Annotated in this window: 59 protein-coding genes and 1 pseudogene (2 of these 60 only partly in view); 47 read left to right on the top strand and 13 right to left on the bottom strand. The window is 72.9% G+C overall.

Going from position 1 to position 115,343, the window contains the following annotated elements; translation table 11 throughout:
• The 13 genes and pseudogenes from ACQP1S_RS20525 to ACQP1S_RS20465 all read left to right on the top strand — a co-directional run.
• Positions 1-8,405 carry the end of an SDR family NAD(P)-dependent oxidoreductase gene (locus tag ACQP1S_RS20525; protein ID WP_432897937.1) on the top strand. Its footprint begins 10,444 nt before the window's first position, so the window shows 8,405 of its 18,849 coding nt (coding positions 10,445-18,849); its start codon lies beyond the left edge, outside the window; its stop codon occupies positions 8,403-8,405.
• Positions 8,402-12,985, top strand: a complete 4,584-nt coding sequence (locus ACQP1S_RS20520) for an amino acid adenylation domain-containing protein (RefSeq protein WP_432897934.1) — start codon at positions 8,402-8,404, stop codon at positions 12,983-12,985. The genes ACQP1S_RS20525 and ACQP1S_RS20520 overlap by 4 nt, the downstream gene beginning before the upstream one ends.
• On the top strand, positions 12,985-31,920 hold the full coding sequence (locus tag ACQP1S_RS20515; RefSeq protein ID WP_432897931.1) for an L-histidine N(alpha)-methyltransferase: 18,936 nt from the start codon (positions 12,985-12,987) through the stop codon (positions 31,918-31,920). The genes ACQP1S_RS20520 and ACQP1S_RS20515 overlap by 1 nt, the downstream gene beginning before the upstream one ends.
• 20 nt (positions 31,921-31,940) lie before the next feature.
• Positions 31,941-38,810, top strand: a complete 6,870-nt coding sequence (locus tag ACQP1S_RS20510; RefSeq protein WP_432897928.1) for an SDR family NAD(P)-dependent oxidoreductase — start codon at positions 31,941-31,943, stop codon at positions 38,808-38,810.
• 35 nt (positions 38,811-38,845) lie between these two features.
• Positions 38,846-47,464 (top strand): annotated as a pseudogene (locus ACQP1S_RS20505) (SDR family NAD(P)-dependent oxidoreductase); the annotation flags it as partial.
• A 207-nt stretch (positions 47,465-47,671) separates the two neighbouring features.
• On the top strand, positions 47,672-48,520 hold the full coding sequence (locus ACQP1S_RS20500; RefSeq protein WP_432897925.1) for a hypothetical protein: 849 nt from the start codon (positions 47,672-47,674) through the stop codon (positions 48,518-48,520).
• 5 nt (positions 48,521-48,525) lie between these two features.
• Positions 48,526-51,600: a non-ribosomal peptide synthetase gene (locus ACQP1S_RS20495; RefSeq protein ID WP_432897922.1), complete on the top strand. Its 3,075-nt coding sequence runs from the start codon at positions 48,526-48,528 to the stop codon at positions 51,598-51,600.
• A 20-nt stretch (positions 51,601-51,620) separates the two neighbouring features.
• Entirely contained in the window at positions 51,621-52,622 is a 1,002-nt protein-coding gene (locus ACQP1S_RS20490) for a methyltransferase (RefSeq protein ID WP_432897919.1), read from the top strand.
• Positions 52,623-52,624: 2 nt separating this feature from the next.
• Entirely contained in the window at positions 52,625-55,861 is a 3,237-nt protein-coding gene (gene fabD, locus ACQP1S_RS20485; RefSeq protein ID WP_432897916.1) for an ACP S-malonyltransferase, read from the top strand.
• Between the two features lie 17 nt (positions 55,862-55,878).
• A complete protein-coding gene (locus ACQP1S_RS20480) occupies positions 55,879-57,078 on the top strand; it encodes a cytochrome P450 (RefSeq protein WP_432897914.1) in 1,200 nt (399 codons plus the stop codon).
• 14 nt (positions 57,079-57,092) lie between these two features.
• Complete coding sequence (gene panD, locus ACQP1S_RS20475; protein ID WP_432897911.1) at positions 57,093-57,512, top strand: aspartate 1-decarboxylase; 420 nt, start codon at positions 57,093-57,095, stop codon at positions 57,510-57,512.
• A 31-nt stretch (positions 57,513-57,543) separates the two neighbouring features.
• Complete coding sequence (locus ACQP1S_RS20470; RefSeq protein ID WP_432897908.1) at positions 57,544-58,500, top strand: class I SAM-dependent methyltransferase; 957 nt, start codon at positions 57,544-57,546, stop codon at positions 58,498-58,500.
• 10 nt (positions 58,501-58,510) lie between these two features.
• Entirely contained in the window at positions 58,511-59,848 is a 1,338-nt protein-coding gene (locus ACQP1S_RS20465) for an acyltransferase domain-containing protein (protein WP_432897905.1), read from the top strand.
• 101 nt (positions 59,849-59,949) lie between these two features.
• Here ACQP1S_RS20465 and ACQP1S_RS20460 read toward each other — a convergent pair whose 3' ends face one another.
• Together ACQP1S_RS20460 and ACQP1S_RS20455 are read right to left on the bottom strand one after the other, a co-directional pair.
• Positions 59,950-61,614, bottom strand: a complete 1,665-nt coding sequence (locus ACQP1S_RS20460; protein WP_432897902.1) for an MFS transporter — start codon at positions 61,612-61,614, stop codon at positions 59,950-59,952.
• Positions 61,615-61,668: 54 nt separating this feature from the next.
• On the bottom strand, positions 61,669-62,340 hold the full coding sequence (locus ACQP1S_RS20455) for a TetR/AcrR family transcriptional regulator (protein WP_357781750.1): 672 nt from the start codon (positions 62,338-62,340) through the stop codon (positions 61,669-61,671).
• Positions 62,341-62,464: 124 nt separating this feature from the next.
• Between ACQP1S_RS20455 and ACQP1S_RS20450 the strand changes: the two genes are divergently transcribed.
• The 24 genes from ACQP1S_RS20450 (at position 62,465) to ACQP1S_RS20335 (ending at position 97,483) form a co-directional block, all read left to right on the top strand.
• Complete coding sequence (locus ACQP1S_RS20450) at positions 62,465-63,706, top strand: cytochrome P450 family protein (protein ID WP_432897898.1); 1,242 nt, start codon at positions 62,465-62,467, stop codon at positions 63,704-63,706.
• A 41-nt stretch (positions 63,707-63,747) separates the two neighbouring features.
• Positions 63,748-64,530 carry a HipA family kinase gene (locus ACQP1S_RS20445; protein WP_432897895.1) on the top strand — a complete coding sequence of 261 codons (783 nt, stop codon included), beginning with the start codon at positions 63,748-63,750 and terminating at the stop codon, positions 64,528-64,530.
• Entirely contained in the window at positions 64,527-64,919 is a 393-nt protein-coding gene (locus ACQP1S_RS20440; RefSeq protein WP_204925154.1) for a DUF3037 domain-containing protein, read from the top strand. The genes ACQP1S_RS20445 and ACQP1S_RS20440 overlap by 4 nt, the downstream gene beginning before the upstream one ends.
• A gap of 60 nt (positions 64,920-64,979) precedes the next feature.
• Positions 64,980-66,341: a crotonyl-CoA carboxylase/reductase gene (gene ccrA / locus ACQP1S_RS20435; protein WP_432897891.1), complete on the top strand. Its 1,362-nt coding sequence runs from the start codon at positions 64,980-64,982 to the stop codon at positions 66,339-66,341.
• A gap of 214 nt (positions 66,342-66,555) precedes the next feature.
• On the top strand, positions 66,556-67,746 hold the full coding sequence (gene metK, locus ACQP1S_RS20430) for a methionine adenosyltransferase (protein ID WP_432897888.1): 1,191 nt from the start codon (positions 66,556-66,558) through the stop codon (positions 67,744-67,746).
• Between the two features lie 159 nt (positions 67,747-67,905).
• Positions 67,906-68,769: a phytanoyl-CoA dioxygenase family protein gene (locus ACQP1S_RS20425; RefSeq protein WP_432897885.1), complete on the top strand. Its 864-nt coding sequence runs from the start codon at positions 67,906-67,908 to the stop codon at positions 68,767-68,769.
• Between the two features lie 263 nt (positions 68,770-69,032).
• Positions 69,033-69,995 carry an acyl-CoA dehydrogenase family protein gene (locus tag ACQP1S_RS20420; RefSeq protein ID WP_432897882.1) on the top strand — a complete coding sequence of 321 codons (963 nt, stop codon included), beginning with the start codon at positions 69,033-69,035 and terminating at the stop codon, positions 69,993-69,995.
• A complete protein-coding gene (locus tag ACQP1S_RS20415; RefSeq protein ID WP_432897879.1) occupies positions 69,989-70,726 on the top strand; it encodes a PIG-L deacetylase family protein in 738 nt (245 codons plus the stop codon). Before ACQP1S_RS20420 ends, ACQP1S_RS20415 begins: the two co-directional genes overlap by 7 nt.
• Complete coding sequence (locus tag ACQP1S_RS20410; protein WP_432897876.1) at positions 70,723-71,349, top strand: SAM-dependent methyltransferase; 627 nt, start codon at positions 70,723-70,725, stop codon at positions 71,347-71,349. Before ACQP1S_RS20415 ends, ACQP1S_RS20410 begins: the two co-directional genes overlap by 4 nt.
• A gap of 5 nt (positions 71,350-71,354) precedes the next feature.
• Positions 71,355-72,065 (top strand): glycosyltransferase, encoded by a 711-nt coding sequence (locus ACQP1S_RS20405; protein WP_432897873.1) that lies wholly within the window; start codon positions 71,355-71,357, stop codon positions 72,063-72,065.
• A gap of 96 nt (positions 72,066-72,161) precedes the next feature.
• Positions 72,162-73,031, top strand: a complete 870-nt coding sequence (locus tag ACQP1S_RS20400; protein WP_432897870.1) for a DUF6745 domain-containing protein — start codon at positions 72,162-72,164, stop codon at positions 73,029-73,031.
• Positions 73,032-73,471: 440 nt separating this feature from the next.
• A complete protein-coding gene (locus ACQP1S_RS20395; protein ID WP_432897868.1) occupies positions 73,472-74,746 on the top strand; it encodes an ATP-grasp domain-containing protein in 1,275 nt (424 codons plus the stop codon).
• A gap of 41 nt (positions 74,747-74,787) precedes the next feature.
• A complete protein-coding gene (locus ACQP1S_RS20390; protein ID WP_432897865.1) occupies positions 74,788-75,591 on the top strand; it encodes a Rossmann-like domain-containing protein in 804 nt (267 codons plus the stop codon).
• The gene (locus ACQP1S_RS20385) at positions 75,585-76,661 is read left to right on the top strand and encodes a PLP-dependent cysteine synthase family protein (protein ID WP_432897862.1); all 1,077 of its coding nucleotides are present in this window, start codon (positions 75,585-75,587) and stop codon (positions 76,659-76,661) included. The genes ACQP1S_RS20390 and ACQP1S_RS20385 overlap by 7 nt, the downstream gene beginning before the upstream one ends.
• Positions 76,658-77,680 (top strand): enolase C-terminal domain-like protein, encoded by a 1,023-nt coding sequence (locus ACQP1S_RS20380; protein WP_432897859.1) that lies wholly within the window; start codon positions 76,658-76,660, stop codon positions 77,678-77,680. The genes ACQP1S_RS20385 and ACQP1S_RS20380 overlap by 4 nt, the downstream gene beginning before the upstream one ends.
• Positions 77,677-78,918, top strand: coding sequence for an MFS transporter (locus ACQP1S_RS20375; RefSeq protein ID WP_432897856.1), 1,242 nt, complete (start codon positions 77,677-77,679; stop codon positions 78,916-78,918). The genes ACQP1S_RS20380 and ACQP1S_RS20375 overlap by 4 nt, the downstream gene beginning before the upstream one ends.
• A complete protein-coding gene (locus ACQP1S_RS20370) occupies positions 78,915-79,718 on the top strand; it encodes a class I SAM-dependent methyltransferase (RefSeq protein WP_432897853.1) in 804 nt (267 codons plus the stop codon). Before ACQP1S_RS20375 ends, ACQP1S_RS20370 begins: the two co-directional genes overlap by 4 nt.
• Positions 79,719-79,806: 88 nt before the next feature.
• Entirely contained in the window at positions 79,807-81,342 is a 1,536-nt protein-coding gene (locus ACQP1S_RS20365) for an ABC transporter substrate-binding protein (RefSeq protein ID WP_432897850.1), read from the top strand.
• A complete protein-coding gene (locus ACQP1S_RS20360; RefSeq protein ID WP_432897847.1) occupies positions 81,339-82,283 on the top strand; it encodes an ABC transporter permease in 945 nt (314 codons plus the stop codon). The genes ACQP1S_RS20365 and ACQP1S_RS20360 overlap by 4 nt, the downstream gene beginning before the upstream one ends.
• Positions 82,280-84,655: an ABC transporter ATP-binding protein/permease gene (locus tag ACQP1S_RS20355; protein ID WP_432897844.1), complete on the top strand. Its 2,376-nt coding sequence runs from the start codon at positions 82,280-82,282 to the stop codon at positions 84,653-84,655. The genes ACQP1S_RS20360 and ACQP1S_RS20355 overlap by 4 nt, the downstream gene beginning before the upstream one ends.
• A gap of 11 nt (positions 84,656-84,666) precedes the next feature.
• Positions 84,667-85,221, top strand: coding sequence for a GNAT family N-acetyltransferase (locus tag ACQP1S_RS20350; protein WP_432897841.1), 555 nt, complete (start codon positions 84,667-84,669; stop codon positions 85,219-85,221).
• Between the two features lie 520 nt (positions 85,222-85,741).
• Positions 85,742-95,488, top strand: coding sequence for an RHS repeat-associated core domain-containing protein (locus tag ACQP1S_RS20345; RefSeq protein WP_432897839.1), 9,747 nt, complete (start codon positions 85,742-85,744; stop codon positions 95,486-95,488).
• Between the two features lie 57 nt (positions 95,489-95,545).
• Complete coding sequence (locus ACQP1S_RS20340) at positions 95,546-95,989, top strand: hypothetical protein (protein WP_432897836.1); 444 nt, start codon at positions 95,546-95,548, stop codon at positions 95,987-95,989.
• Positions 95,990-95,992: 3 nt separating this feature from the next.
• A complete protein-coding gene (locus tag ACQP1S_RS20335) occupies positions 95,993-97,483 on the top strand; it encodes a DUF7405 family protein (protein WP_432897833.1) in 1,491 nt (496 codons plus the stop codon).
• A gap of 121 nt (positions 97,484-97,604) precedes the next feature.
• On the opposite strand, the gene ACQP1S_RS20330 is transcribed toward ACQP1S_RS20335, so the two are convergent.
• Together ACQP1S_RS20330 and ACQP1S_RS20325 are read right to left on the bottom strand one after the other, a co-directional pair.
• The gene (locus ACQP1S_RS20330; protein WP_432897830.1) at positions 97,605-98,867 is read right to left on the bottom strand and encodes a prolyl oligopeptidase family serine peptidase; all 1,263 of its coding nucleotides are present in this window, start codon (positions 98,865-98,867) and stop codon (positions 97,605-97,607) included.
• A gap of 94 nt (positions 98,868-98,961) precedes the next feature.
• Entirely contained in the window at positions 98,962-100,116 is a 1,155-nt protein-coding gene (locus ACQP1S_RS20325) for a sensor histidine kinase (RefSeq protein ID WP_432897827.1), read from the bottom strand.
• Between the two features lie 82 nt (positions 100,117-100,198).
• Here ACQP1S_RS20325 and ACQP1S_RS20320 point away from each other — a divergent pair, with 82 nt between their 5' ends.
• The 5 genes from ACQP1S_RS20320 to ACQP1S_RS20300 all read left to right on the top strand — a co-directional run bounded on the left by ACQP1S_RS20320 (position 100,199) and on the right by ACQP1S_RS20300 (position 103,393).
• A complete protein-coding gene (locus ACQP1S_RS20320; RefSeq protein WP_432897824.1) occupies positions 100,199-101,113 on the top strand; it encodes a histidine kinase dimerization/phosphoacceptor domain-containing protein in 915 nt (304 codons plus the stop codon).
• Between the two features lie 195 nt (positions 101,114-101,308).
• A complete protein-coding gene (locus ACQP1S_RS20315) occupies positions 101,309-101,437 on the top strand; it encodes a hypothetical protein (RefSeq protein WP_432897821.1) in 129 nt (42 codons plus the stop codon).
• A gap of 259 nt (positions 101,438-101,696) precedes the next feature.
• Positions 101,697-102,311, top strand: a complete 615-nt coding sequence (locus ACQP1S_RS20310; protein WP_432908158.1) for a response regulator — start codon at positions 101,697-101,699, stop codon at positions 102,309-102,311.
• 484 nt (positions 102,312-102,795) lie between these two features.
• Positions 102,796-103,092: a hypothetical protein gene (locus tag ACQP1S_RS20305; protein ID WP_432897818.1), complete on the top strand. Its 297-nt coding sequence runs from the start codon at positions 102,796-102,798 to the stop codon at positions 103,090-103,092.
• Between the two features lie 121 nt (positions 103,093-103,213).
• On the top strand, positions 103,214-103,393 hold the full coding sequence (locus tag ACQP1S_RS20300) for a hypothetical protein (protein WP_432897815.1): 180 nt from the start codon (positions 103,214-103,216) through the stop codon (positions 103,391-103,393).
• A gap of 446 nt (positions 103,394-103,839) precedes the next feature.
• Here the strand turns inward: ACQP1S_RS20300 and ACQP1S_RS20295 are convergent, their stop codons facing one another.
• Positions 103,840-104,019: a hypothetical protein gene (locus ACQP1S_RS20295; RefSeq protein ID WP_432897812.1), complete on the bottom strand. Its 180-nt coding sequence runs from the start codon at positions 104,017-104,019 to the stop codon at positions 103,840-103,842.
• 438 nt (positions 104,020-104,457) lie between these two features.
• On the opposite strand from ACQP1S_RS20295, the gene ACQP1S_RS20290 reads away from it, so the two are divergent.
• Positions 104,458-105,144: a response regulator transcription factor gene (locus ACQP1S_RS20290; RefSeq protein WP_432897809.1), complete on the top strand. Its 687-nt coding sequence runs from the start codon at positions 104,458-104,460 to the stop codon at positions 105,142-105,144.
• A gap of 17 nt (positions 105,145-105,161) precedes the next feature.
• Here ACQP1S_RS20290 and ACQP1S_RS20285 read toward each other — a convergent pair whose 3' ends face one another.
• From ACQP1S_RS20285 to ACQP1S_RS20255, 7 genes are read right to left on the bottom strand one after another with little or no spacing between them, the layout of a single operon-like run.
• Positions 105,162-105,653 carry a DUF6624 domain-containing protein gene (locus ACQP1S_RS20285; RefSeq protein WP_432897806.1) on the bottom strand — a complete coding sequence of 164 codons (492 nt, stop codon included), beginning with the start codon at positions 105,651-105,653 and terminating at the stop codon, positions 105,162-105,164.
• On the bottom strand, positions 105,650-106,492 hold the full coding sequence (locus ACQP1S_RS20280; protein ID WP_432897803.1) for a class I SAM-dependent methyltransferase: 843 nt from the start codon (positions 106,490-106,492) through the stop codon (positions 105,650-105,652). The genes ACQP1S_RS20285 and ACQP1S_RS20280 overlap by 4 nt, the downstream gene beginning before the upstream one ends.
• A 4-nt stretch (positions 106,493-106,496) precedes the next feature.
• The gene (locus ACQP1S_RS20275; protein WP_432908155.1) at positions 106,497-107,585 is read right to left on the bottom strand and encodes an MDR/zinc-dependent alcohol dehydrogenase-like family protein; all 1,089 of its coding nucleotides are present in this window, start codon (positions 107,583-107,585) and stop codon (positions 106,497-106,499) included.
• 5 nt (positions 107,586-107,590) lie between these two features.
• Positions 107,591-108,043, bottom strand: a complete 453-nt coding sequence (locus tag ACQP1S_RS20270; RefSeq protein ID WP_432897800.1) for an ester cyclase — start codon at positions 108,041-108,043, stop codon at positions 107,591-107,593.
• Entirely contained in the window at positions 108,040-108,609 is a 570-nt protein-coding gene (locus ACQP1S_RS20265; RefSeq protein ID WP_432897797.1) for a flavoprotein, read from the bottom strand. The genes ACQP1S_RS20270 and ACQP1S_RS20265 overlap by 4 nt, the downstream gene beginning before the upstream one ends.
• A gap of 52 nt (positions 108,610-108,661) precedes the next feature.
• Entirely contained in the window at positions 108,662-109,510 is an 849-nt protein-coding gene (locus tag ACQP1S_RS20260; RefSeq protein ID WP_432908152.1) for a T3SS effector HopA1 family protein, read from the bottom strand.
• A 2-nt stretch (positions 109,511-109,512) separates the two neighbouring features.
• Entirely contained in the window at positions 109,513-110,364 is an 852-nt protein-coding gene (locus ACQP1S_RS20255; protein ID WP_432897794.1) for a phosphotransferase, read from the bottom strand.
• Between the two features lie 433 nt (positions 110,365-110,797).
• Between ACQP1S_RS20255 and ACQP1S_RS20250 the strand changes: the two genes are divergently transcribed.
• Both ACQP1S_RS20250 and ACQP1S_RS20245 read left to right on the top strand, forming a co-directional pair.
• Positions 110,798-110,986: a hypothetical protein gene (locus ACQP1S_RS20250; protein ID WP_432897791.1), complete on the top strand. Its 189-nt coding sequence runs from the start codon at positions 110,798-110,800 to the stop codon at positions 110,984-110,986.
• Between the two features lie 129 nt (positions 110,987-111,115).
• Positions 111,116-111,904: a class I SAM-dependent methyltransferase gene (locus ACQP1S_RS20245; RefSeq protein ID WP_432897788.1), complete on the top strand. Its 789-nt coding sequence runs from the start codon at positions 111,116-111,118 to the stop codon at positions 111,902-111,904.
• Positions 111,905-112,260: 356 nt separating this feature from the next.
• Here the strand turns inward: ACQP1S_RS20245 and ACQP1S_RS20240 are convergent, their stop codons facing one another.
• Complete coding sequence (locus ACQP1S_RS20240; protein WP_432897785.1) at positions 112,261-113,247, bottom strand: aldo/keto reductase; 987 nt, start codon at positions 113,245-113,247, stop codon at positions 112,261-112,263.
• A 129-nt stretch (positions 113,248-113,376) separates the two neighbouring features.
• Here ACQP1S_RS20240 and ACQP1S_RS20235 point away from each other — a divergent pair, with 129 nt between their 5' ends.
• On the top strand, positions 113,377-114,225 hold the full coding sequence (locus ACQP1S_RS20235; protein WP_432897782.1) for a helix-turn-helix transcriptional regulator: 849 nt from the start codon (positions 113,377-113,379) through the stop codon (positions 114,223-114,225).
• Between the two features lie 188 nt (positions 114,226-114,413).
• A protein-coding gene (locus ACQP1S_RS20230) for an alpha/beta fold hydrolase (RefSeq protein ID WP_432897780.1) crosses the window boundary here: on the top strand, positions 114,414-115,343 show its 5' portion. The gene runs 519 nt beyond the window's last position; the window shows 930 of its 1,449 coding nt (coding positions 1-930); the start codon lies at positions 114,414-114,416; its stop codon lies off the right edge, out of view.

Below are 115,343 nucleotides of genomic sequence, written 5' to 3'. Positions count from 1 at the left end.
CCGACGTTCCGTCGTGGGAGGTGTGCGCCGACCCCGAGCCGGTGCCGGTGCAGGGGCTCGTTCTGGTGCTCTACGCGCCCGGGCGCAAGAGGCTGGCGACCGGTCTGGCCGCCAGGCATCCCGGCGCGCAGCTCGTCGAACTCGGCGGCAGGATCACCGGCGACCCGGCCGTGATCTACCTGCTCACCGGGTCGGCACCCGCCGTCGGCACCGAGACCGCGCGGGTCGCCGGCGGCGAGGCGGCCGGGGTACGCACGCTGGCCGCCTACGCCCGTCGCTGGGCGCACCTGCCCGAGCTGCACTGGATCGTGGTCACCGTCGGTGCGGCCGCCCCGCCCGGACGGCAGCTCACGGACCCCTACGTGGCCGGGGTCCTCGGCCTCACCCGGGTGCTGGAGAACGAACATCCGGGCTGGTCGGTCGCGGCTGTCGACGTCGACCCGGCCCACGTGTCCGCCGGCCTGCTCGCCCCGGTGCGGCGCGGCACCCGGGTCGCCTACACCGGGGCGACCGCGCACCGGCTGATACTGCGCACGGCCCCCACCCCACGCGGTCCCGATCTGCTGCGCCGTGGCGGCCGCTACCTGATCGTCGGTGGTGGCGGCGGGATCGGCCTGGCCCTCGCCCGGAAACTCGTGGCGGACCGGGGCACGGAGGTGGTGCTCGTCGGCCGCCGGGAGCGACCCGACCTCGCGGCCGAGCACGGGATCCGCTACCTGCGTGCCGACGCCCGTGACGTCGGGCAGCTCGCCACGGTGCTGGAGCGGGCGGGCACGGTGCACGGGATCATGCACGCCGCGATGGTCCAGCGCTCCCGGCTGGTCCGCGACCTCACCGACGACGATCTCGTCGAGAGCCTGGGCGCCAAGTCCGGCGTCGCCGCCGCCCTGATCGACGCCATCGGCGCACGGGAACTCGACTTCCTGCTCCTCTTCTCCTCCGCCCAGTCCTTTCTCGGCGAGCCCGGCCTGGGCAACTACGCTGCGGGCTCCACCTTCCTGGACGCCTACGCGCACGCCCTCGACGAGCGTCTGCCGTACCCGGTCCGGGCCATCAACTGGGGCTTCTGGGGGACGGTCGGTTCGGTCGCCACCGACAGGCACCGCGCCGAGTTGACCGCCGCCGGTTTCCACTCCATCACCGCCGAAGCCGGTTTCGGCACGCTGACCGAGGCGTTGCGCCGACCGGCTCCCCAACTCGTGGTGGTGCCCGGTACCGCCGCGTTACGGGAGCGGATGACCGCCAGTGAAGGGACGACACCGGTCGTGACCGCCACCGACGGACTGACCGACGCCGAACGGATGGTCATCGACGACTTCCACGCCGTCGACGGGCAGCTGACCGCCATCGCCCGCAGCGCGCTGCTGGCCCTGCTGCACGAGATGCACGCCTGGCGTGGACCCGACCCGGACGCGACCGAGGTCGCCCGCCGGGTGGGTGTCGCCGCCCGCTACGAGCGGCTGCTGCACACCCTGCTGACCATGCTCGCCGACGGCGGTGCGCTCACCGTCCACCAGGGTCGGTTCCGACCCGAACCGGCCGCGCTCACCGACGCTCTGGCCGGCGGCCACGGCGCGCGCCTCGACGAGTTGGCCGCCGCGAACCCCGACTCCGCGGTCTTCGTTGAGTTGCTGCGTCGCTGTCTCGACCACTACCCGGAGCTGCTACGCGGCGAGCTGCTCGCCACCGACCTGCTGTTCCCCGCCTCGGGCACCACCGCCATGGAACAGATCTACCGGGGGAACCCGATCAGCGACCTGTACAACGACCTGCTCACCGCACGGCTGCTGGAACACGTCGGCCACCGACGGGGACGGCTGCGTCCGGACGACCGGATCCGGATCCTGGAGGTCGGCTCGGGCACCGGTGGCACCACCGCCGGTCTGCTGCGTGCCCTGGCCGCCCACGGCGAGCACCTGGAGTACTGGTACACCGACCTGTCGGTGGCCTTCCTGGCGCACGGTCGGCGCGAGTTCGGCGGGCGGTACCCGTTCGTGCGGTTCAAGCGGCTGGATCTCGACACCGACCTGGTCGCCCAGGGGTTCCCCGCAGCCGGGTTCGATCTCGTGGTCGGCGCGAACGTCCTGCACGCCACCTCGGACGTGAGCCGCGCGGCACGGCACCTACGCGCCGTGCTGCGCTCCGACGGGCAGCTGTTGCTCAACGAGCTGACCACGGTCACCCTCGCCGCCACCGTCACGTACGGACTGTTCGACGGCTGGTGGGCACACACCGACACCCGGCTGCGACTGCCCGGGTCGCCGCTGTTGAGCGTATCGGGCTGGGACGCGGTGCTCAGCGGAGCCGGCTACGCCCACGTCCGGGCGGTGCCCGGGCAGGCAACGACCTCCCGGAACTTCCAGCATGTCATCGTGGCCGCCGCCGCGGCACCCGTCGACGAACCGGCACCGGCGCCCGGGCAGGTCGCGGCGCAGGCGCCGGCACCCGACGACGCCCCGTTCACCGCCGAACTGCTGGCGCTCACCTCGGCGGCCTCCGGAATCCCCGTCGAGGATCTCGACCTGGACACCGAGATCGGGGACTACGGGTTCGATTCGGTCAGCTACAGCCTGCTCGCCGGGCGGCTCAACGACACCTTCGGCTTCGACGTCACGCCCGCCCTGTTCTACGAGACCGCCACCCTGCGCGCACTGGTCGCCCGGCTCGGGCGGGACCACGCCGCGCTGCTGCGCGACCGGTACCCGCAGGCCGTACCGGAGACGGCGCAGGCCGAAAGGCGGCCGGAGCCCGCGCGGCGGACCGGAGCCGACGACCACATCGCGGTGATCGGCCTGGCCGCGCGACTGCCCGGCAGCCCCGACCTGGACGCCTTCTGGAACAACCTGGTGGCCGGTGCCGATCTGGTCAGCGACGTGCCCGCGGACCGGTGGGACTGGCGGTCCCTGCCCGACGGCGTGCACGCCCGGCGCGGCGGCTTCATCGGCGACGTCGACCGGTTCGATCCGCTGTTCTTCGGTATTTCGCCGGAGGAGGCCGACGGCATGGACCCCCAGCAGCGCCTGCTGCTGGAGGGGGTGTGGAGTGCGCTGGAGGACGCCGGATTGCCGCCGGGCACCCTCGCCGGTCGACCGGTCGGGCTGTTCGTCGGCGTCGGATCCAGCGACTACGACGAGATCCGCCGCCGCTCGGGCAGACCCGTCGACGCGTACGCCGCCACCGCGACCGCGCACTCCATCCTGGTCAACCGGGTGTCCTACCTGCTGGATCTGCGCGGCCCGAGCGAGCCCGTCAACACCGGCTGTTCGAGCTCCCTGGTGGCGATCCACCGTGCCGCCGCGGCGCTGCGTGCCGGGGAGTGTGACGTCGCGGTGGCCGGAGGTGTCAACCTCATCCTGTCGCCGCACAACCATGTGCTGCTCAGCCGCACCGGCATGCTCAGCCCGTCCGGGCGCTGCCAGGCGTTCGACGCGCTGGCGGACGGCTTCGTCCGGGGTGAGGGGCTGGGCCTGGTCGTGCTCACCCGGGCCGGCTCGGCGGGTCGGCACCTGATCCGTGGGCTGCTGCTGGGCTCGGCGGTCAACCACGGCGGTCGGGCCCGGTCGCTGACCGCGCCCAACCCGGTCGGACAGGCCGCGATGATCGTACGCGCCTACACGGAGGCGGACGTCGATCCGGCCACCGTGGGATATCTGGAGACCCACGGCACCGGCACCGAGTTGGGCGACCCGGTCGAGGTCAATGGGCTGCGGCTGGCCTTCGACGAACTGGCACGCCGCCACGACCGGCCGCTGCCCGACGACCCGTTCTGCGCACTCGGCGCGGTCAAGGCGAACATCGGCCATCTGGAGTCCGCCGCGGGCGTGGCCGGACTGGTCAAGGTCCTGCTGGCGATGCGGCACGGCGTCCTGCCGCCGGTGGCCGGGCTCGGCGAACCGAACCCGCACCTGCGGCTCGACGGCGGCCCGTTCCATCTGATCCGCGAGGCGACGCCGTGGCACCGGCCGCCGGGCGGCCGCCGCCGCGCCGGGGTCAGCTCTTTCGGATACGGCGGGGTCAACGCCCACGTCGTGGTGGAGGAGCCGGCAGCCCCGGCCGTCCCGACGGCGTCGACCGGCCCGTGGGTGTTCCCACTGTCGGCCCGCACTCCGCAGGCGTTGCACCGCTACGCGCTCGCGCTGCGTGCCGCCGTGGACACCGACGTCGCACTGGCGGACGTGGCGCACACACTGCAGCACGGCCGGGACGCCATGACCGTGCGGCTGGCGGTGACCGCCGGTGACCGGACGACGCTCGTCGCGGCCCTGACCGCGGCGATCGACGGCACCGGTCACGCCGCGCTGGCCCACCCCGACGGCGTCACGGCGGCCGACCGGTGGACGGCCGGCGCCGACATCGACTGGCCGGACACCGGCGGCACCCTGATCCCGCTACCCACCTACCCGTTCGAGCGACGTCGGTGTTGGACCGACCCCCGGCCGGAGACGGTTGCCGGGTCCGGCGAGCCGGCGGTCAGCTATGCACCGCGTTGGCGGCAGATCGCGGACCTGGGAACCCACCTGCCGGCGACCGGGACCGTCTGGTTGCTCGGCGACGGCGACTACCCGGCCGCCGACGTGCACCGGATCACCTCCGCGCCGCTGGACTCGCTGCCCACACCCGCCGTGGTGCACGCGGTCGTCACCGGCGGCGAGCCGGCCGTCCTGCACCTGTTCCGGGTGATCCGACATCTGCAGACCCGGCCCGGTGGCGCGGGCGACCTCACGCTGACCGTGGTCACCCGTGCCGCTGCCGCGGTGGACGGACCGGTCGTCGACCCGGTCGCGGCGGCCGCGCACGGGCTGGTGAAATCGACCCGCCGCGAGTGCGAGCGGTGGCGGGTCAGTGCGATCGACGTCGGCCCCGGCGACGCGACGCTGGTCGCGGCCGCCACGCCCGGCGACTACGCGTTGCGCTCGGGCCGCTGGTACCGGCGGGTGCTCCAACCGCTGCACGACGCCGGAACCCGTCCCGTGTTCCGCGACGGCGGGACGTACGTGCTGGTCGGCGGTGCCGGGGATGTCGGCCTGGACGTGGCCGAACACCTGGTCCGCAGCCACCACGCCCGGGTGGTTCTGGTCGGACGGACCCGCCCGGAGGGCGACCGGGCAGCCCGGATCAGCGCCCTCGACCCGACCGGGACCCTCGTGGACTTCCAGCAGGCGGACGCCCGCGACGCCGACCGGATGCGGGCGGTGTTCGACCGGCTCGGCGTGGTCCACGGGGTCGTGCACGCGACCACGGTGGCGCGTGACCGGTCGCTCGCCGCGCTGGACGAGGACTGGTTCGTCGAGGGGCTCATCGCGAAGACCCGGACCACGCTGGCCGTGGCCGAGGCGATCGGTGACCGCCGGTTGGACTTCTTCGCGATCTTCTCCTCGCTCCAGTCGTTCCTCGGCAATCCGGGCCAGGCCACGTACGCCGCGGCCTGCACCGCCCAGGATGCCATCGGCCACGCGCTCGCCGCCCGGCTGCCGTACCCCGTCCGGGTCCTGAACTGGGGACCGTGGTCGGGCTCGACGCTCACCGAGCGTCACCGGGGCCGGTTGGCCGCGGCAGGTTTCCATCCACTCCCGCCCCGTACGGGCATCGAGGTGCTGGCCGGCGTGCTCGACCGGCCGGAGATTCAGGTGGTGGTCATGTCGGGCACCGAGAGCGCCCTGAACGGGATCGGCGTGGAGACGACGGGCCAGACACCCGTCGTCCCGGCCGTGGAGCCCTGGCGGGAGACGGTGGCCACCGAGCTGCTGGCCATGGTGCGTGCGGTGGCCGGGCTCAGCGTGGCCGAACTGGGCGAGGACGACCAGCTCAGCCGGTTCGGCTTCGACTCCATCATGTACACCAGGCTCAGTCACCAGGTCAACGTGCGTTGGGACCTGGACGCGACCCCCGCGGCGTTCTTCGGGGTGTCCACCGCGAGGGAGCTGGTGGCGAAGATCATCGACGAGTACGGGGCGGAACTGGCCCGCCACCACCGTCCCCGGACCCCCGCCGCGCCGACCCCGGCCGCTCCGGTCACCGCGGCCCCCCGGACCACCGCTCCGGCCGTGCTGACCGGGCCCGTCCCGGACCCGCAGCCGACCGCCGCGGACGGGGTGGCGATCGTCGGAATGGCCGGCATGCTGCCCGGCTCCGACGACCTGGACGAGTTCTGGGCCCACCTCGTCGCCGGCGACGACCTGGTCACCGAGATTCCACCGGACCGCTGGGACTGGCGACGGATCCACGGCACCCCCGAGCCGGGCGAGTTCCGCACCACCGCCCGTTGGGGCGGCTTCCTGCGCCGGGTGGACCTGTTCGACGCGGAGTTCTTCGGTGTCTCGCCCACCGAGGCGACCGCGATGGACCCGCAGCATCGTCTCGTCCTCGAGGCGGCCTGGACGGCGATCGAGGACGCCGGCATCCGCCCCTCCGACCTCGCCGGCTCCGACACCGGCGTGTTCGTCGGCAGCAGCACCTACGACTACTTCGAGCTACAGCACGCCCTGGCGGTGCCGCTCGACGGGTACCACACCGTCGGCCGGGCGCACGCGATCCTGTCCAACCGGGTGTCGTACCTGTTGGACCTGCACGGCCCGTCCGAGACGATCGACACCGCCTGCTCGTCGTCGCTGGTCGCCGTGCACCACGCGGCGGAGGCGATCCGCAGCGGGGAGTGCACGGTGGCGCTGGCCGGCGGCGTCAACGTGATCGCGTCGCCGACGCTGTTCGTGGACATGAGCCAGGCCGACATGCTCAGCCCGGACGGTCGCTGCCGGGCCTTCGACGCCCGCGCCAACGGGATCGCCCGGGCCGAGGGCGCCGGCATCGTGGTGCTCAAACGACTCAGCGCCGCCCTCGCCGACGGGAACGTCATCCACGGTGTGCTGCTCGGTAGCGCGATCAACCACGGCGGGCGCAGCAACTCGCTCACCGCGCCGAACCCGGCGGCCCAGGCCGCCTGCATCGTCGCCGCGCACCGTCGGGCCGGGACCGACCCGCGCACGGTGACCTACGTCGAGACCCACGGGACCGGCACCGAGTTGGGCGATCCGGTCGAGATCGAGGGACTCAAGACCGCCTTCCGTCAGCTGTACGCCGATCGTGGGATCGACGGCGGGGGACATCGGGTCGCGCTGGGCGCGGTGAAGAGCAACACCGGTCACCTGGAGGCGGCCGCCGGGGTGACCGGACTCATCAAGGTGCTGCTGGCCATGCGGCACCGGGAACTACCCGGCAATCCACACCTGGAGACGCTCAACCCGCATCTGCGGCTCGACGGCACTCCACTGCACGTGCTGCGCGGCAACGAGCCGTGGCGGCCGGCCGTCGACCCGGACGGAGCCGAGGTTCCACTGCGCGCCGGCCTGAGTTCGTTCGGTCTCGGCGGTGTCAACACGCACCTGGTCCTGGAGGAGTTCCCTGTCCGGCCCGGTGCCGGTAGGCCCGGGCCGTACCTGTTCGTGCTGTCGGCCCGAGACGCCGAGCGGCTGCGCGGGTACGCCGAACACCTGGTCCGCTGGGTGCGGGACGCCACCGACGTGGACCCGGCAGCCCTGGCCTACACGTTGCAGACCGGCCGGGAGGTCTTTGCCCAACGGCTCGCCGTGGTCGCGGACGACACCGCCGCCCTGGTGCGACGTCTGACCGGGTGGCTGGCCGGGACGAGCGACGACGGCGTCAGCGTGGGCGACGGCCGGGGGACCGCCACCGCGCTGCTGCTGGACGGTGCCGAGGGACGGCAGTACCTGCGCGCCGTGATGACGGCCGGAAAGCTCGACAAGATCGCCCGGCTGTGGGTGGACGGTGTCGCGATCGACTGGGCCGACCTGTGGCCGGGGGAGCCCGTACGGCGAATCGCCGCACCGACCTCCGCCTTCGCCCGGCAGAGCTACTGGATCATGCCCGGACCACGCTTCGACCGGGTGCAGGCCGCGGCGACCGGGCTCGTCGCAGCCGATCCGGCCCAGGTCATCGACGCGGTGCCGGAGGCGGTGCCGCCGGACCCGGCACCGGTGACCGCCGTGGCCCCCGTACCGACGGCGACCGGCACCGGCGGCGACCCGGAGGCGGCGGTGCGTGACCACATCCGCGACCTGCTCGCCGCGCACCTGGGCATGAACCCGGACCGGCTGCCGCCCGACCGGGTGCTCTCCGACGTCGGGGTGGACTCGCTGGGCCTGCGTCGACTCAGCCGCCGCCTCGGGGCCACCTACGGTGTCGACATACCGACCCGTCTGTTCACCGTCGGGCAGACCGTACGCGCCCTGGCCAGGACGATGCACGAGACGTACGGGCCGTTGCCCGCGGCCGTCGCGCCGGCCCCCGCCCCGGGCAACGGGATCGGCGCCCTGCTGGCCGGGCTGCGCGACGGATCGGTCAAGGTCGACGACGCGCTGGCCGACCTACGGTGGGGAAACGGCCGATGAGCCCGGCACTGCGGGACATCCTCGCCGCCGTCGCCGCCGGTGAGCTGCCGGACGACGTCGCCGAGTCGCTGTTGCGCGGCCTGACCGATCCGGGACCGGAGACGGCCGGACCGTACCCGTTGAGCCGCGGTCAGGCGGCACTCTGGGCGATCCACGCCAGCCGGCCCGGCACCACCTCGTACAACCTCCCGCTGGGGCTGTGGCTGGGTGACGGGGTCGACCCCGCGGTGCTCACCCGGGCCCTGGTCGCCGCGGTGCGGCGGCAGCCGGGGCTGCGGATCGCCGTCCGCCTGGACGGGGGCACGCCGGTGCAGGAGATCGTCGAGCGACCGGTCGAGGTGGTGCGGCTCGATCTGGGGCACGTCACCGACGGGGAGTTCACCGCCCGGGTCCGACGTCTGGTGCACACCCCGTTCGACCTGGAACACGACGCACTGCACCGGATGTGGTTGATCACGGCGCCCGGGGACCGCACCCTGCTGCTCCTGGTGTTCCACCACATGATCACCGACGGGATCTCCAGCCACCTGTTGCTGCGCGACATCGTGGCCTGCCACGACGCGCTGGCCGGCCCCGGCGTCCTGCCACCTGTCGAACCGGCCGCCACCTACCGCGAGTTCGTCCGCCGGCAGCAGGAACTGCTCGACGGGCCGGCCGCCGGGACACACCGCCGCTGGTGGCTCGACCGGCTGGCCGGCGCGTCCAGCGGTCCCGTCCTCGACGCGATCACCGACCGGCGGCGGACCGGGCCGGCCACCGGGGACACCGGCGCGATGGTGCAGTTCCGCCTGCCGGAGGCCAGCTGGGCTGCCGTTCGCCGCACCGCCGGCGCGGGCGGGCTCACCCCGTTCAGCGTGCTGCTGGGTGCCTTCAGCGTGCTGCTGCACCGGCACTCCGGCCACCGCGACGTCAGCGTCATGGTGCCGACCGACGGCCGGATCTCCGAGCGGTTCGACCGCACCGTGGGCTACCTGATCAATCCGGTGGTGGTGCGGGTGGACTGCGACCCACGACGCAGCTTCGCCGAGCTGATGACCGCCGTGCACGACCACATGGCGCAGGCCGAGGAGCACAGCGACTACCCGTTCGCCGCCGTGGTCGGCGACCTGCGCCGCGAATCCGGCACCGCGGTCTCCTTCGACATCGGCTTCTACCTCCAACAGGGTGTCGGCGGCGATCAGGACATGGCAGCCGGGCAGACCGTCTTCCGAGACGCCCTCGAACTCACCCAGGAGGGCGAGAACCCGCTGGTCGTCGAGGTCGTGGTGCGCGGCTCGGCGGCGCTGGTGCACTTCAAGTACGACCGTGAGCTGTTCGACCGGACCACGGCCGAGCGGCTGGCCGAGCACTTCCGGCTGCTGCTGACGGCCGTCACCGCCGACCCGGGGCAGCGGATCGGTGACCTCACCCTCACCACCGCGCAGGAGCACGCCCTCGTCGAGCGGGCCAACGCCACCCGGGTCGGGCGGCCGTACGACGTGACCGTGGCCGATCTCGTGCTGGCCCGCGCGGCGTCGGCCCCGGAGCGGGTCGCGGTGGTCGACGCCGACGGCACGACCGGCTTCGGCGAGCTGGCCGGGCGGGTGCACGCCCTGGCGCGAACCCTCGGTACCGCCGGGGTGACCCGTGGCGACCTGGTCGGCGTGCTGTCCGGCCGGCGGGCCGCGATGATCGCGGCGATGCTGGCGGTGCACACCGTCGGCGCCGCGTACGTGCCGCTCGACCCGGACTTCCCACCCGCCCGCCTCGCCCACATCTGCACCGACGCCGGTCTCGCCGCGGTCCTGGTCGACCCCGCGTACGCCGACCGTCTGCCCGCCACGGCACCGGGCACCCGGATTCCGCTCGACGGCACCGCCACCGCGGCCCCCGGCCCGGTGGTCGCCTGCCGCGACGACGACCTCGCGTACGTGCTGTACACCTCCGGCTCCACCGGCCAGCCCAAGGGCGTCGAGGTCACCCACGGCAACCTGGTCAACTTCCTCACCGCGATGGCCGAGCGGCCCGGCTGCGCCGACGACGACGTGCTGCTGGCCGTCACCACGGCCGGCTTCGACATCGCCGGCCTGGAACTGCTGCTGCCGCTCACCCGGGGCGCCACCGTCCACCTCGCACCGGCGGAGGTCACCCGCGACGGCTTCGCGCTCGCCCGTCTGCTCGACGACAGTGGCGCGACGATCGTCCAGGCGACCCCGGCCACCTGGCAGATGCTGCTGGCCGCCGGCTGGCGCGGCCGGGTGCCCCGGCTGCTCTGTGGTGGGGAGGCGCTGAACGCCGAACTGGCGGCGGAGCTGCTGGACCGGGCCGGCGAGCTGTGGAACATGTACGGCCCGACCGAGACCACGATCTGGTCCTCGGCGCTGCGGGTGCGCCGCGACCGGGCGATCACGGTCGGCACCCCGATCGCTAACACGACGTTCCACCTCGCCGGCCCGGACGGTGACCCGGTCCCGTTCGGCGCCACCGGGGAACTGCTGATCGGCGGGGACGGCGTCGCCCGGGGCTACCGGGGCCGCCCCGAGCTGACCGCCGGGCGTTTCGTCGTGCGGGACGGGCAGCGACGCTACCGCACCGGGGACCTGGGCCGGTGGACCGACAGCGGCGAGATGCTGCTGTTGGGCCGGGCCGACCGGCAGGTCAAGCTACGTGGCCACCGCATCGAGCTCGGCGAGATCGAGGCGGCGATCCGCCGTACCGGCGTGACCGCCGAGGCGGGCGTGGTCCTGCGCGACGAGCAGCCGCGCCTGGTCGCCTTCGTCGTCGCCGACCCTGCGGCCGCCGCGACGGTCGTCGCGCGGATCGGGGAGTGGCTGCCGGCGTACATGATCCCGTCCCGGACCGTGCCGTTGCTCCGGCTGCCGATGACCCCGAACGCCAAGGTCGACACCGTCCGGCTCGCCACCGTCCCTCTCGACGAGCTAATCCGTGACTTCGGCCACCCGCAGACGCCACGGGTGCCCCGGCCGGACGACAGCGGCCGGCTGCTGGCCACCCTGCGGGAGTTGGCCGCGGGAGTGGCCGCCGTGGACCCGGACGAGATCCCGGTGGACCGGCCGCTCGGCGAGGCCGGCTTCGACTCGGTCGGCTTCACCCGCCTGGCGATGGCGGTCCGCGTCCGCTTCGGCGTCCCGGTCAGCCCCACGCTCTTCTACGCCCACCCCGTTCTCACCTCCCTCGCGGCGCACCTGGGCGCCACCCACCCGGCAGCGGTCACGGACAGTGGACCCGACGCCGGGCCGCCGGCGGTGACGCCGGCCCGGATCGCCGGATCCGACGCACCACCGCCGCGCACCGGCTATCCGCCGGTGGCGATCGTCGGCGTCGGCGGCCGGTTGCCGGCGTCCGGGTCCCTGCGCGAGTTCTGGACGCACCTCGCCGAGGGCCGGGACCTCACCGAGCCCTATCCGGTGGAGCGCGGCTTCTCCGCGCGGCTGTTCCCGGAACGGTTCCGCGGATCGTTCGTGCGGGACGTCGACGCCTTCGACGCGGCGCGGTTCCGGATCTCGCCGCGCGAGGCGGGTCAGATGGATCCGCAGCACCGGCTCCTGCTGCACGCCGCCGACGAGGCGCTGCTCGACGCCGGGCTTCGGCCCGCGGCGCTGGCCGGGAGCCGCACCGGGGTCTTCGTCGGTCTCAGCGGCGCCGACTACCTGAGCCTGCTGCCCCCCGGATCGCCGGACATGGGTGACCACTTCCTGATCGGCAACGTCGCGTCGATCGCGGCCAACCGCATCTCGTACGTGTACGACCTGCGCGGCCCCAGCGCGGTCTACGACACCGCCTGCTCCAGTTCCCTGGTGGCGATCCACCGCGCGGCCCGTGCCCTGCACCTCGGCGACTGCGAGCTGGCCCTGGCCGGCGGCGCGAACCTGCTGCTGTCCCCCTACGGGTTCACCGGCCTGCGCCGGGCCGGCATGCTCAGCCCCGACGGCCGGTGCAAGACCTTCGACGAGCGTGCCGACGGCTACGGCCGGGGCGAGGGCGTGGTGCTGCTGGCGCTCAAACTGCTGGACCGGGCGGTGGCCGACGGCGATCCGGTGCATGCCGTGCTGATCGGCTCGGCGGAGAACCACGGCGGCCACACCCACTCCCTGACCGTGCCCAACCCGCAGGCTCAGCGCGACGTCCTGATCGCGGCGCACCGGGCGGCGGCGGTACCACCCGACACGATCGGCTACGTCGAGGCACACGGCACCGGGACACCCCTCGGCGATCCGATCGAGGTGGACGCGCTGCGGGAGGCATTCGCGCAGCTGTACCGCGACTGGGGACTGCCGGTTGTGCCGGGGCGCACCGGACTCGGCTCGGTGAAGGCCAACATCGGCCACCTCGAGGCCGCCGCGGGTGTCGCCGGAGTGGTGAAGGTGCTGCTGAGCATGCGACACCGGCTGATGCCCGGCCTGGTCGGCCTGCGCACCCCCAACCCGATGATCGATCTGACCGGTAGCCCGTTCCGGCTCCAGGCCGAGACACAGCCCTGGGAACCGGCGGAGGGCGTACCGGCACGCGCCGGGGTCAGCTCCTTCGGCATGGGCGGCAGCAACGTACACGTCGTGGTGGCGGAAGCGGAGAGGCAGTGATGGGCAACAGCACCGAGGACCGCGCCGCCCGGCTGATCGTCCTGTCGGCCGCCGGCCGGGAACAGCTCGACCGGTACCGCACCGAGCTGGTGGCATGGTTGCAGGCGCACCCGCAGACGACGCTCGACCGGATCGAGAACACACTGTGGACGGGCCGGGAGGAACTGGCGGAACGGCTCGCCGTGGTGGTGACCAGCGTCGCGGAGCTGACCGAACGGCTCCGTGACGGCACGGGGATCGTCACCGGCACGGCCACGCGCACCACCGGTGAGCCGGTCGGGACCAGCGACCTGCACGAGGCTGCCAGGCTGTGGGTCGCGGGTGCCGCGGTGGCCCGGCCGCAACGCACGGGCCGGCGGCCGGCCCGGCTGTCACTACCGCAGCCGCCGCCGGTGACCCACCGGTACTGGATCGACCCGCCGGCCGCCCTCGCCGTCGATCCGGCCGAGCGGACCCTGACCGGCGACGAGTTCTACCTGCGTGACCACGCACTGGGCCAGGTGCGCATCCTGCCCGCCGTCGTGGCCCTCGAATTCGCCGTCGATGCCGCCGCCCGGGCCGGGCACGGCACCGCGACGGGCGTCGAGAACGTCATCTGGGCCCGACCGGTGGTGCTCACCGGCGAGCCGGTCCGGGTGCGGGTGCGACTGCTGCCCGCCCCCGACGGCGTCGCCTACGAGCTGCGCCGCCTCGACGGCACCCGGGACGGGGAGCTGTGCTCGACCGGGACCCTGCGCTTCGACGACGTCGAGACGGCGGCCTCCCTCGACCTGACCGCCGTGCGTGCCCGCCTGCCCCGCACCGCCTCGGCGGACGACTGCTACGCGGTCTTCACCGCGCTCGGCGGCGGGTACGGACCGAGCCTGCGCGGGTTACGCGGCATCCGTTCCAGCCCCGGCGAGGCGCTGGCCGAGGTCGGCGTGCCGGACGCCGCCGACCTGCCGTTCGAGGACTTCACCCTGCACCCTTCCCTGCTGGACGCGATGCTGCAGGCGGCGCTCTGGACCGCCGCCGACCCGTCCGCCCCGCGCCCGCGCGAGCTGCCCTTCTCCATCGACCGGGCGGAGATCCTCGGGCCGCTGCCGGAGCACGGGTACGTCCATGCCGTCGCCACCGGTACGGGACACGACATCGCCCTCGCCGCCGCCGACGGCCGCATCGCCGTCCGGCTGCACGGTGTCGTCACCCGCGCGGTCAGGGACCAGGCCGGCGCGGTGGCCACCCACCTGCTGGCCCAACGGTGGCGGGACGCCCCGGTGCGCCCCGCTGTCCCGGCGGGGCGCACCGTGATGCTGGACCCCGGCTCGGACAACCCCTTCCCGAGCCCCGACCCGCTGGTGGTGGTCCGCCTCGGCGACGACGATCCGCTACCCGGCCTGATCCGGCTCTTCCGGGCCTGGGCCGCGCAGCCGGGTCGGCGGCCGGTCCGGGTGCTGCACGTGTTCCGACCGTCCGGTGCGGCCACCGACGCCCACCTGCTGGCCCTGGACGGCATGGCCCGCAGCATCGCCAACGAGCATCCGGACTTCCGGGTCGCGGTGATCACCACCGACGACGCCGACCTGCGGGCGGTCGCCGCCGAGGAGGCCGCCGCCGAACACGAGTTCCGGGTCCGGTACGCCGCCACCGGCCGGCAGGTGGCCCGGTGGGAGCCGATCGTCCCGGCACCCGCCCCGACGCCGCTGACGCCGCACGGGACGGTGCTGGTCACCGGCGGCGCCGGCGTGATCGGCCGACACCTGGTCACCCACCTGGGGCCATCGGCGCGGTACGTGCTGACCGGGCGGTCCGCCGACGCCGACCTGAGCGTCCTGCGTGCCGCCGGGTTCGACGTGCACTACCTGTCCTGCGACCTGGGCGCGCCGGGCGCGGCCGAGCGGTTGGTCGCGCGGGTCCGTGAGACGTTCGGGCCGTTGCGGGGGGTGCTGCACCTGGCCGGCGTCACCCGTGACTCGTTCCTCCTACGCAAGACCGACGAGGAGATCGCCGCGGTGCTGGGGCCCAAGGTCCACGGCACGCTCGCTCTGGACCGGGCGACGGCCGCGGACCCGCTCGACTTCTTCGTCTGCTTCTCCTCGATGTCCGGGGCGGGCAGCCCGGGGCAGGCCGACTACGCCTACGCCAACCGCTTCCTCGACGCGTTCACCGCCTGGCGACGCGACAGCGACCGGCCCGGCCGCAGTCTCAGCGTGCTGTGGTCGCTGTGGGCCGACGGTGGGATCCGGATGGACGCCGACGACGCCACGCAGGACCGCATCGTCCGCCGCTCCGGGTTGCGTCCACTGCCGACCGTGGACGCCCTGGCCGCCTGGGACAGGGCGTTGGGCCACGACGGCGATCACGTGCTGGTCGCGCACGGGGAGCTGGACCGCATCCGGCAGCTGCTCGACGCGCCGGCACCGGTCCCGGCGCCGGTCCCGGCAGCGACGCCGGCCGACGCCACCGGTCCGGTCACCGCAGTCGCCGAGGAGTTCCTGCGGGGCGTGCTGGCCGAGGTCTTCGACTACCCGCCGGAGGACATCGACGCGGACACCGCGTTCGAGCAGTACGGCATCGACTCGCTGCTGATCATGGACCTGACCCGGCGGCTCGAGGACCACTTCGGATCGTTGCCGAAGACCCTCTTCTTCGAGTACCAGGACCTGCGCGGACTCGCCGGCTGGTTCGCCGAGCAGCACGGCACCCGCCTGACCGAACTCGTCCCGACGACACACCCGGCACCGGAGCCGCCGGCGGTCCCGGCCGCGGTGACAGCCCCGCCACCCGACCACGCCGGACCCGGATCCCCGCAGCCGGAGCCCATCGCGATCGTCGGCGTCGCGGCCAGGTTCGCCGAATCCGACACCCTCGACGAGTTCTGGGCGAACCTGCGGGCCGGCCGCGACCTGATCACCGAGATCCCGGCGGACCGTTGGGACTGGCGTGACTACGACCAGGCCACCCCGGCGGACCGGGCGGCCCGGTACAGCCGGTGGGGCAGCTTCCTGCGGGGCATCGACCGCTTCGACCCGCTCTTCTTCGGCATCTCCCCGCGAGAGGCGGAGATCATCGACCCTCAGGAGCGGCTGTTCCTCCAGACCGCCTGGCACGCCATGGAGAACGCCGGGCACACCCGGGCCGGCCTGCGGGGCCGCCGCGTCGGGGTCTACGCCGGCGCCATGTACGGCCTCTACCAGCTCCACGAGGCCGCCGACGGCCGGATCGGCGCGTCGTCGCACGCGTCCATCGCCAACCGGGTCTCGTACACCCTGGGCCTGACCGGTCCCAGCCTCGGGGTGGACACCATGTGCTCCTCCTCGCTGACCGCCATTCACCTCGCCGTCCGCGACCTGCGCTCCGGTGAGGCCGAGATGGCCTTCGCCGGGGGCGTCAACCTGCACGTCCACCCCTACAAGTACCGGTTCCTCGGCCAGGGCAGCTTCACCTCCAGCGACGGCCGGTGCCGCAGCTTCGGTGCGGACGGTGACGGCTACGTGCCCGGCGAGGGCGTGGGCGTGGTGCTGCTCAGACCGCTGTCGGCCGCCATCCGGGACGGCGACCACATCCACGGCGTCATCCTTGGCACCTCCGTCAACCATGGCGGCAGGACCAACGGTTTCACCGTGCCCAACCCGGTCGCCCAGAGCGACCTCGTGGAGCGGGCACTGGCCGAGGCCGGGGTCACGGCCGCCTCGCTCGGTTACCTGGAGGCGCACGGCACCGGCACCGCCCTCGGCGACCCGGTGGAGATCCGGGCGCTGGCCCGCGCTCTGGACGCGTCCGGTCTGCCCCGTGACAGCCTGCCGATCGGCTCGGTGAAGTCCAACATCGGCCATCTCGAGTCGGCCTCCGGGATGGCCGGGCTCTGCAAGGTGCTCCTACAGATCCGGCACGGGGAACTCGTGCCGTCGTTGCACGCGGATCCGGTGAACCCGAACATCGATTTCGCCTCCACGCCGCTGCGGGTGCAGACCGAGGTGGCCCCCTGGCCCCGGCGGGGCGGGCAGCCGCGCCGCGCTGGCATCAGCTCGTTCGGCGCGGGTGGAGCCAACGCCCACCTGGTGGTCGAGGAACACCTCGCCGGGCCCTCTCCGGCCGCCGCGCCGCGCCCCCGGCTCTTCCCGCTGTCGGCCCGTACGCCGGAAAGCCTGCGCCTGCTGGCCGGGCGGCTCGCCGACGCCGTGGCCGACGGTCCCGCCGACCGGCTCGCCGACGTGGCGTACACCCTGCAACAGGGACGCGAGGCATGGGCCGACCGCATGGTGGTGCTCGCCTCGACGGCGGACGAGCTGGTCGGCCGGCTGCGCGCGGGCACCGGAGACGGCGTGTGGACGGGTAGCGTCCGTGGCCGGAACGCCTCCCGCGCCGTCGTTCCGGCCGCCACGGACCTGGCGGACCTGGCGGCGGCCTGGACCGCCGGCGCGACCGTCGACTGGGGCGGCACCGGTCGGCGGCTGCCGCTGCCCGGGTACCCGTTCGAGGAACTGCGCTGCTGGATCACCGAGCAGACCTGGGCGCCGCCGCCGTCGGCCGGCCCGGCCACGCACCCGCTGCTGGGCGCGATCGATCCCGCCGGCAGCATGACCGGGCTGACCTACCGAACCACCTTCCCACCCGGGCATCCGCTGATCGACGGACACCGCGTCGGCGACATGCGCCTGCTTCCCGCCGCGGCGGTCCTGGAGATGGCCCGGGCGGCCGCCGCGACCGTCGGCCACCCGGTGCCGGTCCGCCTGCGCGATGTCCGCTGGCTGCGCCCGTTCGTGGTCGCCGAGGCCACCCGCCGCATCGCGACCCGGCTGCGCAGCGACGGCACCGGCCTGGCCTTCTCCCTGCTCGACGACGCCGGTGACCTGGTGGCCGAGGGGGGCGTCGAGACACTGACCGGCACCGTGCCGGAGCCCGTCGCGGTCGAGCGGATCCGGACGGCCCTGCCGCACCGGCACGACGGGGCGGCCGTCTACGCCGACCTCGCCGCTGCCGGCCTGGTCTACGGCCCCGCCCTGCGTGCCGTCGAATGGATCGTGTCGGGCACCGGGGAGGCGCTGGCCAGCCTGCACCTGCCCACCGAGGCCGCCCCGTTCGCCGGCTGCGCGCTGCCGCCCGCCCTGGTCGACGGTGCACTGCACACGTTCGCGGTGCTGCGCGACCCCACCGACGGACCGGCGATGGTGCCGTTCGCGCTCGCCGCCGCCGAGGTTTTCGCGCCACTACCGGACCAGGTGTACGCCCACGTCCGTGCCGTCGGCCCGGACCGGTACGACCTGACCCTGACCGACCGGGCCGGCGGCGTCTGCGTTCGACTGCGTGACCTGGCGCTGCGCCCGGCTCCCGGGGCGCGGACGTCCCGTACCGGGTCCGCCGTGGCCGGGCCGGCGGTGGACGACCTGATGTACGTACCCCGCTGGTCCCCGGCTCCGGCCCGGCCCCTGACCGTGGACGACCCGGACACCTGGGTGATCGGTCCTCCCGCCGCCGCTCCGCTCGCCGCCGTCCTCGCCGCCCGGCTCGGCGGTGCGGTCACCGCCATCGGCGCCGACGGTTCCGTCGTGCCGCCCGGGCGGCCGGGCCACGTGGTCGTGCTCTCCGGCCCGGCCGCCGGGCGCACCGACGACCTCGCCGCCCTCGACCGCGCGCAGGAGCACGGCGTCCTGGCCCTGTTCCGCGTTGCCAAGGCGTTACAGCGGTCGGGCGCACCGGTACGGCTCACCGTGGTCACCGAGGACGCCCTGAGCACCGGCCCGGAACCGGTCGGCAACCCCTACGCGGCGAGCCTGCACGGACTGGCCCTCTCCCTGGCCCGGGAACACCCGCGCTGGCGGGTGGCGGTGGTCGACCGCTCGTCGACCGATCCACTGTCCGCCGACGTCCTCGACGTGCCCGCCGGCGGCCCGTACGCCCTGCGCGCCGGTGTCCTGCACCGGCGGAGCCTGGTCCCCGTCACCGCCGGGGCGCCCCGCGAGGCGATCCGCCACGAGGGCGTCTACCTGATCCTCGGCGGCGCCGGAGGTATCGGCCTGGAACTCACCGAATGGCTGGTACGCGGCTACCGGGCGAGGGTGGTGCTGGTCGGCCGCAGCGAGCTGGACGACGGACGCCGGGAACGACTGCGCCGCCTGGACCCGGCCGGTGAGCTGGTGTCGTACCGCAGGGCCGACGCCACCGACCCGGCGGCACTCGCCGACGTGGTCACGGCTGTCCGGACCCGGCACGGCGCGTTGCACGGGGTCGTGCACGCCACCATCGTGCTGCGTGACCAGATCGTCGCCACGATGACCGAGGAGACCTTCCGGACCGTTCTTGACGCCAAGACGCGGACCTCGGTGGCACTGCACCATGCCATCGCCACCGCCATCGGGCTCGACTTCGTGCTGTTCTTCTCCTCCGCGGTGGCGCTGTCGGGCAGCGCCGGGCAGGCCAACTACGCCGCCGGATCGACGTTCGAGGACGCGTTCGCGCAGCACCTCGACGGCGTCCTGCCCGCCCGTTCGGCCGTCATCAACTGGGGTTACTGGGGCACCGTGGGCATCGTCGCGGACGAACGGTACCGGGAGCGACTGGCCCGGACCGGAATCCGGTCGATCACCCCGGCGGAGGGCATGGCCGCGGTGCACGACGTGCTGGGTCGCACCGATCGGCAGGTCGTGGTGATCAAGGCGGACGCCGGTGTGCTGACCGCCGCCGGGGTCGAACGGCCCGGGGACCCGGCCGGCGAGGACGAACTCGCACCGTCGGCGGCTGCCCTGGCACCGGTCGCGCCGCTGCTGACCGAAGCCGACCAGGCGTCGCTGGACGGGATCGTGACCGGCTGGCTGTGGGAGCTGTTCCGCAACGAGGGCGTGTTCCGCAGCGACAGCGAGCGGTGGACCGCCGTCGACGTCCAGCGACGGCTGCGGATCGCTGACAGGCAGTCCCGGCTCTTCGCCGAACTGCTGCGGGTGCTCACCGCGGCCGGCTTCCTGCACGACGACGGCACCGCGCTGGTCCCCACGAACCGGTCCGCCCCGGTGGACCCGGAGAACGAGCTGATCGCACTCTGCGCGCGCCAGCCGGCACTGAACCGCATCGACCGCCTGCTGAGGCCCTGCATGCGCGACCTGTTCGGGGTGCTGAGGGGCAGCGTGCGCGCCACCGAGGTGATGTTCCCCGGCGGGTCCACCGTGTTGGTGGAGGACGCCTACCGGGGCAGCCCCGTCGTCGACCGTGCCAACGAACTCGTGGTGGCCGCGGTGCTGGACCGGGTCGGCCGGCTGGGCGGACCGGTCACGGTCGTCGAGATCGGGGCCGGGACCGGTGGCACCACCGCGAGCCTGCTGCCCGCCCTGACCGCCACCGGCGTGGATCTGACCTACGTGTACACCGACATCTCGCCGGCGTTCCTGCAACACGGCCGGCAGCGGTTCGCCGAGCGCTACCCGACGGTGCGCTTCCAACGACTCGACATCTCCGGCGACCCGGCCGCGCAGGGATTCCCGCCCGGCGAGGCGGATCTCGTGGTGGCGGCCAACGTCCTGCACGCCACCCCCGATCTGCTGCACACCCTGCGTGGGGTCGCGACGCTGCTCAAACCGGGTGGACAACTGGTGCTCAACGAGGCCAGCAGCAACGCCGTCACCACGACGCTCACCTTCGGCCTGCTCGACGGCTGGTGGCTGCACCGCGACACCGGCCTGCGCCTGCCCGGATCCCCCCTGCTGTCCGGGGCCGGCTGGCGCACCGCGCTCGAGCTGGCCGGGTTCGCCCGCAGCCGGGCCTTCCCCGCCGACCAGGCACTCACCCAGCACGTGGTCGTCGCGGCGACCGGCCCGGCCGCGGCGACGCCCGTGCCGGCGGTGTCGCCGCCGCGCCCCGGCGAGACGGAGGGGCTGGCCGAGGCAGCCCGCGAGGTGGCAACCGGGTCGCCGCCGCGCCCCGGCGACGCGGAGCGGCTCGTCGAGGCCGCCCGCGAGTACGTCAAGGACGCGTTCGTCCAGGTCCTCCAGGTACCCCGCGACCGGCTGTGGCTGGACGAGACGTACGAGAACTTCGGGGTCGACTCGTTGACCGTGCCCCGCATCGCCGACCTGCTCGCCGAACGGATGGGGGACCTGCCGGCCACGCTGCTGTTCGAGCACCCGACCATCCGCGAGGTCGCCGACCACCTGGTCGAGCGGTACCCGGAGGGCGTCAGGGGCCTGCTGCCCGCCGCACCCCCGCCCGTACCGGTGGTCGGTCCGGCGGCACCGTCCGGGCCGGCGGCGACGGTCGAGCCCGCCGAGCGGCCGACGCAGACGCCGACGACGGACACCCGGATCGCCGTGATCGGCATGGCCGGCCGGTACCCGCTCGCCGACGACGTCGACGCGTTCTGGGCCAACCTGCGGGCCGGCCGGGACTGCGTCCGCGAGGTGCCGACCGACCGCTGGGATCCGTTGGCGGTCTCCGCGGTGGACGGCAGACCGGTCAGCCGGTGGGGTGGCTTCCTCGACCACATCGACGAGTTCGACCCGCGGTTCTTCCAGATGTCGATGCGCGAGGCGGAACTGACCGACCCGCAGGAGAGACTGTTCCTGCAGACCGCCTGGCACACCCTGGAGGACGCCGGATATCCGCACGTCCGGCTCCGGGGCAGCCGCGTGGGCGTCTACGTCGGCGTCATGTACGGCCACTACCAGCTTCTGGAGGACGAGCGCGGGCTGGCCGGGGGAATGGGCTACGCGTCGATCGCCAACCGGGTGTCGTACGTCCTGGACCTGCACGGCCCGAGCCTGGCTGTCGACACCATGTGCTCGTCGTCCCTGACCGCCATCCATCTCGCCTGTACGGCACTGGCCGCCGGGAGCGCGGACTACGCGCTGGTGGGCGGCGTGAACCTCACCCCACATCCGCGCAAGTACCGGCAACTCGCGGCCGGCGGGTTCACCGGCGACACCGGACGGTGCCGCAGCTTCGCAGCCGGCGGCGACGGCATGGTCCCCGGCGAGGGCGTCGGCGCGGTCCTGCTCAAGCCGCTGGCCGCCGCCGAACGCGACGGTGACCGCATCCTCGGGGTCATCCTCGGCAGCGCCGTCAACCACGGTGGCAAGACCGGCGGGTACGCCGTCCCCAGCCCGGGCGCCCAGAGCGAGGTCGTCACGAGCGCCCTGCGGGCCGCCGGTGTCGACCCGGCCGCCGTGTCGTACGTGGAGGCCCACGGCACCGGCACGGCGCTGGGCGATCCCGCCGAGATCGCCGGCCTGACCCGGGTGTTCGGCGACGCCCCCGCCGGATCGATCGCCATCGGCTCGGTGAAGTCGTCCGTCGGTCACCTGGAGTCCGCGGCGGGCATCGCGGGTCTGACGAAGGTGCTGCTGCAGATGCGGGTGGGGGAACTCGCGCCGTCACTGCACGCCGAGGACCTCAACCCGGCCGTCGACTGGGCGGGCGTCCCGTTCCGCGTGCAGCGCGAGGTGGCACCGTGGACCGGCCCGCAGCCACTGCGTGCCGGGGTCAGCGCCTTCGGCGCCGGCGGCTCCAACGCGCACGTCCTGGTCGAGCAGTACCGGGCCGGATCACCCTCCGGCGTCGTACCGGTGCCGGCCGTCTTCCCGTTCTCGGCACGCGACGCGCAGGCGCTGCGCCGCGTCGTCGAGCGGATGCTGGACCGGTTGCGCGGCGGGGCGGCCGGACCTGGCCTGTCCGAGATCGCCTCGGCCGCCGGGGTGCCGGTCACCGCCGTCGACGAGCCGCTCGACGAACTCGGCCTGGACCCCGCCGTGATCATGCGGCTGGCCGGGCGGGACGGCACCCTGAACGTCGGGGCGGTGCACAGCGGATCGACCCTGCGCCAGCTTGCCGCGGCCCTGCCGGCCGCCGCGGACCTCGACCTCGACCGGCTGGCCTACACGCTCCAGACCGGGCGCGAGGCGATGGCACACCGGCTCGCCGTGGTCGCCCATCGGCTGGACGAGCTGATCGACCAGCTCGACTCCTTCCTCGCCGGGCGGCCGTCGGGCTGGACCGGTGTGGTCACCGCGGAGCCCGGCCCCCCGGTCGCGCCGGGCACGGACCCGCGCGACGTTGCACGCCGCTGGGTGGCCGGCGACGTGATCGACTGGCGGGGGGTGCCCGGCCGCGGACCAGAGCCGCTGTCGCTGCCCGGGTACCCGTTCGAGCGGGTCCGCTGCTGGATCCGGTCCGCCGAGCCGACGGCCGCCACGCCGGTGCCGGGCCGGCCGGCCGGCCCGCGCCGCCCCGCGCTGGACACCGTGCTGCGACTGGTCGGCGGAATCAGCGGCTATCCGGTGACCGACCTCGACCCGGATGCGTCGTTCCACGATCACGGGCTCGACTCGCTGGCGCTGCTGAGGCTGGCCGGTGACGTCGCCGCCGCGTTCGGGGTGCCGGTCGGCCCGGACCAGCTGTTGGCCACCCCGACCGCCACGGCCCTGGCCGAGTGGCTCACCCGCGACGACCCGCGTGCGGCACCGGATCCGTCCGGTCGGCCCGAGACGGACGATCCGGTGGTGATCGTCGGCATGGCCGGGGTGCTGCCGGGCTCCGCCGATCTGGACGAGTTCTGGGCCAACCTGGAACGTGGCGGAGACCTCTTCTCCGACGTGCCGGCCGATCGGTGGGACGTGCGGGAGCACCACGGCGATCCCGCCGGCCACCCGGAACACACCCGGGTGACCCGGGCCGGTTTCATCGCCGACGTCGACCGGTTCGACCCGCTGTTCTTCGGCATCTCCCCCCGGGAAGCCCGCTGGATGGACCCGCGGCAGCGGTTGCTGATGCGTACGGTGTGGGCTGCGCTGGAGGACGCCGGCATCGACCCGGGCGACCTGGCCGGCACCGACACCGGGCTTTTCGTGGGCGTCGGTTCCTCCGAGTACGCCGAGCTGATCCAGCGTTCCGGTACCGCCACCGACGCCTACTCGTCGACCGGTCTCGCCCCGTCGATGCTGGCCAACCGCATCTCCTACCAGCTCGACCTGCACGGTCCCAGTGAACCGGTGGACACCGCCTGTTCCAGTTCGCTCGTCGCGCTGCACCGGGCGGCGGAGGCGCTGCGCCTGGGACGGTGCGGCGCCGTCATCGTCGCTGGTGTCAGCCTCATGCTGTCCCCGGTGACGTTCGCCTCGCTGGAACGCGCCGGGATGCTCAGCCCGGACGGTGTCGGTCGGGCGTTCGACGCCGACGCGGCCGGCTACGTACGCGGCGAGGGGGTCGGCGTCGTGGTACTCACCCGGCTCAGCCGGGCGCGGGCCGACGGCAACCCCATCCTGGCGGTGCTACGTGGCAGCGCGGTGAACCACGGCGGCCGGGCCAACTCGTTGACCGCACCCAACCCGCGTGCCCAGGCCGAGGTGATCCGACAGGCGCACCGGGAGGCGGCGGTCGACCCGCGGACGATCGGATACCTGGAGACGCACGGCACCGGCACCGTCATCGGTGACCCCGCCGAGACCAACGGGTTGCGCGAGGCGTTCGCCGACCTCTACCGCGACTGGGGCCACGAGGCTCCGGCCCGGCCGCACTGCGCCCTCGGGGCGCTGAAGAACACCATCGGCCATCTCGAACCGGCGGCGGGAATCGCCGCCGTGCTGCGGGTCCTGCTGTCGCTGCGGCACGGCCGGATCACCGGCGACCCGCACGGGCCGCGGCAGAACCCGCACCTGGGTCTGGAGGGCACCCCGTTCGAGTTGGCGACGGGGCTGCGGGAGTGGGCGCCGCCCGCGCCGGCAGTGCCACGCCGCGCTGGGGTGAGCGCCTTCGGGTACGGCGGAGCCAACGCCCACGTCGTACTGGAGGAGTACCCGACCGCGCAGCCGCACCCGCCGACGGGACCGGTGGTGTTCGTCCTGTCCGCCAGGGACGGCGACCGGCTGCGGGCATACGCGCGTGCCTTCGCCGACCGGCCGGACCGGTGGGCGCACGACCTGGCGGGCACCGCGTACACCCTGCAGGTGGGGCGTGGGGCGTACGCCGAGCGGCTGGCGTTCGTCACGGACTCCGCCGAGCACGCCGTCACCACACTGCGTCGATTCCTCGCCGGTGACACCACCGATCTGCACACCGGGCGGGTCGAGCGGGGCGGCAGCGGTGGCCCGTACGACGGCCACGGCGACGACGAGACGGCTGCCGCCTGGGTACGGGGCGCGCGGGTGGACTGGCGTCGCCGGTGGCTGGACCGGCCCCGTCGGCGGTCCCTGCCGACGTACCCGTTCGCGCGGGAACGGCACTGGTTCACCGACGGCACGACGGCCCCGCAGATCAGCTACTTCACGGCGACCTGGCGGGACGAGCCGGTCCCGGCACCCGGGGAGCACCCGGGCCGGGTGCTGGTCCTGGGTGACCTGCCGGTGCCGGGCGCGGTGCACGTCGTGGCGGGCGCAGAGTACCGCGACGACGGCACGGTGGTCACCATCCGGCCCGGCGCGCAGGACGACTACGCCCGGCTGCTCGCCGACCTGCCGACCCGGATCGTGCACCAGTGGCCGCTGCTCACGCCCGGCCGCGACGACCTGGGGATCGAGGCGATGTTCCGGATCGTCAAGGAGCTGACGGCCCACGGCACCCGTGCCCCGGCCCGCATCCAGGTGCTGGTGCCGGAGGGTCCCCACGCCGAGGCGTGGGGCGGGTTCGACGTGTCGTTGCGGGCCGCGCTGCCGGGAACGAACGTCAGCGTCGTGCGGGTCGAGGGCCCCACCGGTACCGACGAACTACTCGCCGAGATCGCCGCGCACCGGCTGTCGGGTCCGGCCGTACGGGTGTCGGCGACCGGCCGCACGGTCCGGGTGCTCAGTGAGATCCCCGCTCGACCGGTCCTGCCCTCGCCGCTGCGCGACGGTGGCGTCTATTTGATCACCGGTGGTCTGGGCGGCCTCGGCGTGCTGCTGACCCGGACGCTGCTCTCGCGCGGCGCCCGGGTCGCGCTGACCGGCCGCTCGCCGGCTGCCGAGCGGAGCGGAGCACTGGCGGAGCTGCGTGCCCACGGCGACGTCGAGTACCACCAGGCGGCCGTCGACGACCGCGCCGCCATGGCCCGTGTCGTGGCGGAGGTGACCGCCACCTGGGGCCCCCTCGACGGGGTCTTCCACCTGGCCGGCACCGTGTCGCGCACCCCGTTGCCCGGCAAGAGCCTCGACGAGTTCCGTGCGCACCTGCGGGCCCGGCTCACCGGGACCGTGGTTCTCGACGAGGTCACCCGCGACCAGCCGCTGGACGTGTTCGTGCTCTACTCGTCGCTGGCCGGGCAGCTCGGTGACTACGGTCTCCTGGACTACGCGGTCGGTGCCCGGTACCTCGACGGGTTCGCCGCCGCGCGGGAACGGGAGCGCCGCGCCGGACGTCGACGTGGTCGTACCGTATCGGTGGACTGGCCGATGTGGCGTGCCGGCGGCATGCACGTGGACGCCGAGGACGAGCGCCGCTACCTGGCCGCCACCGGCTTCCGCTACCTGGAGGCGGCAGAGGGCGGGCAGGTGCTCGACCTGGTGCTGCGCCTCGACCGTGACCAGGTGGCCGTCCTGCCCGGTGAGCCGGTCGCGATGCGGGAACTGGTGGCCAGGATGCGCCTGCGTGAGGACGGCTACCCGGTGCCGTCGACCGACCCGTACGCCGTTCCCGCTGCTCCCGACCCGTACGCCGTTCCCGCTGCTCCCGGGCCGGACGTCGCACCACGGCCGGACGTCGCTTCCGGGCTGTACGTCGCTTCCGGGCCGGAGCTGGTCGGGCAGGTCCGCGGGTTGGTCGGCGAGATCCTCGGGATCGCCCCGTCCACGCTCGATCCGGAGGCCGGCTTCGGCGAGTACGGCCTGGACTCCTTCGGCCTGCAGAACCTGGCCGCGGCGCTGGCCGGCCGCTACGACGTGACTGTGCCGACCACGACGCTGTTCGCCGCCAACACCATCACCAAACTTGCCGCGCACCTCGCGGCCGAGATGCCCGCGACCCCGGCCGTCGCGCCGGTCGTACCCGAGCCGGTCGTCGCACCCGCACCCGCACCCGTATCCGGGACCGCCCCCTCGGCGTCGGCGGACCACGAGCCGGTCGCGATCATCGGCCTGGCCGGACGGCTGCCCGGCGCCGACGACCTGGACTCCTTCTGGCAGCACCTCGCGGCCGGCCGGGATCTGATCACCGAGACGCCCGCCGACCGGTGGGACTGGCGGGAGGTTACCCGTCGCTTCGGCGGCACCGCCCGCTGGGGTGGCTTCCTGACCGACGTGGACCTGTTCGACCCGCTGTTCTTCCGCATCTCACCGGCCGAGGCGCAGGTCATCGACCCGCAGCACCGCCTGTTCCTGGAGCAGACGTGGGCTGCGCTGGAGGACGCGGGATGCCGTCCGGACCGGCTCGCGGGTGGTCGGGTGTGCGTCTTCGCCGGGGTGCAGTTCACCGACTACGAGTCGATGGTGCTCAACGGCGAGCACGTCAACGCGCACGCCGGCACCGGACTGGCCCGCACCATGCTGGCCAACCGCATCTCGTACCTGCTCGACCTGCGGGGCCCGAGCGAGAGCATCGACACCGCCTGCTCCAGCTCGCTGGTCGCCCTGCACCGCGCCGTCCGCTCGTTGCGCGCGGGGGAGAGCGACCTGGCCATCGCCGGTGGGGTGAGCCTCGTGCTGTCCCCGCAGACCGTCGTCGCCGGCAACCAGCTCGGTGTGCTCGCGCCCGACGGCCGGTGCAAGACGCTCGACGAGCGGGCCGACGGGTACGTCAAGGGGGAGGGCGTCGGCGTCGTCGTCCTCAAGACGCTGTCCCGGGCCCTCGCCGACGGCGACCGGGTGCACGCGGTCATCCGCGGCAGCGCGGTCAACCACGGTGGCCGCGCCTCGTCACTCACCTCACCGAACCCCCTCGCACAGGCGGATCTGCTGGTCGAGGCGTACCGGGACGCGGACGTGCCGATCGAGACGGTGTCCTACGTCGAGCTGCACGGCACCGGCACCGCACTCGGTGACCCTGTCGAGATCGACGGCCTGGTCCGGGCCCACCGGACGCTGGCCGTCCGGCCCCCGGTCACCTGCGGCATCGGCACGGTCAAGAGCAACATCGGGCACCTGGAACCCGCCGCGGGCATCGCGGGGGTGATCAAGGTGGTGCTGGCGATGCGGCATCGACAGCTTCCGCCGACGCTGCACCTCTCCCGGCTCAACCCGCTGATCGAGCTGACCGGCACGCCGTTCGAGCCGGTCCGGCAGACCCGCCGGTGGGAGCCGCGCGACGCCGACGGCACTTCCGTGCCGCTGCGCGCCGGAGTCAGCTCGTTCGGCTTCGGCGGGGTCAATGCCCACGTCGTGCTGGAGGAGCCGCCCGCGCCCGCGCCGTCACCGACGGACACCGGACCGGAGGTGTTCCTGCTGTCGGCGCGCGACGAGGCCGCCCTGCACCGGTACGCCAGAGCGACCTGGACGTTCCTGGGGGACCCGCAGCCCACCCTGTCGTCGCTGGCCCACACCTCGCAGGTGGGTCGGGTCCCGATGGCGGTGCGTCTGGCGTTGGTCTGCACGTCCGTGGCGCAGTTGCGGGACCTGCTCGCCGCGTTCCTGGCTGGCGACTTGGCGGCGAGTACCGTGGCCGGCGACCACGACTGGCTCACCGAGCCGGAGGGCGTCAGCTATCTGCGGCGGCTGGCCCGCGAGGGGCGGCTCGAGCGGATCGCGCGGCTGTGGCAGGACGGCGCGGCCATCGACTGGGCCGCGCTGCGCACCGATCGACCTGCCCTCACCTCGATGCCGACGTACCCGTTCGCGCGGGAACGGCACTGGCTTCCCACCGAGTCCGACCCGGTGTCGGAGGATTCCCGGCGGCTGCTGGTCAAGGCGTGGGAGCCGGCGTCGCTGCCGTCCGCGTCGGCACCGGACGAACCGGTGGTCCTGGTCAGTGCCGAGACCGAGGCGCTCGCGCTGGCGGCGTTCGGGGGGACCGCGCGGGTGGTCCGTCTGGACGACACCAGCGAGGAGACCGGCCTACGGGCCGCCACCGCGATCGGCCGGGCAACGGTCGTGGTGGACCTCGTCGACCTGTCCGCGGTCGCGGTGGCTGAGGTGCACGTCGACTGGGCGCGCATCGTGCTGGCCCGGGAGCTGATCGCGGCGAACCGGACCACCGGATTGGCCTACCTGCACCTGACGCGGGGGTTGGTGACCTTCGGCGTCGAGAACCCGACGCTGCGGGGAGCAGCGTTCGCGGGGCTGGTCCGGATGCTCACCGCCGAGTACCCCGCCGTGTCCGCCCGTACCGTCGACATCGATGTCACGGACCCGGAGGTGGTGCGTGACGTGGTCGCCGCGGAGCTGGCGGCGACCGATCCGGTCACCGAGGCGTGCGTGCGCGACGGCCTCCGGTACACACCGGTGCTGCGGCCCGTGGACGCCTCCGGGGCACCGGCCCGGTGGTCGGCCACGCTGGCCGGGCAGCCGGTGGTGATCACCGGTGGGACCGGTGCGCTCGGCCGGCTGCTGGCTGCGGAACTCGTCGCGCGGGGCGCGGACCGGCTGGTGCTGCTCGGGCAGTCGCCACTGCCCGCCCGGGAGACCTGGGCGGCCCTGATCGCCGCTGCGGACACCGATCCGGACCTGGCCGCCCGGCTCCGCGACCTCACCGCGCTGGAGCGCCCCGGGGTTCACCTGATGATCGAGAGCACCCCGTTGGAGCGCGTCGGGCAGGTGCTCGACCGGGTACGACGGCAGTGGGGTCCGATCGCCGGCCTCGTGCACTGTGCCGGGCTGGGTGTGATGACCGACCCCGCGTTCATCGGCAAGCGCACCGCCGACATGCGCGCGGTGCTGGAACCGAAGACGACCGGCCTGCAGGCCGTGCTCGACGCGTGCGCGGACGACCCGCTGCGGTTCGTGGTGCTGTACTCGTCGGTCGCCGGCCAGGTGCCCACCCTGGCGGTCGGGATGAGCGACTACGCGTTGGCCAACTCGGTGCTGGACCGGGTGGCCGAGTACCGGACCGCCACCGGCACGGGTGTTCCGGTCTTCCGGTCGGTGCAGTGGCCGAGCTGGCAGGCGGCCGGCATGCCGGAGGTGGACACCCCGACCTACCGCGCCCGAGGGCTGCTGGCGCTGCCCCCGCGGGACGGCCTGGCGCTGCTGGACGCGGCGCTGGCCGGGCCCGACCCGGTCGTGCTGCCGTGCGTGGTGGACGCCTCCCGGTTCGATGCGCGTGCCCTCCTGGAGGTCACCCCGTCTGCGGCCGCAGCCCCGTCCGCGCCGGCCGCCGCTCCCGTCCAGGCTCTGCCGGCGGGGCACGGGATCCGGTCCGGCGACGACGCTGTACGGCGGCTCACCGAGGTCTTCGCGGCGACGTTGCGCCTGGACGCCGCGCAGATTCCGCCCGACGCCGATTTCGCCGACCTCGGCGTGGACTCCATCATGATCGCCCAACTGCTCGCCGCCCTGGAGCGCGACCTCGGGGCGGTCGTCGAGCCGTCGGTGCTGCTGGAGAACCCCACCATCGCCCAGCTGAGCACCGCCCTGAACGGCGTACTGCCGGCGGAGCCGATGCCCACGGAGCCGCAACCGGAGCGCGGGACGCAACCGGCCCCGAGGACGCCGCAGGTGCGGGGGATCGCCGTGGTGGGCATCGCCGCACACTTCCCCGGCGCCCCCGACCACGCCACCTTCTGGCGCAACCTCGTCGGCGGGGTGGACTCGGTGACCGAGGTGCCGCCGTCACGCTGGGACGTCGACCGCTTCTGGCACCCGGTCCAGCAGCCCGGCAGAACCGTCAGCAAGTGGGGCGGGTTCCTGGACGCCATCGAGGACTTCGACCCGGAGTTCTTCCGCCTCGATCCGGCCGGCGCCGCCCATGTCGATCCGCTGGTGCGACAGTTCCTCGAGGCCGGAGCCGAGTGCATGGCCGACGCGGGCCTGACACCCGCCGACGTGGCCGGCCGCCGGGTGGGGGTCTTCGCCGGTGCCCGGGTGGCGAACTTCGGCGCCCACCACGCGGCCGCGACCACCCATTCGATCAGCGGCATGGCGCAGAACTTCATCGCCGCGCATCTCTCGCACTACCTGGACGTGCACGGTCCGGCCATGGTCGTCGACAGCGCCTGCTCGTCCGGGCTGGTCGCGGTGCACCTCGCCGTGCAGAGCCTGCGGGCCGGCGAAACCGACGCGGCGCTCGCCGGCGGCGTCGAGATCCTGCTCGACGAGGTGCCGTTCGTCGGCATGAGCGGTGCCGGGGCGCTGTCACCCACCGGCCGGTGCCACACCTTCGACGAGCGTGCCGACGGCATCGTCCTCGGTGAGGGCGTCGGCGTCCTGCTGCTCAAGCGGGTCGAGGACGCGATCCGCGACAGCGATCGGGTGTACGCGGTCATCGAGGGCAGCGCCGTCAACAACGACGGCCGCACCATGGGCATCACCACACCGAACCCCCGGGCGCAGCGCGAGGTCATCGAGTCCGCGCTCGCCGTCGCCGGCGTGTCCCCGGCGCTGCTCGGCTACGTCGAGGCGCACGGCACCGGCACCATGATCGGCGATCCGATGGAGTTGAAGGCGTTGACCGAGGTGTTGCGCGGTGCCACGGACGAGGTCGGGTTCTGCGGCGTGGGGGGCGTGAAGACCAACATCGGGCACACGCTCAGCGCCGCCGGGATCGCCGGCCTGATCAAGACGGTCCTGTCCGTGCACCACGGGCAGCTGCCGCCCACCCTGCACTGCGCGACGCTCAACCGGCGCTTCGAGTTCGACAGGTCACCACTGTTCCCGGTCCGCGAGTTGCGCGACTGGACCGGACGCGACGGCGTGCGCCGGGCCGGGGTCAGCTCGTTCGGCTTCGGCGGCACGAACGCCCACGTGGTGGTGCGGCAGGCACCGCACAGCCGGGCCCGGGTGCGTGAACCGCTGGAGCCACCGCGGTACCGGCGACGCCGGTTCTGGTTCGACGGACCGGTGTCGACGTCGGCCAACGGCCACGGGCACGACCACGGCCCGGAGTCGTTCGCGCCGTTCTTCGAGATCCAGTTCTAGTGCGCGGGGGAGAAGGTCCGGTGGACTCCTTGGATGGTCTGGCCTGCACCGTCGTCATCCGCAGCAGCGATCCCGTGGTGCGCGACCACCGCATCCACGGCACCCGGATCCTGCCCGGAGTGTCCTTTCTCGACATCATCTTCCGGGTGGTGCGGGCGCGCGGCGTCGACCCGGACGGCGTCGAGCTGCGCCGGGTGCTGTTCCGCAACCCGGTCGCCGCCGGCCCGGACTTCGACACGGAGCTGACGGTGCGTTTCGCCCGCGGCGACGGTCACTTCCGGGTGTCGGTCACCGGGACGCGTCGCCCCCGTGGGGACAGCGAACCGGTGCTGGACTGTCAGCTGCACCTGGGCCTGCCGTTCCCGCGACGGCGGCGGGACCTGCCCGCACTGCGGGCCACGGCGCGGCAGACCGTCGACATGACCGAGCTGTACGCGACGGCCCGCGCCACCGGCATCGAACACGGCGCGTTCATGCGCGCCCTCGGCACCCTGTACGTCGGACCGGACGAACTGCTCGCCGAACTGTCGCTGAGCCCACCCGCCGCCGGCTACGCCGGGTACTTCCACCTGCACCCCGCCGCGCTCGACTCCTCGACACTGCTGCCCACCCGGTTCGCCACCGCCCCGCCGGGTGCCGAGGCCCGCCCGTACGTGCCGATGCTGATCGAATCGGTCCGGGCCCGGGGCCCGCTGGGCGCCCGGACCCTGGTGCACGCCACCCCGCCGCGTCCGGCCGGCCCGGATGGGGACCTCACCACCTGCGACCTGGAGTTCCATGCCGAGGACGGGACCGTTGTGGCATGGTTGCACGGGCTGACGTCCAAGCGGATCCGCGACACGGCGGCCATCACCCGTCTCGACGCGCGCCCTCCGGACGTACCGGACACCGGGCGGATCGTCCGTGAACTGATCGAGGCGTCGCTCGGTCGTCCGGACTTCGACGAGACGGCCGGGTTCTACGAGCTCGGCATGGACTCCTCGGCGTTGCTGGGCATCGCGGCCGACCTGGAGCAGACGTTCGGTGTCGACTTCTCCCCGACCCTGCTGTTCGAGCACAACACGTTCGCTCTGCTGGCCGACCATCTGCGGGGGTTCGCAGCGGTGTCCGCGCCGCCCACGGTGCCGGCCGTCGAGATCCCGGTCCCGGCCGAGACGGTGTGGTTCGAGTCGGTCTGGCGTCCGGCTCCGCTGCCGCCCGGACCGCCTCCGGCACGGGTGGTCACCATCGGTGCGCACACCCGGGGCCGGTGGCCGGACGCGATCGGACCCACCTCCGCCACCGGGGTGGTGTGGCAGCCCGGCGACCCGTCGGACCTCACCGGTGAGGCGGTCGCCCTGACCGAGTTCCTCAGGGCCGCGTCCGACGCCGGCCGGGACGCCCTGCGGCTGGTCTGCCACGTCGAGGACGACGACGCGCCCGTAGCGGCGGTCACCGGCCTGTTCCGGACCCTGCTGCGGGAAAGGCCGGGCACCCGGGCCGCGGTGGTCCGTTCGCCGCACCGGTCCGACGCGCTGGCCGAACTCGCGGCCGGGCTGCCCGACGTGGAGGTGCGGTACGTCGACGCCACGCGGCAGGTCCGCGTCGTCCGGACGATGCCGGAGCCGGAGGGCGGCGGCTCGCTGCGGCAGCACGGCGTCTACCTGATCACCGGAGGCCTCGGCGGGGTGGGCCTCGCCCTGGCCCGGCACCTGGCCCGGTCGGTCCGGGCACGGCTCGTGCTCGGCGGACGCACGGGCGCGGACCCGTCCGTGGTCGGCGAGCTGACCGCTCTCGGCGCCGAGGTGTTCACCGTCGTGATGGATGTGACCAGGGCGGATGATGTGCACCGGGCGGTGCGCGCCGCCGTGGACCGCTTCGGTGCCCTGCACGGGGTCGTGCACGCCGCCGGGGTGCTGCGCGACGGGCTCCTGACGGGCAAACGGGCCGAGGACGTCCGTGCGGTGCTCGCCCCGAAGGTCGACGGCGCGCGTCACGTCGAGGCGGCCACCCGGCACCTCACCCTGGACTTCCTGGTGCTGTGTTCCTCCACCGCCGGCACCTGGGGCAATCCCGGTCAGGCCGACTACGCGTGCGCGAACGCCTTCCTGGACCTGTTCGCCGGCAGCCGCCGCGACATCGTGTCGGTGGGTTGGCCGGCCTGGGCGGAGGGCGGCATGCCGGTCGACGCCGCCGGGTTGCGCCGGATGGGGCTGCGGGCGATGGACACCCCGCTCGCGGTCGACGTGCTGCTACGGGCGGTGGGCAGCGGCCGCTCCCACGTCGTGGTCCTGGCCGGGGACGCGGCCCGGATAGCCGCCGCGTTCACTGCGGACGATGCCGCGGTGGACACCCCGGCAGCAGTGACGGCCGGACCGGCCCCCGCCGGCGACGACGCGGCCCCCGCCGGCGACGACGCGGCCTCCGCCGGCGACGACGCGGTGGCCGTCGTGGGGATCAGTGGCCGCTACCCGATGGCCCGCGACCTGGACGAGTTCTGGGTGAACCTGCGCGACGGCCGTGACTGTGTCACGACGGTGCCCGCGGACCGGTGGGACCACTCGGCGATCTACTCCGAGGACCGGCGGACGCCCGGCAGATCGTACGGCAAGTGGGGCGGATTCCTCGATGGCGTCGACGAGTTCGACGCCGGGTTCTTCCACGTCTCGCCGAAGGAGGCGGCCGTGCTCGACCCGCAGGAGCGGCTGTTCCTGCAGGAGTCGTGGCACGCCTTCGAGGAGGCCGGTCATGCGCCGTCGGCCTGGCGCGGCCGGTCCGTGGGCGTGTTCGCCGGTGTGATGTACAACCAGTACCAGCTGTACGGCGTCGGCGCGGCGCCCGAACCGGTGCCCTCGTCGTTCAGCGCGTCCATCGCCAACCGGGTGTCGTACTTCCTGGACCTGCGCGGCCCCAGCATCGCCCTGGACAGCATGTGCTCGTCCTCGCTCACCACGTTGCACCTGGCCGTCGAAGCCATCCGCCGGGGGGAGTGCGAGGCGGCCCTGGCCGGTGGCGTCAACCTGGCCGTGCACCCGAACAAGTACCTGTTGCTGAGCCAGTCCTCCTTCCTGTCCAGCGACGGGCGATGCCGCGCCTTCGGCGAGGACGGGGACGGCTACGTGCCCGGCGAAGGGGTCGGCGTGGTGCTGCTGCGCCCACTGCGGGACGCGGTGCGCGACGGTGACCACGTGCACGCGGTCATCCGGGGAACCGCGGTGAACCACGGCGGCCGTACCGCCGGCTTCTCCGTGCCGAACCCGGCGTCCCAGGCGGCCCTGATCGCCGCCTCGATCCGACACGCCGCGGTGGACCCCGACGATCTGGGCTACCTGGAGGCGCACGGCACCGGCACCAGCCTCGGTGACCCGATCGAGGTGGCCGCGCTGGAGCAGGCGTTCGACCGGATCGGGGCTGGCCGCGGACCATGGCCGCTCGGATCGGTCAAGTCGAACATCGGGCATCTGGAGTCGGCCGCCGGCATCGCGGCGCTCACCAAGGTCGTGCTCCAGTTGCGCCACCGGGAACTGGTGCCCTCGCTGCACGCCGACCCGCCGACCAGCGTGGTGCGGTGGGAGACCTCCCGGTTCCGGGTGCAGCGCGAGCGGGCCCCCTGGCCGGGCCGTGCGCACGGACACCGGGCCGCAGCGATCAGTTCGTTCGGTGCGGGCGGGGCCAACGCGCACGTCGTCCTCGCCGAGTGGCCCGTACCGCCGGCCGTGCCGGAACCGGCTGCGCCGCACCTGTTCGTGGTGTCCGCCCGGGACACCGTCCGCCTCGACGAGACCGTCGGCCGGCTCGTGGCTCACCTGGAGAACACCGGTGGGGACGTGGCCGCGACGGTGAGCGCGTTGCTGGCCCAGGCCGGTGCGCCGACGGCGCTACCGGACGAGCCGTTCGTGGAGTTGGGGCTGGACTTTCCGCGCCTGGCCGATCTCGCTCACCGTGTCGAGGCGGTGTTCGGGACCTGCCCGCCGATCGACGGGGAGACCACCGCCGCCGGCCTCACGGCCGCCCTGGCCACGGCAACCGTCGCCGTGGATCCGGGCGCGCTGGCGTACACGCTGTGGGCCGGGCGCGAGCACTTCGACGAGCGGCTCGCCGTCGTGGCCACGACCACCGCCGAACTCGTGGCGGCGCTGCGTACCGGTGACGGCTGTCATCGCGGCCGTCGGCGGGGGACGGCCGGTACGGCGGCGGGGGACGACCTGGAGGCACTCGCCGCCGCGTGGGTGACCGGGGCCGAGATCACCCCGCCGCTGCCCGCCCGCCCGCGCCGGCTTTCCCTGCCCGGCTACCCGTTCGCCCGGGACCGGCACTGGGTCGCCACCGGCGGTGACCCGGACCGGTCCCGGCCCGACCTGGTGGAGCTGCCCCACCTGGTGGAGCTGCCCGACGGGCACGTCCTGCTGGCCAGGATCTCGCAGGACGATCACGCCTGGCTGGTCGACCACGCCGTCGACGGGACCACGCTGGTCCCCGGGACGTTCTTCGTCGACCTGGCCCTGCAGGCCGGCGACCGGCTCGGCCGTCCGGTGGTCGCCGAGTTGGTCCTCGAGACGCCGCTCCCGTTCGGCGACACCGACGTGCGGCTCACCGCGGCCCTGCCCGGCGACGACGGGCGACGCACCTTCGAGGTACACGCCCGTGCCGTCGGGGAGCCGACCTGGATCCGGCATGCGACAGGCGTGCTCGCCCCCGTCGACACCGGCGCGACCGAACCGCCACCGCTGCCCGGCGACGCCGAGGAGGTCGACCTCAGCGGCTTCTACGACCGGCTGCCCGGCTACGGTCCCGCCTTCCGGGGCCTGCTGCGCGCCTGGCGGGCCGGCGACGCGGTGTACGCGGACGTCTGCGTGCCCGGCGGCGACGCCGGCCCGTACGCCCTGCACCCGGTCCTGCTCGACGCCGCGCTGCACACGGTGGCCCTGGGCGGATTCGTCCCCGAAGAGCGGGCGCACCTGCCGTTCGCCTGGTCCGCGGTCCGGGTCGCGACGACCGGGGCGGTCACCGCGCGCGCCTGCGTCACCCCGGTCCGGGCGGGCACCGTCGCGGTGCGGCTCACCGACGCCACCGGCGGGCTCCTCGCCTCGGTGGACGCGGTGACCCTGCGGCCGTCCGGGGCCCCGGACAGCCCGCTGTACCGCGTCGACTGGGTGCCCCTCGACGACCTCCCGCCCGCCGGCCCGCCAGGCCGGTGTGCCGTCGTGGGCCCTGACCGCCCCGGTGTCGGCGCGTCGCTCACCAAGGCCGGTGTGACCGTGACCCGCGCCGACACCCTGGCGCAGTTGTCCGAAGTCCCCGAGGTGGTGATCGCGCCCGTCGCCGGGGCCGGATCGTCGGCGGACGCCGCGCTCGTGGTGACCCGGGAGGTGCTCGCCCAGGCACGGCACTGGCTCGAACACGACCGGTTCGGTGCCGCGCGGCTGGTCTTCGTCGCCACCGACCCGGACCCGACGACGGCCGCCGCGTGGGGACTGCTGCGCTCGGCGCAGTCGGAGCATCCGGGCCGGTTCACCCTCGTCGAGCTCGACGGGGCGGGCGCCCCGGACGCCCTGCTGCGGGCGCTGGCCGCGGACGAGCCGCAGCTCGCGGTCAGGGACGGTCGGGTACTGGTGCCCCGGCTGGTCCGCGCCCCCGTGACCGGGCCGGTGCCACCGCGCGAGCGGGGCACGCTGCTCGTCACCGGCGGCAGCGGTGGCCTCGCCGTCCCCGTGGTACGTCACCTGGTCGCCCGGCACGGGGTCACCGACGTGCTGCTGGTCAGCCGCGGTGGCCTGGTCCCCGCCGGACTGTCCGGACTGGACGCCCGCGTCGAGGCGGCCGCCTGCGACGTCGGCGACCGCGCGGCGCTGACCGCGCTGCTGGCCGGCCGCACGATCACCACGGTGGTGCACGCGGCCGGGGTGCTCGACGACGGCGTGGTGACCGCGCTGGACGCCACCCGACTGGAGAACGTGTGGCGGGCCAAGGCCACCGGCGCCGACCGGCTGACCGAGCTGCTGCCGGACGCCGAGACGGTGTTCTTCTCGTCGGTGGCAGGTGTGCTCGGCGGACCTGGCCAGGGCAACTACGCGGCAGCCAACGCGTACCTGGATGCGCTGGCCCGGCACCGGGTCCCGGCGGGCGGACGGGTGGTCTCGGTGGCCTGGGGCCCCTGGGACCTCGACGACGGCATGACCGCCGACCGGGACCGGCTCGCCCGCGCGGGCCTCGACCGGCTGACGGTCGACGCCGGACTGCGCCTGCTGGACACCGCCCTGGCCGGCACGGAACCGGACGTGGTCGCGCTGCGGCTGCACACCCGGGCGTCAGCGGTCGTACCCCCGATGTTGCGTGGTCTGCTGACCGACGCGCCGGCAGGCGCGGTCGACCCCGGTCTGCGCGGGCCGGGCCTGGCCGAACTGAGCCCGGCCGTGCGGCGGGCCCGCCTCGCCGGCCTGGTCCGCGGTGAGGCCGCCGCCGTGCTCGGGTACGCCGGAGCCGGCGCGGTCGATCCGGAACGCTCCTTCCAGGAACTCGGATTCGACTCGTTGAGTTCGGTGGAGTTCCGCAACCGTCTCGGCGCGGCGCTCGGACTGGCGCTGGAGGCCACCCTCGTCTTCGACCACCCCACCCCCGGCGATCTGGTGGAGCATCTCGCCGGCCGCTTCGGCGACGCCACCGGAGCCGATGAACTGCCGACCCTCTTCGCCGACTTCGACCGCGTCGCCGTCGGCCTGACCGGGGCGGCGGCCACCGACGACGTGTCCCGTACCCGGGTGGTGCAGCGGGTACGTGACCTGCTCACCGCCCTCACGCCTGCCCCCGGCGCCGCACCGCTGGACGTGTTCGCCGCCGCGACGGACGACGAGGTGTTCGCCATGATCGACGCTGAGCTCGGCAGCCCCGTTGCGGGTCAGGAGGACCGATGACCACCGAGGACAAGCTCCGGGAGTACCTGCGCCGCGTCACCGCGGAACTGCAGGTCACCCGCCAGCAGCTGCGCGCGGCGGAGAGCAGGTCCGCCGAGCCGGTCGCCATCGTCGGCATCGCCTGCCACTACCCCGGCGGTGTCGACTCACCGGAGGACCTGTGGTCCATGGTCGCCGAGGGCCGCGACGGCATCACCGGGTTCCCCCGCGACCGTGGCTGGGACGTGGACGCCCTCTACCACCCCGACCCCGACCACCCGGGCACCTCCACGGTCCGTGACGGCGGTTTCCTGCACGACGCCGCGGCCTTCGACGCCGCCTTCTTCGGGATCTCCCCAAAGGAGGCGGCCTACACCGATCCCCAGCAGCGACTGATCCTGCAGACCTCGTGGGAGGCGGTGGAACGGGCCGGCATCGACCCGGTGACGCTGCGCGACACCCGTACCGGGGTGTACGTCGGGGCCATGCACCACGACTACCACGGCGCCCAGGGCGGCGGCAGCGTCGTGTCGGGGCGGGTCGCCTACCAGCTCGGCCTGCGCGGCCCGGCCGTCACCGTGGACACCGCATGCTCGTCGTCGCTTGTCGCACTGCACCAGGCGGTCCGGGCCCTGCAACGCGGCGAATGCGACATGGCACTGGTCGGCGGCGTGACCGTGATGGCCACGCCGGACGCGTTCGTCGAGTTCAGCCGGCAGCGCGGGCTCGCCCCGGACGGGCGGTGCAAGCCGTTCGCGGCGGCGGCCGACGGCACCGCCTGGTCCGAGGGCGTCGGCGTGCTGGTGCTGGAACGGCACTCCGCCGCGAGGGCGGCCCGCCGGTGGGTCCACGCGACGATCCGTGGCCTCGCCGTCAACTCGGACGGGGCCAGCAACGGACTGACCGCCCCGAACGGCCCCGCCCAGCGCCGCGTGATCCAGGAAGCCCTGGTCGACGCCGGTCTCACCCCGGCCCAGGTGGCGGTGGTCGAGGCGCACGGCACCGGCACTCCGCTGGGCGACCCGGTCGAGGCGCAGGCGGTGCTCGCCGTCTACGGCCGGGAACGCCCCGTCCCACTACGGCTGGGCTCGATCAAGTCCAACCTCGGGCACACCCAGGCTGCGGCGGGTGTCGCCGGGATCATCAAGATGGTCATGGCCATGCGGCACGGGGTGCTGCCGCGCACGCTGCACCTGGACCGGCCCACGCCGTACGTGGACTGGTCGGCCGGCGCCGTCGAGCTGCTGACCGAGCCGGTCCCGTGGCCGGCCGGCGACGAACCGCGCCGCGCGGCCGTCTCGTCCTTCGGTGTCAGCGGCACCAACGCGCACGTCATCCTCGAGGAGCCCCCGGCTGCCGCACCGGCGCCGGTGGCCGATCCCGGTGAGCGATGGCCCTACGCCTGGGCCGTGTCCGGCTGCACCCCGGCGGGTCTGCGCGTCCAGGCCGCGGGGCTGGCCGCTCATCTGGGTGCCCGACCCGACCTGGACCCGTGGGACGTCGCGTCGTCGCTGGTCACCACGCGGACGGGACGAGAGCACCGGGCCGTGGTGTGCGGTGCCGACCGCGACGAACTGCTCGCCGGTCTCGCCGCCGTCGCCGCAGGACGGCCGTCGCCGGCCGTGGTGGAGGGCGTCACCGGGGCACCCGGTCCGGTGGCGTTCCTCTTCCCCGGGCAGGGATCGCAGTGGCGGCACATGGCGGTGCGCCTGCTGGCGGGCAGCACGGTCTTCCGCAGGCAGGTCGCCGAGTGCGAGGCCGCTCTCGCGCCGTACGTCGACTTCGACCTGACCGCCGTGCTGCGCGGCGAGCAGGACTACGACCGGGTCGACATCGTGCAGCCGGTGCTGTTCGCGATGATGGTGGCACTGGCCGAGGTGTGGCGTTCGGTGGGCGTGACACCGGCCGCGGTCGCCGGCCACAGCCAGGGTGAGATCGCCGCCGCGTACGTCGCCGGGGCACTGACCCTGCCGGATGCCGCCCGGGTGGTGGCACTGCGCAGCCGAGCCCTGATGGAGCTGTCCGGTCTCGGCGGCATGATGTCGGTGGCGTTGTCCGCCGGGCAGATGCGCGAGCGCCTGCGTGCCTGGACCGGTCGGCTGTCGCTGGCCGCGGTCAACGGCACTTCCTCGGTCGTGGTCTCCGGTGACGGTGACGCGCTCGACGAGCTGCTCGCCGAGCTGGAGGCCGAGGACGTACGGGCCCGCCGGGTGGACGTGGACTACGCCTCCCACAGCGCGCACGTGGAACGGGTGAGGGACAAGGTCCGCGACGCCCTGGCCCCGGTGACCCCGACCCGACCCGTCGTGCCCTTCTTCTCCTGCGTCGAAGGCCGATGGATCGACGGTGACGACCCGCTCGACGCCGACTACTGGTACCGCAACCTGCGCGAGCCGGTCCGTTTCGACGAGGCGGTCACCGCCCTCGCCCGCCACGGCTGCACCACCCTGCTGGAGGTCAGCCCGCACCCGGTGGTGTCGACCGGTGCCCAGGAGACGGTGGACGCGCTCGACGCCGACGTCGCCGTCCTGCACACGTTGCGGCGTGACGAGGGTGGACCGGAGCAGATGGTCCGGGCGTTGGCCCAGCTGCACGTGCAGGGCGTCCGGCCGGACTGGCCGGTGGTGTGGCCCGGCACCCGGGCGGTCGAGCTGCCCACCACCGCGTTCGTGACCGAGCGGTACTGGCTGCCGACCGGCGGCGGAGACCCGGGCGCGCTCGGCCTGGACGCCGTCGAGCATCCCGTCCTGCGGGCCGCAGTGTCCGGTGCCGACCGGATCGTGCTCACCGGCCGGCTGTCGGTTGCCAGCCACCCGTGGCTGGCCGACCACACCGTCCAGGGGCGCGTCGTGGTCCCCGGCGCGGCCGTGGTGGACATGGTGTCCCGGGCCGGTGACGAGGCCGGTTGCCCCGTGATCGCGCAACTGACCCTGCTCGTTCCCGTCGTGGTGCCCGAGGACGCCGAGGTCCGGCTACGGATCGAGACCGGTGAACCCGGTGCGGACGGCGCACGGGAGGTGACCGTGCACGGTCGGGCCGGCACCGGCGGCTGGACGCTGCACGCCACCGCCGTTCTCACCGCGGGCGGTGACCTGCCGCCGCCGACGGCCACGGCCTGGCCCCCGGCGGACGCCGAGCAGCTCGACGTGGAGCACCTCTACGACCGGTTGGCCAGTGTCGGGCTCCGGTACGGGCCGTTGTTCCGGGGCGTCCGGGCGCTGTGGCGCGACCACGCGCAGCTGTACGCCGAGGTCGCCCTGCCCGGCGTCGAGCCGGGTGGTTTCGGCATCCATCCCGCGCTGCTGGACGCCTGTCTGCACCCGGTGGCGCTCGGGGACTTCGGGACCGGGACGCAGGACCGGCCCGCGCTGCCGTTCGAGTGGACCGGGATCCGGTTGCACGCGGTAGGTGCCGACACCGTCCGGGCCACCCTCGCGGGCACCGGGGACGGTGCCGTCCGTATCGAGCTGACCGACCCGTCGGGGACACCTGTCGCGTCGGTACGGTCCCTGCTGCTCAGTCCGCTCCCGGACGGTGCGCTCGGCCCGCCCGATCACGGCGACCTGCTGCTTCCGCAGTGGACACCCCGCCCACTGCCGGACGGATCTGCCGTCGGGTACACGGTCCGTGATCCCGCCCTGGCGCGGCTGCTGCGCGTGACGCCGAGTGACGAGGCCGCCCGGTTCGTGCTCGTCCCTGCCCCGACCGGCTCACCTGCCGCAGCTGCCGAGCGGGCTCTCGCCGTGGTGCAGGAGTGGCTCGCCGGTGAGCGCGGGGCCACCTCCACCCTCGTCATGGTCACCCGGCGGGTGCTCGACGACCCCGGCGAGGCCGCAGCGGCGGCGCTGGTGCGCTGCGCGCAGCTGGAGCACCCGGACCGCCTTGCGGTGCTCGATCTCGCCGACGGCGACGACGCCACCGTCGCGGCGGTGCCGGCCGCGCTGGCCGCGGGCGAGCCGCAACTGGGCCTCGCCGCCGGCGCCGCGCGGGAGTGGCGACTGGTCCGGGTGTCACCGACGGGTGAACCACCCGGTGACCTCGGCACCGTCCTGGTGACCGGTGCCTCGGGCACGCTCGGCGGCATCGTCGCCCGGCACCTGGTGCACGAACGCGGCGTCCGCGACCTGGTGCTGGCGAGCCGACGCGGCCCACAGGCCCCGCAGGCGGCTGCCCTCGCCGCGGAGCTGAGCGCGGGGGGTGCCCGGGTCGCGGTGGTCGCCTGCGACGTCGCGGACCGGGCGGAGCTGACAGCACTGCTCGGTACGACCGCCGTCACCACGGTGGTGCATGCCGCCGGTCTGCTCGACGACGGCCTGGTGACGGACCTGACGCCGGAACGGCTCGCCCGGGTGCTACGTCCGAAGGTCGACGCGGCCTGGCTCCTGCACGAACTGCTTCCGCAGGCTCGGCTGATCCTGTTCTCCTCAGCGGTGGGCGTGTTCGGCGGGCTCGGCCAGGCCAACTACGGTGCGGCCAACGCTGCCCTGGACGCGCTGGCCCGGGTCCGCCGGGCCGCCGGGCTTCCCGGCGTCTCGTTGGCCTGGGGCATGTGGGCCGACGAGAGTGCGATGACCGGCCAGGCCGACATGGCGCGGTTCCGTCGCTCGGGGTTCCTGCCGCTGCCCCGCGAAGCCGCGCTGGCGGCGTTGGACGCCGCCCTCACCACCGCCGTGCCGGTGCTCGTTGCGGTCCGGCTCGACCTGCCCGCACTGCGGGCCACCGGCGACGCCGTACCGCCGGTGCTGCGGGACCTCGCCGGGGTGCCGGTGCGGCGGCTGGCCGCACGTGGCGGTGCCCTCGCCTCCGAGCTGGCGGGCCGACTCGCCGGCAGGACCCCGGCCGACCGGCACAGGGTGCTGCTCGACCTCGTGCTCGGGCACGCCGCCGCCGTGCTGGGGCACGCCTCCCCCGACGCGATCGACCCGGACGGGGCGTTCAAGGCGGTGGGGTTGGGCTCGCTCAGCGCGGTCCAACTGCGCAACCGGCTCGCCGGCGCCACCGGGCTGCGGCTACCCGCCACGCTCGCGTTCGACCAGCCCAATCCGGCTGCGCTGGCCCGGCATCTCGACGAACGCCTGGCCGGCGCGGATCAACCGGTCACCGTCGGGGACGTCGCCGCCGCCGGGACCGGGACCGAGGACGATCCGGTGGTGCTGGTCGGCGTCGGCTGCCGGTTGCCCGGCGGCGTCCGTGGCCCGGACGACCTGTGGGACCTGTTGGTCGCCGAACGTGACGCGATCGTGCCGTTCCCCGACGATCGCGGCTGGCCGCTCGCCGACCTGCACGATCCGGACCCGGATGCGCCCGGCACCTCGTACGCCCGGTCGGGTGGTTTCCTCGCGGATGCCGGCGAGTTCGACGCCGCCTTCTTCGGGGTGTCGCCGCGGGAGGCCGTGGCGATGGATCCCCAGCAGCGGTTGCTGTTGGAGACCGTCTGGGAGACCTGCGAGGACGCCGGCATCGACCCGGGCGTCCTGCGCGGCAGCCGAACCGGCGTGTTCATGGGCGCCATGTACCAGGACTACGGACGGTTGCTGGAGGGCGGCTCCGCCGAGGGGTTCCTCGCCCCGGGCGTCGGTGGGGGCGTGCTGTCCGGACGGATCGCCTACACCTTCGGGTTGGAGGGCCCGGCGGTCACCGTGGACACCGCCTGCTCGTCGTCGCTGGTGGCGTTGCACCTGGCCGCGCAGGCGATCCGGGCGGGCGAGTGCGACCTCGCGTTCGCTGGCGGGGTGACCGTGCTGGCCACGCCCGCGGTGTTCGTGGAGTTCAGCCGCCAGCGCGGACTCGCCGCGGACGGCCGGTGCAAGCCGTTCGCCGCGGCAGCCGACGGGACCGGCCTGGGCGAGGGCGTCGGTGTGGTCCTGGTCGAGCGGCTGTCGCGGGCTCGCGAGCAGGGTCACCAGGTGCTGGCTGTGCTGCGCGGCAGCGCGGTCAACTCCGACGGGGCGAGCAACGGGCTCACCGCGCCGAACGGGCCGGCCCAGGAGCGGGTGATCCGGGCGACGCTGAACGCCGCCGGGCTGCGCCCGTGCGACGTCGGCGCGGTGGAGGCGCACGGCACGGGCACGGCACTCGGCGATCCGATCGAGGCGCAGGCGGTGCTCGCGGTGTACGGCGCCGAGCGCCCCCGGCCGCTGTGGCTCGGCTCGATCAAGTCCAACCTCGGACATACCCAGGCGGCAGCCGGTGTGGCCGGGGTGATCAAGGCGGTGTTGGCGCTGCGGCACGGCCTGCTGCCGCGCAGCCTGCACGTCGATGAGCCGTCCCGGCACGTGGACTGGTCCGCCGGGAACGTGGCGCTGCTGACGGCGGCGCAGCCCTGGCCGCGGCACGAGGTGCCGCGACGCATGGGCGTGTCGTCGTTCGGCATCAGCGGCACCAACGCCCACGTGGTGATCGAGGAGGCACCGGCGGAGCCGGAGCCGGACCGGAAACGGCCGGTCCTCGACGGGGTGCCGTGGCTGCTGTCGGCGCGGTCCGAGGGTGCGCTGCGGGAACAGGCGGCCCGGCTGGCGGCTACCACCGCCACGGATCCGGCGTCGGTGGCGTACTCACTGACCACCACCCGCGCCACCCACCGGCACCGGGCGATGGTCACCGGCGGGGACGAGACGGAGCTGCGGGCCGGGCTGGCCGTGCTCGCCTCGGGGCGGACCGGCCGGGGCGTGCTGCGGGCCACCGCCACGCGGCAGCGGCTGGTCCTGGTGTTCACCGGCCAGGGCAGCCAACTGCGGGGGATGGGCCGCGGGCTGTACGAGACGTTCCCCGAGTACGCCCGCGCCTTCGACGAGGTGAGCGCACACTTCACACTGGACACGCCGCTGCACGAGGTGGTGTTCGGCGACGGCGACCTGATCGACCGCACGGAGTACACGCAGCCCGCCCTGTTCGCCCTCCAGGTGGCCCAGTTCCGCCTCGTCACCTCGTGGGGGCTGCGACCCGACCTGCTGATCGGCCACTCGATCGGTGAACTGTCCGCAGCGTACGTGGCGGGCATGCTCGCGCTCGGTGACGCCGCCACGCTGGTCACGGCCCGGGGGCGGGCCCTGGCCGGCCTGCCGGCCGGCGGCGCGATGGTGTCCGTCCGCGCCGCCGAGGCGCAGGTCCTGCCGCTGCTGGCCGGCTACGGGGACCGGGTGTCGATCGCCGCGGTCAACGGCCCGGACGCGGTCGTGCTCTCCGGGGACGAGGATGCGGTGCTGGAGGTCGCCGGGATGCTGTCCGACCGTGGACACCGCCACCGGCGTCTCCGGGTCGCGGTCGCGTTCCACTCGGCCCGGGTGGAACCGGCGCTCGCCGGGTTCCGGGCGGTCGCCGAGACACTCGGATTCCAGCAGCCTCGGATTCCGATCATCTCCACGGTACGGACCGAGGAGAAGCTGATCTCGCCGGCCTACTGGGTGGACCAGCTTCGGGGCGCCGTGCGCTTCGTCGACGCGGTGCACGAGGCGGAGCGGGCGGGTGGCACAGCGTTTCTGGAACTGGGACCGAACACGGTGCTGGCTCCGGCCGTCCACGCCTGTCTGCCGCAGGCGCCGGTGTCCTCGGTCGCGCTGGCCCGACGGGGCCGGCCAGCGGTCCACGCCGCCCTCGCGGCACTCGGCACCCTCCACACGCAGGGCCTCCACGTCGACTGGCCGGCCGTGTACACGGGCCGCGAGCCCCGGCGCTGCCCACTGCCGCAGTACCCGTTCCAGGCGCGCCGGTTCTGGCCCGAGCCGATGCCGACGCCCGTCCCGGCCACCGCGCGCCGACCCGGCGCGGATGCCCTCTGGGCTGCGCTCGGGTCCGGGGACCCGCAGGCCGCCCTCGGCATGCTGGGCCTGCGCGGCGACGAGACACCGCAGCAGGTTCTCGCGGCGGTGGCCCGGTTGCGGCCCGATGCGGTCCGGCGGCCGGTGCGGTGGCGGCTGGTGCCGGACGTCGCACCACCGGTGCTGGACGGGACCGTCGCACTGGTGCCACCGCCCGGCGGTGATCCGGACCTGACCGATGCCCTCGCCGGCGCGCTGGCCCGACACGGCGCCCGGGTGACGGTCGACGTCACCGGGCGGCCGGACCTGGTCATCGCCCTGCCCGGCGCCGAGCCGGTCGCGGTGCCCGGGGTCCCGTCGTGGGCGCTCACCCGGGACGCCTCGCTCCCGGTCGCCGACCATGTCGTCGACCTTCCACCGGAGGTGGACGCCCTGGCCAGGGGTCGGCTGTGCGCGGTCATCGCGCAGCGGTACCCCGTGACACGGATCCGGCCGGAGGGGGTGTTCGTCGGCGAGTACGCCGACGACGAACCGACCGGTCCGGCGGTCGCGGTGGAGCCGTCCGTCGCCTGCGTGCCGTCCGTGGCCGCACCCGCCGCCGTCGCGCCGGAGGACCCCGCTCCGTCCGGCGAGTTGCGGGCGGCGCTGATGCGGTTGCCCCGTGACCGGTGGAACGCCGAGGTCCTGGCGGGGGTGCGGAAACTGACGGCGGCCGTACTCGGGCACGACTCCGCCTCCGAGATCGACGCCGGTGACGAGTTCTTCGACCTGGGGCTGTCGTCGGTCACCGCGCTGGAACTGCGCGACCACCTGGTCGCGTTGACCGGTCTGGAATGGGCGGCGGACGTGCTCTATGAATGCCACACCCCGCAGGTTCTTGCCGATGTGGTAGTTGCTCGACTGAGTGAGGAAAAATAGCCGCTGGTTGATACCGGAATCAACTTTTCGAGCGTGGTCCAACGGATCCCCGCCTGCTGAAGCGCGCCCGAATATTGCTTGTCGAATGACTTTTCCATTCGGGTAGACAACGTGAGGGAAAGTGGAATAGTCTCGCCGGAAAGCAGCTTCCGGCGATGCGTCAGAGACAATTAGGTATTGACTTTAGTTGATCAGGAGAACTGTCAGATGCCAAGCCCTGCCGTGTGGAACGTGGTGCTCGACGCAGCACCGGACGCCGACGTCGTGCTGGCCACCGACTTCCCGGTGACGGGCCGGAACGAAGGCGGTTTCGCCGACCTGACGCCGCACCTGGGCCTGGACTGCGCACTGTGGCAGACCGTCGCCCCCGTCCGCGTCCCCACCTCCGGTGTCGACCAGGATGAGTACCTCGCCCCCTGGCTGACCGAGGTCACCCGGAGTGGGCGCACCGTCCGGGCGCTCCTGGGCTACTGCGCCGGATCGGTCTTCGCCGGCGTCCTGGCCGAGCGGATCGCTGCCCGGCAACCCACCGCGCCGCAGGTGGTGGTCTTCGATCCCGAGCTGGTCGACGTGCCCACCGTCCACCTGCAGTTCGGCCGGGTCGTCGGCAACATGACGGCCGTGTTGACCCCGGCGGAGGTCAGCGAACTGGCCGGTGCGGCGCAGCGGCTGGCGGCACGCCCCGGGAGCACACCGGCCGAATTCGCCGCCGAACTGTATGCGGTCTTCGAGCCGGTCGGCTCCACGGCGCTACGCCGCGCCGGCCTCGACGAGGACTACGCCGCCGAGCTGGTGGCGCTGGTCGGGTCGTTCATGACCTATCTCGGCGTCGCCGCGGGGCTGGATCCCCGTCCCGGCTGGTCCCGTGCCACCGTCATCACCTCGGCGACCCCGACCAGCGGGCTCAACCGGATGCGCGTCACCGCCGGAGCGGCCCCCATCGGGATCGCCGACGAGGTCCAGTTCGCGGTGGAGCACCGCGACCTGCTGCGTACCCCGGAGGTCGCCGCGACCGTGGCCGACCTCCTGGCCGCCGGATCGCGGGCCGGCCGGTGAGGGCCGTGGCCCCGGACCCACCCGTCCGCGCCTCGCGGAAGGAGACCGCCCTCTGGCTGCTCGACGATCTTGTGCCCGGCAGCGGCGCGAACAACCTGTCGTTGGCCTTGCGCGTCGTCGGCCGTCTCGACCCGGCTGCCCTGACGGCCGCGCTGGACCTCCTACTCCGCCGGTACGAGGCGCTGCGCACGGTCTTCCACCGCACCGACGCCGCTCTGACCAGGACGGTCCTGCCCAGCCTCAGGATCACACCGGAGCAGGTCAGCCGGCCCGCTGACGAGCGCGGCACACTGACCGCCTTCGTGGCCCGCCCGTTCTGCGCCGACGGCAGCCCGCTCCTGCGCGCCCTGCTGCTGCACGGCCCTGAGGACGACGTCCTGTGTCTTGCCCTGCACCACGCCGTCGCCGACGTGACGTCCACCGCCATCCTGCGGGCACGGCTCGTCGAGTTCTACGAGGCGGTGCTGGCCGGCCGGGACCCCGAGCCCGGCGAGGTGCCTGTCTGGCACGAGCCCGCGCCGTCCGAGCAGAGCGAGAAGTTCTGGCGCGACACCATGAGCGGTTTCCGCGCGTCCGGTCTGGAACTGGGGTGCGAGAAGCCGGCACCGTCGACCACCACGCTCCAGGGTGACGAGGTCACCCACACCCTGTCGCCCGAGGCGCACGCGGTCGTCCGGCGGTTGCAACGCGAGCTGCGCGCCCCCGAGTCGGTCGTCCTGCTCACCGCGTACGCGGTGCTGCTGGCCGGGCACGGCGCCGGCCCCGACCTGACCATCGGATCACCGGTCAACGCCCGCAGCCGGGAGGCAGCCGGTGCGGTCGGCTACCACAGCAATCTGGTCACCCTGCGCCTGCTGACCGAACGCACCGTCGGTTTCCGGGAACTCGCCGGTCGTGCCCGCCGGGTCTTCATGGAGGCGATGGCCCACCTGGACATGCCCGCCGACGAACTGCTCGACGTGGTCGACCGCGACGGTTCCGGCTGGCGCAACGTGCTGTTCCGGCACGTGTTCAACTACGTGCCGTTCGCCGCCGGGCAGCGCCGCTTCACCGTGGCCGGCGCCGCCGCCGAACTGGTCGTGGTCGAGAACGGGTTCAGCCAGTTCGACCTGGAGTTCTTCGTGACGTCCGACCGGGACAGCGCGACCGTGCGCGCGGCGTTCTACACCGGCGTGCTCGACCGTGCGGACGTCGAGCTGATCGTCCGCCGTTACGACGCGCTGCTGGTCGCCGTCGGCGACGACCTCGACGCGCCGATCGGCTCGCTGTCGATCTGGTCGCCGCAGGACCACGCGATCATCGGAGCAGCCAACGCGACCGACCGCCCGATCGAGCTGACGTCGGTGCTTGCCGGATTCGCCGGGCGTGCGGCTGCCGACCCGGCCGCCCCGGCGGTCCGCGACGGCGACCAGCTGGTCAGCTACGGACACCTGTGGTCCGCCGCCGTGCACACCGCCGAGCGGCTGACAGCGGCCGGCGTCCGCCCCGGCGACATCGTCGCGTTGCTCGTGCCCCGGGGCGCGACGCTGGCCGCCGCCGTGTTCGGCACCTGGCTCGCCGGCGCGGCGTACCTTCCCCTGGACCCGCACCACCCGGCGGAGCGGATCGCCTACCAGCTCGACGACGCCGGAGCGCGGGTGGTGGTGACCGGAGCGGGGCTCGTCCCGCCCGGCGACCGGCGGACGGTTCCGGTGCCCGACGTCGGTGCCGCCCCGACGGTCCGGGTCGACACCGCCGCCGCCGACGTGGCGCGACCGTCCGCCCTGGCCTACGTGATCTACACGTCCGGTTCCACGGGCCGGCCGAAGGGCATCCCGATCACCCATCGGAGCCTGGTCAACCACATCACCGACTACGCGGTGCGCTTCGGCGTCGCCGGATCGCAACGGCCGACCGGCTGGCTCAGCACGTACAGCTTCGACACTTCGTCGCTGGAGTTGATGATGCCGCTGCTGCACGGCGGGCACACGGTCGTGCTGCCCGACGAGGCCCGCACCGACGGCAGCCTGCTGGCGGCGGCGGTGCGGACGCACGACATCGGCTTCCTCCAGGCGACCCCGACCACCTGGCGACTGGTCGTCGACCAGATCACCGACCTGGTTTCCGGACGGACGCTGCTCAGCGGGGGCGAGCCACTGCTGCCGGGGCTGGCAGCCACCCTGACCACGGCAGGTGCCCGGCTGTGGAACGTCTACGGCCCGACCGAGAGCACGATCTGGGCGACCGCCGGCCGGGTGCCGGCGGACCCGGGGCCCCGGGTGGACGTCGGGGCACCGGTCGCCAACACCCGCATCTTCATCGCGGACCCGGCCGGGGAGCCGCTGCCGGTCGGTCTGCGCGGCGAGCTGTGCGTCGCCGGGGTCGGCGTCGCCGCCGGCTACCACGGACGCCCCGATCTGACCGCCGAGCGTTTCGGCGTGCATCCCGGGTACGGCCGCTTCTACCGCTCCGGCGACGTGGCGCGCTGGCGGCCCGACGGCCGGATCGACCTGTTCGGCCGGATGGACCGGCAGGTGAAGCTGCGCGGCAACCGGATCGAGTTGGGCGAGATCGAGGGCATCCTCACCGATCATCCGGACGTCGAGGCGGCCGCCGTGGTCGTCGTCGGGGATCCCGGGGCCGACGGCAGCCTGGCCGCGTTCGTCCGGGTCCCGGGCCGGCCGGAGGCCGTCGACGAGCTCTGGGAGTACGCCCGCGGGCGGTTGCCCCGGTCGGTGGTGCCGCACCGGTTCCTCGCGGTGGAGGCGTTCCCGCGGACCGGCAGCGACAAGGTCGACTACCTGGCGTTGGCGGACCTCGCCGTCCGGGAGCCGGCGGGGGCGGGCGGTGCCGCACCGGGTGGGAGCCCTGCCGCCGGTGACCGGCTCACCACGACCCTGGTCGCGCTCTTCGCCGAGCTGCTCGGCCGGTCGGACCTGGACGCCGATGCGCACTTCTTCACCAACGGCGGGCACTCGCTGCTCGCCGCCGCGCTGGCGCAGCGGATCAGGGACGAGACCGGTGTCCGGCTCGCCCTGACCGACGTGTTCGAGAACCCGACCCCCGCCGTGCTGGCCGACCGGCTGCGCGGACTCACCTGAGCGACCGGAAGGGGACATCCATGGAGATCCTGAAACTGGCGATCAGCGGCTGGTTCGCCCGCGCGTTGGCGGTCTTCATCCGCCTGGAGATCCCGGACATCCTGGGCGACGGCGCGATGACCGCGGCCGAGCTGGCGCGACGTACCGACACCGATCCGCAGGTGCTCTACCGGCTCCTGCAGATGCTCACGGTGCCGGGCGTCGTCGTGCACACCGGGGACGAGTTCCGGCTCGGGGAGGGGCACGAGATGCTGCGCGCCGATCACCCGTACACCCTGCGGCACTTCGTCATCCTCTCCGCCGAGCTGTACGACGACGCGTTCGCGGGCCTGATGCACACGGTGAAGACCGGCCGCTCCGGCTTCAAGGAGGTCTTCGGCGAGTCCCTGTACGAGTACCTGGAGACCCATCCGGACGACGCCGACCTGTTCGACAGGGGCATGGTCGACCTGGCCGGGCCGATCGCGGCGTGCCTGGTCGCCGTACACGACTTCAGCGGGGTCACCTCGATCGTCGACGTCGGTGGCGGCAGCGGCGGCCTGCTGCCCGGGCTGCTCACCGCCAACCCCGTCATGCAGGGCACCGTCGTCGACCGGCCGAGCGTCTGCGCACGCGGCCCGGCGACCCTCGCCCGGGTGACCGACAAGACGGTCATCGACCGGATCACCTTCGCCCCCAGCGACTTCTTCACCGAGGTCCCCGCCGGTGCCGACAGGTACGTGCTCAAGAACGTGCTGCACGACTGGACGTACGACAACTGCGTCCGGATCCTGCGCACCGTGGCGACCGCCCTGGCCGGTAGTCCACCCGGTGCCCGGCTACTGGTCGTGGAGCCGCTGGTGGAGACCGACCTGGACGGCTGGCGTGCGGTGTTCCAGGCGGTCGCCTGCGACGAAGGCACCCTCGGGTTGGGCGAGGAGGAGCTGCGTCGGGCGCTGACCGAGGCGGGCCTGACCGTCGAGTCGGTCACCCCGCTGCCCACCGGCCACAAGTTGCTCGAGACCTCGCTGCGGCCCGCCTGACCATGCTCACACCGGTCTTCCTCTTCGCGGGCCAGGGCTCCCAGTACCACGGGATGGGCCGGTGGCTCTACGGCGCTGACCCGATCTTCCGGGACGCGCTGGACTCCCTGGACGCGGTCGTGCGTGACGTCCGTGGCGACTCCGTCGTCGCGGACATCCACAGCGACGAACAGGGCGCGGAGCGGCCGATGACCCGGTTCGCCCTCACCCAACCGGCCATCTTCATGGTGGAGTACGCGCTGGCCAGCATGCTGCGTGCCCATGGATTCGAGCCGGCGGCGGTACTCGGCGCCAGCCTGGGTGAGGTGGTCGCCGCCGCCGTCGCCGGCATGTTGGACCCCGCAGACTGCCTGCGCTCGCTGCTCGACCAGGTGGAGCTGTTCGAGGCGGAGTGCCCGCGCGGTGGCATGCTGGCGGTCCTCACCGACGCCGGGCTCGTGGAGCGCGATCCGGCGCTGGCCGGCGCGTACCTGGCCGCGATCAACGCGCCGGACAACTTCGTACTTGCCGGCACCGCCGACAGGCTCGACGGCATCGAACGCCACCTGAACGCCTCGGGGGTGCTCTGTCAGCGGCTCCCGGTGCTGTTCCCGTTCCACTCACCGCTGATCGACGGGGTGCGCGCCGCGTTCACGAAACTGGTGGGTGGGCTCACCCTGCGGCCCGCCACGATTCCGCTGATCTCGGGGACGACCGGCACCGAGGTACGCCGCCCCGACCCGGAGCACTTCTGGCAGGTGCTGCGCGAGCCGTTCAACCTGTCGCGGGCCCTCGAACCGCTGCTGGCGCGCGATGACCTGCTCTTCCTGGATCTGGGTCCGTCGGGGTCGATGGCCAACCTGGTGCGGGCACGGCTGCCGGTGGGCAGCCGGTCCCGGGTGCTGCCCCTGCTCTCCCCGTACGCCCGCGACGAGGTGCTGTACCGGGCGGTGCTCGACACCCGTCCCCTGGTCGCCGCACCGGCCCGACGAAGCGAGGTGACCACCGTGACCGACGCGACCCCCGTCGTCGGCCCCGCCACCCCCGGCGATGGCTTCGACGTCTACGTCTTTCCCGGCCAGGGTGCCCAGGCCCGGGGGATGGGCCGCGACGTGTTCGACCGGTTTCCGGACCTGGTCGACCGGGCCGACGCCGTCCTGGGGTACTCCCTGCGGGAGCTGTGCCTCAAGGACCCGGACCGCAACCTGCGCGACACCCGGTACACCCAGCCCGCGCTGTACGTGGTCGAAGCCCTCACCTGGCTGGACGTCCTGCAGGAGGGCGGTCGCCTGCCCGACTACCTGCTCGGCCACAGCCTCGGCGAGTTCGCCGCCCTGTTCGCCGCGGGCGTGTATGACTTCGAGACCGGGCTGCGCCTGGTCGCCGAACGTGGCCGGCTGATGGGGCAGGTCACGGGCGGCACGATGGCGGCGGTCTCGGCCGTCGACGCCGACCTGGTCCTGGAGGTGCTCCGCGGTCACGAACTGTCCGACGTCGACATCGCCAACTACAACGCGCCGACCCAGACGGTCGTCGCGGGTCCGGCCGACGCGGTCGAGCGTGCGGTGGCGCTGTTCAAGGAGAAGGGTGCCCGGTGTGCCCCGCTCAACGTCAGCGCCCCGTTCCACAGCCGCTACATGGCACCGGCGGCGCAGGAGTTCGGACGCCTGCTGGACGCGACGACCTTCGCCGCCCCGAAGATCCCGGTGATCAGCAACGTCGACGCCCGGCCCTACGGGACCGGTGCGGTGGCCGCCACGCTGCGTCGCCAGATCGTGTCGCCGGTGCGATGGACCGACAGCATCCGGCTGCTCATGGGCCGGGGTGAGTTCCGCGTCCGCGAACTCGGCCCGGGGCAGGTGCTGACCAAGCTCATCGCCCGGATCCGCGAGGAGGCCGACCCGCTGCTACCCGAGCCGGCGCGGACCGTCGCGGTCACCGGGCCGGCCCCGATCGCGCCGCGGCGCGCGGAGCTGGGCTCGGCGGCGTTCCGGCAGGCGTACGGCGTCCGGCACGCCTACGCCGCCGGCGGCATGTACCACGGCGTCAGCTCCGTCGAGCTGGTCTCCCGGCTGGCCCGGTCCGGCCTGCTGGGCTACTTCGGGGCAGCCGGACTGCCGGTCACGGATGTCGCGGCCGCGATCGACGGCATCCGGGCCGCCGCCGGGCGTGGTGCGCCGTTCGGGGTCAACCTCACCTACGATCCGTTCGACCCGGGCGCCGAGGTGGATCTGGTCGGCCTGCTGGTGCGCGAGGACGTCCGCTTCGTCGAAGCAGCCACGTACGTCGAGGTGACCGCCCCGCTGGTACGTCATCGGCTGACCGGTGCCAGGATCCTGCCGGACGGCAGCGGGCACGCCCCGCGCAGGCTGTTGGCCAAGGTGACCCGTCTGGACACCGCCCGCCTGTTCTTCGCGCCGCCGCCGCCGTCCCTGGTGCGACGGCTGGTGGACGAGGGCCTGCTCACTCCCGAGGAGGCCGCGGCCGGCGAACGGATCGCCCTGGCCGACGACATCTGCGCGATCGGCGACGGGGCCGACTACACCGACCAGGGCGCACTGACCGCACTGTTGCCCTCGGTGCGCCGCCTGCGCACCCAGCTCGGCGGGGTCGCCTCCGCCGTACGGGTCGGGGGTGGCGGTGGCATCGGCTCCCCGGAGTCGGCCGCGGCGGCGTTCGTGCTCGGTGCCGAGTTCGTCCTCACCGGCTCGATCAACCTGTGTACCGCCGAGAGCGGGCTCGCCGCGCTCACCAAGGATCTGCTGCCGGAGCTCGACGTGCACGACACCGCATACGCTCCGTACGGCGGGCTGTTCGAACTCGGCGGCCGGGCCCGGGTGATGCGCAAGGGCGTGCTCTTCCACGTCCGTGCCGGCAAGCTGTACGACCTCTGGCGCACCTACGACTCCTGGGACGCAGTGCCCGCACCGGTCCGGTCCCGGGTGGAGCGGGACTACTTCGGTGCCGGCTTCGAGGAACTGGCGTCGCGCCTCGCCGCCTCCGGCGGTCCGGCCACCGACCCCAAGCGCCGGATGGCCCTGGTCTTCCGTTGGTACTGCGCCCAGGCACAGCGCTGGGCGATCGAGGGCACCCCCGCCCGGACCGCGGACTACCAGGTGGCCTGCGGGCCCGCGCTGGGCGCATGCAACCACTGGCTGCGCGGCACCCCGCACGCCGACTGGCGCGACCGGCACGTCGACGAGTTGGCCGACCGGCTCATGACCGAAGCCGCCGAGATCGTCGGGTCGGCCGGCATCTAGAGAGTAAGGAGAACGTCGTGTCCGAGACCGTTCGTGTCGTCGAGGGCCTGCCCATGACACGTGGCACATGCCCCTTCGACCCCGCGCCCGAGCTCGCCGAGCTGCGCCGGGAGCAACCAGTGGCCCGGATGGAGTTCCCGGACGGCCATCTCGGCTGGCTGGTCACCGGCCACGACCAGGTCCGCCGGCTCCTGGCCGACAAGGGCATGAGCTCGCGCGGTGACCTGCTGCGCTCGCCCATCCCGCTGCCCATGGCCGGGGACCGCACCGAGGTGGCGCCGGGGATGTTCACGGCGATGGACCCGCCGGACCACACCCGCTTCCGGCGTCGGTTGACCGCCTGGTTCTCGGCCCGACGCACCCGCACCCTGGAACCGCGGCTGGTCGAACACGTCGAGCGGCACCTCGACGACATGATCGAAGCGGGCGGTCCGGCCGATCTGGTCGGCGCGTTCGCCGAGCCGGTGGCCGCGCTGGCGATCTGCGAGCTGCTCGGCGTCCCGGTCGACCAGCGTGAGGTGTTCGTCCGGGGGATCAAGGCGCTGTTCACCGTCCACTCCAGTGCGGCGGAGGCCATCGCCGGCTGGCAGGAGATCGGTGGGCTGCTGGCGGACCTGGTCCGTGCCAAGCGGGTCGAGCCCGCCGACGATCTGCTCGGCACGCTCGTCACCGACGGCGAGTTCACCGACGAGGAACTGGCGACCGTCGGCAGTGTGCTTCTCGTCGCCGGCTACGACACCAGCAGGAACATGATCGGGCTGGGCACGTTCGCCCTGCTGGAGCACCCCGGCCAGTACGCGGCTCTGGCCGCGGACCCGGGCCTGGGTACCAACGCGGTCGAGGAGCTGTTGCGCTATCTGACGATCGTGCACGCCGGGTCGATCCGGGCGGCCGGCACCGACCTGGAGTTCGACGGGCACCGGCTGACCGCCGGCGACGCGGTGTCGCTGTCGCTGGCCGCGGCGAACCGGGATCCGGCGCTCTGCGACGACCCGGACCGCCTCGACATCACCCGGACGCCGGTGCCGCACCTCGCGTTCGGCCACGGCATCCATCAGTGCGTCGGGCAGCAACTGGCGCGGCTCGAACTGCGCATCGCATTCGAGTCGCTGGCCCGGCGGTTGCCGGGGCTGCGCCTGGCGGTACCTGCGGACCAGGTCCGCACCAGTCCGGAGATGATCATCTACGGCGTGCACGAGCTGCCGGTGACATGGTGAACGGAGACCACCCGATGTACCGAGAGATGCTCAAGTCAAAGATCCACCGCGCCAAGGTGACGCAGTCGGACCTGCACTATGTCGGCTCGCTCACGCTCGACTCCACCCTGATGGCTGCCGCGAACCTGCTGCCCGGCGAGAAGGTCGACGTCGTGGACGTCGACAACGGCGCCCGGCTCAGCACCTACGTCATCGAAGGGCCCACCGACAGCGGCGTGGTCGGCATCAACGGCGCCGCCGCCCGGCTGATCAGCCCCGGTGACCTGGTCATCATCATCTCGTACGCGGCGATGGCCGACGAGCAGGCCCGCTCGTACCGGCCGACGGTGGTCTTCGTCGACGGTGCCAACCGCCCCCGGAACATCGGATCCGATCCGGCCGAGGTGCCTGCCGGCGTCGACGACCTGATGCGTGGCGACACCGTCAATGCGTGACCGTACCGACCCGGCGAACTCGGAGACCGCAATGAACCGACCCGACGTGATGACCTCGTTCACCACCGGTCTCGCCGACATCAACCTCGACGAGACCGACGGCCGGCGGGCGGGGACGCAGGCCGCCGCCATGAAGTCGGCCAGCTCCTCGATCTACGACATGGCGGCCACCCTCTCGGGCCGGGGCGAGCTGTGGAACTGGGGCATGTGCGATACCGACCTGGCCGCCGAGATCGAGGCCCGGCTGCCCGGGTTCGCCGAGTTCGGCACGGACGGCTTCAGTGAGCAGCTCTACTACCTGGCCCTGCGCGACCTCCCGGGCGGCCTGGAGGGGTGCGCCGGGCAGACGCTCCTGGAGGTCGGCTGCGGGACGGGGGAGGGGCTCAACTTCCTGTCCCGGCTCGTTCCCGACACCCGGATGACCGGACTGGACCTGTCGCCGAAGGCGGTCGCCCGGGCCAACGCGACCCTGGCGCGCGGCGACAGCCTGCGCTTCGTCCAGGGTGACGCCGAGGATCTGCCGTTCGAGGACTCCTCGGTGGACGTCCTGATCAACATCGAGAGTTCCCACACGTACCCCGACCTCGAGCGGTTCCTGCGTGAGGTCGCGCGGGTGCTGCGTCCGGGCGGGGCCCTGTCGCACATCGACGTGTTCACCCGCCAGCGGCGGCAGACCATGCGGCGGATCACCGCGGACCTGCCCCAGCTGAAGTGGGTCACCGATCACGACGTCTCCGCTGCGGTCCGGGCCGCGGTCCGCCGACGGATGACCCCGGGCAGCCGCTTCCGCCGGACGCTGGACCGTCAGCGGATGAACCCGTTGGTGCGGACGATCGCCACGCACAGCCAGATCCTGATGTTCGGCGGCATGTTCGCAGGCTACCGGCCACCCACGTCGATCAGGGCGCTCAGCCGGTTGGGCGTCGTGCCGTGGATGAGCGGCCTGCCCATGGAGAGCTACCGGCACCAGGTCGCCGTGCGGGTGTGAGGGGGAAGAAGTGACCACCCACCTGTTCGCCGTCGCCGCCGCGACCGGGGACGGCCTGCTCGCCGCGATCCGCGCGCATGCCGACCGGATCCGGGGCGGCCGGAACCTGCCCCCGTTGGACCGGTACTGCCACGACGCGGCGACCGGGACAGCCGGCCTGCCGCACCGGGCCACGCTCGTCGCCGACTCGTACGACAGCCTCGCGGCCGGCTTGGCCGAACTGTCGGCCGGAGGGGCGGACCGCCCGGCGGCGCAGCCGCTGCGGCGGCGGCCGGGCCCGGTGTTCGTCTTCGCTGGACAGGGCGCGCAGTGGGACGGGATGGGCTTGGAGTTGCTGGCCACCGAGCCGGTCTTCCGCGCGGCGCTGCTGCGCTGCGAGGAGCGGGTGCGTACGCTGGCCGGCTTCTCGGTGACCGAGCAGTTGCGGGCCGACCCGGCGACGTCCCGGCTCGGCGAGATCGACGTGCTGCAACCGACGATGGTGTCGTTGCAGGTCGCCCTGGTCGCCCTGTGGCGCAGCTGGCACGTGGAACCGGCCGCGGTGGTCGGCCACAGCATGGGCGAGATCTCGGCAGGGTACGCAGCCGGCGCACTCACCCTCGACGACGCCCTGCTGATCGCCTGCCGCCGCAGCTCCCTGCTGCGCCGGATCACCGGTCGGGGTGCCCTGGCCACCACGGAACTGTCGCCGGAGGCCGCGCACGCGCTGGCCGACGCCAGCGGGGGGCAAATCTGCGTCGCCGGGGAGAACAGCCCCCGGTCGACGGTGCTGGCCGGGGACACCGAGTCCCTGACCGCGCTGATCGAGGACCTCGACCGGCGTGACGTCTACTGCCGGATGGTGCGGGGCACGGTCGCCTCGCACAGCCACTACGTCGACGAACTCCGCGACGACCTGGCCATCGCGCTGCGCCCGCTCCGTCCGGTGGCGTCACGGGTGCCGGTGTACTCGACGGTGACGGGCGCACCCGTGCCCGGCACCGCGCTCGGACCGGCGTACTGGATGCGGAACCTGCGGGAGCCGGTCCGGTTCGCCGCAACCGTCACCCGGCTGGCCGAGGACGGTCACGACGTCTTCGTCGAGATCAGCACCCACCCGGTGCTGATCAGCAGCCTGAGGCAGACGCTGGAGAGCGTGGGCCGGACGGCCGAACTGCTGCCCTCCGGCCGCCGGCGGGCCGAGCGCAATGCCGTGCTGTCGTCGCTCGGCACGCTCTACGCGTGTGGTCACGACGTGCACTGGCCGGCACTCGCCCCGCCGGCACCGGGGCTCACCGCCTACCAGGACGCGGTCCTGGACGCGGTCCGGCTTCCCCGGCCCTCGCCGGCGCGGGCAGGTTCACGATGACGGCCGGGCCCGACGGGGGACACCAGCCGGTGGGTGCCCGACCCGTGGTGCGGGACAGAACCCGGCGATCAGCGGCGCGGATGTCGGGGGCGCGGGGGTCCTCAGGACATCCCCAGCCGCCGCGGTCGCCGGGGCAGCAGGAAGAGCAGACAGATCACCGCAGCCAGTCCGGCGGACGCCCAGTAGAGAGCTTCGCTGAACGTCGCGATGAACGTCCGGGTCTTGATGTCGGCCAGGGTGCTCCCGATCGCGGCCTGCTGAGCGGGGTCGCCGCCGGCCAGCGTGCGGCAGCTCTGCGGTACGGCGGTGATGTCGGCCTGACCGAGCGCCTCGGTGGCGCAGGCGCGGATGGCTGTCTGCTGCGAGGCGACGGCCGGGACGTCCGGGAGCACCCGGTCCGCCTGCGTCCCCGCGTTGGTGGCGAGAGCCGAGAAGAAGATGCCGCCGATGATCGCCACACCGAGGGCGGCACCGAGCTGACCGGCAGCGTTGATCAGACCGGACGCCGACCCGGCCTCCCGTGGCTCGACCTCGGTCAGGATCATGCCGGTCAGCGGGGCGAGCAACATGCCCATTCCGGAACCGAGCAGCAGCATGGGAACGACGGCGTGCCACGAGGTGATCGTCTCGCCGGCCAGTTGGGCGATCCGCGCATACAGCAGGAGCCCGACCAGCATCAGCAGCGCCCCGGCGAACAGGCAGTTGCGGCCGTAGCGGGGGAACAGCTTACGGACGGCGAGGTTGCCGGCGATCGGGACGCCCAGCGAGAACGGAATCGCCGTGAGGCCGGTGTGCAGCGCCGACCAGCCGAGGCCACCCTGAAGGTAGAGCGTCCAGCTGAGGAAGAACCCGGCCGGGATGCAGCTGAACAGCAGCTGGGTGCCGACGCCGGCACCGAAGGTCCGGATCTTGAACAGCGAGAGGGCCACCAGCGGGGATCCGTCCTTGGCGGTCTTGTAGCGCTCGTAGAGCACGAACACCGCGAGGACGGGCACGGAGGCGATCAGCGACGCGATGCTCCAGACGGGCCAGCCGAGCTCACGACCGCGCAGCAGCGGCAGCAGCAACAGCAGCAGGCCGGCGATCACCAGCACCATACCGACGAGGTCCAGCCGGTTGGCACGCGGCGATCGCGACTCACGCATCCACATCCAGCCGGTGACCAGGGCGGCCGCGCCGACCGGAAGGTTGACCACGAAGATGGTGCGCCAGCCCAGGTCGCCCGGGTTCCACGAGATGAGCAGCCCACCCAGCAGCGGCCCGGCGACGATGGCCAGGCCGATCATGCTGGCGTACAGGCTGACGACCCGGCCGATCTCCTGCGGCGGGAAGGTGACGTGGATGATCGCCAGGACCTGGGGGACCATGACCGCAGCGGCGATGCCCTGCAGCACCCGGGCACCGACCAGGACCTCGGAGGTGGGGGCGAAGGCGCACAGGGCCGAGGCCAGGACGAAGCCGGCAACGCCGGTCAGGAACATCCGTTTGCGGCCGAAGATGTCGCCGAGCCGCCCTCCGGTGATCAGGACGACGGCGAAGCACAGCGTGTAGCCGACTGTCAGGGCCTGCACGGCGGCCGCCGAAGCGCCGAGATCCTCCTGGATGCTCGGGATCGCCACGGTGACGATGTTGACGTCGAGAAGGTCCATGAAGGTCGCGACCAGCAGGACCATCAGCGCCAGCCAACGGTGGGGATGTGGGCCGTCGGTGGCCGCGACGGGAGTTCCGATGGCCCCTGCGGGCGCCGGCTCCACTTCCTGACTCATGAAATGTGCTCCAGTTCTTGCGGTTCGTCGCCGGTGGCGGACACCGGCGATGGCTTAGGGGGCGGTCCGGTTCGCAGCGGACGCGCCGTCCGCCTCGGACGTGCCGGTACGGGCGAGCGCGGTCCACGACCGCATCAGCAGCTCCACGACGTCCATGACGTCCCCGGCCGGGCTGTCGCCGGCCAGAAGCACGCGCTGGATGGACAACCCGTCGTCCAACGCGTGCACGATCAGCGCCAACAGCTCCACCGGCGCGGGTGGCGTGACCGACCGGGCGGCGAAGCCCCGCGCGAGCGCCTGGGCCATGGCCTCGTGGGACCGTCGTTCGCGGTCGGCCATCAGGGACAGCACCTGCGGATCGCGCCTCGCGTAGAGCCACAGTTCGGTACGCAGCGCCAGCCAGCTCGCGAAGTTCTTGTCCCGCTCCCGGTGCCAGGCACGCAGGTGCTCGATCGTCTCCTCGAACGACCCGGCCTTACTGCTCAGTGCCTGCACCTCCTGCAGTTCGCGTTCGGTGCGCTGTTCCAACAGGGCCAGGACCAACTGTTGCTTGCCGTCGAAGTTGCCGTAGAAGGCACCCCGGGTGTACCCGGCGCGTTCGACGATCTGCTCGACCGAGGTGCCGTTGACACCGAACTCGGCGAACAGCTCGGCTGCCGCCTGCAGCAGCTCCTGGCGGGTGATTTCTCGGCTCTGCTGGCGGGTGAGTCGTTTGCTGATGATCAACCTCCTCGTGAGACTCAGATACGGTACCGTATTCTGATACAGTGTTGTATCCGAATGCCGCATAACCCACCCCGGGGCGTGTCGCAGCGAACATCGGCGGCGCACCGACACTCGGGTCAACGTCGTGAGCAATCGAATGGGGATGCTGGTGACCGGAGCCTTCGACTGGACGGACGTCGAGTTCGACCTGTCCAACGTGAACTTCGTGACCGACCGGGACGCCGGGGAGCGCTGGCTGGGCGCGCCCCGGCCGGTGTGTCCGGGCCGGTTCTCCGACGGTAACGAGGTCTATGTCGTCACCCGCTACGACGCGGTCCGTAGCCTGTTCACCGATCGTCGGGTCAGCAACCATCCCCCGGAGGGCGTCCATCTCGACAGCATGCGCCGCCGGGGTGTGCCCGAGGAACTACTCAAGTACTTCGATTCCACAATCATGACGATGGTGCCGGAGGACCACCGGCGGGTGCGGTCGCTGATCGACCGGGCGTTCTCGGGGCGGCGGGTCAGGACCCTGCGCCCCCGGATCGAGCAGCTGGTCGACGACCTGCTCGACCAGATGGATGCCGCCGAGGAGGTCGACCTCGTCGCCGAATACGCCCATCCGATCTCCACGACGATCATCTGTGAGCTGCTCGGTGTCGACGACGAGTACCGCGACAGATGGCTGCGGTGGACCGAGGCGTTCACCACCTTCGTCCGCCCCGACCCGGTGATGCTGCCGCCCGCGCTGCGCGGCATGGTCGACACGGTCATCAGGTTGATCGGCGCGCGGCGGGCCCAACCCGGCGACGACCTGATCTCCGATCTGGTCAAGGCGAGCGACGAGACCGAGAAGCTCGACGAGGTCGAACTGGTCGCCCTGGTGCTGGTGCTGGTGCAGGCCGGCCTCGACACCGTCCGGCACTCGATCTCGCTGAGCCTCTTCCACCTGCTGACCCATCCCGATCAGCTCGAACTGGTCAGGTCGCAGCCGGAGAACACCGTCCAGGCGGTGCGGGAGCTGATGCGCTACGCCGGCCCGATCAAGATGGCCCTGCCACGCTTCGCCGTGGAGCCGATCGAGGTCGACGGGGTGACCATCCCCAAGGACGGGCAGATCCAGCTCGTGGTGGGTGCCGCCAACAACGACCCGCAGCGGTTCACCGACCCACGCACGCTGGACGTCACCCGGGTCGACAATCCGCAGCTCAGCTTCGCTGCCGGCGACCACTTCTGCCCGGGGGCGTCGTTGGCCACCGCGGAGACCGAGATCGCGCTCAACAAGCTGTTCGCGCGCTTTCCCGGTGTCCGCCTGGCCGGCGACCCCGACGAGGTGGGTCCGCGATTCCTCAAGGCCGTGGCACGCCTGCCCGTATGGCTCGTGTGATCACCGTTCTCCAAGACCGACAACGATCAGTAGGATGAGAAGTGTTACCCACAGTAGTAGCAACGCAGTATCTGACCGCCCTGCGTGAGGGTGGATCCCTGCCCGGGGTGGTGGAGGCGGACAACGACGGCGTGTACGTCGTCAAGTTCCGTGGCGCGGGCCAGGGCAGCGCCGCCCTGGTCGCCGAGATCGTCGTCGGCGAACTCGGCCGCCGGCTCGGCATCCGCGTCCCCGAGCTCGTCACCATCGACATCGACCCGGAGATGGCGCGCCGCGATCCCGATCAGGAGATCCAGGAACTTCTGCGGGCCAGCGCCGGGGTGAACCTGGGCATGGACTTCCTACCCGGCTCGGTCGGCTTCGACGGCGTCGGGTGGCAGCCCCCGGCCGAGGAGGCAGCCAGGATCTACTGGCTGGACGCCCTCACCGCCAACGTGGACCGCACCTGGTCCAACCCCAACCTGATCATCTGGCACCGCCAGCTCTGGGCCATCGACCACGGAGCCGCGCTGCTGTTCCACCACTCCTGGCCGACCGTCGCCACCTGGGCTGAGCGCCGCTACGACCTGTCCCAGCACGTGCTGGCCGATCTGGTCGCCTCGCTGGGTCCCGCGACGCTGGCCAAGCTGGACGCCGAGCTGGCCGAGGCGGTGACCGAGGACCTGCTGACCGAGGTCGCCGCCATGGTTCCGGACAGCTTCCTGTTGGGCATGAACTCCGTTCCCGAGGACGCGGACCCGCCCGAGCTGCGACAACGCTACGTCGACTACCTCCTCGCCCGGCGGACCGGCGTGGGTGCCTGGTGGCCGGGGGTCGATGCATGACCGCCAAGGCGTCCATCCTCAGCTTCGACTACGCGCTGTTGCGCGCCGTGCCCCGTGTCGACCGCGGTGAGCAGGTCAACGTCGGAGCGTTGCTCTACTGCCCCGGCGCGGACTTCCTCGGTGCCGCCATTCATGTCGACGCCGACCGGCTACGGATGCTGGATCCGGACATCGACGTCGACATGGTCGCTGCGGCCCTCGACGCCATCCGTGCGATCTGCGCCGGTGATCCCGCTGCTGGTCGGGCGGGAGCCGGCACCCGGGGGGCGCGGTTCGGCTGGCTGACCGCGCCGCGCAGCACGGTGATCCAGACCAGTGCCGTCCATGGCGGGCTCACCACCGATCCGGCGGCCGAACTCAAGCGCCTGATGGGACGGCTCGTGCACTGAACGGCGAGGCAGCGGGCCGCAGCCACCTCTTTCCTCAGTCGCGTTACCCGAGGAGCACCGATGGAAGACATCATCAGCGCCGTTCTCGACCCGGACACCCGACCGGAGGACTTCGCGGCCCTGCCTGTTCCGGAGCACTATCGCGCGGTCACCCTGCACGCCGACGAGGTCGAGATGTTCGCAGGGGTCGCCGCCGAGGCCCGGGAGCCCCGCCGGGCCGTGCACCTCGACGACGTGGCGGTCCCCGAGGTCGGGCCCGGCGAGGCGCTGGTGGCGGTCATGGCCAGCTCGATCAACTACAACACCGTGTGGTCGTCATTGTTCGATCCGATGCCCAGTTTCACCTTCCTGGCCCGGTACGGCCGACGCTCACCGCTGGCCCGCCGCCACGACCTGCCCTACCACGTGATCGGTTCCGACCTGTCCGGAGTGGTGCTGCGTACCGGGCCAGGGGTCTACGCCTGGAAGCCCGGCGACGAAGTCGTGGCGCACTGTCTGTCGGCCGAGCTGGAGGCACCTGAGGGACACAACGACACCATGCTCGACCCGGATCAGCGGATCTGGGGCTACGAGACCAACTTCGGGGGTCTCGCCCAGTTGGCACTGGTCAAGGCGAACCAGTTGATGCCCAAGCCAGCGCACCTGACATGGGAGGAGGCGGGGACTCCCGGTCTGGTCGCCTCGACGGCGTACCGGCAGTTGGTCTCCCGCAACGGCGCCCAGATGAAGCAGGGCGACAATGTGCTCATCTGGGGTGCCTCCGGCGGAGTGGGCGCGTTCGCCACCCAGCTCGTGTTGGCTGGAGGGGCGAAGCCGATCTGTGTGGTGTCCAGCCCGACCAAGGCCGCCATCTGCCGGGCGATGGGTGCTGACGCGGTGATCGACCGCACCGATGAGGCGTACACGTTCTGGAAGGACGAGTACACCCAGGACCCCGGGGAGTGGAAACGGTTCGGACGGCGGATCCGGGAACTGACCGGCGGGGAGGATCCCGACATCGTGTTCGAGCATCCCGGGCGGGACACCTTCGGTGCCTCGGTGTACGTGACCCGCAAGGGAGGCACCATCGTGACCTGCGCTTCCACCTCCGGCTACCGCCACGAGTACGACAACCGCTACCTGTGGATGTCGCTCAAGCGGATCGTCGGATCGCACTTCGCCAACTATCGCGAGGCGTGGGAGGTCAACCGGCTCATCGCCAAGGGTCGGATCCACCCCACGCTGTCCAAGGCGTACGCCCTGGCAGACGCCGGACAAGCGGTCGACGACGTGTACCGCAACCGGCACCTCGGCAAGGTCGGCGTGCTGGCGCTGGCACCCCACGAGGGTCTCGGCGTCCGCGACACGGCGATGCGCGAGCAGCATCTCGACGCGATCAACCGGTTCCGGCGGGCTGACCGGCCGACCACTAGCCCTCGCTGACCCGGCCGTCAGCGAGGCAACGCCGGTCAGCCAACTGCCCACAGGCACCCGCGTGCCGCGCCGGCCCCCCGGGTGCGACAGCGACACGTCGTCCGGAGGCCCGCTCGATCGGTCCCGCAGCGGAGCGGGATCACCGGGTCACCCGTCCGCCCCACGATCGTTCGAGGTGGAAGGCCGGTTCGACGTCATGCCCTCATCGACGGAAGGACTACCCATGGCACGCCGCCTGTTCACCTCCGAATCGGTCACGGAAGGCCACCCGGACAAGATCGCCGATCAGATCAGCGACGGGATCCTCGACGCCCTGCTGACCCAGGATCCGCACAGTCGGGTGGCGGTCGAGACCCTGATCACCACCGGTCAGGTCCACGTCGCCGGCGAAGTGTCGACCAAGGCGTATGCCGACATCCCGACGATCGTGCGTGAGACGATCCTGGGTATCGGTTACGACTCGTCGAAGAAGGGTTTCGACGGCGCTTCCTGTGGTGTGAGCGTTTCCATCGGTGCGCAGTCGCCGGACATCGCGCAGGGTGTGGACAACGCCTTCGAGCTGCGGACGGGTGCGTCGGGGAGCGCGTTGGACGCGCAGGGCGCTGGCGACCAGGGCATGATGTTCGGTTTCGCCTGTTCCGAGACGCCCGAGCTGATGCCGCTGCCGATCGCGCTCGCCCATCGGCTGGCCCAGCGGCTGTCGGCGGTGCGCAAGGACGGCACGATCCCGTACCTGCGGCCCGACGGTAAGACCCAGGTCACCATCGAGTACGAGGGGTTGCGTCCGGTACGGCTGAACACGGTGGTGGTGTCCAGCCAGCACGCGGCGGACACCTCGCTGGACTCGCTGTTGACCCCGGATGTGCGGGACCACGTGATCGCCCCGGAGTTGGAGAGTCTGGGCCTGGACACCGAGAACTACCGGCTCCTGGTCAACCCGACCGGCCGGTTCGAGATCGGTGGTCCGATGGGTGATGCCGGTCTGACCGGCCGGAAGATCATCGTTGATACCTACGGTGGGTATGCCCGGCACGGTGGCGGTGCGTTCTCCGGCAAGGATCCGTCGAAGGTGGACCGTTCGGCGGCGTATGCGATGCGGTGGGTGGCGAAGAACGTGGTCGCCGCCGGTCTCGCGGAGCGTTGTGAGGCGCAGGTGGCGTACGCGATCGGTAAGGCCCATCCGGTGAGTCTGTTCATCGAGACCTTCGGTACGGAAAATGTGCCGGTGGAGCGGATCGAGCGGGCGGTGGGTGAGGTGTTCGACCTGCGTCCGGCGGCGATCATCCGGGATCTGGACCTGTTGCGTCCGGTCTACCGGCAGACTGCGGCCTACGGCCACTTCGGCCGGGAGCTGCCGGAGCTGACCTGGGAGAACACCGAGCGGGCCCAGAGCCTCAAGGCCATCGCGGCCTGAGGTGCCGACTCCGCCGCCGCGCTCCGCGTCGGGCTGGTCCGCAGCGACGACCCAGCTCGGATGGTCATCAGGCGACCTTCGGCGCGGGTCGACACGATCCCGGCACACCACCCGTCGGGCTCAGGGACCGTCGAGCCGATCCCGCACCGAGAGGAAGAGATGACTGACAACGCCATCGTCACGGTCCATTCCGACGCCGACATCGACCGGGTCTGCGCCCTGCTCGACCACGACGGCGCCATCATCGTCGAGGAGTTCCTGGACGCCGGGACCCGGCAGGCGCTCTGGGACGATCTCGGACCCGCGCTGGAGAAGTCCGGCTACGGCGACAACGACTTCTCAGGCCACAAGACCAAGCGGATGTCGTCGTTGTTCGCCCGCAGCCGGCACATGGCCGCCGTCGCGCTGCACCCGCTGTTCCTGGGTGCCGCGCGCCGCCTCATCCAGCGGCCGGTGCCGGTGTGGTTCGGCGGCGAACAGGTGAGCATCAGCCCCAACATCCAGGTCAGCGCTACCCAGGTGATCCAGATCTGGCCGGACGAAGGGGTGCAGTGTCTGCACCGCGACGACACCTCACACCTGCGGCCCTACCCTGCACCGACGACCCGGGCCCAGGTGATGGTCGCGATGAGTGACTTCACCGCGGAGAACGGCGCGACAATGGCGATCCCGGGCAGTCACCGCTGGGACGACGAGCGGGCGCCGCGCCGCGACGAGGCGGTGCCGGCCGAGATGCCGGCCGGGTCGGCGCTGATCTGGCTCGGTGGTCTCTACCACGGCGGTGGGCAGAACACCTCCACGCAGCCGCGCACCGGGCTGACGCTCTCCTACATCGCCGGCAACATGCGCCAGGAGGAGAACCAGTACCTCGCGGTGCCGATGGAAGTGGTCCGCGGGTACCCCGAAGAGTTGCAACGCCTGCTCGGCTACGATGTGTGTCCCCCGTTCCTCGGCTGGTACGAATCCCGCGACCCGCACACCCTGCTCGCCGAGCGCGCTGCTGGAGGTGCTCCCCGGGCCTGATCCACCACAGAGCTGATCATGGCCGCTGCCCCGGACAGCCGCGAGCATCGTGACGAGTCGGGCCCGTCGGCCGCGCCATGTTTCACCCCGGGGGAGAGGGGCACTTTCCGGCGGCGACCCGTGCGGGCCGCACATCGCCCGTCCGGAGGTGCCCCGATGACGCTTGACCGTCCGGAGACGGTGCCCCTGGTCGACGGCAGGTCGAGCCGGGCCGGACGGCATCCGGTGCGGTCCGGGAACCCGCCCCGGGCGTCAGGCACCCCATGGTGAGCCCCGGAGGCGACGACCCCGGTACGGCGTTCCGGTCGGCCGTGCTCGCCGGGCTGCTCGACCTGCCGTTGCCCGGCGGCGGACGCACCCGTGACCGCTTCCTGCGTTTCGTTGAACTCGGCCGCGCCGGCCTGCCCCTGGCCCGGCTGGGCGAGGGGCACGCCGACGCCCTGGCGATCCTCGCCGAACTCGGCGTGACGATCGACCCCGACCGGCGTCGTGAGCCGTGGGGTGTCTGGGCCGCCGTGCCGGCGTCGGTCACGGCGACCCGCGACGGCGACCGGTGGCGGCTGACCGGTGACCGGCCCTGGTGCTCCGGGGCCGGTCTGCTCGCCCGCGCCCTGGTCGCCGCGACCACCGACGACGGCATCCGGCTGTTCGCCGTCGAGGTCGACGCCGCCGGGGTCACCGTGTTGCCCGACACCTGGCCGGCCGTCGGCATGGCCGCCAGCGACAGCCGCACCGTCAGCTTCGACGGCGTGACCGCCGTTGCGGTGGGCGGACCCGGCAGCTACACCGCGCGGCCGGGTTTCTGGCACGGCGGGCTGGGGGTGGCGGCGTGCTGGTACGGCGGTGCGGTCGGGGTCGCCGACACCCTGTACGACGCGGCGCGGCACCGCCGTCTCGGCCCGCACGCCTTGGCGCACCTCGGTGCGGTCGACGCGGTCCTGACCGCCGCCCGCGCCGTCCTGTTCTCCGCCGCCGACGAGATCGACGCGAACCCCACCGGGGACGCGGACCGGTTGGCCCACCAGGTTCGCGCCACCGTCGAGGCGACCGCCACCACGGTCGTCGACCGGGTCGGCCGGGCGCTGGGGGCGGGCCCGCTGTGCCAGGACGCCCACCACGCCCGGCGGGTCGCCGACCTGACGGTGTATCTGCGGCAGAGCCACGCGGAGGCGGACCTGGCCCATCTCGGTGAACTGGTGGCGGCGGTCGGGGACCCCGGATGGTGAGGCCGATCGTCGACGCGGGCACCGACGAGGGCACCTGGGGTGCGTGGCCCGCGCCGGCCGGGTGGCCCGTACTGGCGCTGGACGACCGGGCGCGGACGGTGCCGCCGCTGGTCGTCGCCCCGCATCCCGACGACGAGGTGCTCGGGGTGGGGGGCCTGGTCGCGATGCTCGCCGGCGACGTCGAGATCGCGGTCGTCACCGACGGCGAAGCCTCGCATCCGGACTCCACGGTCCACTCGCGGGCGGCGCTGGCCGCGATCCGGCGGGCCGAGACGGTCACGGCCTGCGGACTGCTCGGGGTCGTCCCCGCCGCCATCGCGCATCTCGGGCATCCCGACGGTGGCGTCGACGAAGCGGCACTCACCGACGCGTTGACCACCCGGCTGGCACCGGGCCGGTGGTGTGTCACGACGTGGCGCGGCGACGGACACCCGGACCACGAGGCGGTCGGGCGGGCGGCTGCGGTCGCCTGCCGGCTTACGGGGGCGACACTGCTGGAGTTCCCCGTGTGGATGTGGCACTGGGCCGGGCCGGACCATCCCGACGTGCCGTGGCACCGGGCGCGCCGGGTCGACCTGACCGGGGCGGCCAGATCGGCCAAGCGGGACGCGATCGACGCCTTCCGTAGCCAGGTGTCGCCGCTCGGGCCGACGCCCGCCGACGCGGCGATCCTCCCCCCGCACGTTCTCGCACGCTTCGCGCGTTCCTACGAAACGGTGTTCCTACCATGACCGCACGCGGCACGCCGGCCGAATATTTCGACGGCATGTATGCCGGGGCCGAGGACCCGTGGGGTTTCGAGACCCGCTGGTACGACCAGCGTAAGCATGACGTGACGGTGGCCTGTCTGCCGCGTCGGCGTTACCGGTCGGCATTCGAACCGGGATGTTCGACAGGTATGCTCACCCGCCGCCTCGCCCCGCGGTGCGACCGGTTGCTGGCGGTCGACATCGCCGCGGCGGCGGTGGCGAGTGCCCGGCGGCGGCTGGCGGACCAGCCGCACGTACGGGTGGAGCGGATGAGTGTCCCCGACGAGTGGCCGGCCGTGGCGGACGACCGTTTCGACCTGATCGTGCTCTCCGAGCTGGGTTACTACTTCGACGACGCCGGGTGGGATCGGCTGGTGGCCCGGACGGTGGACTCGCTCGCACCCGGCGGCACGCTGGTGGCCGTGCACTGGCGGCCCGCGGTGGCCGAGCACGTACGTGGCGGCGACGACGTGCACCGGCTGCTCGACGGCGTGGACGGCCTGGCGCGGACGGCACGGCACGAGGAGGCGGACTTCCTCCTCGACGTGTTCCTCCGGGTGCCGCCGCCGGCCAGATCCGTCGCCCAGGCCGAAGGTCTGTGGTGAACCGGATGGCGGTCGTGGTGCCCGCCCACGACGAGCAGGCGCTGTTGCCCGGCTGTCTGCACTCCGTCCTCGACTCGCTGCGTCACCTGCCGGTGCGCGCGGAGGTGATCGTGGTGGCCGACGACTGCCGGGACGCCACGGCCAGCGTCGCCGAGCGTCTCGGTGCCGTCGTGCTGACGGCGCGGGTCCGTAACGTCGGCCGGGCACGCGCCGCCGGCATGGCGCACGCGCTGCGGCACGGCCCACAGGGGCTGTGGCTCGCCACCACCGACGCGGACAGCCGGGTGCCCCGGCGGTGGGGCGGCTGGCAGCTGCGCCACGCCCGGGCCGGCACCGACCTGCTGGTCGGGACCGTGCGGGTCACCGACTGGGCGCCCCGCTCCACGCAGGTCCGGGAACGTTTCGAGGACCGGTACCGACAGGGTCTGACCGGTGCCGGCCACCGGCACGTCCACGGTGCGAACCTGGGCTGTGCCGCCACCGCCTACGAGCGGCTGGGCGGATTCGCCGACCTGTGCCACGGCGAGGACCACGACCTCGTCGAACGCGGTCGGCGGCGTGCCATGCGGGTCGTCACCGACGCCGGTTGCGCGGTGCGGACCAGCGCCCGCCGCCACGGCCGGGCCCCGCACGGCTTCGCCGGCTACCTCGACGCCCTCGAAACCGGCCTGCGGTCCGTGCCGGTGGAGCCTGAGCGGGCACCGTGCGGCGGGTGAACCGGGGACGTGGCGAATTGCCTTGCACCGGCGGCGCGTGGCGGGCGATAGTCGTCGCATGATCCCGTACCGGAAGGGCGACGACGCCCTGGCGCGGTGAGCGCCCCCGCGCGGCGCGACGCCGCCGCGAAAACTCCGCAGGCCGCTTCCCACCGCGACCCGCACGACCTGTGGCAGCAGGCGACCCGGATCCGCCAGGTGTGGCTCGATCACGCCCTGTCCACGCAGCCGGCCGACCGGGTGACCGCCGAGCGGTGCCTGACCGCCCTCTACGCCCGGGTGTCCCGGCCGCGACCTCGGTTCGTCTGGGTCGACTCGCCGGACGCGGCACGTCCCCTGATCACCGGCTGGCCCACCCTCGATCAGCTCTACGAACAGATCCGGGACCCCCGGCCCCGCCGGACACCACCGCTGGCCAGCGATCTCGCCATGATCCTCTCCCGGCTGCGCGGTGCGCTGGGCGCGGGCGTCACCCACCCCGATCCCGAACCGTCCCCCGGGCGCACGGGCAGGACCAGACAGCCCTGGCCCGAACTGACGCCGTCACACGCGCTCGACAGCGGTGTCCCCCTGGCTGTCGTGCTGCACCAGGGCATCCGTACGGCGTTGCACCGCAGCCTCGCGCACGGGTTCTACCTGCCCGTGCGCGGCGCTCTGGCCGGCGGCTCTGCGGTACCCGTGTGCTGGTACGGGCAGCAGGACGCGTCCTGGATCGCCTACTACGACGTGCTGCATCGCCTCGGCCTGGCCAGCTACGGTCCGGACGAAACCGAACACGTCACCGCCTGGGCCGACCTGGCCCGCTCCTGCGGCTGGTGGTGGCCCGGCGAGGACGTCTGCGTCGTGGTGGACCGCCCCCGGGAGATACGCACCGAGCCGGTCGCCGCAACGGTGCACGACCAGTTCCGGCTCCAGCCTCGCGGCGTGCGCTACCGCGACGGCTGGCAGCCGTCGCTGGCACGATGACATCTAAAGTGAAATCCATTACCATAAAGTGGTCCGCGAGGTAGGGGGTACCTCCGAGGCGGCGGACCCGGCCGGCGCGGCGCCCTTCGTGGGCACGCGTCGGCCGGCCCGTGGTGTGCGGGGGATGCCGGGGCCGCAGCCGGGTCGGGTGCCCCTGGGTCGGCGTGGACGCCGGTGTCCGGTCCCGCGCGTCGTGCCCGCAGGTGGCGGCGGCTGCCGACGGGTGCGCTGCCCGGCCCCGCTGGCCGGGGTTGCCCGTCCGGAGTGCGGGCCGAGTCGGCGTCGAGCTGCGATGCGGGAGTCTGTCCGGTGTTCCCGGTGGCTCCGTGGTGGGTCCCCGGATTCCTGGGTGGGTTTCCTGTGGGCGTGTCGCTGGCTATCGCTAATGGAAACGGTTACCGTCTTCTGGTCCGGGGGTCCTTGAGCGACAGGAGTGCGCGGTGGGTCATGTGTTGCTGGTCGAGAGTTGGGTCGGTGCGATGAGCACCCTGCTGCCCCGGGCGATCCGGGAGGCAGGGCATCGGTTCACGTTCCTGACCAGGAACCTGCACCACTACCTGCGTCAGGGCGGCGGCTCGGGGGTGCATCCACTGCTCGACGCCGACAACGTGATCACCGCCGAGACCAACGATCCGCAACGGCTGCTGCCGCACGTGCGGCAACTGCACGAGGTGCTGCGGTTCGACGGCGTCGTCACGTCCTGCGACTACTACCTCGGCACCGTGGCCCGGCTCGCCGCGGACCTGGGCCTGCCGGGTGCACGGCCGGAAGCCGTCGAGTGCGCGTACCGCAAGGACCTGGCGCGGCAGCGGATGCAGGCGGCCGGCCTGCCCGGCCCGGCGTTCGCGGTCACCGGGGACTGGGCGGGCACCGAGGCCGCCGCCCGCGCGCTGGGTTTCCCGCTGATCGTCAAGCCGGTCGACCTGTGCGCCGGGATGTTCGTCCGGCTGGTGGCCGACCGGGACCAGCTGCGCCAGGCGTTCGACGCCCTCGGCGAGTTCCCGGTCAACGCCCGGGGCCAGCAGCGCTCGCCGCTCGTGCTGCTGGAGGAGGTGTTGGTCGGGCCGGAGGTCAGCGTCGAGACCGTCACCGTCGACGGGGAGACGACGGTGCTCGGTGTGACGGACAAGAGCCTCGCCGGTGCGCCGTGGTTCGTGGAGACCGGGCACATGTTCCCCGCCGCGCTCGACGCCGCGACGGCCGGCGCGGTGAGCGACATGGCCGTCGCCGCCCTGACTGCGGTCGGGTTCGACCGGGGGGTGGCGCACACCGAGCTGCGACTGACGGCAGCCGGGCCACGGGTGGTGGAGATCAACCCCCGGCCGGCGGGCAACCAGATCACCGAGCTGGTGCGGCGGGCGACCGGGGTGGATCTACCCATGGTGTACGCCCGGCTCGCCGTGGGCGAGCAGCCGGACCTCACGGTGGCCGACACGGGCGTGCGCAGCGCCGCCATCGCGTTCCTGCTCCCGTCCCGCGCCGGCACCGTCGCCGGGCTCGACGGTGTGACCGCGGTGGCTGCCGCTCCCGACGTGGTCGACTGGGCGGTGAAGCCCGCCGGGCACCGCACCGGCGACGCGGTGAGCAACAACAACTACCTCGGTCACGTCATGACGGTGGACACCACGGGCCTCGGCGCCCGGTCCCGGGCCGACGAACTGGTCGCCGGGCTCGGCGTCCGGTACGCCGACGAGCCGGCCGGGGCCCGCGCGTGACGCCGCCGACGCCGGTCAGGACCGGTGCGCCGGTCACGTCGGTGCCGGACCTGATCGAGGCGGTCCGGGCGGCCCGCTTCGGCCCCGATCCGGCCACCGCACAGGTCACCGTCGCGTTCACCACCCGGCAGGGTGCCCGGCACGCCGGCCGTGCCCGCGGTTACCGCAACCATGTGCTGAGCCTCCGGGTGGACGCCGCCGTCGGCTCGTGCGCGACGGAACCCGACGAACTGGCCGACGAGGTCGCCGACGACTGCGTCGGTCGCAGCGTCGCCGAACTGCTCACCCATCCGGTGCCGGCGGTGCGCGTCGCGGCCCTGGACGCCTACCTCGCCACGGTCCACCCGCACCCGCACGCCGCCCACGACACGGTCACCATCCCGGCCGGCACCTCGCTGGCCAAGTCGACCGCCCGGGCCGCCGCCGTGGTGGACCTGCTACCGGTGGAGCCGGGGCAGCAGGTCCTGGTCGTCGGGGTGGTGAACTCCCTGCTGGCGCAGTTGCGTCGCCGGGGCGTCGGCTACCTGCCGTGCGATCTGGCCGGCGGCAGCACGGAGTGGGGGGAGCCCTGCCTGCCGGATGCCGCCGTGCTGCTGGAGCGCTGCGACGCGCTGCTGGTGTCCGGTATGACCCTGGGCAACGGCACGTTCGCCCCGCTGCTGCGGCACGCCCGCGTGACCGGCAAGCCGATGGTGGCCTTCGCGCAGACCGGCAGCGCCGTCCTGCCGTGTTTCCTCGGCGCGGGGTTGAGTGGCCTGTCCGCCGAGCCGTACCCGTTCTTCTGGCTCGACGGCGGGGCGACGACGGTCTACCGCTACCGTGCCGTGGGCGGGTCGCCGTGCTGACCGCCTCCGTGCCGGCCGGCTGCGCACCGCACTTGCTGGGCCTGCTGGGACGTTCGCCGGTGGCGTTCGTCGACACCCCGCTGCCGCACCCGCACGGCGGCTTCCACGCCAAGGTGGAGTACCTGAGCCCGGGGGGCATGAAGGCGCGGGCCGCCGTGGCCATGCTGCGGGCCGCCCGGCGGCGCGGTGACCTCAGACCGGGCGCCACCGTGGTGGAGTCGACCAGTGGCACGCTGGGGCTCGGTCTGGCGTTCGCCGGGCAGGCCCTGGGCCATCCGGTCGTCGTCGTGGTGGACCGGGAGATCGAACGGCCGATGCGGGCGCTGCTCGCGGCCCACGGGGCGACGGTGGAGGCGGTGGCGCAGCCGCACCCGGTCGGTGGTTGGCAGCAGGCCCGCCTGGACCGGCTGCACGAGGTGCTGGCCCGCATCCCCGACGCCTACTGGCCCGACCAGTACCACAACCCGGACAACGCCGCCGGTTACCGCAGCCTCGCCGAGGAGTTGACCGGTCAGGTCGAGGCGGTGGACGTGCTGGTGTGCAGTGTCGGCACCGGTGGGCACAGTGCCGGTCTGGGCCGGGCCTTGCGGCGGCACTGGCCGGGGATGCGGCTGGTCGGGGTCGACACCGTCGGCTCGACGATCTTCGGGCAGCCCGCGCGGCCACGGCTGATGCGCGGGTTGGGCAGCAGCATCTTCCCCCGCAACGTCGACTACGCCGCCTTCGACGAGGTGCACTGGATCGGCCCGGTGGAGGCGGTGGACACCTGCCGCCGGTTGGCCCGGGCGGCGTTCGTCACCGGCGGCTGGAGCACCGGGGCCGTCGCCCGGGTCGCCGCGTGGGTCTGCCGGATGCAGCCCGGTGCCCGGGTGGTGACGATCTTTCCGGACGGCCCGCACCGCTACCTCGACTCGATCTTCGACGACGCGTACTGCGTCCGTCACGGGCTGTTCGCCCCGGCCCCGGACCATCCGATCGAGATCCCGTACCCGGACGCCGTCGAGGTGACCCGGTGGAGTCGCTGCCGGACCGTCCTCGACCCGCTGCGCCACCTGGCGGTGCCGGCATGAGGCTCGACTGGCGCAGCTACCCGCTGCGGCTGCGGGAACCGCTGCGGATCTCCCGCGCGACGATGCCGGGACGTGACGCCGTCCAGCTCGACCTGTCCCACCACGGCGTCACCGGCCATGGCGAGGTGGTGACCAGCGTCTACTACGGACTGGACCTGCCCGCCATCCGCGGGCTGCTGCCCGGACTGCGGCACCGGGTGCGCGCCTGCGCCGAACCCGAGGTGCTGCTCGCGGAGCTGCCGGCGCTCGCCACGCAACTGCCCGCCGGTGTGCTGGCGGCTCTGGACGCCGCCGTCCACGACCTGCTGGGCAGGAGGGCCGGACAGCCGGTGCACCGGTGGCTCGGCCGGCCCGCCCCGGCCCCGGCGGCCACGGCCCACACCATCGGTCTCGTCGCGCCCGGGCACGCCGGGGCCACCGCGCGGGACCTTGCCCGACGTGGCTTCCGGCTGGTCAAGGTCAAGTGTGGGGATCCTGCGGACGTGGCCCGGGTCGCCGCCGTCCGCGCCGCGCTGCCGCAGGCGCGGCTCGTGCTCGACCCCAACGGTGCCTGGACGCCCGAGCAGACCCTGCGCCTGCTCGACGTGCTGCGCCCGTACGACGTCGACGCCGTCGAGCAGCCCATCGCGCCCGGCACCCCGCAGCTGCTCGCCTGGATCAGCGCGCGCACCGACGTGCCGGTCATCGCCGACGAGGACGCGGCCACGGCAGCGCACGTCGACGCCCTCGCGGGCGCGGTGGCCGGCATCAATGTCAAGCTGGCCAAGTGCGGCGGTATCCACGCCGCGCAGCAGATCGTCGCCACGGCCCGGGCCCACGGCATGGATGTCATGCTGGGCTGTCTGGTGGCCAGCTCGCTGGGCATCGCGCCGGCGGTGCACCTCACCGGCGACGCCCGCTGGATCGACCTGGACGGGCACCTGCTGCTCGCCGCCGATCCGTGGACCGGCATCGGCGGCCACGACGGCGTCCTGCGGGTGACCGGGGCACCCGGTCTCGGCGTGCGGGCGGCCCGATGAACACGTGGTCCACCCTGCGCAGCTTCCCGCTGCCGATTCGGCTGCTGGTGGTCAACCAGTGCGGTGTCAACGTCGGTTTCTACCTGCTGCTGCCCTACCTCGCCGGCTACCTGGCCGACGACGTCGGTCTGTCCGCCGCCGTGATCGGCATCGTGCTCGGCGTGCGCAACCTCAGCCAGCAGGGCCTGTTCCTGCTGGGCGGCTCCGCCGCCGACCGGCTCGGCGCCCGGGGTGTCATCATCGCCGGCTGCGCCCTGCGTACTGTCGGCTTCGGGTTGTTCGCCCTCGGCACGGCACTGCCGGTGCTGCTGGCCGCGTCGATCCTGTCCGGGCTGGCCGGGGCGCTGTTCAACCCGGCCGTCCGCAGCTACGTGGCGCAGGCCGCCGCCGACCGGCGGGCCGAGGCGTTCGCCCTGTTCACCGTCTTCGCCAGTGTCGGCGCGCTGCTGGGGCCGCTGCTCGGCTCGGCGCTGCTGCTGGTCGACTTCCGGGTCGCCGCGCTGACCGCCGCCGGGCTGTTCGCCGCGCTCACCGTGGCGCAGGCGGTCTGGTTGCCCGCCGCGCCGGCCACCGCCGCCGGGGCGACGGTCTGGCAGGACTGGCGTGCCGGTCTCGCCGACCGCCGGTTCCTGGCCTTCAGCGTCGCGCTGGCCGGCATGTTCGCGTTGCAGACCCAGCTCTACCTGATCCTGCCGGTGCAGGCGGAGCACGTCACCGGGCACCCGGTGGCGGTCGCCGTGCTGTTCGTCGTCTGCACCGCCGTGACGCTCACCCTGCAACTGCCGCTGACCGGCTGGCTGCAGGGTCGCTGGAGCCGTGGGGCGAGCATCACCGTCGGGATGGCGGTCATGGGGACCGGGTTCCTGCTGCCGCTGCTGCGCGTGCAGTCGTCGTCGCCGGTGCTGCGGCTGGTGCCGGTGCTGGCCGCGGCCGTGCTGCTCACCCTGGGGGTGACGGTCGCCCAGCCGTTCGTGCTGGAGCTGATCCCCGCCTTCGCCGGCCCCCGACTGACCGGCACCTACTTCGGCCTGTTCTACCTGGTGTCCGGGGTCCTCGCCGCCGGCTGCACCGCCGCCGTCGGCGCGACGGTGGGCACCGCCACGGCAGCCGGGGTGCCGCCGGTGGCGTGGCTGCTCACCGCCGCCGTCGGGGTGGCCTCGGCGGGCGCGGTGTGGCTGCTGCGCCTCGACGGCCCGCGCACGCCCGCCCCCGCGCCGGACCCGGTGGGGGTGTCATGAGCGGCGGGAACCTCCTCACCGACAACCCGGAACTGTACGAACAGCAGTTCCCCGACCCGGGCCACCGCGCCGCCCGGTTCGTCGACGACGTCGTACGCCGGTTCGCCGACCGCACCGACGCCGCGCCCCGGCTGCTCGATGTCGGATGCGGCACCGGCCGCGACGTCGGGCACCTCGCCACCCTCGGCTACACCGCCGTCGGGTTGGACACGTCGGTGCCGATGCTGACGTACGCGCGGCGTCGCCACCCCGGCGTCCGGTTCGTCCACGCCGACCTGCGCGACTTCGACCTGACCGGCCCCGTCGACGTCGTCACCTGCCTGGACAGCGCGCTGCTGTACTGCCACACCAACGCCGACCTGACCGCGTTCCTGCGCTGCTGCCACCGGCACCTGCGCCCCGGTGGGCTGCTGCTGGCCGAGATGCGCAACGGCGCGTTCTTCCTCGGCAACACCGAACTCCTCGACGGCACCCGCACCCGCACCGTGACCTGGCACGGCGTCCCGTACACGTCCGGGACGCGGCTGTGGATCGACCACGGTGCGCAGTTGCTGCGTCGCGAACGGATCTGGACCTGGCCGGCCTGCCCGCAACCGTTGGTGCAGACCTCGGCCTGGCGGCTGCTGTTCCCCGCCGAGCTGCGGTACCTGCTCGACACCACCGGGTTCGACGTGGTGGCCCTGTTCGACGCTCCCGGCCCCCGTACCGACCCGCCCTGGCATCCGACCGCCGCGTTGTCGCCCACGTTGTCCGGTGACCGCCTGCACCTGGTCGCGCGCCGCCGTACCGACCCGGCCTGACGTCCCTCGCCGCAGCGCCGCGGCGTGACCTACCGCCTTATCGGAAAGGACATTCATGATGGATAACTTGCCTGTGGGTGCGGCAAGAGTGTCCCGCCGCGGTCTGCTCGGCGGTGCCGCCGCCGTCTCCGCCGCCCTGCTGGCCGGCTGTGGCGCGGGCGACGACCCGGCCCGCACCGCCGCCGGGCAACCCCGGCGCGGCGGCCGGCTGCGGGCGGCGTTCGCCGGCGGCGGCGTCAACGAGACGCTGGACCCGCACCTGGCCAACCTGTTCAACGAGGCGTCCCGGGCCAAGGCGATGTTCGACAAGCTCGCCGACTACGGCCCCGACGTCTCCATCCGACCCCGTCTCGCCGAACGCTGGGAACCCCACAGCGACCTCACCCGCTGGCGGATCACCCTGCGCGAGGCGACGTTCCACGACGGGCGGCCGGTCCGCGCCGCCGACGTGCTGCACAGCTACGCCAGGATCACCGACCCGAAGAAGGCGTTTCGGGCCAGGGCCAGCCTCGGCCTGCTCGATCTGCCCCGCAGCCGCGCCATCGACGACCGCACCGTGGAACTGGCCCTCACCCGCCCCTTCGCCGAGTTTCCCAACGCCCTGGCCGCGTTCGGCGCGTACATCGTCCCCGAGGGCGCCGACAGTTTCACCCGGCCCGTCGGGTCCGGGCCGTTCACCTTCGACTCCTGGCAGCCCGGCCGGTCACTGCTGCTCAGCCGCTACGACGGCTACTGGGAGGGTGCCGCCCACCTCGACGAGCTGGAATTCCTGATCAGCAACGAGGAGTCGGCCCGGGTCAACGCCCTGCTCGCCGGGCAGGTGGAGTACGCCCACGACATCACCCCCACCACCGCCCGCACCCACGCCGGCAGCACCCGGCTGACCGTCACCCGGATGCCGAACAGCACCATGCAGTCCTTCGCCATGAAGGTCGACCGGCCGCCGTTCGACAACCGGGACCTCCGCGAGGCCATGTTCCTGCTCACCGACCGCCGACAGTTGGTCGACACCGTCCTCGCCGGCGCCGGGCAGATCGGCAACGACCTGTTCGGCAGGGGCTACCAGCACTACGCCGACGACATCACCCAGCGCACCCACGACCTCGACCGGGCCCGCTTCCTGATCGACAAGGCCGACGCCCGGGGCCTGCGGATACGCCTCGACACCGCCGCCGTGGCCAGCGGCTTCGTCGAGGCCGCCAGCATCCTCACCGAACAGGCCAAGCAGGCCGGTCTGGTCATCGACACCGCGCTGGGCAACAGGGACACCTACTGGAAGGACATCCTCGACAGTGGAGTGCTGGCCTCGTACCGCTCCGGCGCCATGCCCATCGAGACGCACATCTCGCAGCGGCTGCTGACCACCTCCACCACCAACGCCACCCGGTGGACCCGCCCCGACTTCGACGCCCTCTACACCCGGGCCGTCTCCAGCACCGACGAGGCGACCCGCCGGCAGGCGTACGGCGACATGCAGCGCCTCCTGCACGCCGAGGGTGGCTTCCTGATCTGGGGCTTCGCCGACTTCCTCGTCGCCACCGCACCCCGGGTGGGAGGCGTGTCCGCCCAGGCCCCGGCCAACACCCTCGACTGGGCCCGCTTCGACAAGGTCTGGCTGGGGTGAGCCTGGCCCGCTACGCCGCCGGGCGGCTACTGCTCGGCCTCGGGCAGGTCGCCGGGATCACCACCATCGTGTTCGTGCTCACCGAGGCGCTGCCCGGTGACGCCGCCGTGGTGACCGCCGGCGACCAGCCCGACCCGGCCCGGATCGCGGCCATCCGCGAGCAGTTGGACCTCGACCGGCCGGCCTGGCAGCGCTACCTCGACTGGCTGACCGACCTGCTCCACGGTGACCTCGGCGTGTCACTGATCTCGGGACGGCCGATCGCCGACCGGCTCGCCGACAGCGCGGGCGTCACCCTGCTGCTGGCGGCGGTGACCCTGCTCGTGCTGGTGCCGCTCGCCGTTGCGCTGGGCATGCTGGCGGCCCGCCGGGAAGGGGGACCACTGGACCGGACGGTGTCCGCGGTGTCGGTCGCCCTGTACGCGGTGCCGGAGTTCGCCCTGGCGATCCTGCTCATCGCCGTGTTCGGCGTCCGCCTCGGCTGGCTGCCACCCACCGCGTTCGGTGCCGACCTGCTCGCCCAGCCGTCGGTGCTCGTGCTGCCCCTGCTCGTGCTGCTCGCCCGACCCGTCTGCACCATCAGCCGACTCACCCGCGCCGGCCTGCTCGACACCCTGCGCGCCGAGCACCTCCGCCACGCCCGACGCCTCGGCATCACCGGCGGCCGGCTCTGGCTGCGCCACGCCCTGCCCGACGCGCTGGCACCGGTCGTGCAGCAACTCGCCCGCACCACCGACTGGCTGCTCGGCGGGGTCATCGTCGTCGAGGCGGTGTTCGTCATCCCCGGCCTCGGCACCGCCCTGGTCGACGCGGTGTCCACCCGGGACGTGCCCACCGTGCAGGCGCTGTGCGTCCTCGTCGCCGTCACCACGGTGCTGGTGAACCTGGCCGCCGACCTGGTGGCGTTCCGCCTCGCCCCGCGTACCCCGGTGGGCCGATGAGGCGGCTGCGCACCCTGACCGCGGCGGCACTGCTCAGCGTGCCGCTCGGCCTGGCCGTGGGCGGGCCGCTCCTGGCCGGCGCGCCGGCCGGCCGCACGTTTCCGTTCGCCGACGACGGGCCGCTGGGCACCGACTTCGTCGGCCGCGACGTCGGACAGCAGATCCTGCTCGGCGGCCGGTCGGTGGTCGCCGTCGCCGTCGCCGCGACGCTGCTGGCGTACCTCGTCGGGGTGCCACTCGGGCTGTTGGCCGCGTCCACCCGCCGCCGGTGGGCCGACGAACTGCTCATGCGCCCACTGGACCTGGCGCTGGCCGTGCCGTCGCTGCTGCTGCTGATCCTGCTGGCCGCCACCGCACCGCCCGGACCACTCACCCTGGTCGGGATCGTCGCGCTGATCGGGCTACCGGAGATCACCCGGATCACCCGCGCCGCCGCGCTGCCCCTGGCCCACGGGCCGGCCATGGAGGCGATGCGCCTGTACCGCGAAACCTGGTGGCGACGCGGCCCCGGCCACGTCGGCACCGGTATCCGCCGGGTCCTGCTCGCCGACGCCGGGGTACGGTTCGTCGGCGCGACGTATCTGGTGGCCACCGCCAGCTTCCTGGGCATCGGCGTGGCACCCGACGCCGCCGACTGGGCGGTCATGGTGGACCGCAACCGCGCCGGGCTGTTCCTGCAACCCTGGGCCGTCGCGATGCCGGCCGCCCTGCTCATCTGCCTGGCCGTCGGCCTCAACCTGGCCAGCGACCGGATGCTGGTCACCCGCCGCCCCGACCCGCCGCCCCGGCCCACGCCCACCACGACCGCCCCCCGTCCGTCGGCACCCGGAACCCTCCTGGAGGTACGGGACCTGACCGTCACCACCGGCGACACCCGCCTGGTCGACGGCGTCTCCTTCGACCTGCCCGCCGGGGGGATCCTCGCCGTCATCGGCGCCTCCGGCAGCGGCAAGACCACCACCGGTCGGGCACTGCTCGGCGACATCGCCCACACCGGCACCGTCACCCTGGCCGGCGCACCCGTCACCACCCGCACCCCGCCACCACCCGGCAGCATCGGCTACGTCCCCCAACAAGCCGGTGCCGCGCTGCACCCGGTACGCCGCATCGGTGCCGTGCTCGACGAGATCGCCCGGCACCACCCGCCCGGCGCCCGCCGCAGCGCCCGCCGACGCACCGTGACGGCCGCCCTGGAACGGGTCAGCCTGCCCACCGACCGCCGGTTCCTGCGCCGCTTCCCGCACCAGCTCTCCGGCGGTCAGCAACAACGCCTCGTCATCGCCCACGCCCTGCTCACCCACGCCGTCCTGGTCATCGCCGACGAACCCACCACCGGGCAGGACGCCCTCACCCGCACCGATGTCGCCCGGGAACTCACCACCCTCGCCCGCGACGGCATCGCCGTGCTCCTGCTCAGCCACGACCTGCCCCTCGTGCGTGCCGTCGCCGACCAGATCCTCGTGCTGCACCGGGGAGCCGCCGTCGAGTGCGGCCCCGCCACCGACGTGCTTGCCGCCCCCCGCCACCGTCACGCCCGGGACCTGCTCGCCGCGCCACCGCACCGGCCACCGGCGGCGGCCGGAGAGGACCGGCCGCTGCTGCACGTCGCCGGCCTGAACGCCGCCCACCGCGACGGCGGCCGACGACGCGACGTGCTCCACGACGTCACCCTGACCGTCCCCGCCGGGCGGTGCCTGGCCGTGGTCGGCCGCTCCGGCAGCGGCAAGACCACCCTCGCCCGCTGCCTCGCCGGCCTGCACCCCGCCCGCACCGGCCTGGTGACCCTCGACGGGCGACCCCTCGCCAGGCACCTCGACCGCCGCCGCCCGGACGAACTCGCCGCCATCCAGTACGTGTTCCAGGACGCCCGCGCCAGCTTCGACCCGCACCGGACCGTCCTCGACCAGACGGCCGCCCCGGCGCGCCGCCTCCGCGCCGCCCCACCGGAGCAGGCCCGCCGCACCGCCCTGGACCTGCTCGCCCGGGTGGGCCTCACCGAACCCACCGTGACCCGACGCCCCGACCGGCTCTCCGGCGGCGAACTGCACCGCGCCGCGCTCGCCCGCGCCCTGGCCAGCGGACCCCGGGTGCTCATCTGCGACGAAACGACCGCCGGGCTCGACCGGCTCACCCGGCACGGCATCCTGACCCTCCTCGACGAACTGCGACACCGCCTCCGGCTGACCGTCGTGGTGATCAGCCACGACCGGGACGTGGTGGCGCACCTCGCCGACCACATCGTCGTTCTCGACGCCGGCGTCGTCGTCGACCGTGGCCCGGCCGACGACCTGCTCCACCGGGCGCACCATCCGCTGACCCGCGCCCTGCTGCACACCCACCCGGCGGACGACACCGCCCCCACCCACCCGTGACCGGAGGAACCATGCCGCACCACCCACACCGCATCGGCCCGTACGAGGTCCAGTCGGCTGAGCACCGGCACGTCGACGGGGCGCGCAGCGTCATGCTCGACACCTTCTACCGCGACTTCGGCTTCGGCTACCGGCCCGAATGGCACGCCGACGTCATCGACCTCGACGGCACCTACCTCACGCCCGACCAGCACGCCCTGTTCGTCGCGACCAGGGGCGACGATGTCGTCGGCACCACCGCGGTACGCGCCGCCGCACCCCAGAGCCCACCCCACCCGCGTTTCCTCGCCGAGCGCTACCCCGGCGACACCACCGCGCAGCTGTTCCGGGTCTACGTGCGGCCCGGACACCGACGCTGCGGTCTCGCCCGGGCACTGGTCGGCCTCGCCGTCGACTTCGTCACCCGGCAGCCCCGCTACCACGCGCTCTACCTGCACACCGACGCCCGTGTCGCCGGTGCCGAACCGTTCTGGCGGAGCCTGGCGACGCCGGTCCACGACGCCCGGGACGGCCACGCCGACACCTGCCAGACCGTCCACTTCGAGATCCCGCTGTCCGGCCGGTAGCGGACCGACCGGTGGGTGCGATGGACGGGCCCACGGCAGTCGGTGTGGCGGGCACACCGGGACGAGGGAGGTGCGGCAGACCTTCCCGGCGAACGGCCCGGGGGAAGGGCTTGATCTGGAGCGCGCCTGTCGCGGCGGGGTGTCGACGCGGTCGATCTGCTGTGGGCGCACGGCGAAGACCGCGCGGGCACCGATGCCGCCGGCGTCGGCGGTCGCACGGACAGTTCTCTCGCGGGCGCGCACGACAGCGGCACGGGCTGAGGTCGCATAGGGCGTCAGTGCTGACTATCCCTACTGAATGGGCACATCGCTGACCTGCCCATATTTGGTCGGTGATCGGACTACACAATCAACTGTCCTATAGCTGACACCGCTGTCGGGGCCGGTCGCCGTTTCTGCCGGTAGGCGGTCTGGTCACCGTGAGTGAGCGGGTCGAGGGGTCCGCTGTTCACCAGGCCATCTATTCCGGTTGATGCATCTCGCCTATCTTGCCACCCAGAAGCGCGTCTGAGGAGGCAGCATGTCGGGACCGCTCGACCGCCGCACCATCCGATCGAGGGTCTGGGCAGGTGCCCGGCTGCGATCCACCGCGACGCTCGCCACCCTCGTCCTGCTGTTGGCCTTCGCCGTCCGGGCGGACCTGCCGGACATGGTCCCGGCCTCCGTCTCCTGCGACTCCGTCGGCTACGCCTACGACGCCGCCGGGCAGTTGGCCGGGGTGCAGGACCAGGCCGGTCGGACCGCCCGCTACCGGTACGACCCCACCGGCAACATCACCTCGGTCGCCAACGACGGCAGCCCCGCCCCCGCGCTGGCACTGCTGTCGGTGGTGCCGGCCCGTGCCGCCGTCGGTGCCGAGGTGACCCTGCAGGGCGGCTGCTTCTCCGACGTGGCGGCCGAGAACACCGTCGCGTTCCACGGCGTCCCCGCCACCGTCACCCGTGCCGACGGCCGGCGTCTGGTCGCCCGGGTTCCCGCCGGGGCGACCACCGGCCTGGTCACCGTCACCGTCGGCGGGACCACCGCGACCAGCCCACAGTCCTTCGTGGTCACCGGGCCGGACGAGTCCGCGCCCACCGTCACCGCCGTGACGCCTCCCGTCGTGACGCCCGGCGGCACCGTCACCGTCACCGGCACCGGGTTCGCCGCCCAGACCGCCGACAACGCCGTCACCCTCAACCGCACCCGGGCCTTCCCGTCGACGGTCGCCGCCGGCAGCCTGACCGTCGAGGTCCCCGCCGGCGTCGCCTCCGGCCGGATCGGCGTCCGCACCGCCCACGGCAGCGGGGAGAGCGCCGCCGACGTGTTCGTCGCGCCCGCCCCCTACACCGTGGCCGACGTGGCGCACACCGCCCGGGTCGCGCTCGGCGTCACCACGCCGGTCCCGATCGCGAGCGCGGGCGACATCGCCCTGGTCGTGTTCGACCTGGCGGAGGGGCAGCGGGCGAGCGTGCAGCTCGCCGACGGCACCTTCGGCTCCTGCGGCATCTCCACCGCCAAGCTCCTCGACCCGTTCGGGCGTACCGCGGCGTCGGCCGGATGCGTGGGGGCCACCGGCTTCATCGACACGGTGACGGCCCGCACGGCGGGCACGTACACGCTGCTGCTGGCGGCGTCGGGCACGGCCACCGGCTCGGTCTCCGCGACCGTGCGGGAGGTGCCGGCCGACGCCGCGGCGGGCACCACGGCGGGCGGGGAGGCGGTCACCGTCACCACCACCGTGCCGGGGCAGAACGGCGCGGTCACCTTCGCCGGCAGCACCGGCCAGCGGGTCTCGGTCAAGCTCAGCGGCGGCACCTACGGCACCTACAACGCCGCGGTGACGCTGCGCAGGCCGGGCGGCGGCACGGTCGTCTCCAACGGCTCCTGCGGTGCCTCCTGTTTCCTCGACACCACCGTGCTGCCGACCGAGGGCACGTACACCCTCGTCGTCGACCCGCAGTCCACCACCACCGGGACGATCACCGTCCAGGTGTACGACGTGCCGGCCGACGCCGCGGTGGCGACGACGCCCGGCGGCCCGCAGGTGACGGCGACCACGACGGTGCCCGGCCAGAACAGCGTCGTCTCCTTCCCCGGCACGGCCGGCCGGCGGGTCCTCGTCCAGATCACCGGCGGCACGTACGGGACGTACAACGCGTCGGCGGTGGTGCGGAAGCCGGACGGGTCGAACCTGACGGGCAGCGCGTACTGCGGGGGGTCGTGTTTCTTCGACACGGTGGTCCTGCCGGTCGACGGCACCTACACCGTCCTGGTCAACCCCGACACCAGCTACGTCGGCGCGGTCACCGTGCAGGTCCACGACGTCCCGGCGGACGCGACGGCGACCGCCACCTCCGGGGCCGGCGCGGTCACGGTGACCACCGCCGTCGGGCAGAACGCCGTGGTCTCGTTCGCCGGCACGGCGGGGCAGCGGGTGTCGGTCCAGTTCACCGGTGGGACGTACGGGACGTACAACGCGTCGGCGGTGGTGCGGAAGCCGGACGGGTCGAACCTGACCGGCAGCGCGTACTGCGGGGGGTCGTGTTTCTTCGACACGGTCGTCCTGCCGGTCGACGGCACGTACACCGTGCTGCTCAACCCCGACGGGGTCACCGTGGGCCAGGTCGCGGTGCAGGTCCACCTGGTGCCGGCGGACGCCACGGCGACCGCCAGCCCGGGCGGCGTCCCGGTCACCGTCACCACCACCGTGCCGGGGCAGAACGCCGTGGTCTCGTTCGCCGGCACGGCGGGGCAGCGGGTGTCGGTGCAGTTCACCGGTGGGACGTACGGGACGTACAACGCGTCGGCGGTGGTGCGGAAGCCGGACGGGTCGAACCTGACGGGCAGCGCGTACTGCGGGGGGTCGTGTTTCTTCGACACGGTCGTCCTGCCGGTTGACGGCACGTACACCGTCCTGCTCAACCCGGACACCACCTACGTCGGCCAGGCCACCGTCAAGGTCCACGAGGTGCCGGCCGACGCCTCGGCGACCACCAGCCCCGGTGGGGCGGCGGTGTCGGTGACCACCACCGTGCCGGGGCAGAACGCGGTCGTCTCCTTCCCCGGCACCGCCGGTCAGGTCGTCTCGGTGACCCTGAGCGGCGGCACCTTCGGCACCTACGACGCCGGCGTGACGCTGCGCGCCCCGGACGGCTCCACCGTGGTCAGCGAGAGCTACTGCGGCACCAGCTGCGCGTTCAACGCGGTCACCCTCCCGACCGGCGGCACGTACACGGTGCTGGTCAACCCGACCGGCACCACCCTCGGCGCGATCACCGCCCGGGTCTACGACCTGCCCAACGACGCGGTCGCCAACACCACCCCGGGCGGGGCGGCGGTATCGGTGACGACGACGGTGCCGGGGCAGAACGCGGTGGTGTCGTTCCCGGTGGCGGCGGGGCAGCGGGTGGCGGTGCAGCTTTCGGGTGGGACGTTCGGGTCGTCCGAGGCGGCGGTGACGTGGCGTCGTCCGGACGGGAGCACGGTCGGGTCGAACACGTCCTGCGGGGCGTCGTGTTTCCTGGACACCGCCACCCTGTCGGCCGCCGGCACGTACACCGTGCTGGTCGACCCGAAGGGCACTGTCGTCGGCGGCATCACGGTCAAGGTGTACGCCGTACCCGCCGACTCCGCCGCGACCACCACCCCGGGTGGGGCGGCGGTGTCGGTGACGACGACGGTGCCGGGGCAGAACGCGGTGGTGTCGTTCCCGGTGGCGGCGGGGCAGCGGGTGGCGGTGCAGCTTTCGGGTGGGACGTTCGGGTCGTCCGAGGCGGCGGTGACGTGGCGTCGTCCGGACGGGAGCACGGTCGTGTCGAACACGTCCTGTGGGACGTCGTGCTTCCTGGACACCGCGACCCTGTCGGCCGCCGGCACCTACACCCTGCTGGTCGACCCGAGGACGACCGCCGTCGGTGCGCTCACCGCCCGGGTGTACGCCGTGCCCGCCGACGCCACCGCGACCACCACCCCGGGTGGCACGGCGGTGTCGGTGACCACCACCGTGCCGGGGCAGAACGCCGTGGTGTCGTTCCCCGGCACGGCCGGGCAGGTCGTCACCGTCAGTCTCACCGCCGGCGCGTTCGGCGGCGGCAGCGTGACCGCGACGCTGCGGGCGCCGAACGGCAGCGCGGCCGGCTCCTCGTCCTGCGCGACGAGCTGCGCGTTCAGCTCGGTGCCGCTGCCCACGGCCGGCACCTGGACGGTGCTGGTCGACCCGGCTGCGGCGGCCGTCGGCAGCCTCACCGTGCAGGTGTTCGACGTGCCGGTCGACGCCACCCTCAGCACCACCCCCGGCGGCGCCCCGGTCACCGTCACCACCGTCAGCCCCGGGCAGAACGCCGTGGTGACGTTCCCCGGCACGGCCGGGCAGCGGATCGTGGTGCAGGGCACCGGTGGCACGTACGGGACGTACAACGCGACGGCGATCGTGCGCAAGCCGGACGGGTCGAACCTGACCAGCAGCGCGTACTGCGGGACGTCGTGCCTGTTCGACACGATGGTGCTGCCGGTCGCCGGCACGTACAGCATCCTGGTCGACCCGGCGTCCACCTACACCGGCGCGCTCACCGTCCAGGTGTCCGACGTGCCGGCCGACGTCACCGCCGGCACCGCCCCGGGCGGCGTCGGCGTCACCCTCACCACCACCGCCCCGGGGCAGAACGCGGTGTTGTCGTTCGCGGGTGCGGCGGGTCAGCGGATCGTGGTGCAGGGCACCGGTGGCACGTACGGGACGTACAACGCGACGGCGATCGTGCGCAAGCCGGACGGGTCGAACCTGACCGGCAGCGCGTACTGCGGGGCGAGCTGTTTCTTCGACGTGACCACGTTGCCGGTGGCCGGCACGTACAGCATCCTGCTGAACCCCGACGCGGCCTACACCGGCGCGGTGACCCTGCGGGTCTACGACGTGCCGGCGGACGCGGCGGTCGGTGCCACCGTCGGCGGCGCGGCCGTGCCGGTGACCACCACCGCCCCGGGGCAGAACGCGGTGTTGTCGTTCACGGGTGCGGCGGGTCAGCGGATCGTGGTGCAGGGCACCGGTGGCACGTACGGGACGTACAACGCCACGGCGATCATCCGCAAGCCGGACGGGTCGAACCTGACCAGCAGCGCGTACTGCGGGGCGACCTGTTTCTTCGACGTGACCACCCTGCCGGTGGCCGGCACGTACAGCATCCTGCTGAACCCGGACGGCATGTACACCGGCACGGTCTCGCTGCGGATCTACGACGTCCCGGCCGACGCGGCCGCCGGCACGACGCCGGGCGGCAGCGCGGTCACCCTGACCACCGCAGCCCCCGGCCAGAACGCGGTCCTGTCGTTCCCCGGCACCGCCGGGCAGCGCATCTCGGTGCAGGGCAGCGCCGGCAGCTACGGCACCTACAACGCCACGGCGATCATCCGCAAGCCGGACGGGTCGAACCTGACCAGCAGCGCGTACTGCGGGGCGACCTGCTTCTTCGACGTGACCACCCTGCCGGTGGCCGGCACGTACAGCATCCTGCTGAACCCCGACGGCATGTACACCGGCGCGGTCTCGGTGCAGGTGTACGACGTCCCGGCCGACGCCACCGCGGCCGTCACCCCGGGCGGTGCGGCAGCCACCCTGACCACCACCGTGCCCGGCCAGAACGCCACCCTCACCTTCCCCGGCAGCGCCGGCCAGGTGGTCACCGTGGCGATGACCGCCGGCACCTACACCCGCTACAACGCCACAGCGGTCATCCGCAAGCCGGACGGGACGAACCTCGGCAGCAGCGTGTACTGCGGCGACACCTGCACCCTCAGCGCGGTCACCCTGCCGGTGGCCGGCACGTACACCGTCCTGGTCGACCCGTCGGCGGGCACCGTCGGCGCCATCACCGGCGAGGTACGGCTGCCGGCGGGGGCCGCCACCGCGAAGAAGACGCCACCGGAGAAGACGCCGTCGAAGCAACCGGTCCGGCCGGTCGGGGAGGTCACCGAAACCTGGACCCCGGACCGGTTCAACCTCGCCGGTGAGGACTGGGCGAGCCACCGCACCGGCGCGTACGGCCACCTCCAGCCGGCACTGCGGGCCGACCGGGGCACCACCGCCCTCGCCGGGCAGGCCCTGCTGCTCAACGGTCAACCGCTCGCCGACGTCACCCTCACGGTGGGCCGGCGCAGCACCCGCACCGACGCCACCGGCCGGTTCCTGCTCACCGGGCTCACCGCCGGCCACCACGTCCTGGTCATCGACGGGGCGACGGCGAGCCGCCCCGGCCGGGCGTTCGGCCGCTTCGAGACCGGGGTGGACCTGCGGGCGGGGGAGACCGTCGAGCTGTCGTACCCGATCTGGATGACCCGGCTCGACACCGCGAACAGCGTCCGCTTCCCCTCACCCACCCGCAAGCAGACCGTCATCACCACCCCGGCCATCCCCGGCTTCGAGGTGCGGCTGCCCCAGGGCTCGGTGATCCGCGACCGGGCCGGCAAGCGGGTCACCGAACTGTCCATCACCGCCCTGCCGGTGGACCAGCCGCCGTTCCCGCTCCCGGCCGGGGTGCGCACCCCCGTCTACTTCACCGTGCAGCCCGGCGGGGCGGTCATCCTGCCCGAGGGCGCGCAGATCATCTACCCGAACACCCAGGGCCTCGCCCCGGGTAGCCGGCTCGACTTCTGGGACTACGACCCGGGGCGCCGGCCGTGCGTCAAGACGCCGGTGAAGTCGTACCCGAAGAAGCCCGCCACGGTGGCGAAGGCTCCGGCCGTCTGCGCGGTGACCGGCGCGCAGGCCGGCTGGTACATCTACGGCCACGGCACCGTCACCCCGGACGGCCGGCAGATCATGCCCGACCCGGACGTGCGGGTCTGGGAGTTCACCGGGGCGATGTTCAACGGCAGCGGCAAGCGCCCCGCCGGCACCGGCCCGGGTGAGGACGGCGACGCGGGCGGCGACCCGGTCGACCTGGCCAGCGGCCTCTTCGTCGACGAGCACACCGACCTGACCGTCAACGACGTGCTGCCGATCTCGATCACCCGCACCTACCGGCAGAACGACACCCAGAACCGCGAGTTCGGCATCGGCGCGAACTTCACCTACGGCATCTTCATCAACTCCAAGCAGGAGTACGTCGAGGCCGACCTGATCTTCCCGGACAGCGGCAAGGTGCACCTCGTGCGGACCAGCCCCGGCACCGGCTGGACCGACGCGGTGTTCAAGGCCGTCGACACCACCGGTCCGTTCCGCGACGCGGTGATGAGCTGGAACGGCGACGGCTGGGACCTGGTCCGCACCGACGGCATGGTCTACGTCTTCGGGGAGAACACCCCGTTGCAGTCCATCCGCGACCGGCACGGCAACCAGATCACCCTCACCCGCGCAAGCGGCGGGCAGTCCGGCGACATCACCCAGATCACCTCGCCGAACGGACGTTGGATCAAGCTCAGCTACACCGGCGGCCGGGTGACCCGGGCGCAGGACAACGCGGGCCGGGCCGTGCAGTACGGCTACGACTCCGCCGGCCGGATGACCACTGTCACCTCGCCGGGCGGCCGGACCACCACGTACACCTACGACACCGCGCACCGGATGACCACCGTCACCGACGCCCGGGGCGTCACCTACCTCACCAACAGCTACGACTCCGCCGGTCGGGTGGCCGCCCAGACCATGCCCGGCGGGGTCAGCTACGGGTTCGCCTACACCACGGACGCCACCGGTCAGGTGGTGAAGACGGCGGTCACCGAACCCGACGGCAGCGTCCGGGAGACCCACTTCGACGGCGACCACCGGGTGACCGCCGAGACCACCGCCGCCGGCACCGCCCACGCGCGTACCTCGACCACCACCCGGGACCCGGCGACCCACCTGCCGACCGCGCTGGTCGACCCGTACGGCCGGCGCACCACCCTCGGGTACGGCCCGAACGGGCAGCTCACCGGCCTCACCGCGCTCGCCGGCACCGCCGCCGCGCAGTCCGCCACGGTCACCTCCGGCGGGCCGTACCGGCAGCTCACCTCGGTCACCGACGACCAGGGCCGGACCACCCGGATGGAGTACGACGACGGGGGCAACCTGACCGCCGCGACCGACGCCGCCGGCCGGACCCGACGCTACGCCTACAACGCCGCCGGACAGGTCACCTCGTTCACCGACCCGCTCGGCAACGTCACCCGCTACACCTACGACCAGGGTGACCTGGTCGCGGTGACCGACCCGCTGGGCCGGACCACCCGCAGCTTCGTCGACGCCGTCGGCCGCCCGGTGGCGGTCACCGATGCCGACGGGGTGCTGGAGCGGGTCCGCTACGACCCGGACAACCAGGTCGTCACCAGCACCGACGGCCTCGGCCGGGCCACCACCTTCGGCTACGACGGCAACGGCAACCTGACCATGGTCACCGATGCCCGGGGCAACAGCACCAGCGTCGTCTACGACAGCTCCGACCGCCCCGTCACCGTCACCGACCCGCGCGGCAAGCAGGCCCACCAGACCTACGACGTGCTCGGTCGGGTGGTGTCGGCCACCGACCGGCGCGGCAAGACCACCGTCACCGAGTACGACGTCCTCGGCCGCACCACCTTCATCGGGTACGGCGCCACCGCCGGCCCGACCTACGAGAGCACCAAGCGGTTCGGCTACGACACCCTGGACCGGCTCACCACCGTCAACGACTCCACCGGTGGCCTGCTCACCCTCGGTTGGAACGACCTCGACCAGGTGGTCAGCGTCGCCGGCCCGACCGGCACCGTCGGCTACAGCTACGACGCGGCCGGCCGACGCTCCGCGATGACCGTGCCCGGTCAGCCGGCCATCTCCTACGGCTACGACCAGACCGGGCTGATCGCGCAGATCACCCAGGGCGGCACCACCGCCACCTGGCACCGCGACGCCGCCGGCCGCACCACCCGGGTCGAGCAGGCCGGCGTCACCGCCCGGTACGCCTACGACGCCGCCTCCCAGCTCACCCGGCTGTCCTACGAGACCACCGGCGGGGTGCCGATCGGCGATCTGCGCTACGGCTACGACGGCACGGGTCGGGTGGCGGACCTGACCGGCAGCCTCGCCCAGGTCACCGTCCCCGCCACCGGGCCGGCGGCCAGTTACGACGCGGCGAACCGGCTGACCAGCCGAGGTGCGCAGACGTTCGGCTACGACGACGAGGGCAACCTCACCGGCGACGGCGTACGCGGCTACACCTGGAACGCCCGGGGTGAGCTGACCGGGGTGACCGGGCCGGGCCTGGCCACCGCGTACGGCTACGACGCCGCCGGGCGGCTGGCCAGCCGTACCTCCGGTGCGGCCACCACCACCTTCGGCTACGACGGCCCGAACCTGGTCCGGGAGCAGACCGGCACGGCGGTCGCCGACCGGCTCACCGCCGGGCTGGACCAGACGCTGGTCCGCACCGACGCCGCCGGTGCCCGGGTGCCGGTCACCGACCCGCTCGGCAGCGTGCTCGGCCTGGCCGACTCCGCCGGCACGCTGACCACCCGGTACACCTACGACCCGTTCGGCGCGGTCACCACCAGCGGCGCGACCAGCAGCAACACCCAGGGGTTCACCGGCCGGGAACGCGACGCCGACACCGGGCTGAGCTACCACCGGGCCCGCTGGTACAGCCCGGACACGGGCCGGTTCCTCAGTCAGGACCCGGCCGGGTTCGGCGGCGGCAGCACCAACCTCTACACGTACGCCCTCAACGACCCGGTCAACCTCTCCGACCCCAACGGCGACTGCCCGATCTGCGTGCCGATCCTGATCGGGGCGCTGATCGGCGGCGCCTCCTCGGTCGGCATCGGCGCGGGCCTGGCCGCGCTGACGGGACGCAAGTACAGCGCGGGCGACGCCCTGAAGGACTTCGCCATCGGTGGTGCGCTGGGGGCGCTCACCGGCGGCCTCGGTGCGTACCTGAAGGCCGGCAGTTCGGTCTGGAAGCTCAACCAGTTCGAACGCGGCCTGGCCATCGAGGCCAAGCTCGGCGGCAACCTGCCGCGTAGTTTCCCGACCATCGACCGGTTCGCCAACGGCACCGCCACCAGTATCAAGAGCGTCGATCTGACCGCGAAGAGCTACCAGAGCGCCGGCCAGCTCACCAGCCGGTTGCAGGGCTACGTCGACAAGGCGGCCGGCTTCGCCAAGAGCAACCCGGTCACCTGGGACGGCGTCACCATCAGACCCGGGCAGGTCGCCGTCCGGGAGCTGGAGATCGCCGTCCAACGCGGCGCGGCCACCAGCGCCCAGCGCAACGCGCTCAACCAGATCGTCCAGTACGGTGCCCAGAGGGGGGTGACCGTGCGGATCATCCCGATCAGATAGACCACCGGGGGCGCCCACGGGTAGCCCGGGGGCGCCCACCTTCCACAGAGGACACCGATGACCAGACTCGCCGCACTCGACCTACGCAGAGGTCGGTACGTCGCGCACTCCTCCTCGCTGACCGGCGACGGCATGTGGATCGCCAACGGCGCATTCGTGCTTCTCGACGAGCCGGCCGACGACCGGGAACTCGGCGCGGCGGTGTCCCGCATGCTCGACGCCTCGCGTACCGGGGTGCCCACCCCGGACCTGCGGGGCGGGCCGTCGGCGTTCGCGCCGGTCCTCGACGCCCTCGGCCTACGCACCTACGCCACCTACGCCAAGGGCACCCGGCACGTCGACGTCGAGCGGGACGCCGACGTGGTACTGGTGAGCCCCACCCGCAACGGCGGGGCCCGGGAGGGTTTCGTCGGGCTCACCGAACACGCGGTACGGCTGACCGCTCCCGGCGACGGGGAGTTGGGCGAGGCGTTGCGCGCCGCGCTCGACCGGTCGAGCTGAGGCATGGGCGACGAGCCCCGGCTCAGCCGCCGGACCATGCTGGCCGGCGGCGCGCTGGCCATGGCCGCATCGGCCCTCGCCGGCTGCTCGGCCGACGCGCGTGTCCCGGCCCGACCGGCCGCCCCCGACCCGGCGGCAGGGCTGCCCGACATCCAGTTCGACGTGGCCCGGTTCAGCGCGCCCGAGCAGTCCTCGCCCACCGGCGGCCCGTTCGTCATGCCGCCGGTGCACACCGTCTACCTGACCGCCGCGCTGTCGCGTACCCCCGGCGGCGACGACCAGCGGGAGCTGACCCGGGTGCTCGCCGCCCTGGAGTCGCGCTACCCGTTCGGCGCGGCGGACCTGATGACGTTCGTCTCCTACGGCCTGCCGTACTTCCGGCGGCTGCCCGGCGGGCTCACCGGTGACCTGGTCGGCGCGCACCTGCCCCGGCTGCTCGCCGACCCGACCCGGACGGTGCTGGAGGAGGCGGTGCCGGCACCGACCGACGTCCACCCGGACAACCCGGGGGTGACCAAGAGACGGTTCACCGTGCCGGTCCGGATCGAGGACAACGACCTGCTGCTCACCTTCCGCAGCGACCGGGCGGCGGTCATCCAGGACGTGCTGGCCTGGTTCGACGGCAACGGCACGCTGGCCGGCCGGCCGACAGCCCCGCCCGCCTTCGCCGGGCTGCTCACGGTCACCTCCAGCCGGCACATGTTCACCCAGGTCGGCCTGCCCCGCTCGGTGGCCGAACAGAACCAGCTGCCGTACGCCCGGTTCATCCAGCCCGATTCGCCGATGTGGATGGGCTTCTCCGACCAGCAGGTCAACGCCTCCGGGCCGCCGGAGATCTGCACCTTCGCCGGCCACCCCTCGGCCCGGCTGAGCACCGCCCGGCCCGGCGACTACCTGGACAACGGCGGCATCCAGCACCTGTCGCACGTCATCCTCGACATGCTCCAGTTCTATGACATGGCCGCGCCGGGCACCCCGCCCAGCGAGAACGGCAACTTCACCAAGCGGGTGCAGTACATGTTCCACGCCCCGCCGGTGCACCCCGGCAACCCCGACCAGCTCACCGACGGCGGCGGGCCGTCGTTCCTGCCCGCCGAGAACCGCGGCCCGGAATACGCCGAGCGCACCGCCCGGGGGGTCGGCCTGCCCCCGGGCGAGCGGCGGATGGGTCACCTGTCCACCCTGCAACGCAGCTCCCGGGCTTCGGACGGCACCCCCATGCACCTGCGGGTGGACGGTCCGGGCTTCGACCCGATGGACGTGCCGGACGGCAGCAGCCAACCGAAGCTGCACTTCAGCGTCTTCGTGCCGACCGCGGACTTCTTCACCCGGATGCGGCGCAGCCAGGCCTCGGTGGACCTGGTGCGCAAGCACCGGGTGGCCGAGCAGGACAACGGCCTGGAACGCTTCCTGACCTGCACCCGCCGGCAGAACTTCCTGGTCCCGCCGCGTCGGCACCGGGCCTTTCCCCTCGTCGAGCTGGCCGGGGGGTAGCGCTCTTCGGGCCCGGTGACGTTGGTGGCATCGAGATCACGGATCGGCGGCAGGTGGTGCCGTCGTGACGGCACCTCAACGGGGTGGTGACCGCCACGCGGGGGCCAGCGGCGGCGGCGGATCAGCGGCGGCGGGCCATCCACTGCCAGATGTGGGTGCCGTCGAGGCTCGGGTCGTTGCGGGCCACGTAGATCCAGGAAAAGTGACCGGGGAACTGGTAGCCGTTCCAGACGACGTGGTCGTACAGGGTGACCAGTGATCCCGGGATGAGGTGGTGGGCGTGGACCGTGTTGGTCTCGGGAGGCACGGTGTCGTCGTCGCGCGAGGTGACCAGCCAGGTCGGGGTGTGGATCTTCGTCAGCTCCGCGTCGGTGATCAGCGGCGGCCCTTCTCCGCCCAGTGGCTCGACGACGCCGCAGACCGGCACCGACGCGGCGAACAGGTCGGGGTAGGCGACGGTCATCTTCAGGGACATGTAGCCGCCGTTGCTGCAACCGGCCACGTAGATCCGGTCGGGGTCGACGCGCTTGCGGCGTACGAGGTCCTCGATGATCTCGCGGATCAGCGGGGCGAACCGGGGGCCGTCCTCCATCCAGTAGGAGGTGCTCTGCGGGGCGACGACGTACGCGTCGGAGAAGATCCGTTGCGCCTGCGGGGTGGCGAAGCCCAACGCCCCACGGTTGGCGCGCAGGGTGGTCTCGTTGTCGTAGTAGTCGTCGGGCAGTGAGGCACCCTCGCCGGCCCCGTGCAGCCAGAGGATCAGCGGCAGCCGACCGGGGCGGGGTGAACGCTTCGGGGAGTACAACCGGTATTTCATGCCCGAGCCCGAGACGTGGTGGCTGAAGGCGTCCACCTCGGGGTTCGACAGCCGTCCCTGCACGAAGCTGGTGATGGTGAGCGGTGGGCCGTGACGCCGGACGAGCGGGGTGTTCTGCGTGATGGTGTAGACGAGGTCCAGCCGGACGTTGCGGCCCTTGCTCAGGATGTAGCCGAGGGTGCCACCGCCGAGTTGACCCTCGGCGTGGCTCAGCTCCAGCACGATGTTCCCGTGCCGGTCGAGCCGGGCTGCGGTCACCGCACGGTCCAGGTCGTACTCGCTGAAGATCAGATCGCCGGGAGCGATCGGGATCGGGCTGGTGGCCTTGGCGTGCACGGTGAACGTGCCGGGGTGGAGCCCGGCGGGATCGATCGGCCCGAGCCGGCCGGTGTCGAGGGTGACCGAGGTGACCTGCTCGCCGCCGTCGAGCGTTGTCGCGTCGAGGGTGAAGCTCACGCTGGTGGGGCGGTGGCCGCTGGCCTCGGCGGCAGGGCCGGGCAGCGCCAGGCCGACAGCGGCGCCGACGCCACCGGCCAGGACGGTGCGGCGAGTGACCGACGTGGACATGCGACCCCCGACAACTACGTAGACATCTGTCGATAGAGGGTCAACGTAGCGCCGGGGAGATCCGCTGGCAACCGGTGTGCGGTGGCCCCACCACTCACTCCCCCCGCAACGGCACGTCCGCGAGCACCTGCCAGCCCGCACCGGGCACCCGGCCCGCCTCGAACCGGCCGCCGAGCAGCTGCACCCGTTCCCGCATGCCGACCAGGCCGTAACCGCCGCCCCCGGACCTTCGCGGTCGGTCGGTGTGTCGTCCGTCGTCGCGTACCTGCACGCGGACGGCCCCGTCGCCGACCCGTACCGTCGCGGTGATCTCGCGGGCGTCCACGGCGTAACGCCGCGCGTTCGTCACTGACTCCTGGACCAGCCGCAGCACCGTGGTCGCGACCGCCGCCGGTACGGGCTCGGCGAGTTCCACCGCCAACCGGACCGGAGTGGCGTCCCCCGGGGTGACCGTCGCCGCGCGCAGGTCGGCGAGCAGGTCCGTGGTCGGCGACGCCGGTTCCCCGCCGACCTCCTGCAACATGGCGACCATCCGCTGCATCGCCGACAGGGCGTCCGCGCCGGCACGTTCGATCACCGGCAGCACCCGCGCCGGAGCGCCGGGATCAGGTACGGCCACCGCCTGCGCCGCCTGGGCCTGCACCACCATGCCGCCGATGTGGTGTGCCACCACGTCGTGCAGTTCCCGCGCCAGGGCCACCCGCTCACGCAACTGCGCCGCCACCATCACCGCCCGCAGCTCGCGCGCGTTCCGGGCATCGCGCACCCGCAGGTACCATCCGGCGAGAATGGCCACCGCCGGCAGGATCACGGACCAACCCAGGTCCTGCGGAGCACTGGGGTGCTCCGGCCGGATCCCCCCGACCACCGGGCAGCTGAGCAGGAGCAGCCCCACCAGGCCGGTGGCGGTGGACCGGGACGACCGGCGGACCAGCGCGACGATGACGGCCAGGACCGCGACGACCTCGGCAGCGCCCAGCCCGCCCGCGGCGGAGGGCACCGTGACGTCGGCGAGCCGCAGCACCACCGACCACACCAGCAGGACCGCCGCGACACCCACGCCCGCGACAACCGGCCACCGGGACGCCAGCAGCGCGAGGGCACACACCGCGAGGAAACCCGGCAGCTCCCACCGTTGGTCCTCATGTCCCACCTCGCTCGCCGCCGCCCCGTCCAGAAGCAGCGCAAGCAGGAGCAGCCCGGCCAGGGGCCAGTCCCAGGTGAGCAGACCTCGCCGGTCGAGTTTCACGCCGCCACCACAGCAGTTCCTCGCGTCGGTCCGATTCCGGCAGAGCCGCTGGTGACAATAGTGCAGCAGCCGTTCCGCTGCGATGACGAGGAACCGTACTGTCTCCGGTGTCCTCCCGGCGAGTGTGGAGGCACTGCCCGGGATGGTGACGACGGTGGTATCGGCGCTGGTGCGGCGGCAGTGGCCGTGGGTTGTTCTGCTGGTGGTCCTTGCCCTGCTCGACGTGCTGATCACCGGAGAGTGCGGCACCGCGGGCCGGGGATGGATGGTGCCGGGCACCGCCCTGATGGTGGCCATGGCGCTGCTGGCACGGGAACGGCCGGTTCCCGGGGCGCTGGGAGCCGCGGCAACGCTCGTCGTCTCGACCGGGGTACTGCGGGCGGTCGGTGCCGAGATGCTGCCGGGTCTGGCAGTGACCGAGTTCGCCGCGGTGGCGGTCGTCATCGTGGCGGTGGTCCGGCAGGTTCCCGGGGTCGCCGCCGCCGGCCTCGCCGGGTTGGTCCTGGCCACCAGTGCGGCGGCGGAGCAGCTACGGCCGCTACCGGCGGGGTCGGAGCCGGAGCCGTGGTGGAGTGTGTCGCTGTCGGGCATGGCGCTGGTGGTGCTGCCGGCGGCGTACGGGTGGTATCTGCGGGGTCGTGACCGGCAGCGGGCCCGGGCGAGGCGGGCCGGCGTGATCGCGGTGCAGCAACGGGAGCGGCTCGGCCTGGCGCGGGAACTCCGCGAGGTGGTGACGGACCAGGTCAGGGGGATGGTGGAGCAGGCACAGGCCGCGCAGGAGCGGTCCGCGTCGGATCCCGACGCGGCAGTCAGGGCCCTGCCGGTGATCGAACGCTCCGGTATCGAGGCGCTGTCCTCGATGCGGCACCTCGTCGCCGCGCTGCGTGAGGGCGAACCGGGCGACGGTAGGGCAGCGGCACCGCTGACCCGTACCACCGACCTGTCGGCCGACCTGCGGGCGATGACGTCGGCCGGCAGTCCGCCGCGGTACGGGTGACCATCGATCTGGCTGAACCGGTGACCGACGAGGTCGCGACCTCGGTGCTGCGCCTGGTGCAGGAGTCGGTGTCCGACGCCCGTCGGCATGCCGCCGGAGCACGGCAGATCGAGGCAGCGGTACGGACCGGGCAGGGGTACGTCCGGGTGGAGGTCCGCGACGACGGGAGGGTGAACCGGACGATCGGCAGACGTCGTGGTGGCTTCGGACTCGTCGGGATGCGGGAGCGGGTCCGCCCTGCTCGGCGGCCGGTTCACCGCCGGCCGCACGGACGGCGGCTGGCAGGTGACCGCCGACCTGCCGCTGCACCGGGCCGAACCGTAGTGCTGTCGCCGACCGACCCCCGGCAGGCGGAGAGGGCTGGTTCTGGCTGCTCGACTGTCCATTGTCGCAGCAACGGATCAACGGCGTGCCGGGCGCAGGTGGCTCCGGGACAGCGCCGCGTACACCCGTATCATCCGTGCTCGATGAGCGGGGATCTCCGACGAATACCGACCGAGGGCTGCCAGTGTCCACCGGAAAGCGGTCACGAGGACAGGGACGGTGGCCGGTGCGGGTCTTGATCGCCGATGACCAGGAGCTGATGCGGGTCGGGTTCCGCATGATCCTGGAAGCCCAGCCCGACATCACCGTGGTGGCTGACGTCGCCGACGGGCGAGCGGCAGTCGAGGCGGCACGTCGGCTGCGCCCGGACGTGTGCCTCCTGGACATCCGGATGCCGGGCCTGGACGGATTACAGGTCACCCGGCTGCTCGCGGGCCCCGACGTGGCCGATCCGATCGCCGTCGTCGTCATCACCATGTTCGACGACGACGAGTACGTGGACGTCGCCCTGCAGTGCGGGGCGAGCGGGTTCCTGCTCAAGGACTGCGGACCGGCCCTGCTGGTCGAGGCGGTCCGCGCGGCCGTCCGCGGCGACGTCCTGGTGGCGCCTCAGGTCACCGTCCGGCTGCTGCGTCATTTCCGGCACCGGCCGCAGGTCCGCGCGACCGCACCGGTGGAGGCGCTGACGGACCGGGAGAGCGACGTCGTGCGGGCGGTGGCCCGGGGACTGACCAACCAGGAGATCGCGGGCGAGCTGTTCGTGGCGGTGTCCACCGTCAAGACCCACCTGGCCGCCGCGCAGGCGAAGCTCGGGGTACGCAACCGGGTCGAGGTCGCCTCCTGGGCGTGGCGGACCGGCCTGGTCGTCGCCTGACAGCACCCCTGTCCGGGGCGAAAGGCGCCCGCTCTGCCGTGGAGCACCCTGGACTCGTCCTGCCGGGGACAGGCCCCCGGTCGCCGTGGTGAAGTCGTCTCCACCTTGGGGGGCGGGGCGGCTGATCTCCGCTCAGCGCCGAGCCGACGCCGGCTCGTGGACGGAAGAGGTCGCAGCTCCGTCATACCTCTGCCGAAGGAAAAGCGCATGCGTCACACCCGTTCGTCCGTCATCGGGGCTGTCCTCGCCACCGCCGGCCTGCTCACCGCCTGCGCCAGCGGCGAGGGCACGTCCGCCGCTCCGTCCGGCCCGTCCGTAGCCGAGACGTCCACGCCGGCCGGGTCGCCATCCGTTTCGGCGGCCCCCGCCGAGCCGTCGACCGCGCCCGCCTCTGCCGTGCCGAGCGGGCAGCACCGCTGCTGTCCCGGCCAAGCCGACGAACAGGTCGAAGGACTTCACCGGGACCGACCGGACGGACTCCACGATGATGGCCATCCACCCGGCTGCGGTGGCGGCGAAGAACCGGATGGTCATCAAGCCACCGTTCTGGAACGAGGAGGTCGGTGGCGGGTACTGCGTCGCGGACACCGCCGGTGCCGTGTTGAAGCTGGAGAACTGCCAGGACGGGAAGGCGTCGCAGGTCTGGCGGGTCGCCCTGGCAGGTGACTCCGGCCTGTTCGAACTGCACGGCGCCTCCGGCGTCATCGGGGTCAGGAACGGCCGCATCACGGCCTCCGGGGACGGCGACACCGGACTGCAGGTCCTGCCGTACGCCCCGTGACAGTGCTCGACCGGTCGGTCTCCTCGTCGACGCCAACCACCCGGACAGCCGCGCCCCACCATCGCGTGTCCGCACCGCACCGCCCGCATGCTGCGGAACGCCTAGCAGAGAGAAGCAGAACATGGGATTTGCGGCATACCTCGCGCTGTTCGCTGTGGCCGCGTCCGTAGTCGTCTTCATCGTGACCCGCAAGCGCCGGAATCTCGCTGCCGCGGTGGGACTGTCGGCGCTCACCTTCCTGGGCATCGCCGTCGCCTCGATCCTGTGGGTGCAGTTGGCCGTCAGCGGCATGGACGGCTGACCCTCGCTCCGCTGCTCCGGGCAGGCACGAGCAGCAGGGGATGCCCGACCGCTCCGCGTGCCTGACCAGCCTCATCGACGCCGCGACGAATCAGGTCGGGCGACCAGACCCGATGATCGTCGACCGTTGGCTCGCGTCCGCAGGGCAAGCCTGAGGACGATGCACGGTGCGCCCGTGTGCGGGGAGTCCAGGACTCCCCGCACACGGGCGCGGTGCGTTTCCGTTGGTCCATCCCGTTGTCCGACAGCGACGACGACTCGTTGCGACGGCCCGGGGTTCGAGTCCAGGAAGCCGGCGGACGGCACCCGGCGAAGCAGGAACGGCTCGTCGTCGTGATCCTCGCAGCGCCGCGGTGGAAGGGCCCTCGAGCGCCGGTGGGACCGATCAAGGACCCTTCCTTCCTGTCAGGCAGCCGGACTCACCCGTGCGCTACCCGCCTGGCCGCTTCAGCAGTGAACGAGCGCAGAAATCGTGATGGTGGGCGCGCCGGTGACCGGCAACGGGCGTCCGGGTCGGGCTGCCGCGTCGACATCCATGTCGATGATCCCGTCGCCGAGATCGGCATCGCCGAGTAGCAGCTCCAGCAGGTCGTCGTCGGCTTCCGTCAGTGCGGACTCGTTGGCCATGGCAACTCCTTCGTGTGATGAGTGTGGTGCGTACCGGCCAGTGGGCAGGTAGACAATCGACGATAGGAAGATCCCCGGACCGGCGGCAATGCCGAGGAATCGGGAGTGCCCCGAATCGCTTTCTGCGGGCACTTTGGGGAAGATCTGCCGGTGTGGTCGCGCCGGAGGAGCTGTGTGGCGGCTATGTTCTGGGCACGGTCGACCCGGCTGCGCGGAAACTGTTCCCGACAACACGACACTGTTCCTGAAAGCAAAGCAGAACCACGTCGGACCATGCCCGGTCAGGACGGCTGCGCCAAGGTCGAGTGGGATCGCCGACCACGCCTCACGTCTCCACCGATCGGGGGAGACGGGGTGGGTGATCTCCCGCCCGGAGCCGACCCGGCCCCGGCTCGCAGGTGGAGTTCGAGGCCGCCCCTGACCGGCAGGCTCTGGTGCATGACCGAGACATCGCTGCGCCAGCCGAGCGGAACCGGGCGACACGACCGTCGTGGGCAGGTGAGGCCGCCCGTGCGAGTCGCAGTTCATGCGGATGATCCGATCACCCTGGCGGGGCTGACCACCCTCCTCAGTGGGGACCCGGATCTGGAGACCGTGCACGCCGACCGCAGCCTCGACGCCGACGTGCTCGTCGTGGCGCCCCGGCAGGTGGACGTCGATGTCCTGGCACGGCTGCAGCGGTCGACCCCCGGCGATGCGGTTCCCCTGGTGCTGATCGCCAGTGAGGTCGCCGATGCCCAGTTCGTGGCAGTCGCCCGCGCGTGCCGGCTGGCCGCACTGCTGCCCCCGTCGGCGGTGACGGGCGAATACCTGGTGCGGGCCGTCACCGCGGTGGCCGATGGTGGCGGAATTCTGCCGAGCGACCTCAGCGGGGCGTTGCTGAGGCGTTTCCGGCAGTTGAGCGAGGAGGTGCGGCGTGGCCGATCGGAGACGGGCCGGCTGACCGCCCGCGAAGTGCGGGTGTTGCGGTTGGCGGCGGACGGTCTCGACACGAGGAGCATCGCCACCGAGTTGGCCTACTCGGAACGGACGGTCAAGAACACGGTTCAGGGCGTGACGCGCCGGCTGGGCCTCCGGAACCGTACGCATGCGGTGGTCTTCGCGATCCGATCCGGCCTCATCTGAGGGTGACCGGGGCACCCTCAGCCAGGTGGCACCGTGTCGGCGGCGGGCAGGCCCATGGCCGCCCGGCGTTCCGCCAGGCCCCAGGGCTCCTGGGACGGGCACAACTCCAGCCCGGACCTGCCCGCGCGGTACTGGGTGCCGTACCGTTGCAGGTCACCCCTCTTGCGCAGCACCCGGTCCGCGAGGTACGCCACGTGTGGACGCGGCGCCTCCCCCCGGTCGACGGCCTCGATGAGAAGCTCCAGACACTGGCGTTGGAAGACGACGTCGTGGTCCGCGTGTTGGGCGAGCATCCAGGCTGCCTCCGCACCCGTAGTGCCTACCAGGCCCGTACCGGGCCAGCCGTGCCGGCAGAGCACCTCCCTCAGCCACCGTGCGTTGTCCCGGTCAGCCGCGAGCATCCGGCCCGCCCCGTCGTCCGTCGTGATCCACGCCCGTCGAGCCTCCTGATCGTCGTGCAGACGACGCACCAGCTCGGCCGCCAGGGACGGGTCCGTCGCTCCGGTCACCGCGCACCGTCGTCGACGGCAGCCGTCGGATCGACCTCGGCGGCGACCCAGCGGGTGCCCGCGATCCCGGGCGTCAGGGCCATTGCCTTGTCGATGTCCGTCGTGACGTCGAAGCCGGCGGCTCTCAGCTCCGTCCGCACGTCCGCCGGCGAGAACAGATGGTAGGAGAGCCCTCCGACGTACCGTTCGGCGTCGCCGCTGGTGGCGACCAGTTCGCAGAGCATGCTCACGAACGTGCGGCCCGCCGCTGGATGTCGGGACCACTCGACCAGGTAGAAGCCCTTCCTGCTCCGGTACCTGACGGGGAGCGTGAGGCTGCCGGACGTGGCCGGTTCGGTGCGGGTCGCCGGTGCGTAGTCGAGAAATAGCCGGCCCTGCGGCCGAAGGTGCATCCGGGCCCTGCGCAGCAGACGTGCGCGCGTCGCCGGGTCGAAGAGGGTGAACGTGAGACCGCCGAGGGCCACCGCGTCGAACCGGGTCCGCAGGTCGATGGTCGTGGCGTCGTCGGTCACGAGGCGCACCCGAGTCCGGTCGACGGTCCCGTCCCGGGCAATCCGGGCCCTGGCCTGCTCGATCATGGACGGGGAGTTGTCCACGCCGACGACATCGCATCCCGCTGTCGCGGCGGCGGTCAGCAGACGCCCGCCGCCGCAGCAGAGGTCGAGGAGGGAACCCTTCGTCCGGGCGAGTTCGTCGACCAGCCACCGGGTGTCCTCGGGGACATCTCGGACCGTGGCGGCATAGCAGTCCCCGAGCACGCCGGAGAAGGGGCTCTGCCGGGTCGTCCGCGGCAGGGCGAGGTCAGCGACCGTCTTGGCGGTACCGAAAAGATCGTCCATCGCGTCACGCTCCTGAGTCGCTGTAGGTGAAGACGGCGTCGCCGAAGCGCGGGAACTCGCCGAACTGATGCTCGACGAACGTCGCGAGATCGCCGTCGGTGTACACGTCGTCCACGGCGGGACGCCAGCCGGATTCGTCGGCCCACCGCAGCGCCTCGACGAGATCGGCCCGGGTGCCCAGGTGCACTCCGGTGAGGCTGGCTCCCCTGATGACCAGACGGTGGAGCACGTCGGCGTAGTCGTCTGCGCCGCCGCCGGCTGGCGGCGTGCAGGTCAGGTAGCTTCCGCCGAGGCCGAGCAGGGCGACCGCCGACCGGATGCCCTGCGTCGTGCCGCTGACGTCGATGACTGTCGCGAAGCCACCGACCTCCCTGGCCAGCCGGTGGGCCTGGGCGAACGAGGTGCCGTCGGGGTCGACGAGATCGGCGATCCCGAGCTGGTCGACCCGACGGAGGTGCCGCCGGGGCACACCGTGCAGGGCCGGTCGCAGGCCACGGTTGACCAGGGCGGCCACCGTCGCCAACGACGTCCCGGACGCCCCGCCGCAGACCAGCACCCGGCTGCCCCGGGAAGGGTCGGCCCGTCGGACCAGCGCGAACCCCGTCGACGCCGACGCCGACAGGGCCGCCGCGGCCTTGTCGCCGATGGCCGAGCCGACGCAGATCAGGCTCGCGGCCGGCAGCCGGGCGTACTCCCGGGACGCGGTGCAGGTGACCAGACCCCTCGTTCCCGGCGCACCGGTGTCCGCCGGCCAGTCCGGGCACGGGATGACCCGCTGCCCCGGCTGGAACCGCGTCACGTTGGTGCCGGTGGCGACGACCTCGGCCACGAAGTCGACACCCAGCCCTCGATGCGGCCCGAGAACGTCGTCGTGCCGCCGGGTGAGCAGGTCCCGCCACCGGCCGAGGGCGAAGGCCTTCAGCCGGAGCAGGACGTGGTCCCGGTTGTAGTCGGCGGTCGGGTCGAAGGCGGTCCGTGGGACGTGCGCCATCCCGAACCGGGTCGGTACGCCGTCGACCGGCACGACGGCGTGCTCGGACCACCCCGCTGGTGCGGGAAGGTCCGTGTGCTGGTCCGCGACGACGACCCGCATCAGGGTCACCGGACCCACCGTCCCGTCGTGCCGAGTTGCCGCAGGTAGTCCATCGTGTCGGAGATGACGGTGTCCGCCACGATCAGCCCCTTCTCGTCGAACGTCGAGAAGGTGACGGCCCGCAGCCGGACGACCCGCAGCTCAGGTATCTCGTCGGCCATCGACCGCAGTGGTTCGGACAGCAGCTCCGGTCGGACCACTGCGGTGGCCTGCCACCGCCACGCCACCGTCTCGGCCCCCGCCACCGTGGTCAGTACCTCCGTCGGCCCGCTGCCGAACGTCTCGTGCCAGACGGTGACGGCGGCGGCGAGCCAGTCGATTCCCCGACCGACGACGCGTCCCGCCGCATCGTGCTGCCGGTACCCGGGATGGACGAAGTCGGCGCAGCGGTCGACCCGACCCGCGCACCACACGACCGCGACGAACTGGTGGAGGAGGTCCACCCGGTCGGGACTCATCCTTGACCGCTGCCGTCCGGCGGCGCCTGCGGCGACCGGTGAACCCGCTGGATCTCGGCGACGACGTGCTCGACCGACACGCACGCGCCGTCGCTCGGCCGCAGGTCGGACAGGCTGGTGCCCACCACAGGGTCGATGACCGTGTGTCCGTCGCGCCGCAGCAGGCTCCGGGCGCGGCGGTATGGCCCGCCCTGCACCGCGGCGGGCGCCAACGACGGGGCGAACACCACGGGTGCCGCCGTCGACAGGACGGTCGCCGCGGGCACGTCGGAGGCGAGCCCGAACGCGCACCGGGCCAGGAACTCCAGGGTCGCGGGCCAGACGACGACGACGTCCGGCCACCCGGCCCACCGCATGTGGGCCACCGTGCCGTCCGCCGGCCAGTCCTCGGGTATCACCGGATGGCCGCTGGCGGCGGACACGACAGCCGGGGACACCATCGTCCTGGCCTGCCGGGTCAGCACCGCTCTGACCTCCGTCTCGCCGGCTTGCCGGAGGGCGAGGAGCAGCGCCGGCAGGTAGGCGACCGTCGGTGCGCCGGTGCCCACGATCAGGACCCTGCGCACCGGGCCGTGGGACGAGGCGTCCGTCGTCGCCGCGCCCCGGCCCGTCGCGCCGCTACGCATCCGACCGGGTCGGCAGGCCGGCGACCGTGCGGTCGAACAGTCCCTGGAGTTCGACGAAGAGGTGGTCGACCTGACCGTCGTCGCCCGCCAGGTAGGCCTCCGCCAGTCGGTTCGACCAGGTCCACCCCAGGCTCTCGGCGAAGGGCAGGGGCCCGTCGGACAGCCCCAGGGACACCCCCCGGCCCAGCGGTACGGCGAAGCCCGGCACGTCCGGCCGTAGCCGGTCGGCATTCACCACCCGGCGTACCGCGTCGATGATGTCCGGGACGGCCGTCTCGTCGCCGTAGACGACGACACAGTCACTACGGCGGGCCAGGTCCGTCGAGCAGGCGACCTTGGCCGCGCTACGGATGTTGTTCCTGGCCAACTCCTGCACCGTGTCGAGCCAGGCGTCGAAGGCATGCTCCGGCTGGGCGCTGACGTAGACGCGGTAGCCCTCGCGGGGCAGTGGATCGGCCGAGCTCCACTGCAACCAGCGACGATCCGGGAACGGCGCGAGCGACGGGGCGTACAGCACCGGGCCCTCATCGGTGTCGCCGACCGTCGCCCCGACCGGGGGCACCACCTCGATGCCTCGTCTGTCGAGGAGAGCGCTGCGGTCCGGGTTCCACCCCGTCCACCCGCGGCGGGGCGCCACAAAGGGCATGAGCCGGTCGTACGCCCGCCGAAGGTACGTGCCCAGGAGCGCCATGTCGGCGAAGAGCTGCACGTCGGGAGCGGTTCCGCAGTGCACGGCGCGGTAGAGGTCCCAGCCGAACTCGTCCGGGGCGGCCGGGCGACCCGCCCGCGCGCAGAAGGTGTCGAATCGACCCCGCAGGTCGGCGGAGAACGGCGCGTCCATGCTCACCTGCCGTGCCTCTGGTCGAGGGTGCCCCAGCGCTCGGGGTGCCGCACGAGACTGGATCCGAGCTGTACGAGCATCGCCGTCACCCGGTCGTACGCGTACTCGGCGGACCTGGCGAACGCTCGTGCGATCAGCATGCTGCCCACCCGCCTGCCCAACACCGGGGCGTCGAGAGCCCTGCCGCCCGCGCTGCCGTAGCCGCGCAGTGCCGCGGTGACGAGACCGCGAAACGTCACCAGCGTGGAGCCGACTTCCTGCCGGACAGCGTGCGGGGCGGAGAGTGCCTCGGCGAGGTCGGACACCAGCACCGACGCCAGGAGCGCGGCGACGTCGACCTCCGGTCGGGCCCGGCCGGAACACTCCCAGTCGATCAAGACGGGACCGTCCGACACGACGAGGAAGTTGTCGGACCGGGCGTCGCCGTGGCACCACACGTCAGCGTCGAGCACCGTCGCGTCGGCACGCCGGCCGGCGGCCCGCAGGTCGGTGTCGCGGTGCAGTTCGCCGACGATCTGCCGTTGGGCGTCGGTCATGCCCACGTAGAACGGGTAGGCGACCGGATCCCAGGGCGGCCTCTCGGGGATTGCCCGGCGCGCCACCGGGCTGGGCGCCGCGTGCAGGTAGGCGAGCAGCGCCGCCGCGTCGCCCACCAACTCCGGCGCGTTCCGGCCCGTCGGGTCCCACACCCCGTTGAGTCGGGGGCCGGCGACATGTTCGAGCACCGGGCGGCTGTCGCCGACCCGGGCGACGGGAGGTGACACGGGGCGGCCTTTCGGGCCCGGCATCCCCGCCGCGCGCAGCGCGATGGTCGCCTCGTCGGACCGGTGTTGCTCCAGGACTCTGTTGACCATCGTGCGCGCCCTTCCCAGCGAATCACTTTACGTGTGGGTATTGGTCGTGCCGGGTGCTCGAATTCGGCCACGAGCCGTTCGTGCCGGCGCGGATTCATGAGCGACACGATTGTGCTGTCCCACCAGGAACGGCTTTCTCAGCACGTCCGGTCGGTCGCTCGACGCAACATATCCGCCACCGGTCCGGGGGGACCCACACGGAGGGTTTTGTTTCCCCTAAGTGCGCCCTGAACACGATTCGGGGCAATCACGTTCCTGCGGCGTTGCCCCCGGTTCGGGGATCTCCCTACCTTTCGGGTATCTGCCTGCTGGCCCACCGGTGGCGCTCATCGCACGGCAGGGGGGTCCGCCCGGTGCGTTCCCGCCCCGGACCGGCGGGTCGTACGTGGCGAACCGGGGGTCGCAACGCGCTCATCACACTGAAGGAGTTGCCATGCCCAACGAATCCACCCTGACGGTCGATGCTGCGGCGGAGGATGACCTGCTGGAACTGCTGCTCGGCGACACCGGTCTCGGCGACGGGATCATCGACCTGCCCGTCGATGCGACGGCCCGACCGGGGCGCATGATCCCCGCGCTCCCCAGCGCCACCCCCCTGTTGAGTGTGGCCATGCACTGCTGACGGCGGCCCGGCAGGTAGCGGACGTGTAGGGCCGGACCGAGTCCGGCCGCCAACAGGTGGGGTCCCTAGCGGGTTGCCACCGATCAGGGACCCCACCCACGGGGTGGTGGTGAGCGAAGTGGAGTTCCGATGCAGTACAAGTTCGACGAGGCGGGTTTCTACAGTGCCGGCGCAGCCGACCGGTTCGGTCAGCTCTTCTCCGGCACGGACATGGGCAGGGCGGAAGCCGTCGAGACAGCCCGCTTCATCGAGGGTTACGCCAACGGTGGCAGCATCCTGGAGCTCGGCGTCGGCGACGGGCGGGTGGCGGTCGAACTGGCGGCTCTCGGCCTGTCCGTCCACGGGGTAGACGGTTCGGACGCCATGCTGAGCGCGCTGAAGGAACGCGATCCCGACGGCCGGATAGAGGTCACGCAGGGCGACTTCGCGGAAAGCCTCCCGGACGGCACGTTCGACGTGGTCTTCATCAGCTACGGAACGCTGTTCCTCGTGGGCACCCAGGAGCGGCAGCTCCGCACCATGGAGCTGGCGGCGTCGCGACTCAAACCGTCAGGCGTCACCATCATCGAAACCTACAATCCCTACCTTCACCTCCATCCGCGCGACGAGAACATCAGGGCGCTCGTCCTGAAGGACCGGGTCATGCTCGAAGTCGAGGTGGTCGACCGGAACGACCAGCGCGTCGTGAACGTCGTCGTCCCCCTCGACGGCGGCACCGAAGCCGACATCGCGACCCATCGGTGGATCTGGCTCTCGGAGTTGGACCTGATGGCCCGGCATGCCGGCCTCGAGCTACGGGCCCGGTTCGGCGGCTGGAACCGGGAACCGGTGGGACACGCGATGAAGGGACGCCGGTCGGAGCGGTACGTGTCGGTGCACGGAGTCGCAGTTCAGGGGTCACCACCGGACAGCCACTGACACCCGGGGCGGCTCACCACGACCGCCGCTGGCCGGCTCAGGGGGAGGTGAGCCGGCCAGGAGACCGACGAGGCGGGGGTGGGCGTCTGCGGGCTCGCCGATGGCGGTGATTTCCTGCTCGGGGGCACCGAGGCGGCGGTCCCGGGTGGGCACGAGGGTGCCGTCGACGGTGGTGATCTGCTCGACCCTGTGTCGGCGTCCCCGGGGGTGAGGGCGAGCAGGGCCGAGGTGACGATGACCCGGTGGGCGGCGGAGTGCGACACCCCGACCAGTGGCCGATCTGCCGCATGGTCGCGCTGATCACCTGCACCCCGACACGATCCACCACGGACGACCCCTGAGGTACGCGACGTCGGCTAGTCGCCGACGCCGAGGCTGGCCATGAACGCCGCCGGGTAGCGGTCACCGCGCGCGGCGCCCTTCGGCACGGCCGCCTCGATCTCTTCGAGATCAGCGGCCGACAGCTTCACGTCCAGCGCCGGCAGCTCCTCGGCCAGCCGCTGCCGGGTACGTGCACCGACGAGCGGAACGATGGACGGGTCCTGCGCCGCCACCCACGCGATCGCCAGCTGCGCCACCGTGCACCCCTTCGCGTCGGCGACCCGGCGCAACGCCTCCACCAGGGCGAGGTTGTGCGACGCGTTCTCGGCGGAGAAGCGGGGAGCGTGGTTACGCGGGTCGTCCGCCCGCCCCGGCACCCAGTTCCCCGAGAGCAGGCCCCGGCCCAGCACCCCGTACGCGGTCAGCCCGATGCCCAGCTCCCGAAGCGTGGGCAGCACGTCGGCCTCGACCGCCCGCGAAAGCAGCGAATACTCCATCTGAAGATCAGCAACCGGGTGTACGGCGTGCGCCCGGCGGACGGTCTCCGCATCAACCTCGGAGAGCCCCACATACCGTACGTAACCGGCGTCGACCATGTCCTTGATCGCGCCGATCGTGTCCTCGACCGGCACCGACCGGTCGAGCCGGGCCGGCCGGTAGATGTCCACGTGGTCGACGCCGAGCCGGGTCAGCGAGTAGCTCAGGAAGTTCCGCACCGAATCCGGGCGGGAGTCCTGGCCGGCGAACCGCATGCCTGGCCCCACCTGCTGCCCGAACTTCACACTCAGCAGATAGCTGTCCCGGTCGCGTCCCCGCAACGCCTCCGACAACAGCATCTCGTTGTGCCCCATGCCGTAGAAGTCACCGGTGTCGACGAGCGTGACCCCCGCGTCCAGCGCGGCCCGCACGGTGGCGATGCTCTCCCCACGATCGGCCGGGCCGTACGCGCCCGACATGCTCATCGCCCCCAGCCCCGCCGCGGAAACCGTGGGACCCGTGTCGCCCAGTGTGCGTGTCTGCATCGAAACTCTCCCTCATCGGTCGATCTCGGCTCCACCCTGCGCCGCTTTCCGGCCCGCCGGCAGCGGAGCGCTTGTCGTGGGAGCGCCACTCCCTGGCTCGGTGCACGGTCCCCGGGGGAGCATGGAGGCATGCAGCGTGAGCAGCTCGCCGACTTCCTGCGGCGTCGGCGTGAGGCCATCCGCCCCGCCGAGGTCGGCATCGCCGCCGGCCCCCGCCGCCGCACCGCCGGCCTGCGCCGCGAGGAGGTCGCCATGCTCGCCGGCATGTCCGTCGACTACGTCGTCCGCCTTGAGCAGGGCCGCAGCAGTCAGCCGTCGGTCCAGCTGCTCGGCGCCCTGGCCCGGGCCCTGCGCCTGACCGACGACGAGCGAAGCCACCTGTTCCACCTGGCCGGCCACCAGCCGCCGCCCGCCGAGGGCATCGCCAGCCTGGCCCGGGCCGGCCTGGTCCGCCTACTCGACCTGGTGGGCGACACTCCCGCCATGGTCCTGTCCGACCTCGGCGAGGTCCTGGCGCAGAACCGCATGTCGATCCTGCTCAGCGGCGACCACACCGGGCTGACCGGCGACCGCCGCTACGTCGCCTACCGCTACTTCACCGAACCGGCCATCCGCGACCTCCACGGCACCGGGGAATGGCAGCGGCACGCCCGCCAGCAGGTCGCCGACCTGCGCGCAGTGGCCGGCCGGCGGGCCGGTGACCCGGCCGTGACGGGCCTGATCGATCGGTTGCGGGCGGCGAGCGACGACTTCCGGCGGCTGTGGGCCGAGCACGAGGTGGCAGTACGCCGGGCTGACCGCAAGACGTTCAGGCACCCGCGCGTGGGCCGCATCACGATGGACTGCGAAACCCTGGTCACTCCCGACCTCGGCCAGCAACTGCTGGTGCTGACCCCGGCCGACGCCGAGGCCCGGGAGCGGCTTGAGCTGCTGCGCGTGCTGGGCGTCGAGGAGTTCCCGGCGATCGTGCCCCACTGACGGTGCCCGCGCTGCGCCGACATCACCCGGCGCGCCGTCGAACGCGGTGAGATCCCGGTGGGCACCGACCCGTGGACACCCGACCGTGCGGGGCAGGGAGCGCGGCCGGAGAGCCACGTTGCGGTGCGGGGGCATGCGCCCTAGCGTGTGTGACATAGATGCATAGAGGTCGATGGTTGGGGGCCTGGATGCGCGCGGTGGTCGCTGTCGTCGTCACTTGCCTCACCATGGCCGTCGCGCCGGTCGGGGCGGCCAGCGGGGCGACTCTGGCGTGGCGGGCCTGCCCCGGTGTCGATGACACGCGCCTGCGCTGCGCCTCCCTCAAGGTGCCGCTCGACCATGCGCGGCCAGCCGGCCCCACGATCGACATCGTGATCTCCCGGCTGGCCGCGACCGACCCGGCACTGCGCCGCGGTGTCCTGATCACCACGGGCGGCGGGCCGGGTGGTGCCGGTGTCCCCGAGCCGCTGAACCTCGCCGCCGTCGTCGATCCCGCGGTGCGCGCGCGGTACGACATCGTCGGGTTCGACATGCGCTTCGTCGAACGCAGTACCCCGATCACCTGCGGCCAGCCGGAGGAGGAGCCGGGCGGCTACTGGGTACGCACCGCGACGTACCAGTCCCTGGAGGACACCGCCGTCGAGGCCCGTGAGTACGCCCGCGCCTGTGCCCGGCATGCCGGTTGGGCGCTGCCGTTCGCCACGACCGCACAGGCCGCCCGCGACATGGACGCCATCCGGGCAGTTCTCGGCGAGCGGAAGCTGTCCTTCCTCGGGGGCTCGTACGCGGCGATGCTCGGCGTCGCGTACGGCACACTCTTGCCGCACCGGGTGGACCGGTTCGTGCTGGACAGCCCGGTCAACTACGACCTCGCCTGGCGTCCCTACGAACTGGAACGGCTCCCGGCCTTCGAGGAGAACTACGCTGCCTTCACCAGGTACCTCGCCGACAACAACGCGACGTTCGGGCTCGGCGGCACGCCGACCGAGGTCGCCGAAACCCTGAGCGAGGCTCTCGCCGAGGCGGCGATCGACCCGATCGTGGCCGGAGACCACGCCTGGACCGCCGGCGAACTCGGCTCCCTGACGGTCATCGCGACGTACTTCGCGCAGCTGTGG

This window comes from Micromonospora matsumotoense (genome assembly GCF_050951065.1).
Classification (GTDB): domain Bacteria; phylum Actinomycetota; class Actinomycetes; order Mycobacteriales; family Micromonosporaceae; genus Micromonospora; species Micromonospora matsumotoensis.
The sequence above is the reverse complement of the archived record's forward strand: the minus strand, read 5'-3'. Positions and strand labels throughout refer to the sequence as shown.

What these genes read in the sequence shown, in the direction of transcription:
- ACQP1S_RS20520 (WP_432897934.1), top strand. Translation starts at nt 8,402, where the DNA reads ATGAGCCCGGCACTGCGGGACATCCTCGCCGCCGTCGCCGCCGGTGAG.
- ACQP1S_RS20515 (WP_432897931.1), top strand. Translation starts at nt 12,985, where the DNA reads ATGGGCAACAGCACCGAGGACCGCGCCGCCCGGCTGATCGTCCTGTCG.
- ACQP1S_RS20500 (WP_432897925.1), top strand. Translation starts at nt 47,672, where the DNA reads ATGCCAAGCCCTGCCGTGTGGAACGTGGTGCTCGACGCAGCACCGGAC.
- ACQP1S_RS20490 (WP_432897919.1), top strand. Translation starts at nt 51,621, where the DNA reads ATGGAGATCCTGAAACTGGCGATCAGCGGCTGGTTCGCCCGCGCGTTG.
- fabD (WP_432897916.1), top strand. Translation starts at nt 52,625, where the DNA reads ATGCTCACACCGGTCTTCCTCTTCGCGGGCCAGGGCTCCCAGTACCAC.
- panD (WP_432897911.1), top strand. Translation starts at nt 57,093, where the DNA reads ATGTACCGAGAGATGCTCAAGTCAAAGATCCACCGCGCCAAGGTGACG.
- ACQP1S_RS20470 (WP_432897908.1), top strand. Translation starts at nt 57,544, where the DNA reads ATGAACCGACCCGACGTGATGACCTCGTTCACCACCGGTCTCGCCGAC.
- ACQP1S_RS20460 (WP_432897902.1), bottom strand. Translation starts at nt 61,614, where the DNA reads ATGAGTCAGGAAGTGGAGCCGGCGCCCGCAGGGGCCATCGGAACTCCC.
- ACQP1S_RS20440 (WP_204925154.1), top strand. Translation starts at nt 64,527, where the DNA reads ATGACCGCCAAGGCGTCCATCCTCAGCTTCGACTACGCGCTGTTGCGC.
- ccrA (WP_432897891.1), top strand. Translation starts at nt 64,980, where the DNA reads ATGGAAGACATCATCAGCGCCGTTCTCGACCCGGACACCCGACCGGAG.
- metK (WP_432897888.1), top strand. Translation starts at nt 66,556, where the DNA reads ATGGCACGCCGCCTGTTCACCTCCGAATCGGTCACGGAAGGCCACCCG.
- ACQP1S_RS20425 (WP_432897885.1), top strand. Translation starts at nt 67,906, where the DNA reads ATGACTGACAACGCCATCGTCACGGTCCATTCCGACGCCGACATCGAC.
- ACQP1S_RS20420 (WP_432897882.1), top strand. Translation starts at nt 69,033, where the DNA reads ATGGTGAGCCCCGGAGGCGACGACCCCGGTACGGCGTTCCGGTCGGCC.
- ACQP1S_RS20415 (WP_432897879.1), top strand. Translation starts at nt 69,989, where the DNA reads ATGGTGAGGCCGATCGTCGACGCGGGCACCGACGAGGGCACCTGGGGT.
- ACQP1S_RS20410 (WP_432897876.1), top strand. Translation starts at nt 70,723, where the DNA reads ATGACCGCACGCGGCACGCCGGCCGAATATTTCGACGGCATGTATGCC.
- ACQP1S_RS20405 (WP_432897873.1), top strand. Translation starts at nt 71,355, where the DNA reads ATGGCGGTCGTGGTGCCCGCCCACGACGAGCAGGCGCTGTTGCCCGGC.
- ACQP1S_RS20380 (WP_432897859.1), top strand. Translation starts at nt 76,658, where the DNA reads ATGAGGCTCGACTGGCGCAGCTACCCGCTGCGGCTGCGGGAACCGCTG.
- ACQP1S_RS20375 (WP_432897856.1), top strand. Translation starts at nt 77,677, where the DNA reads ATGAACACGTGGTCCACCCTGCGCAGCTTCCCGCTGCCGATTCGGCTG.
- ACQP1S_RS20370 (WP_432897853.1), top strand. Translation starts at nt 78,915, where the DNA reads ATGAGCGGCGGGAACCTCCTCACCGACAACCCGGAACTGTACGAACAG.
- ACQP1S_RS20355 (WP_432897844.1), top strand. Translation starts at nt 82,280, where the DNA reads ATGAGGCGGCTGCGCACCCTGACCGCGGCGGCACTGCTCAGCGTGCCG.
- ACQP1S_RS20350 (WP_432897841.1), top strand. Translation starts at nt 84,667, where the DNA reads ATGCCGCACCACCCACACCGCATCGGCCCGTACGAGGTCCAGTCGGCT.
- ACQP1S_RS20345 (WP_432897839.1), top strand. Translation starts at nt 85,742, where the DNA reads ATGTCGGGACCGCTCGACCGCCGCACCATCCGATCGAGGGTCTGGGCA.
- ACQP1S_RS20340 (WP_432897836.1), top strand. Translation starts at nt 95,546, where the DNA reads ATGACCAGACTCGCCGCACTCGACCTACGCAGAGGTCGGTACGTCGCG.
- ACQP1S_RS20335 (WP_432897833.1), top strand. Translation starts at nt 95,993, where the DNA reads ATGGGCGACGAGCCCCGGCTCAGCCGCCGGACCATGCTGGCCGGCGGC.
- ACQP1S_RS20330 (WP_432897830.1), bottom strand. Translation starts at nt 98,867, where the DNA reads ATGTCCACGTCGGTCACTCGCCGCACCGTCCTGGCCGGTGGCGTCGGC.
- ACQP1S_RS20320 (WP_432897824.1), top strand. Translation starts at nt 100,199, where the DNA reads ATGACGAGGAACCGTACTGTCTCCGGTGTCCTCCCGGCGAGTGTGGAG.
- ACQP1S_RS20310 (WP_432908158.1), top strand. Translation starts at nt 101,697, where the DNA reads ATGCGGGTCGGGTTCCGCATGATCCTGGAAGCCCAGCCCGACATCACC.
- ACQP1S_RS20305 (WP_432897818.1), top strand. Translation starts at nt 102,796, where the DNA reads ATGATGGCCATCCACCCGGCTGCGGTGGCGGCGAAGAACCGGATGGTC.
- ACQP1S_RS20300 (WP_432897815.1), top strand. Translation starts at nt 103,214, where the DNA reads ATGGGATTTGCGGCATACCTCGCGCTGTTCGCTGTGGCCGCGTCCGTA.
- ACQP1S_RS20295 (WP_432897812.1), bottom strand. Translation starts at nt 104,019, where the DNA reads ATGGCCAACGAGTCCGCACTGACGGAAGCCGACGACGACCTGCTGGAG.
- ACQP1S_RS20290 (WP_432897809.1), top strand. Translation starts at nt 104,458, where the DNA reads ATGACCGAGACATCGCTGCGCCAGCCGAGCGGAACCGGGCGACACGAC.
- ACQP1S_RS20280 (WP_432897803.1), bottom strand. Translation starts at nt 106,492, where the DNA reads ATGGACGATCTTTTCGGTACCGCCAAGACGGTCGCTGACCTCGCCCTG.
- ACQP1S_RS20275 (WP_432908155.1), bottom strand. Translation starts at nt 107,585, where the DNA reads ATGCGGGTCGTCGTCGCGGACCAGCACACGGACCTTCCCGCACCAGCG.
- ACQP1S_RS20270 (WP_432897800.1), bottom strand. Translation starts at nt 108,043, where the DNA reads ATGAGTCCCGACCGGGTGGACCTCCTCCACCAGTTCGTCGCGGTCGTG.
- ACQP1S_RS20260 (WP_432908152.1), bottom strand. Translation starts at nt 109,510, where the DNA reads ATGGACGCGCCGTTCTCCGCCGACCTGCGGGGTCGATTCGACACCTTC.
- ACQP1S_RS20255 (WP_432897794.1), bottom strand. Translation starts at nt 110,364, where the DNA reads ATGGTCAACAGAGTCCTGGAGCAACACCGGTCCGACGAGGCGACCATC.
- ACQP1S_RS20250 (WP_432897791.1), top strand. Translation starts at nt 110,798, where the DNA reads ATGCCCAACGAATCCACCCTGACGGTCGATGCTGCGGCGGAGGATGAC.
- ACQP1S_RS20245 (WP_432897788.1), top strand. Translation starts at nt 111,116, where the DNA reads ATGCAGTACAAGTTCGACGAGGCGGGTTTCTACAGTGCCGGCGCAGCC.
- ACQP1S_RS20240 (WP_432897785.1), bottom strand. Translation starts at nt 113,247, where the DNA reads ATGCAGACACGCACACTGGGCGACACGGGTCCCACGGTTTCCGCGGCG.
- ACQP1S_RS20235 (WP_432897782.1), top strand. Translation starts at nt 113,377, where the DNA reads ATGCAGCGTGAGCAGCTCGCCGACTTCCTGCGGCGTCGGCGTGAGGCC.